Annotated in this window: 103 protein-coding genes and 2 tRNA genes (2 of these 105 only partly in view); 48 read left to right on the forward strand and 57 right to left on the reverse strand. The window is 33.3% G+C overall.

From position 1 onward, the window contains the following. From HYN86_RS05220 to HYN86_RS05290, 15 genes are all read left to right on the forward strand, one after another. Nucleotides 1-148 carry the 3' portion of an acyl carrier protein gene (locus tag HYN86_RS05220; RefSeq protein WP_007137004.1) on the forward strand. The gene continues 89 nt to the left of window position 1, outside the view, so the window shows 148 of its 237 coding nt (coding positions 90-237); its start codon lies beyond the left edge, outside the window; its stop codon occupies nt 146-148. Nucleotides 149-386: 238 nt separating this feature from the next. Continuing rightward, nucleotides 387-1,640, forward strand: coding sequence for a beta-ketoacyl-ACP synthase II (fabF, locus tag HYN86_RS05225; protein WP_113677088.1), 1,254 nt, complete (start codon nt 387-389; stop codon nt 1,638-1,640). A 9-nt stretch (nt 1,641-1,649) separates the two neighbouring features. After that, nucleotides 1,650-2,390, forward strand: a complete 741-nt coding sequence (gene rnc / locus HYN86_RS05230) for a ribonuclease III (protein ID WP_113677089.1) — start codon at nt 1,650-1,652, stop codon at nt 2,388-2,390. Nucleotides 2,391-2,515: 125 nt separating this feature from the next. Next, entirely contained in the window at nt 2,516-3,004 is a 489-nt protein-coding gene (locus tag HYN86_RS05235) for an IPExxxVDY family protein (RefSeq protein WP_095953773.1), read from the forward strand. 5 nt (nt 3,005-3,009) lie between these two features. Then, nucleotides 3,010-4,443 carry a pyruvate kinase gene (gene pyk / locus HYN86_RS05240; protein ID WP_113677090.1) on the forward strand — a complete coding sequence of 478 codons (1,434 nt, stop codon included), beginning with the start codon at nt 3,010-3,012 and terminating at the stop codon, nt 4,441-4,443. Between the two features lie 375 nt (nt 4,444-4,818). Then, the gene (locus tag HYN86_RS05245) at nt 4,819-6,489 is read left to right on the forward strand and encodes an arylsulfatase (protein WP_113677091.1); all 1,671 of its coding nucleotides are present in this window, start codon (nt 4,819-4,821) and stop codon (nt 6,487-6,489) included. A 72-nt stretch (nt 6,490-6,561) separates the two neighbouring features. Beyond that, complete coding sequence (locus HYN86_RS05250; protein WP_113677092.1) at nt 6,562-7,581, forward strand: HAD family hydrolase; 1,020 nt, start codon at nt 6,562-6,564, stop codon at nt 7,579-7,581. 101 nt (nt 7,582-7,682) lie between these two features. Then, nucleotides 7,683-8,510 carry a hypothetical protein gene (locus HYN86_RS05255; RefSeq protein ID WP_113677093.1) on the forward strand — a complete coding sequence of 276 codons (828 nt, stop codon included), beginning with the start codon at nt 7,683-7,685 and terminating at the stop codon, nt 8,508-8,510. Nucleotides 8,511-8,563: 53 nt separating this feature from the next. Next, nucleotides 8,564-10,054, forward strand: coding sequence for a DUF1254 domain-containing protein (locus HYN86_RS05260; RefSeq protein ID WP_205334630.1), 1,491 nt, complete (start codon nt 8,564-8,566; stop codon nt 10,052-10,054). A gap of 24 nt (nt 10,055-10,078) precedes the next feature. After that, nucleotides 10,079-11,488: a DUF1254 domain-containing protein gene (locus HYN86_RS05265; RefSeq protein WP_113677094.1), complete on the forward strand. Its 1,410-nt coding sequence runs from the start codon at nt 10,079-10,081 to the stop codon at nt 11,486-11,488. Next, nucleotides 11,439-12,938, forward strand: coding sequence for a DUF2252 domain-containing protein (locus tag HYN86_RS05270; RefSeq protein WP_230406432.1), 1,500 nt, complete (start codon nt 11,439-11,441; stop codon nt 12,936-12,938). The genes HYN86_RS05265 and HYN86_RS05270 overlap by 50 nt, the downstream gene beginning before the upstream one ends. A 260-nt stretch (nt 12,939-13,198) precedes the next feature. Continuing rightward, nucleotides 13,199-13,777, forward strand: coding sequence for a DUF4136 domain-containing protein (locus tag HYN86_RS05275; protein ID WP_113677095.1), 579 nt, complete (start codon nt 13,199-13,201; stop codon nt 13,775-13,777). 110 nt (nt 13,778-13,887) lie between these two features. Beyond that, complete coding sequence (locus HYN86_RS05280; protein ID WP_113677096.1) at nt 13,888-15,078, forward strand: helix-turn-helix domain-containing protein; 1,191 nt, start codon at nt 13,888-13,890, stop codon at nt 15,076-15,078. Nucleotides 15,079-15,131: 53 nt separating this feature from the next. Further along, complete coding sequence (locus HYN86_RS05285; RefSeq protein ID WP_113677097.1) at nt 15,132-16,097, forward strand: SphA family protein; 966 nt, start codon at nt 15,132-15,134, stop codon at nt 16,095-16,097. 64 nt (nt 16,098-16,161) lie between these two features. Further along, a complete protein-coding gene (locus HYN86_RS05290) occupies nt 16,162-17,322 on the forward strand; it encodes a BamA/TamA family outer membrane protein (protein ID WP_113677098.1) in 1,161 nt (386 codons plus the stop codon). 186 nt (nt 17,323-17,508) lie between these two features. Here the strand turns inward: HYN86_RS05290 and HYN86_RS05295 are convergent, their stop codons facing one another. After that, the gene (locus tag HYN86_RS05295) at nt 17,509-17,793 is read right to left on the reverse strand and encodes a hypothetical protein (RefSeq protein WP_205334631.1); all 285 of its coding nucleotides are present in this window, start codon (nt 17,791-17,793) and stop codon (nt 17,509-17,511) included. Nucleotides 17,794-18,103: 310 nt separating this feature from the next. Here HYN86_RS05295 and HYN86_RS05300 point away from each other — a divergent pair, with 310 nt between their 5' ends. Beyond that, nucleotides 18,104-19,300 carry a C1 family peptidase gene (locus HYN86_RS05300; protein ID WP_113677099.1) on the forward strand — a complete coding sequence of 399 codons (1,197 nt, stop codon included), beginning with the start codon at nt 18,104-18,106 and terminating at the stop codon, nt 19,298-19,300. A gap of 59 nt (nt 19,301-19,359) precedes the next feature. Here the strand turns inward: HYN86_RS05300 and HYN86_RS05305 are convergent, their stop codons facing one another. Together HYN86_RS05305 and HYN86_RS20950 are read right to left on the reverse strand one after the other, a co-directional pair. Beyond that, a complete protein-coding gene (locus HYN86_RS05305) occupies nt 19,360-19,962 on the reverse strand; it encodes a hypothetical protein (RefSeq protein WP_113677100.1) in 603 nt (200 codons plus the stop codon). Beyond that, complete coding sequence (locus HYN86_RS20950; protein ID WP_162789292.1) at nt 19,955-20,119, reverse strand: hypothetical protein; 165 nt, start codon at nt 20,117-20,119, stop codon at nt 19,955-19,957. Before HYN86_RS20950 ends, HYN86_RS05305 begins: the two co-directional genes overlap by 8 nt. A 356-nt stretch (nt 20,120-20,475) precedes the next feature. Between HYN86_RS20950 and HYN86_RS05315 the strand changes: the two genes are divergently transcribed. After that, nucleotides 20,476-21,108: a hypothetical protein gene (locus HYN86_RS05315; protein WP_162789293.1), complete on the forward strand. Its 633-nt coding sequence runs from the start codon at nt 20,476-20,478 to the stop codon at nt 21,106-21,108. A gap of 475 nt (nt 21,109-21,583) precedes the next feature. Here the strand turns inward: HYN86_RS05315 and HYN86_RS05320 are convergent. The 3 genes from HYN86_RS05320 to rseP all read right to left on the reverse strand — a co-directional run bounded on the left by HYN86_RS05320 (nt 21,584) and on the right by rseP (nt 23,196). Beyond that, nucleotides 21,584-21,657: transfer RNA gene (locus tag HYN86_RS05320), tRNA-Asn, on the reverse strand. A 38-nt stretch (nt 21,658-21,695) separates the two neighbouring features. Beyond that, nucleotides 21,696-21,769: transfer RNA gene (locus HYN86_RS05325), tRNA-Asn, on the reverse strand. 83 nt (nt 21,770-21,852) lie between these two features. Beyond that, complete coding sequence (rseP, locus tag HYN86_RS05330) at nt 21,853-23,196, reverse strand: RIP metalloprotease RseP (RefSeq protein ID WP_113677103.1); 1,344 nt, start codon at nt 23,194-23,196, stop codon at nt 21,853-21,855. Nucleotides 23,197-23,444: 248 nt separating this feature from the next. On the opposite strand from rseP, the gene HYN86_RS05335 reads away from it, so the two are divergent. The 15 genes from HYN86_RS05335 (at nt 23,445) to hflX (ending at nt 43,659) form a co-directional block, all read left to right on the forward strand. After that, nucleotides 23,445-24,347, forward strand: coding sequence for a hypothetical protein (locus HYN86_RS05335; RefSeq protein ID WP_162789295.1), 903 nt, complete (start codon nt 23,445-23,447; stop codon nt 24,345-24,347). After that, entirely contained in the window at nt 24,341-24,988 is a 648-nt protein-coding gene (locus HYN86_RS05340) for an ATP-binding cassette domain-containing protein (protein ID WP_113677105.1), read from the forward strand. The genes HYN86_RS05335 and HYN86_RS05340 overlap by 7 nt, the downstream gene beginning before the upstream one ends. 127 nt (nt 24,989-25,115) lie before the next feature. Then, entirely contained in the window at nt 25,116-26,186 is a 1,071-nt protein-coding gene (locus HYN86_RS05345) for an NADH:flavin oxidoreductase/NADH oxidase (RefSeq protein ID WP_113677106.1), read from the forward strand. Nucleotides 26,187-26,263: 77 nt separating this feature from the next. Next, complete coding sequence (locus HYN86_RS05350; RefSeq protein ID WP_113677107.1) at nt 26,264-27,304, forward strand: Gfo/Idh/MocA family oxidoreductase; 1,041 nt, start codon at nt 26,264-26,266, stop codon at nt 27,302-27,304. A 443-nt stretch (nt 27,305-27,747) separates the two neighbouring features. Further along, nucleotides 27,748-28,968 carry an MFS transporter gene (locus HYN86_RS05355; protein ID WP_113677108.1) on the forward strand — a complete coding sequence of 407 codons (1,221 nt, stop codon included), beginning with the start codon at nt 27,748-27,750 and terminating at the stop codon, nt 28,966-28,968. Between the two features lie 212 nt (nt 28,969-29,180). Beyond that, the gene (locus HYN86_RS05360; RefSeq protein WP_113677109.1) at nt 29,181-32,000 is read left to right on the forward strand and encodes a carboxypeptidase-like regulatory domain-containing protein; all 2,820 of its coding nucleotides are present in this window, start codon (nt 29,181-29,183) and stop codon (nt 31,998-32,000) included. Between the two features lie 11 nt (nt 32,001-32,011). Then, on the forward strand, nt 32,012-33,361 hold the full coding sequence (locus HYN86_RS05365) for a DUF5689 domain-containing protein (protein WP_113677110.1): 1,350 nt from the start codon (nt 32,012-32,014) through the stop codon (nt 33,359-33,361). Nucleotides 33,362-33,557: 196 nt separating this feature from the next. Then, nucleotides 33,558-34,808 carry a hypothetical protein gene (locus HYN86_RS05370; protein WP_113677111.1) on the forward strand — a complete coding sequence of 417 codons (1,251 nt, stop codon included), beginning with the start codon at nt 33,558-33,560 and terminating at the stop codon, nt 34,806-34,808. Next, the gene (locus tag HYN86_RS05375; protein ID WP_113677112.1) at nt 34,801-35,292 is read left to right on the forward strand and encodes a DUF4280 domain-containing protein; all 492 of its coding nucleotides are present in this window, start codon (nt 34,801-34,803) and stop codon (nt 35,290-35,292) included. Before HYN86_RS05370 ends, HYN86_RS05375 begins: the two co-directional genes overlap by 8 nt. 2 nt (nt 35,293-35,294) lie before the next feature. Beyond that, the gene (locus tag HYN86_RS21265) at nt 35,295-38,144 is read left to right on the forward strand and encodes an OmpA family protein (protein ID WP_113677113.1); all 2,850 of its coding nucleotides are present in this window, start codon (nt 35,295-35,297) and stop codon (nt 38,142-38,144) included. A gap of 10 nt (nt 38,145-38,154) precedes the next feature. Then, nucleotides 38,155-39,153: a hypothetical protein gene (locus tag HYN86_RS05385; protein WP_113677114.1), complete on the forward strand. Its 999-nt coding sequence runs from the start codon at nt 38,155-38,157 to the stop codon at nt 39,151-39,153. A 74-nt stretch (nt 39,154-39,227) separates the two neighbouring features. After that, a complete protein-coding gene (locus tag HYN86_RS05390; RefSeq protein ID WP_162789297.1) occupies nt 39,228-40,145 on the forward strand; it encodes a hypothetical protein in 918 nt (305 codons plus the stop codon). Between the two features lie 2 nt (nt 40,146-40,147). Next, entirely contained in the window at nt 40,148-41,131 is a 984-nt protein-coding gene (locus HYN86_RS05395; protein WP_113677116.1) for a hypothetical protein, read from the forward strand. Between the two features lie 251 nt (nt 41,132-41,382). Further along, nucleotides 41,383-42,246: a hypothetical protein gene (locus HYN86_RS05400; protein WP_113677117.1), complete on the forward strand. Its 864-nt coding sequence runs from the start codon at nt 41,383-41,385 to the stop codon at nt 42,244-42,246. A 171-nt stretch (nt 42,247-42,417) separates the two neighbouring features. Next, nucleotides 42,418-43,659: a GTPase HflX gene (gene hflX, locus HYN86_RS05405; RefSeq protein WP_113677118.1), complete on the forward strand. Its 1,242-nt coding sequence runs from the start codon at nt 42,418-42,420 to the stop codon at nt 43,657-43,659. A 168-nt stretch (nt 43,660-43,827) separates the two neighbouring features. Here hflX and HYN86_RS05410 read toward each other — a convergent pair whose 3' ends face one another. From HYN86_RS05410 to HYN86_RS05440, 7 genes are all read right to left on the reverse strand, one after another. Continuing rightward, the gene (locus HYN86_RS05410; protein WP_113677119.1) at nt 43,828-44,778 is read right to left on the reverse strand and encodes a DUF3078 domain-containing protein; all 951 of its coding nucleotides are present in this window, start codon (nt 44,776-44,778) and stop codon (nt 43,828-43,830) included. 77 nt (nt 44,779-44,855) lie between these two features. Continuing rightward, entirely contained in the window at nt 44,856-45,365 is a 510-nt protein-coding gene (locus HYN86_RS05415; protein ID WP_113677120.1) for a DUF2480 family protein, read from the reverse strand. Between the two features lie 81 nt (nt 45,366-45,446). Next, nucleotides 45,447-45,770, reverse strand: coding sequence for an SUF system Fe-S cluster assembly protein (locus HYN86_RS05420; RefSeq protein WP_025570977.1), 324 nt, complete (start codon nt 45,768-45,770; stop codon nt 45,447-45,449). Between the two features lie 85 nt (nt 45,771-45,855). Continuing rightward, nucleotides 45,856-46,263, reverse strand: a complete 408-nt coding sequence (locus tag HYN86_RS05425) for a GxxExxY protein (RefSeq protein ID WP_317048546.1) — start codon at nt 46,261-46,263, stop codon at nt 45,856-45,858. Nucleotides 46,264-46,446: 183 nt separating this feature from the next. Then, nucleotides 46,447-46,872 carry a SufE family protein gene (locus HYN86_RS05430; protein WP_113677122.1) on the reverse strand — a complete coding sequence of 142 codons (426 nt, stop codon included), beginning with the start codon at nt 46,870-46,872 and terminating at the stop codon, nt 46,447-46,449. Between the two features lie 2 nt (nt 46,873-46,874). Further along, nucleotides 46,875-47,300, reverse strand: coding sequence for a hypothetical protein (locus tag HYN86_RS05435; protein WP_205334632.1), 426 nt, complete (start codon nt 47,298-47,300; stop codon nt 46,875-46,877). Nucleotides 47,301-47,313: 13 nt separating this feature from the next. Next, nucleotides 47,314-48,528, reverse strand: coding sequence for an aminotransferase class V-fold PLP-dependent enzyme (locus tag HYN86_RS05440; RefSeq protein ID WP_113677124.1), 1,215 nt, complete (start codon nt 48,526-48,528; stop codon nt 47,314-47,316). A gap of 217 nt (nt 48,529-48,745) precedes the next feature. Between HYN86_RS05440 and HYN86_RS05445 the strand changes: the two genes are divergently transcribed. Then, nucleotides 48,746-50,095 (forward strand): serine hydrolase domain-containing protein, encoded by a 1,350-nt coding sequence (locus HYN86_RS05445; RefSeq protein WP_113677125.1) that lies wholly within the window; start codon nt 48,746-48,748, stop codon nt 50,093-50,095. A gap of 9 nt (nt 50,096-50,104) precedes the next feature. Beyond that, nucleotides 50,105-50,281, forward strand: a complete 177-nt coding sequence (locus HYN86_RS20955; protein WP_162789298.1) for a hypothetical protein — start codon at nt 50,105-50,107, stop codon at nt 50,279-50,281. A 105-nt stretch (nt 50,282-50,386) separates the two neighbouring features. Here the strand turns inward: HYN86_RS20955 and sufD are convergent, their stop codons facing one another. From sufD to HYN86_RS05480, 7 genes are all read right to left on the reverse strand, one after another. Next, complete coding sequence (gene sufD / locus HYN86_RS05450) at nt 50,387-51,703, reverse strand: Fe-S cluster assembly protein SufD (protein WP_113677126.1); 1,317 nt, start codon at nt 51,701-51,703, stop codon at nt 50,387-50,389. Nucleotides 51,704-51,769: 66 nt separating this feature from the next. Then, nucleotides 51,770-52,516, reverse strand: coding sequence for a Fe-S cluster assembly ATPase SufC (sufC, locus tag HYN86_RS05455; protein ID WP_113677127.1), 747 nt, complete (start codon nt 52,514-52,516; stop codon nt 51,770-51,772). Between the two features lie 11 nt (nt 52,517-52,527). Then, nucleotides 52,528-53,016, reverse strand: a complete 489-nt coding sequence (locus HYN86_RS05460; protein ID WP_113677128.1) for a flavodoxin family protein — start codon at nt 53,014-53,016, stop codon at nt 52,528-52,530. A gap of 6 nt (nt 53,017-53,022) precedes the next feature. Further along, complete coding sequence (locus HYN86_RS05465) at nt 53,023-53,295, reverse strand: Txe/YoeB family addiction module toxin (protein WP_113677129.1); 273 nt, start codon at nt 53,293-53,295, stop codon at nt 53,023-53,025. Beyond that, a complete protein-coding gene (locus HYN86_RS05470; protein WP_113677130.1) occupies nt 53,286-53,483 on the reverse strand; it encodes a DUF2683 family protein in 198 nt (65 codons plus the stop codon). Before HYN86_RS05470 ends, HYN86_RS05465 begins: the two co-directional genes overlap by 10 nt. A 15-nt stretch (nt 53,484-53,498) precedes the next feature. Continuing rightward, entirely contained in the window at nt 53,499-54,947 is a 1,449-nt protein-coding gene (sufB, locus tag HYN86_RS05475; protein ID WP_071635885.1) for a Fe-S cluster assembly protein SufB, read from the reverse strand. A gap of 97 nt (nt 54,948-55,044) precedes the next feature. Beyond that, entirely contained in the window at nt 55,045-55,374 is a 330-nt protein-coding gene (locus HYN86_RS05480; RefSeq protein ID WP_068841559.1) for a HesB/IscA family protein, read from the reverse strand. 333 nt (nt 55,375-55,707) lie between these two features. Here HYN86_RS05480 and HYN86_RS05485 point away from each other — a divergent pair, with 333 nt between their 5' ends. Both HYN86_RS05485 and HYN86_RS05490 read left to right on the forward strand, forming a co-directional pair. Next, the gene (locus HYN86_RS05485; protein ID WP_113677131.1) at nt 55,708-56,622 is read left to right on the forward strand and encodes a hypothetical protein; all 915 of its coding nucleotides are present in this window, start codon (nt 55,708-55,710) and stop codon (nt 56,620-56,622) included. A 72-nt stretch (nt 56,623-56,694) separates the two neighbouring features. Then, complete coding sequence (locus HYN86_RS05490; protein WP_113677132.1) at nt 56,695-57,552, forward strand: MBL fold metallo-hydrolase; 858 nt, start codon at nt 56,695-56,697, stop codon at nt 57,550-57,552. Between the two features lie 75 nt (nt 57,553-57,627). Here the strand turns inward: HYN86_RS05490 and HYN86_RS05495 are convergent, their stop codons facing one another. Continuing rightward, nucleotides 57,628-60,849, reverse strand: a complete 3,222-nt coding sequence (locus tag HYN86_RS05495) for a T9SS type A sorting domain-containing protein (protein WP_113677133.1) — start codon at nt 60,847-60,849, stop codon at nt 57,628-57,630. Nucleotides 60,850-61,148: 299 nt separating this feature from the next. On the opposite strand from HYN86_RS05495, the gene HYN86_RS05500 reads away from it, so the two are divergent. After that, on the forward strand, nt 61,149-62,786 hold the full coding sequence (locus HYN86_RS05500) for a S8 family peptidase (RefSeq protein WP_113677134.1): 1,638 nt from the start codon (nt 61,149-61,151) through the stop codon (nt 62,784-62,786). Nucleotides 62,787-62,850: 64 nt separating this feature from the next. Continuing rightward, nucleotides 62,851-64,731: a M1 family metallopeptidase gene (locus HYN86_RS05505; RefSeq protein WP_113677135.1), complete on the forward strand. Its 1,881-nt coding sequence runs from the start codon at nt 62,851-62,853 to the stop codon at nt 64,729-64,731. A gap of 85 nt (nt 64,732-64,816) precedes the next feature. Here the strand turns inward: HYN86_RS05505 and HYN86_RS05510 are convergent, their stop codons facing one another. Continuing rightward, complete coding sequence (locus HYN86_RS05510; RefSeq protein ID WP_113679861.1) at nt 64,817-66,016, reverse strand: DUF418 domain-containing protein; 1,200 nt, start codon at nt 66,014-66,016, stop codon at nt 64,817-64,819. A gap of 181 nt (nt 66,017-66,197) precedes the next feature. Next, complete coding sequence (locus HYN86_RS05515; protein ID WP_113677136.1) at nt 66,198-67,136, reverse strand: L-threonine 3-dehydrogenase; 939 nt, start codon at nt 67,134-67,136, stop codon at nt 66,198-66,200. Nucleotides 67,137-67,489: 353 nt separating this feature from the next. Between HYN86_RS05515 and HYN86_RS05520 the strand changes: the two genes are divergently transcribed. The 3 genes from HYN86_RS05520 to HYN86_RS05530 all read left to right on the forward strand — a co-directional run bounded on the left by HYN86_RS05520 (nt 67,490) and on the right by HYN86_RS05530 (nt 72,204). After that, nucleotides 67,490-68,098, forward strand: a complete 609-nt coding sequence (locus HYN86_RS05520; RefSeq protein ID WP_113677137.1) for a hypothetical protein — start codon at nt 67,490-67,492, stop codon at nt 68,096-68,098. Beyond that, a complete protein-coding gene (mfd, locus tag HYN86_RS05525) occupies nt 68,091-71,456 on the forward strand; it encodes a transcription-repair coupling factor (protein WP_113677138.1) in 3,366 nt (1,121 codons plus the stop codon). The genes HYN86_RS05520 and mfd overlap by 8 nt, the downstream gene beginning before the upstream one ends. Nucleotides 71,457-71,649: 193 nt before the next feature. Beyond that, nucleotides 71,650-72,204: a DUF5683 domain-containing protein gene (locus tag HYN86_RS05530; protein ID WP_113677139.1), complete on the forward strand. Its 555-nt coding sequence runs from the start codon at nt 71,650-71,652 to the stop codon at nt 72,202-72,204. Between the two features lie 67 nt (nt 72,205-72,271). On the opposite strand, the gene HYN86_RS05535 is transcribed toward HYN86_RS05530, so the two are convergent. From HYN86_RS05535 to HYN86_RS05550, 4 genes are all read right to left on the reverse strand, one after another. Beyond that, nucleotides 72,272-74,419: a glycoside hydrolase family 97 protein gene (locus tag HYN86_RS05535; protein WP_113679862.1), complete on the reverse strand. Its 2,148-nt coding sequence runs from the start codon at nt 74,417-74,419 to the stop codon at nt 72,272-72,274. 799 nt (nt 74,420-75,218) lie between these two features. After that, on the reverse strand, nt 75,219-75,875 hold the full coding sequence (locus tag HYN86_RS05540; protein ID WP_008466087.1) for a hypothetical protein: 657 nt from the start codon (nt 75,873-75,875) through the stop codon (nt 75,219-75,221). Between the two features lie 116 nt (nt 75,876-75,991). Continuing rightward, nucleotides 75,992-76,363 (reverse strand): YraN family protein, encoded by a 372-nt coding sequence (locus tag HYN86_RS05545; RefSeq protein ID WP_113677140.1) that lies wholly within the window; start codon nt 76,361-76,363, stop codon nt 75,992-75,994. A gap of 145 nt (nt 76,364-76,508) precedes the next feature. After that, a complete protein-coding gene (locus HYN86_RS05550; RefSeq protein WP_113679863.1) occupies nt 76,509-77,408 on the reverse strand; it encodes a S66 peptidase family protein in 900 nt (299 codons plus the stop codon). Between the two features lie 228 nt (nt 77,409-77,636). Here HYN86_RS05550 and HYN86_RS05555 point away from each other — a divergent pair, with 228 nt between their 5' ends. From HYN86_RS05555 to HYN86_RS05565, 3 genes are all read left to right on the forward strand, one after another. Continuing rightward, entirely contained in the window at nt 77,637-78,734 is a 1,098-nt protein-coding gene (locus tag HYN86_RS05555; RefSeq protein WP_113679864.1) for an endonuclease/exonuclease/phosphatase family protein, read from the forward strand. A 129-nt stretch (nt 78,735-78,863) separates the two neighbouring features. Further along, the gene (locus HYN86_RS05560; RefSeq protein ID WP_113677141.1) at nt 78,864-79,403 is read left to right on the forward strand and encodes a 3-hydroxyanthranilate 3,4-dioxygenase; all 540 of its coding nucleotides are present in this window, start codon (nt 78,864-78,866) and stop codon (nt 79,401-79,403) included. Between the two features lie 81 nt (nt 79,404-79,484). Next, complete coding sequence (locus HYN86_RS05565) at nt 79,485-79,796, forward strand: hypothetical protein (RefSeq protein ID WP_113677142.1); 312 nt, start codon at nt 79,485-79,487, stop codon at nt 79,794-79,796. A gap of 61 nt (nt 79,797-79,857) precedes the next feature. On the opposite strand, the gene HYN86_RS05570 is transcribed toward HYN86_RS05565, so the two are convergent. Together HYN86_RS05570 and HYN86_RS05575 are read right to left on the reverse strand one after the other, a co-directional pair. Next, on the reverse strand, nt 79,858-80,073 hold the full coding sequence (locus HYN86_RS05570) for a type II toxin-antitoxin system RelE/ParE family toxin (RefSeq protein ID WP_113677143.1): 216 nt from the start codon (nt 80,071-80,073) through the stop codon (nt 79,858-79,860). Nucleotides 80,074-80,127: 54 nt separating this feature from the next. Next, nucleotides 80,128-81,087: an MBL fold metallo-hydrolase gene (locus HYN86_RS05575; protein ID WP_113677144.1), complete on the reverse strand. Its 960-nt coding sequence runs from the start codon at nt 81,085-81,087 to the stop codon at nt 80,128-80,130. Nucleotides 81,088-81,269: 182 nt separating this feature from the next. Between HYN86_RS05575 and amaB the strand changes: the two genes are divergently transcribed. After that, a complete protein-coding gene (amaB, locus tag HYN86_RS05580; protein ID WP_113677145.1) occupies nt 81,270-82,823 on the forward strand; it encodes an L-piperidine-6-carboxylate dehydrogenase in 1,554 nt (517 codons plus the stop codon). 58 nt (nt 82,824-82,881) lie between these two features. Here amaB and HYN86_RS05585 read toward each other — a convergent pair whose 3' ends face one another. The 20 genes from HYN86_RS05585 to HYN86_RS21285 all read right to left on the reverse strand — a co-directional run bounded on the left by HYN86_RS05585 (nt 82,882) and on the right by HYN86_RS21285 (nt 103,195). After that, nucleotides 82,882-85,737, reverse strand: a complete 2,856-nt coding sequence (locus HYN86_RS05585; protein ID WP_113677146.1) for a pectate lyase family protein — start codon at nt 85,735-85,737, stop codon at nt 82,882-82,884. Nucleotides 85,738-86,221: 484 nt separating this feature from the next. Then, nucleotides 86,222-86,992 carry a Bax inhibitor-1/YccA family protein gene (locus HYN86_RS05590; protein WP_113677147.1) on the reverse strand — a complete coding sequence of 257 codons (771 nt, stop codon included), beginning with the start codon at nt 86,990-86,992 and terminating at the stop codon, nt 86,222-86,224. Between the two features lie 162 nt (nt 86,993-87,154). Continuing rightward, nucleotides 87,155-88,546 (reverse strand): NADH-quinone oxidoreductase subunit N, encoded by a 1,392-nt coding sequence (locus tag HYN86_RS05595; RefSeq protein WP_113677148.1) that lies wholly within the window; start codon nt 88,544-88,546, stop codon nt 87,155-87,157. A 66-nt stretch (nt 88,547-88,612) separates the two neighbouring features. Further along, nucleotides 88,613-90,052, reverse strand: coding sequence for a complex I subunit 4 family protein (locus tag HYN86_RS05600; protein ID WP_113677149.1), 1,440 nt, complete (start codon nt 90,050-90,052; stop codon nt 88,613-88,615). A gap of 10 nt (nt 90,053-90,062) precedes the next feature. Next, nucleotides 90,063-91,946: an NADH-quinone oxidoreductase subunit L gene (gene nuoL / locus HYN86_RS05605; protein WP_113677150.1), complete on the reverse strand. Its 1,884-nt coding sequence runs from the start codon at nt 91,944-91,946 to the stop codon at nt 90,063-90,065. A 6-nt stretch (nt 91,947-91,952) separates the two neighbouring features. Then, nucleotides 91,953-92,273 carry an NADH-quinone oxidoreductase subunit NuoK gene (gene nuoK / locus HYN86_RS05610; protein ID WP_008466103.1) on the reverse strand — a complete coding sequence of 107 codons (321 nt, stop codon included), beginning with the start codon at nt 92,271-92,273 and terminating at the stop codon, nt 91,953-91,955. After that, on the reverse strand, nt 92,273-92,815 hold the full coding sequence (locus HYN86_RS05615) for an NADH-quinone oxidoreductase subunit J family protein (protein WP_113677151.1): 543 nt from the start codon (nt 92,813-92,815) through the stop codon (nt 92,273-92,275). Before HYN86_RS05615 ends, nuoK begins: the two co-directional genes overlap by 1 nt. A 2-nt stretch (nt 92,816-92,817) precedes the next feature. Beyond that, nucleotides 92,818-93,363 carry a NuoI/complex I 23 kDa subunit family protein gene (locus HYN86_RS05620; protein ID WP_113677152.1) on the reverse strand — a complete coding sequence of 182 codons (546 nt, stop codon included), beginning with the start codon at nt 93,361-93,363 and terminating at the stop codon, nt 92,818-92,820. Nucleotides 93,364-93,516: 153 nt separating this feature from the next. Next, the gene (gene nuoH / locus HYN86_RS05625; protein ID WP_113677153.1) at nt 93,517-94,572 is read right to left on the reverse strand and encodes an NADH-quinone oxidoreductase subunit NuoH; all 1,056 of its coding nucleotides are present in this window, start codon (nt 94,570-94,572) and stop codon (nt 93,517-93,519) included. Between the two features lie 2 nt (nt 94,573-94,574). Next, the gene (locus tag HYN86_RS05630) at nt 94,575-95,606 is read right to left on the reverse strand and encodes a 2Fe-2S iron-sulfur cluster-binding protein (protein WP_113677154.1); all 1,032 of its coding nucleotides are present in this window, start codon (nt 95,604-95,606) and stop codon (nt 94,575-94,577) included. A 172-nt stretch (nt 95,607-95,778) separates the two neighbouring features. Beyond that, the gene (nuoF, locus tag HYN86_RS05635) at nt 95,779-97,149 is read right to left on the reverse strand and encodes an NADH-quinone oxidoreductase subunit NuoF (RefSeq protein WP_113677155.1); all 1,371 of its coding nucleotides are present in this window, start codon (nt 97,147-97,149) and stop codon (nt 95,779-95,781) included. A gap of 1 nt (nt 97,150) precedes the next feature. After that, the gene (locus HYN86_RS05640) at nt 97,151-97,681 is read right to left on the reverse strand and encodes a complex I 24 kDa subunit family protein (RefSeq protein ID WP_113677156.1); all 531 of its coding nucleotides are present in this window, start codon (nt 97,679-97,681) and stop codon (nt 97,151-97,153) included. Nucleotides 97,682-97,879: 198 nt separating this feature from the next. Beyond that, nucleotides 97,880-99,118: an NADH-quinone oxidoreductase subunit D gene (locus HYN86_RS05645; protein WP_113677157.1), complete on the reverse strand. Its 1,239-nt coding sequence runs from the start codon at nt 99,116-99,118 to the stop codon at nt 97,880-97,882. Between the two features lie 25 nt (nt 99,119-99,143). Then, nucleotides 99,144-99,665, reverse strand: coding sequence for an NADH-quinone oxidoreductase subunit C (locus HYN86_RS05650; RefSeq protein WP_113677158.1), 522 nt, complete (start codon nt 99,663-99,665; stop codon nt 99,144-99,146). A gap of 1 nt (nt 99,666) precedes the next feature. After that, nucleotides 99,667-100,215 carry an NADH-quinone oxidoreductase subunit B gene (locus HYN86_RS05655; RefSeq protein WP_035646217.1) on the reverse strand — a complete coding sequence of 183 codons (549 nt, stop codon included), beginning with the start codon at nt 100,213-100,215 and terminating at the stop codon, nt 99,667-99,669. A gap of 157 nt (nt 100,216-100,372) precedes the next feature. Beyond that, nucleotides 100,373-100,738, reverse strand: a complete 366-nt coding sequence (locus HYN86_RS05660; protein ID WP_057115716.1) for an NADH-quinone oxidoreductase subunit A — start codon at nt 100,736-100,738, stop codon at nt 100,373-100,375. Between the two features lie 243 nt (nt 100,739-100,981). Continuing rightward, nucleotides 100,982-101,176 carry a cold-shock protein gene (locus HYN86_RS05665; RefSeq protein WP_007137066.1) on the reverse strand — a complete coding sequence of 65 codons (195 nt, stop codon included), beginning with the start codon at nt 101,174-101,176 and terminating at the stop codon, nt 100,982-100,984. Nucleotides 101,177-101,408: 232 nt separating this feature from the next. Beyond that, nucleotides 101,409-102,005: an HlyD family secretion protein gene (locus HYN86_RS05670; protein ID WP_162789300.1), complete on the reverse strand. Its 597-nt coding sequence runs from the start codon at nt 102,003-102,005 to the stop codon at nt 101,409-101,411. A gap of 27 nt (nt 102,006-102,032) precedes the next feature. Continuing rightward, on the reverse strand, nt 102,033-102,320 hold the full coding sequence (locus HYN86_RS05675; protein ID WP_113677160.1) for a hypothetical protein: 288 nt from the start codon (nt 102,318-102,320) through the stop codon (nt 102,033-102,035). Between the two features lie 206 nt (nt 102,321-102,526). Beyond that, on the reverse strand, nt 102,527-103,195 hold the full coding sequence (locus HYN86_RS21285; protein WP_113677161.1) for a CPBP family glutamic-type intramembrane protease: 669 nt from the start codon (nt 103,193-103,195) through the stop codon (nt 102,527-102,529). Nucleotides 103,196-103,668: 473 nt separating this feature from the next. Between HYN86_RS21285 and HYN86_RS05685 the strand changes: the two genes are divergently transcribed. Next, a complete protein-coding gene (locus tag HYN86_RS05685) occupies nt 103,669-104,001 on the forward strand; it encodes a helix-turn-helix domain-containing protein (RefSeq protein WP_113677162.1) in 333 nt (110 codons plus the stop codon). 43 nt (nt 104,002-104,044) lie between these two features. On the opposite strand, the gene aspS is transcribed toward HYN86_RS05685, so the two are convergent. Next, nucleotides 104,045-105,796: an aspartate--tRNA ligase gene (aspS, locus tag HYN86_RS05690; protein ID WP_113677163.1), complete on the reverse strand. Its 1,752-nt coding sequence runs from the start codon at nt 105,794-105,796 to the stop codon at nt 104,045-104,047. A gap of 157 nt (nt 105,797-105,953) precedes the next feature. Here aspS and HYN86_RS05695 point away from each other — a divergent pair, with 157 nt between their 5' ends. Then, nucleotides 105,954-106,949, forward strand: coding sequence for a TlpA family protein disulfide reductase (locus tag HYN86_RS05695; protein ID WP_113677164.1), 996 nt, complete (start codon nt 105,954-105,956; stop codon nt 106,947-106,949). A gap of 221 nt (nt 106,950-107,170) precedes the next feature. Further along, nucleotides 107,171-107,518 carry a toxin-antitoxin system YwqK family antitoxin gene (locus HYN86_RS05700; RefSeq protein WP_113677165.1) on the forward strand — a complete coding sequence of 116 codons (348 nt, stop codon included), beginning with the start codon at nt 107,171-107,173 and terminating at the stop codon, nt 107,516-107,518. A 53-nt stretch (nt 107,519-107,571) separates the two neighbouring features. On the opposite strand, the gene HYN86_RS05705 is transcribed toward HYN86_RS05700, so the two are convergent. The 7 genes from HYN86_RS05705 to HYN86_RS05735 all read right to left on the reverse strand — a co-directional run. Then, complete coding sequence (locus tag HYN86_RS05705) at nt 107,572-108,684, reverse strand: PepSY-associated TM helix domain-containing protein (protein ID WP_113677166.1); 1,113 nt, start codon at nt 108,682-108,684, stop codon at nt 107,572-107,574. A 223-nt stretch (nt 108,685-108,907) separates the two neighbouring features. Then, nucleotides 108,908-110,458 (reverse strand): PepSY-associated TM helix domain-containing protein, encoded by a 1,551-nt coding sequence (locus HYN86_RS05710; protein WP_113677167.1) that lies wholly within the window; start codon nt 110,456-110,458, stop codon nt 108,908-108,910. Nucleotides 110,459-110,463: 5 nt separating this feature from the next. After that, the gene (locus tag HYN86_RS05715; RefSeq protein WP_113677168.1) at nt 110,464-110,763 is read right to left on the reverse strand and encodes a hypothetical protein; all 300 of its coding nucleotides are present in this window, start codon (nt 110,761-110,763) and stop codon (nt 110,464-110,466) included. A gap of 21 nt (nt 110,764-110,784) precedes the next feature. Beyond that, entirely contained in the window at nt 110,785-111,117 is a 333-nt protein-coding gene (locus tag HYN86_RS05720) for a hypothetical protein (protein WP_113677169.1), read from the reverse strand. A gap of 58 nt (nt 111,118-111,175) precedes the next feature. Then, a complete protein-coding gene (locus tag HYN86_RS05725) occupies nt 111,176-113,659 on the reverse strand; it encodes a TonB-dependent receptor (RefSeq protein ID WP_113677170.1) in 2,484 nt (827 codons plus the stop codon). 216 nt (nt 113,660-113,875) lie between these two features. Continuing rightward, nucleotides 113,876-115,126, reverse strand: a complete 1,251-nt coding sequence (gene odhB, locus HYN86_RS05730; RefSeq protein ID WP_113677171.1) for a 2-oxoglutarate dehydrogenase complex dihydrolipoyllysine-residue succinyltransferase — start codon at nt 115,124-115,126, stop codon at nt 113,876-113,878. A 72-nt stretch (nt 115,127-115,198) separates the two neighbouring features. Next, nucleotides 115,199-115,343, reverse strand: the final stretch of a protein-coding gene (locus HYN86_RS05735; RefSeq protein WP_113677172.1) for a 2-oxoglutarate dehydrogenase E1 component. 2,630 nt of this gene lie beyond the right edge of the window; only the last 145 of its 2,775 coding nucleotides appear in the window; its start codon lies off the right edge, out of view; the stop codon is at nt 115,199-115,201.

Below are 115,343 nucleotides of genomic sequence, written 5' to 3' on the forward strand. Positions count from 1 at the left end.
TAATGATTTAGGAGCTGACTCATTAGACACTGTTGAGCTTATTATGGAATTCGAAAAAGAATTTGATATTCAAATTCCAGACGATCAAGCAGAAAACATTGCTACTGTTGGTCAAGCTATTTCTTATATCGAAGAAGCTAAAAAATAATAATACCACACCCGATTTCTAAAAATACCCAATTTTTGAAATTCCAAATTCCGATTGGATTTTGATTTTTGATTTTTGAAATTTTTAAGAGTCGGGTGTTATTATTTTTTTTAAATTTTAAAGTTCGATTGATTTTCAATCAAAAAGATATATTTATATTGTAATTCCCATGGCTCTTAAGTAACAATACGTTAAGAAAGCGTGGGTTTTATTTGTTTAAAGTACAAAACACATATTTATGGCATTAAGGCGAGTTGTTGTAACAGGATTAGGTGCACTTACTCCTATCGGGAATAATATCCAGGAATACTGGGATGCACTTGTGAATGGGGTTAGCGGAGCGGCTCCTATAACATATTATGATACAGAAAAGCATAAAACGAAATTTGCCTGCGAAGTAAAAAACTTCAATATTGAAGACTACATGGATCGCAAGGAATCTCGTCGATTAGATAAATTTGCACAATACGCAATTGCTGCCAGCGATGAAGCTATTAAAGATGCTGGAATTACCAATGATAATGTAAACAAACAAAGAGTTGGTGTTATCTGGGGAGCAGGAATTGGAGGTTTAGAAACTTTCCAAGACGAAGTAATGTATTATGCTAAAGGTGATGGAACTCCAAAGTTCAATCCGTTTTTTATCCCTAAAATGATTGCCGATATCGCTCCAGCGCATATTTCTATGCGTAATGGCTATATGGGACCAAATTATACTACGGTTTCTGCTTGTGCATCTTCTGCAAATGCATTAATCGACGCTTTCAACTACATTCGTTTAGGAATGTGTGATGTTATTGTTTCTGGTGGTTCTGAAGCAGCAGTTACAATTGCAGGTATGGGAGGTTTTAGTTCTATGCACGCTTTATCTACAAGAAATGAAAGCCCGGAAACAGCTTCAAGACCTTTTGATGCAACCAGAGATGGTTTCGTTTTAGGTGAAGGAGCAGGAGCTTTGGTTCTTGAAGACTACGAACATGCTAAAGCTAGAGGTGCAAAAATCTATTGTGAAATTGGCGGAGGCGGAATGTCGTCTGATGCTTATCACTTAACTGCACCACATCCAGAAGGAATTGGAGTAATTGCCGTAATGGAAAATACTTTGAGAGACGCTGGAATGACTCCTGAACAAGTTGATCACATCAATACTCACGGAACTTCAACTCCATTAGGAGACGTTGCTGAGTTAAAAGCGATCAGCAAAGTTTTTGGAGAACATGCTAAAAACATCAACATTAATTCAACAAAATCAATGACAGGACATTTACTTGGTGCTGCCGGAGCTATTGAGGCAATTGCTTCTATTTTGGCTATGCAGCATGGAATTGTTCCTCCAACGATTAACCATACAGTTGTTGACGAAAATATTGATCCATCATTAAACCTTACTTTAAACAAACCTCAAAAAAGAGAGGTTAATGTTGCTATGAGTAATACATTTGGTTTTGGTGGACACAATGCTTGTGTATTGTTTAAAAAATTAGCTGACTAATTTCTGTATATGAATATTATCAAAAAAATATTTTCTAAATCCCGTTCTCTAGAAGACGGGATTTTTTTTGACACTATTCAGAAAATTCTTGGTTTTCAGCCTTCTAGCATCGATTTTTATAAGAGAGCTTTTACGCATCGTTCCTCTAATAAGCTAGATCCAAATGGGCATCCTATTAATTATGAACGCTTAGAATTTTTAGGAGATGCCATGTTAAGCGCTGTAATAGCCGCACATTTATTTAACAAAGCGCCAAATGGCGATGAAGGTTATTTGACCAAAATGCGCTCAAAAATTGTGAGCCGCGAGCATTTGAATGAATTAGGTAAAGATTTGAATTTAGTACAGTTCGTAGAAAGTAAAGTGCCTATTCAGCATTTTGGAGAAAACATTCACGGTAATATTTTTGAATCTCTTATTGGAGCAATTTATTTAGATAAAGGCTATTCTTTTTGTGAAAAATTCATAGAGAAAAGAGTAGTAACTCCTTATGTCGATATTGCTCGATTAGAAGGAAAAGTTATAAGTTATAAAAGTCTTGTTATTGAGTGGTGTCAAAAGGAAAAAAGAGTTTTTCATTATGATATTTTTGAAGATAACGGCATAGACGGGCAGCGTTTATTTGGTGTTAAACTTAGTATTGACGACAAAGTAGTTGCAAGAGCGAGAGCAACTTCAAAAAAGAAAGCCGAAGAGAAAGCATCTCAAAGAGCTTACTTTGCGTTTCAAGAAAAAATTGACAAGAAATAGCTGCAAAAATGTTGTAAGTATCACAATGCTATAACGTTTTCGTTTATAATTTAACAAAACAACCATGTCATAACTGTTGAAGCTCCGTTTAGAAATAGTATATTTACAACTTGATTTTTCAAGACATGGCTATTCATAGATTGGATTTAGACGAATTTGACGAAATTGATTATTATTTAATGGCAATTCATACTTCATTAGAAGATTATCGATTAGCCTATTTTATCAATAAAATCCTTCCGATAAACTTAAGTAAGAGCAAAAACGAGATCCATGCTCAGACTAAGGAAGGTGAAGCAAATTTTTCCAGATTCTATTATTATGATGAAGAAAAAGCTGTTTCCTGGAATTTAATTCAGAATAAAAATGAAATCATTTCTGTGAGTACAAATGATTTTCAGAATTTGTTTTCTAATGAAACAAGTGAGGTTTCTACAACAATTCATTTACTTCCTGAATTTAAAAAAGTCGATTTTTTCCTGAAAATAGACAATAGCGAAGAGGCGCTTAATTTTTCAGAAATTCAACAAAAATTAAATACCATAGAAAGTATTGCGGCTATTTATGCTGTTGATACAGATAAAATAAAATCAAAAAACAATCTAATTTTTTAAAAAAAATGTTAACAAACAAGAAAACCAAAATTGTTGCTACACTTGGCCCGGCTTGTAGTACAAGAGAGATCATCAAAGATATGATCGATGCAGGGGTTAATGTGTTTAGAATCAATTTTTCGCATGCAGATTACGAAGGAGTAAAAGAAAAGATTAATATTATTAGAGGCCTTAACGAAGAGTTTGGTTACACTACAGCAATCTTAGGAGATTTGCAAGGACCAAAACTTAGAGTAGGTGTAATGGAAGAAGGTACTGTGGTACATGATGGTGATGAAATCACTTTTACAACTGCAGAGGATATTATTGGAACATCGAAAAAAGCGTTCATGAAATATCAAAATTTTCCAAATGATGTTAACGTTGGAGAGCGTATCTTGCTTGACGATGGTAAACTTATTTTCGAAATTGTTTCTACAGATAAAAAAAGTGAGGTTGTTGCTAGAGTTATCCAAGGTGGAGAATTAAAATCTAAAAAAGGAGTTAATCTTCCAAATACAAAGATTTCTTTACCAGCTTTAACTGAAAAAGATATTGCTGATGCGATTTTTGCAATCGAGCAAAGAGTAGACTGGATCGCACTTTCATTCGTGAAAACACCTCGCGATTTACAAGACTTACAAGAGCTAATCGCTAAGCATTCAGAAGTAAAAATTCCAATTATTGCTAAAATCGAAATGCCGGAAGCTCTTGAGAACATGGATAAGATCGTAGCATATTGCGATGGTTTAATGGTTGCACGTGGAGATTTAGGAGTTGAACTTCCTGCTCACGAAGTTCCATTGGTTCAAAAAGATTTGATCCGCAGAGCAAAAACGGCTAGAATTCCTGTTATCGTTGCTACACAAATGATGGAGACAATGATTACAAGTTTAACACCAACAAGAGCAGAAGTAAATGACGTTGCTAACTCAGTAATGGACGGAGCAGATGCTGTAATGTTGTCTGGAGAAACTGCTACAGGAAATTATCCAGTACAGGTAATTCAGAGAATGGCTCAAATTTGTGAGGCTGTTGAGAATTCACCATTAATTCAAGTTCCACAAAATACACCGCAGATTAAAACAAAACGTTTTGTAACTAAAACAGTTTGCCACCAAGCAGCTTTATTAGCAAATGAAATTCAAGCTAAAGCAATTTGTACTTTAACAAACAGCGGTTATACAGCTTTCCAAATTTCAGCTTGGAGACCAGCTTCAGCTCATATTTTAGTATTTACTTCAAACAGAAGAATCCTAACACAATTGAATTTATTATGGGGAGTTAAATCTTTCTACTATGATAATGAAGAAAGTACAGATGATACTGTAACAGATGTAAATCAAATTGCAGTTGAAAAAGGTTATGCTCAAAAAGGAGATTATTTAATTAACCTTGCTGCAATGCCAATTAAAGACAAAGGAATGGTTAACACTATGAGAGTTTCTGAAATAGAATAATTATTCTGCACTATAATACTCAAAAAAGCCGCTTACTTCTGTAAGCGGCTTTTTTGTTTTAAATTTTTAATGTCTTTCTACAGTTTTATTTTGAAAAATGAAACCAGATGTTGCAAATTCTCCATTTATCTTGTTTCATTTTATAAAATGAAACAAGCTCTTGCCAAATAAATACAATTATTCGCTCATTTATTAGCTAATTTTGAGAAGCTTAAAAAAAAGTTAAAAAAATATTTCAAGTTTTTTAATAAATCTTCCAAGCCATATCAAAAATATACTCCCATTAATAAGTTTTTTGAAAGCAGCATTTTACCCATTTTCTTTTGGATTTACAACTCATATAAATAACAAGATCATTAACGAATTTTTTTTATCATGAAACAGAGTAAACTTAAAAATGCCATAATGCTTCTTGCATTAGTATGCTTCGCGATTGTTCAGGTGAAAGCTCAAGATAGTAAAAAACCAAATATTCTGGTGCTATGGGGTGATGATATAGGGACAACTAATATTAGTGCCTATAGTGATGGAGTTATGGGATATACCACCCCCAATATTGATCGTTTAGCGAATGAAGGAATGCGATTCTTGCATTATTATGGAGAACAGAGCTGTACTGCTGGCCGTGCAGCATTTTTAACAGGACAGCATGGTCTGAGAACTGGACTGACAAAAGTTGGTTTTCCTGGTGCACCAATGGGAATGAGTCAGTTAGATCCTTCTGTTGGAGGAATCATGAAAAGCCTTGGATATGTAACAGGTCAGTTTGGCAAAAATCATGTGGGAGATCGTAATGAGAGTTTACCAACAGTTAATGGTTTTGATGAATTTTTTGGAAATCTATACCACCTAAATGCAGAAGAGGAGCCAGAATTGCCAGATTATCCAAAAGATCCAGAATATCTGAAAAAATTTGGACCTAGAGGAGTACTAAAATGTACTGCAACAAATGTTGATGATGGAACTACAGATCCTCGTTTTGGAAGAGTTGGAAAACAAAGAATCGAAGATACTGGACCTCTAACTAAAAAAAGAATGGAAACCGTAGATGACGAAACATCAGCAGCAGCCATCGATTTCATTAAAAGACAAAATGCGGCAGGAAAACCATTTTTTTGCTGGTTCAATGCCACTCGTATGCACCTTCGTACGCATGTTAGAGCAGAACATAGAGGAAGATATACACACGGCGACAGCGAATATATCGATGGTATGATAGAGCATGATGAAACAATTGGAACTATTTTGAAAGCACTAGACGATTTAGGAATTGCTGACAATACCATTGTGGTGTATTCTACAGATAATGGTCCGCATATGAATTCATGGCCAGATGGTGCAATGACACCTTACCGTTCAGAAAAAAATACCAACTGGGAAGGAGCTTTCCGCGTACCATGTATAGTAAGATGGCCAGGACATATAAAAGCAGGAACTGTAACTAATGAAATAATGAGCCATAACGACTGGATTCCCACATTTGCATCGATTGCAGGTGAGCCAGATATAGTAAATAAACTTTTAAAAGGATACTCTGCAAATGGAAAAACATATAAAGTGCATTTAGATGGTTTTGATCAAAGTAAATTTTTAGAAGGCAAAACACCAAAGAGTGCCAGAGATAAATTCTTTTACACAGATGATGATGGACTTTTGGTTGGGTTGAGAGAAGGAGATTATAAATATGTTTTTGCCGAACAAAGGTTAGGAGGAACATTAGGAGTGTGGGCAGAACCTTTCACCAAACTGCGTTTGCAAAAGATATTTAATTTATATCAAGATCCTTTTGAAAGAGCAGATATAACTTCAAATACTTTTTGGGATTATCAGTTGAATCATGTGCAACTAATGTATGGTGCAATTCAAGATGTTGTTGTATTTGCAGAAACATTTAAAGAATATCCTCCAAGATCAATTCCACCAAGTTTCTCTGCTTACACAATTATGGAAGAAGCGATGAAAGATATTAAAGCACAAAAATATATTGAGAAAAACGTTCTTCCTAAATTAAAAGAGGATGAAGCAAAACCAGCAAAGAAAAAATAATAAAATTATTTAGCAAATAAAGCTTGAGTTACCCATAACTCAAGCTTTTCAATAACTTAAATCAATATCATGATGTATAAGAAAATATATATATTGCCCTTATTTCTATTGTTGTTGGTTTCTTGTAAAAAAGCTGATACAGTTTCAACAACGACTTCTACTGCTTCTGATACTACAAATGTTGCCAAAAGTTCTGATCCGCTGCCAAGCTGGAATGATACTCCGCTAAAGAAAGAAATTATCGATTATGTTACTAAAGTAACCAAGGAAGGAAGTCCAGATTTTATTCCTCTAGAAAACAGAATTGCCACTTTTGATAACGACGGAACGCTATGGGCTGAAAAACCTTATGTTCAAGAACTATTTGCTTTTTACCGTGTAAAAAAAATGGTGGAAGCCAATCCTTCTTTAGCACAAAAACAGCCATTTAAAGCAGTTGTAGAAAAAGACAAATCTTTTTTTGAAAAAGGAGGCGATAAAGCACTTATAGAATTAGTTGCTGCAACTCATACCGGCATGACCGAAGATGAGTTTGAAGCATCTGCTAAAGAGTTCTTTATGGGAGCCAAATATCCTGGTAAAAATGTATCTATAAAACAAATTAGATACCAGCCTCAGTTAGAACTGCTGAATTATCTCCGTGCAAACGGTTTCAAAACCTTTATTGTTACGGGCGGAACTGTTGAATTGATTCGTGCCATTTCGGAAGATTTTTACGGAATTCCGAAAGACCAGGTGGTAGGAACTTCCTTCAAATACAAATTTGATGATGCGAAGAATAGCATCGTTAGAGAACCTGCTTTGGATCAATTTAATGATAAAGAAGGAAAACCAGTTGGCATCCAATTGCATATTGGACAAAGACCTGTTTTTGCCTGTGGAAACGAAGGCGGCGCTGGCGATCTTGCCATGCTGCGATATTCTCAGGGAAGTAAATATCCTTCCTTTCAAATGATTGTAAACCACAATGATTCTATCAGAGAATATAATTACCAAGAGAAAGACAATTTATCGCTAAGTACTGCTGCTAAATATAAGTATCACGTAATAAGTATGAAAGACGACTGGAAAAAGATATTTCCAGATCAATAATTTGAATTAGTGAGAAGTAAAAATGAAACAGCTTTTAAGTTGAAAGTTGTTTCATTTTGATTTTCTGCGAACGATTACGAAATCTTTTAAAATCTCCGATTATGAAATATGTACCAGCAAACAGCATTAAATTATTTTTCACGGCAGTATTTACTCTTGTAAATTTCGTTGTATTCGCACAGGAAGAACCTGCAAAACCAGGTTCAAGCGCTCAGGAACTAGCAGATAAATTAGCCAATCCAGTTGCGAGTTTAATAAGCGTGCCGCTACAAAATAATCTTAGTTATGGCATTGGACCATTTAATGGATCAAAATATACTTTAAATATACAGCCTGTAATTCCTTTTAAATTGAATGATAATTTAAATTTAATTACGCGCTACATTCTTCCAGTGGTTGACCAACAGGATATTACAGGAGAAAATACGCACGAATTTGGTTTAAGCGATGCAACTGTAACGGCTTTTTTTGCGCCTAAAACAAAAGGACTTATTTTCGGATTTGGACCTGCATTTTTAGTACCTACTGCCACAGATAAATTTTTAGGAACAGAAAAATTTGGTGTTGGGCCAAGTGTTTTAGTAATGCACCAAGGCAAAGGACTTTCGGTTGGTTTTATAGCCAACCAAATTTGGTCTGTTGCAGGCAATGAAGACCGCGCCGATTTTAATAGTTTTTATACACAAATCTTTGTTTCGCACAGTTATAAAAGCGGTGCTAGTTTAGGTGTCAATGCCGAAATTACTCAAAACTGGGAAGCCAATACTACTTTAATTTCCTTAAATCCATCCATTGGAGCCGTTACTAAATTAGGTGATCAGGTGGTTCAATTTGCGGTTATGCCGTTAATTCCAATAGTCGGCCATCAAGAAATAAGACCCGATTGGGGATTAAGAGCTGTTGTAGCTTTTGTATTTCCAGGTTCTTAATTATATAGAATAATATTGATTGTATCATACTGTTAATTCAAATACCAAAAACTATGAAAAATAATTTTCTAATTATTTTGGCATCCTTATGCTTAATTGTAATAAATGGCTGTGAAAAAAAGACTATTATAAATGAAAAATCATCAACAGATACAACAACAGTTGTCGCTTCTGAATTTGGAACTCCAATAAAAATGGATGGCGAACTGCCTTCAAAAGAATCGATTCCAGTTTTGTTTGATGAAATGGATTTTCAGCAGGCAACGCAATGTTACTTGTGGGCACTCCCAATTGTGGCTTTCGCCGAATGGCAGCAAATTCATTATAAAACATTTAATGCAAGCAGTAATGATCTTGTTTTTTATAACACTTACAATGATCGTTTAGGAATTCTAACAGGAAATGCTACAACGCCTTATATTATGTCCTTTATCGATCTTGCTGCAAACGGACCAACAGTTATTGAAATGCCTCCAGGACATACTGCTGGAGGACTTGGAGATTTCTGGCAGCGTGAACAGGCAACTATTGGAGAAATGGGGCCTGATAAAGGAAAAGGCGGGAAATACATTTTAGTACCGCCGACAATGAAAGATTTCAAGCCAGCAGGATATTTTATAGTTCCTTGTACAACAGTAAATATGTTTTTCGGATTCAGAGCATTAGATCCAGATCCAAAAGCAACTGAAACATTGGTAAAACAAGTAAAAATTTATCCTTATGATAAACGAGCGAATCCAGCGCCGACAAAAGTAGTAAGTCCGCCGGCAGGGAAAAAATGGTACGGAATTCAGCCAACAGGAATCGCCTATTGGGAACGTCTTCATTCCATTTTGCAAAATGAACCTGTCGAAGAACGTGATCGGTTTTTTATGGCTTGGCTGAGAAATCTCGGAATCGAAAAAGGAAAGCCTTTTACGCCAGACGAACGTCAGAAGAAAATTTTAGTTGCCGCTGCTGCGAAAGGACAACAAATGGCCATGGCAAATTCTTTCAACAAAAGATTCAAAGATGTAAAACACTGGCCGGATAAAAAATGGGATTATGTAATGATTATCAAAGATCCGTCACAGCATGCTGATAATTACGACGAATTCTTCGAAAGGTCTTCTTATTTCTACGAAGCTGTTACGTATTCAAAAGCTATGATCACCAAAATTCCAAATGTAGGTCAGGCGTATTTAGGCTCGTATTACGACAGTGAAGGAAACTGGCTGGACGGAGGTAAAAATTACACGCTGAAAATTCCAGCAAATCCGCCCGCAGTCAACTTCTGGTCGATTACTATTTACGATACGGCAACGCGCTGTTTGATTGATAATCCGCAGAAGAATGCTGATTTATCTTCCCGTAAGGATCTCATAAAAAATGCCGATGGTTCTGTCGATTTGTATTTTGGACCAAAAGCTCCAGCCGGAAAAGAGAAAAACTGGGTGCAGACTTTACCAGGAAAACACTGGTTTACTTACATGCGTTTTTATGGGCCGACTGCAGCTTACTTTGATAAAAGCTGGAAAATGGATGATATTAAAGAAGTGAAATAAATAGTAACATGACAAATTATTAAAATGAAAAAGCAAATAACTCTATTTCTTTCGATCCTTATATTGATAGTAGTTTCGTGTAAAAAAGATAAAAAAGACGAAGCTGTTGTTAATTCAGACGCATCTATTTCAATTGATTCTGCCAGATCAATTGCAAAAGAAGCCTGGATTTATGGTTTTCCGATATTCTACAATTACAAAACGGTATATTCTTATGCTTTAGATAAAAACAACTCAAATGGTGCGAAGAACTTTAATACTTTTAAAAATTATTCTAAAAGTTTTACAGCATTAGATACCACAATTGTAACTCCCAACAATGATACTCCATATTCTTGGGCAATACTAAACCTTTCAGATGAACCTATTGTACTCGAAGTTCCTGAAATTACAAACAACCGTTATTATGTTATGCAGCTTATAGATGCGTACACTTACAATTTTGCGTATGTAGGTTCAAGAGCTACGGGAAATAAAGCCGGTAAATATCTTATTGCAGGTCCAAAATGGAAAGGAGAAACTCCTAAAGGCATCGATAAAGTCTTTACTTCTGAGACTAATTTAGTAACGATTTTAGGACGTACCGAAATGGATAATGTGAATGAAACAAACATTATCAAAAATATTCAAAGCGGTTATCGCATAATTCCGTTGCATGAGTATAGTAAAACGACCGCTCCAGAATCAGTCAAATATGCTATGCCGCTGCCAGAGTGGAAAGAAGCCGATTATAAATCACTTGAATTTATCAATGTTCTTAATTCTTTACTGCAATATACTGTTCCTGATAAAAGTGAAAAAGAACTGTTGGAACGTTTTGCGAAAATCGGAATTGTTCCAGGCGTTCCTTTCGATAAATCTAAATTCTCTCCCGAAATTCTTAAAGCCATTGAAGAAGGCATTGCAGAGGGAGGGAAAGTTTTAGAAGAGAGTATTAGCAAAACTACAAGTTCTCTTAATCTTTTTGGTACTCGCACTGATTTAAAAAACAACTATGTTTTACGTGCTACCGCGGCAGCAATGGGAATATATGGTAATACAAAGGAAGAAGCAGTTTATGTGGGCTCTATGAATGATAAAGACGGAAAACCATTAGACGCTGCCAATAAGTATGTCCTTCATTTCAAGAAAGATCAACTGCCTCCTGTAGATTATTTTTGGAGTATAACGATGTACAATTTGCCGCAACGTAATTTGGTGAAAAATCCAATTAACAGATATTCTATAGGAGACCGTACAAAAGGAATTAAGTATGAACCAAATGGAGATTTAATTATCTATCTGCAAACGGATTCACCAGGAAAAGACAAAGAAAACAATTGGCTTCCATCACCTCAAAAAGGAGGCTATAACATTATTGTAAGGCTTTATGGACCGGCTAAAAATGTTACAAGCGGCGATTGGAAAATACCATTACCAGAAAAAACAAATTAAGGGTTATAATTTAGAAACTAAAAGCAATCAAATAGTAGCAAAACTACTTATGGCTGAAGAATTTGAAAATACAACCGATACTTCATTTGATGCTGCAGCTTCAAAAGCAGAACGTTTTGACAAAGGCGAAGCGATCAGAAAAGTTACGCCTAGATCTGTTCATCAGCAATTGAATCTCACAGAGGATCGCGAAGATCCTGTGGAGATTCTTATTAAGACAAGTATTGGAAGGATCGAAAATTTGCTGCCTATTCGTTACAGCCGAATGATGGAATCGCCTTTTGCATTTTTTAGAGGAGCTGCCGCAATTATGGCTGCCGATTTGGCTCAAACACCTAGTACTGGAATTCATCTACAGCTTTGCGGTGACTGCCATTTGATGAATTTTGGAGGATTTGCAACTCCAGAACGAAAATTGGTCTTTGATATTAATGATTTTGATGAAACATATCCAGGTCCGTGGGAATGGGATTTGAAAAGACTTGCCACCAGTTTTGCCATTGCCGGAAGATGGAAAAAATTTTCGAAAAAAACCTGTAAGGAATTTGCTTGGAATGTGGCTGATAGTTACAAAAGGCATATGCTGGAATACAGTAAATTATCGGCACTGCAGATTTGGTATGCCCATATTGATCTGGCAGAATTGATAGAACTAGGAGAAGACGAAGAAATAAAATCTTTTCAGCAAAAGCGAATCAAAAAAGCGGGAGAATATACAGCCCACGAAAAAGAGTTTGCAAAAATGACTTATAAAGAAGGTTCACGCGCAAGAATAAAAGATGATCCGCCTTTAATTTACCATCCAACAGGAGAAGAAGGAAAACGGATTTTAAAAGAAGCAGCAATTGTGCACAAACGTTATATCGACTCTTTGCCAGATGACAAAAAAGTACTTCTAAACCGTTATACTTTGCACGATCTGGCTGTAAAGGTGGTAGGTGTAGGAAGTGTAGGAACAAGCTGCGGGATTAGTTTACTGATGTCGGCAACTGGTGAGCCTATTTTTTTACAATTTAAAGAAGCCAGAAAAAGCGTGCTGGAAGACAATGTAAAAATTAAAAATAAGTACCCGCATGAAGGAGAACGAATTGTAATGGGACAAAAGCTGATGCAGTCTGCTTCGGATATGTTTTTAGGATGGACAAACGACAGCCAGAACAAGTTTTTTTACATCCGTCAGCTTCGTGATGCCAAAGTAAAACCCGTTCTCGAAATCATGAAAGAACAAAACATGAGTGATTATGCTAAAGCCTGCGGATGGGCACTTGCAAGAGCGCACGCACGTACAGGAGATCCGTCTCTACTGTCTGGATATATGGGTAAAAATGACGAATTCGCCAATGCGATCGCCAAGTTTTCAATTTTATATGCAGATCAAAACGAAGCCGATTATAACAAAATGGTAGATGCTGTAAAAGCAGGAAGACTGCCAATAGCTGCAGAAACATAACTTTTAGCATCTGAACTGGTAAAAAAAAATGTAAAAATCTGGAAATTTATGGAAACAAAAAACTAGTAAGATTTTATTTATTTAATTGAAATTATTAAATAAAATAATTTATCTTTGAGAGTGTGTTAAGTAATTGTTTATAAGCAAGTTGCTGATATTTATCTATTATTTAACAATTTTAAGACCTTCAATTTAAGATTTTCAAGATTTTAATACATTCAAGTTAAACCGATTTAATTAACAATTTAAATACTACAACAATGAATATTAAAAGAACAAATCTTCGTATACTCCCAATATTATTTTTGGGATTAATTTACAGCTGCTCTCCAACTGTAAAAGTAACATCAGATTATGATCATTCTGCAAACTTTGGTGAATATAAAACCTTTGCGGTTTATGATCTAAAAGCACAGCAGGGTCAGGTAAATCAGCTGAATGTTGATCGAGTAACAAAAGCTATTCGAAATGAAATGCTTGCCAAAGGATTTACAGAATCCAGTAATCCAGATTTACGAGTTAATGCTGTCTCTATCCTTAAAAACAAAACCTCTGTAAGTGCAAATACTGACTTTTATGGTTATGGCGGTATGTATCGTCCATACGGATATTGGGGTGGAGGCGCCATGATGGGAGGCGCAAATACCACATTTAATACATATGATTATGTTGATGGTTCGGTGGTAATTGATATTGTATCTACTAAAACTCAAAAATTAGTTTGGCAGGGAATTGGAAATGCTGAAATTGACAGCAAACCAGACAATCCAGAAGAATTTATAAATAGTTCTATCAAAAAAATACTTGCTGGTTTCCCTCCTGGAGCAGTTCAAAAGTAAATAATCAATTGAAAGCTTTGTGCCTGTCGGTTTAGGCAGGAACAAAGCTTTCAATTGAAGTCCCTTTTCACATTTTTAAGAGAAATAATTATTAATTAACCCTTGAAAAAATGATCGATATATTACTTTCACTTTTCTTTTTTATTGCCGTAATCGCAGGTTTGGCAACCTCAATTATGGTTCTTTTTTCCAAAAAAAACTATTCAAAAAGTTTCTTTCTGGGGCTGTTTTTATTGAGTCTTGCAGTGGTAAGTATCTACAATTTTTATCTTTCTGCCAATACCATTAAAAATTTTCCAGAGCTGTTTACTATTACAAAATCCTTTATTTTTTTAGCAGCACCCTGTTCCTTTTTATATGTTAGAAACATTTTATCTTTCGAAAAAAAAGGAATCAGAAAATACGATTGGCTGCATTTTCTGCCTTTTCTTATTTATTTTGTATTGACACTTTTTGCATACGTTGGAAGTTTTACCACTTTAAAAGCGGCACAGTATATTGCACAGCTAATCAAAAATCCGTTTTCTATTTTAGCTTTGACGATTTGGCTTTCCTATGTCTTTTTTCAAACCATGTTGATTTTAAACTATGATCTGAAAAAATTTAAAGGAGACCAATTTCATCAAATTAAAGTAATCAGCTGGATCAAGGTTTATAACCTTATGATTTTGTTTTTATTTTCTGCCCTTTTTGTTCATCATTTTCTATTAAGAAAAATCGATGTTGTAGACATTTCCTGCTATTTCTTAATCTCATCAGTTCTGTTTTTTACTGTAGGCTGGCTTTATTTCAGACCTCAGATTTTTCATGATGAAGAAGAAGCATTTGATTTTGTAAATGACAATGCAGTTTCTGTAAAATCAAAAGACAATAAAAATAATCTGGTAATTACATACGAGTTAACAGCCGAGAAAAAGGAAGATTATTTAGTAAAGCTGGATTATATTTTAAATGCAAACAAGCTCTTTTTGAAGAAAGACTTTGTTATTAGAGATCTTTCTGATGAAACAGGAATATCTGTTCACCATCTCTCTAATTTGATTAATTCTGAATTTGGACTTCATTTTCAGGATTATGTTAACCTTAAACGTATTGAGTATTTCAAAGACAAAATAAACGATCCAGAATGGAAGGATTTGTCTCTTGAAGGCATGGCTTGGGGTTCTGGCTTTAAATCCCGTACAACCTGTTTTAGAGCATTTATAAAGCACACAGGGAAATCGCCTTCAGAGTATTTTAAAACCATTAGAAAAAATTCTGATCGTAGAGGTGATTATCGCTTGAATAATGCCTCTACATAAAATCGATTATCGGCGGTTGTAAAGTCTTAATTAATTTTAAAACATTTCTCACCATGAAAGCAAAAATTAATAATTCTAAAAAAACAATACAATCAGTTTTAGTGCTATTATTACTATTGACTTCCTTTTACAGCAATGCACAATTAAAAGGAGGACATATTCTTGGTGCTATGGGACTGCAATCGGGAACGCAGGCTCCTGAAAATACCTTGAGTGTCTATGTTCCTGCATATATTTATACGGCATCTTCTTTAAGAAATGGTGATGGCGATAAAATAGGAAATCCAGATTTGACTATGTTTATAACTGGTGCGGGGGCATCGTATATAACCGACTTTAAAATTTTAGGAGCCAACTACGGAGCATCAATTTTACTGGCAGGAGCTTCTAATACTATTCAAGGAAGTTATATCGATTCAAAAAGTGATTTTGCCTTTACAGATATGTATGTACAGCCCATTCAATTAGGCTGGCATAATAAAAGAGCCGATTTTATTTTTACCTATCAATTGTATCTTCCAACAGGAAAATATGAACTGGGCGGAAGTAATAATAGTGGTTTAGGAATGTTTATGAATGAGTTTTCAGCAGGAACAACATTATACTTTAATGATAAAAAAACCTTTCACTTTTCAGCATTAGCTTCTTATGAAATTAATGGAAAGAAAAAAGATACCGACATTAAAACAGGTGATATCCTAAGTGTTGAAGGAGGTTTAGGAAAAACTTTTTATTGTATGAATGCTGAAAAAACAGCCCCAAAAGGAATACTGAATGCAGGGCTAATCTATTATTTGCAGTATAAAGTTTCAGATGATAAAATTCCAGTTGGAAGCCTGTTGCTTGAGCCAGAAAAAGATCATGTGGGCGGACTGGGAGCTGAGATTAATTATCTTCATATTGGCTGTATGACTTCTGCAGGATTTCGATGGATTGGCGAAGTCGATGCTGTAAATAGATTTCAGGGAAATACTTTCTTTATCACTTTGGCACATGTTTTCGACTTCAAGAAAAAGTAATTTAAAGGAGTTAAGATTCTAAGAATAAGGTAATTTTTTTAATGTAAACGATTCAGATTCTTATATGAAAAATAAAAAAACAACCCCAAAAATTATCCTATTCTTGCTTTGGTTCCTGCTGTCGTTAAACCCTATAAACGCACAGAAACAGCATATAAGTGTAAAAGATTCTCTAGACGGAGCGTTTGATTTAAGTGACTACATCATTTATGCACACGGATTTATAGTTGTGCCAACCGTAATTACAGAGCCGGCTCTAGGCGGAATAGGCGGTGCAATTGTTCCTGTTTTCTTAAAAAAACACGCACCAGTTGTCGATGAAAACGGAAAAAAACGTTTTATAAATCCAGATATCACGGGCGGCATCGGAATGTATACTGGAAATAAAAGCTGGATGGTTGGAGGCTTTCGTTCGGGAACGCTTATTAAACCCAAAATATTATACCGTGTAATGGCTGGCTATGGCGATATGAATTTATCTTTTTATGCTAATAATCGTCCAAATCTGCCAGATCAGGAATTTAAGCTCAATTTTAAATCTACTATTTTTTATACACAATGGCTGAAACAGTTTAACAATCCAAAGTGGAGCGCCGGACCTCAGTATCTTTTTTTAAATTCTAAAATAAATCTGCCCGACGTTAATCTGCCGCCGCCTTTTGTTGAGCCAAAAGATATTAAAAGTACCATAAGTCAGTTGGGAGGTGCAATTCAATTTGACGGAAGAGACAATATATTTACTCCCGATAAAGGAATTAGACTTCAATCAGATTTCTTTTGGTCAGACAATATATTAGGGAGCGATTATGATGCGTGGCGCGTCAATTTATCTGCAATAGGGTTTTATCCCTTAACTAAAAAATTAATTGGCGGGCTGAGGATTGAAGGGGAACAGGCGTTTGGAAACCCGCCTTTTTATTTAAGACCAGGAATCAATTTAAGAGGAATTCCGGCGGCGAGATATCAGGGAAAAACAAGTATTGTAACTGAAGCCGAATTAAGATGGGATTTTTACCGACGATGGAGTATAATGGGATACGGCGGCCTTGCTAGTGCTTTTAACGAGTGGGACAAAGCCTTTGCAAAACCTGTTGTCTACAGTTACGGAACGGGTTTTAGATATTTACTTGCTAGAAAATTTAAACTCAGAATGGGAGTCGATGTTGCCAGAGGTCCAGAAGACTGGGCTTATTATATTGTTTTTGGAAGTAATTGGCTTAGATAGTTAATTGTTGATGGTTAATGGTTAATGGTTGATGGTTGATGGTTATTGGTAAGTTGTTAATGGTGAAAGATGAAATTCCCGATAATTATTACCGGGAATTCAAACTTAAATTTTTTCTTTTTTACATTGCGAATTGTCAGGCTGAGCGGAGTCGAAGCTCTTTTTCTTGATGTTCTCTTTTTTGGGTTATTTATTCCAATACGGTTTTACAATCTTATTTTCTTTTTGGCTTAAAAACAATAATATAAGGGTTCCTAAAAGACAGATTACACTTGCCTGAATACTGCCTTCGGGACCAAATTCTCCTCCGGTAATTAATTCTGAACCTTGTATTTTGGCTGTTAATAAACCAGGTGTTTTTTCATTTCCAGAAGTAATTGCTCCATAAATACCCGATTGTGTAAAATTCCAAGCAAAATGCAAAGCAATTGGAAACCATAAATTACGGCGGAATATCTTGATTCTTCGCATATATTCGCCCAACGTACAGCTAAAATATTTCGGAAAATGCTTTGAGATTGTAATCGGATTTACGTTTAAAACCTGCGCTAAGTCCTGCAGATTCGGATTTTAATTCCAGCAGTCATTGAGTATTTATTTACAATCTGATTCTAATGCTAAAGCCATTAGTAATTTTACATAATTTGTAATCTTTTACAGCTTAATAAAAAGATTGTGAAAAAATTAACCGCCGGAGAGCAATAGATTACAAAAAAATTAATTGTTTTGTAACAAATTAGAAACATTTGATACTAATTTTGTTAAACCTTAAACATAAATTATGAATACATTTTCATTCAAATCAGTGTTTGCAGCATCAGTATTTTTGGCTGGAACAGCAGGCTGTTTTGCGCAGGACGTTTTAGTAAATTCACTTAAACTAAACGCTAGCGACAAAAGTAAAGAGAACTTCAAATTTACAGAAGTAATTAACTTAGGAACAACATCAGTAAAAACTCAAGGTTCATCTGGAACTTGCTGGAGTTATTCGACAAATTCATTCTTAGAGTCAGAGATGATTCGTTTAGGAAAACAGCCGGTTGAGTTATCTCAAATTTACTCTGCAAGAAATGTATATGTTGAGAAAGGTATTAACTACGTTCGTATGCACGGAGCAATTACACTTGGAGATGGAGGAGCTTTGCACGATGTTATTAACATGTATAAAAAATACGGAACTGTACCAAGAGAGGTTTATACAGGATTAAACTATGGAACAGACAAAAATAAATTTGGTGAAATGGCTGCTCTAATCGAAGGAGTTTTGGCAGCGGTTGTTAAAAACCCGAACGGAGAATTGACACCAAACTGGCAAAAAGCTTATGCAGCAGTTATTGATTCTTATTTAGGAAAAGTACCAGAAAACTTTAACTACAAAGGGAAAAGCTATACACCGCAATCTTTTGCTAAAGAAGTGGTTGGAATTAACCCAGATGAGTATGTAGAATTATCATCTTTCAACAATACGCCATATTACCAAAAAACTACGATGATGGTGCCAGATAACTGGTCATTAGATCAGGTTTACAATGTAAAAGTGAACGATATGACAGACGTTATCGACAATGCTTTGAAAAAAGGTTACACAGTAGCTTGGGCAACAGATGTTAGCGAAAAAAGTTTCAGCTGGAAAAATGGTGTAGCTTACGTTCCAACTAAAAAATTCGACGACATGAATGCAGAAGAAAAAGCAGACATGTTTAACGGACCAAAAGCAGAACCAGAAATTACTCCAGAAATGCGTCAGGCTGCGTTTGATAATTACACTACAACAGATGACCATGGAATGCATATTATTGGTTTAGCGAAAGACCAAACTGGAAAAGAATACTATATCGTAAAAAATTCTTGGGGAGAAACAAACGACTACAAAGGTTTCTTGTTTGTAACTAAGAACTTCGTAAAATATAAAACTACTGCATTATTAGTAAACAAAGGAGGAATTCCAACGGAGATTGCTAAGAAGTTAGGGGTTTAATTACCGTAGAGTTTTTAAATAAAATAGGAAAGCGCTGCAATGAAAATTGCAGCGCTTTTTTATTGATTCTGTTGAACTATGGCAGGTAACAATCTTTTTAGATAATCAGGTATATAGTTTGTTGATTTAATTTTTCCAGATTCAATTGATAAAATATAAGAGGGCTGTTGTAGATATCCAGAAGAGTCATATAAGTCAACATAATCAAAATAATCGAAGAACTTATTAAGATTGTGATATCCATCTTGGTATCGTATTTCAATCTCGTTTTCAGGAACAAAATGGCCTCCATTTTCTACACGAATGGCAACTCTTTTCTTTGCTTCTTGAATTGAATTAAGGCAAAGAAAAATAAGCTGCAAATCATATCCATTATTTTTAAATATATTAGGCCAATGAAGAGGAGTTGAATTAAAATTAGTTTCATAGCAAAAGCTAGAATTGTTTTCAATAGCTATTTTAATTTGATTTTCTAACTCCTTAAAAGCTAATCTATGAGCCATATCCTCTCTTATGTCTGAATCAAATAAAGAGTTGTAAAATTTTAAAAATTGAAAATAGTAATCAAAAGGAGTAAATTTCCCAGGAGATAATACTTTGGAAAAAGTAGATTTTCCTGAGCCATTGCATCCGGCAATAACTGTCAAAATAGGCTTAGACATTCTTAAATTGCGGAGCTGCTTGAGGATTTTTTTGATCTTTTCCCAAAGATATGTTTCTTTCATAAACAGCAACTTGCTTTTTTACTAAAGGCATAACTTTGCTCATTTGCTTTAGTGCAAATTGCACTCTTTCCGATGTGTTAGAAATATCTTTCATAATGATACAAATTTACAAAAAAGAATTGAAAGAAGAATATTGTATATTTGATCATGTTTTAACTGCTTTCCTTTCAACAACTTTGTCAGTTATTCTTCTTGTCTTTTTTCAGCCAAAAATAAAAATCTCGAATGTTCTGCAATTTATCAAACGGCTAAAAAACAATCCAAGGAACCTTTTTCCCTAATCAGGAAAGCTTAAAAGAAAAGAAGCGCTTCAACGTTTTTTCCAGTTATTTGCGGATATTATTAATCGGAACAGCTTATATGATATACATTTAATAGAATTTTAAGGTAAACCGTTAATTTTATTGAATTATTATGAAAAGGCAGAAATCATATTTAATTGCTATCTTAATGCTATTAAAACTTAATTGTTTTGCCCAGCAGACAGAAAATCCTCAGTCTTCTTCAACATACGGAAAAACAATATTATTAACTGATAATCTCTCTTCCAACAATGACTATGTTATAAAATCATATTATGTAGAAGAAAGAATAAATAAGCTGTTTGGAGGCAGAATTACAACTTATGAGGTAACTAAATTAGATATGGTTTATACCAATGATTTGGGGCCTAATAATACCAGAACTATTATTCCGAGGTATGTTAAACGAAAACCAAAAGTAACATCAAGTTTAACACAGCCCGAAGTTTCTATGGAAAGCATGACAGTACCAGAACAGGTGAATGTTGCTTCTTCTGAGTCCGAAAAGTACGTCAAAGTAGATATTACAGGAACTTATGAAAAAGTACTTCAAAAAGGCTATAAATCTCCAGAAATGCTTCAAAAAGTTGCTGATCGTCTTTATTTTGAAGGGAATCTAAATACTGCAGCAGGTTATTACGAGCAGTTGTTTATTCTGGTGAAAGATCCAGATATTATTTATTACTACAGATATGCTCAGTCTTTAAAAGCAGTCAATCAAATAGAAAAAGCTGATTTACTGATGAAACGCTTTAAAAGCGAGACGTTGGTGGTGAAATAGTATTTAACTGCAAATACATTAATAAAAAGCACAAATTTTGAAAGCTTAATTGTTCAAAGACAATGTCAAACATAGCCAGCGGTTTCAACCGCTGGAATGCAATACATTTCACGAGCTGGTCTCCCGCGGTTGAAACCGCGCGCTATATTTGAATTTGAGATTTAAAATAGATCGATTTGCAGAACTTATGTAAAATGAAGGTAAGTTTATTGGCACATCTTGTTTGTCATCTCGAGCTACGAGAGATTGCATTCATTTGTAGGCAAAGATTGGCGGTTTACAATGTGGGGTTTCTTATGTGATTTCTCCTTTTGGTCGAAATAATAAAATTGGCGCTCTTTGCGTAAAACCTTGCATTCTTTGAGGTTAAAATATCATTCCTAAGTATTGGAATTTGGAATTTGGAATTTTTAAACTTTGAACTTTGAACTTTGTCAAAAAAAAAGACGATCAATTTGATCGTCTTTTTTTTAAGCTCCCCCTCTTGGGCTCGAACCAAGGACCCTCTGATTAACAGTCAGATGCTCTAACCAACTGAGCTAAGGAGGAATCACCTTAAAGGTAAATATGTTTGCTAAAAAAAGTTGCTCCCCCTCTTGGGCTCGAACCAAGGACCCTCTGATTAACAGTCAGATGCTCTAACCAACTGAGCTAAGGAGGAAGTTGTTGCTCTTTTTAGCGAGTGCAAATATAAAACTATTTTTAGTTTCTCAAAAACATTTTCACTCTTTTTATTAAATATTTTTACTTGCCTACAATTGCTTTGTAAATGTCATTTCCGTTAGCAAATAGTAATAGTGAAATAAGTAAAACAAAACCAACCATTTGCGCATTCTCTAGGAATTTATCGCTTGGTTTTTTGCCACTAATTATTTCATACAATAAAAACATCACGTGGCCGCCATCAAGTGCAGGAATTGGCAATAAATTCATAACTCCAAGCATAATCGACAATAAAGCCGTGATTGACCAGAAAACTTCCCAGCTCCAAGAACTAGGGAAAATGTTGTAAATCGCAGCAAAACCACCCACTTGTTTGTAAGCTTTAGTTTCTGGATTAAAAATCATTTTCAATTGTTTTCCGTAACCTACTAATTGGTCTTTACCTTTTTCAAGACCAACCGGAATAGATTCGAAGAAACCATATTCTTTAGTACTAATTTTATAGTAACCCAATTTCTCTAAAGATTTTAAGTCTAAACCACCAGAAACAACGCCTAAAGTTCCTGTCGAAGAAACTTTCAAACTAATAGGTGTTTCTTTTAAATCGCGTAAAACAACAGCAGGAATCTGTTTTCCTTTGTTTGCTGTTAAAATTGTTTTTGCTTCATCAAAATATTTGATTTTTTGTCCGTTAAGAGAAAGAATTAAATCTTTTGGTTTTAAATTTTGATTCGGAGATGCCTCATCAACTTTTGCAATCGCAAATGGTCTACGGATACCAATAAGAAGTCCTTTTTCTGTTTTAGAAAGCTGATCTACAAAATCTGTCGGCATTGTAATCGTTTGCTGTTGTCCGCTTCTTTCAATCAAAACGTGTTTGGCCATGATTACATTCATGTTCATATCACTGTCAAAGTTTTCTACCGCTTTACCATCAATAGAAATGATTTTATCGCCAGTTTTAAAACCAGCTTTCAGCATAGCAGGATTTTCAATCGCAACACCATCTTTTAAGTCAGAGTTTGCAATATAAGTATCTCCGTAAGCAAATGCCATTCCGATATAAATAATAAAAGCCAGGATAAAGTTTACCGTAACACCGCCAAGCATAATAATTAAACGTTGCCAAGCTGGTTTTGAACGAAATTCCCATGGCTGAGGAGGCAGAGCCATTTGCTCTTTGTCCATACTTTCATCAATCATTCCAGAAATTTTCACATAACCACCAAGCGGAAGCCATCCGATACCATATTCTGTTTCTCCGATTTTCTTTTTGAAAAGTGAATATTTAACATCAAAAAATAAGTAAAATTTTTCGACTCTTGTTTTAAACAATTTTGCAGGGATAAAATGCCCTAATTCATGAAGAATAATAAGTAAAGATAAACTCAATAGAAATTGAGAGAGTTTGATAACTATATCCATTTTTTATTTTTAGTTCGTATTTAACGCACAAAAGTAGCGTTTTCTTATTTAATTTAAGACCGCAAGATAATGTTTAAGGTTTTAAATGTTTGTTAATAATTGACCTTACTTTTCAATAAAGTAAATATTGTTCATTTGTTAGTAACATTTTTGATTATTTGTTACAAACATCTTCGGCAAGTATTTGTAAAATAAGCTTGTTATTCTTTGGTTGTAAATAAAAAATAGTAAATTTCGGAAAAAAAATATTGAGAACAATCTTACATTATTTGTTTTTGGTTCGTTTTAGAAAATTAGTTTCTAAAGACGATAATCTGGCAGTATTTATTAGTGTACTGCTCTATTTTGGCAGTGCATTTTTAATTTATAAAAACTTCGAAAAGTTCAGGAGTTATGTTCCCCTCCTTTTCTTGGAGATAGTGGTTTATCATTTGCAGAGGTTAGATGTAGAGCTTCTAAAAATGAAGAAAAATTATAAATTAATTCTATTTATAGAATACCTTATTTATTCATCTCCATTTTATCTAGTACTCTTATTAAAGAATGAATTTATTTTTATTGCAGCGATTATTTTATTTAAGATTCTATTAATCAATGCTCCTAAATTCAATTTAAAAATTATTAAATATCCTTTTGATACATTTAATATCTACTGGCATATCTCTTTTAGAAAATACAAGCTGATTTATATTCTTCCAATTTTGATCGCCATTATTTTTATGGCAGTAAACAGTAAAAATCAAAATCTATTGTATGCAGTTTTTTTAGGTTTGTCTTTAATAACCTGCATTCCATCTTTTGAAAGAGAAACAACAGAAGAAATAAAACAGAATCCTTTTAGTGCCGAAAAATACTTGAGTTGTCAGTTTAAAAATTCAATTATCAATACTGCATATTTAGTGCTTCCCTTTGCTTTAACGTTGTGCTTCTTATTGCAGTGGGAGAAATTAATATTTCTCATTTTTATATTTATTGTTCCTCTATTGAATCTCCTGTTAAAATATATTTATTTCAACAACAATTATTTACAGCAGATTTTCTTTACTCTTTTTATAGCTTCAAGTATTTTTTTATTTGGAGTTCCATTGTTGGCAACACCTTTTATTTATAAAAAAGCGATTCAAAACTTAAACGAATTAAAAACATGCTGAAGATTATTATTGATCACAAAAAATATAAAGACAAATCAATATTAGAAAACATTAATATCAGTATTGATCAGCCTGGAATTTATGGTGTTATTGGTAAAAACGGTCAAGGTAAAACAACACTTTTTAAATGTATTTTAGGTTTAGAAAAGTTTAATGGAAGCTGTTCCGTTAATGAAGAAAAAGTAGTACTGCAAAATGCAGGCTGGGTTCCAACAGATCCTCCAATTTATGGAGAACTTACCGCGGTCGAATTTTACGACTTTTATGCCCATTTAGTAGATGTAGATAGAAAAAGCACAACTCACATATTTGAAGTTCCAAGTAATCAATTAATTCGGGAGTTTTCTACTGGAATGAAAAAGAAAACATATCTGAATGCCGTTTTTCAAAAAGAATTTGCAATTTATATTTTGGATGAGCCTTTTAACGGACTCGATTTAGAATCAAATTATTTGTTGATGAACCATATTAGAGCAATTTCAAAAGAGAGTATTATTTTTATTTCTTCGCATATATTAGAGATACTTTACAGGGATTGTGACAAAATTTTTCTACTTCAAAATAAGAACATTACTGAGTTTGAAAAAAGCCAATATTCAGAAATTGAGAAAGAATTGTTTGTGATAAATAATATTGAATAGAATTTGGTTTAAATGTTTGTTAATTAATAAACATTTCAATTTCTCGTTTTAGCAAGATGCCGTAACTTTACTTTTTAAACTGTTGTCATTTTCAATTGGCAGCATAAAATCTTCAAAAGTTACAATTATGGCTTCACAATTATTTTCTCCATTAACTATAAAAAAAATTACTTTAAAAAATAGAATTGCAATTTCTCCAATGTGCCAGTATTCTTCAGAAGACGGTTTTGCAAACGATTGGCATTTGGTCCATCTAGGAAGTCGAGCGACTGGAGGTGCAGGTTTAATTATTCAGGAAGCTACGGCAGTTTCTCCAGAAGCAAGGATTTCTCCTTCAGATCTTGGAATTTGGAAAGATGAACACATCGAAAAATTAAAACAAATCAACCAATTCATTATTTCTCAAAATTCAATTCCAGGAATTCAATTGGCGCATGCGGGACGAAAAGCAAGTGTTTCGGCTCCATGGTTGGGCAATAAAAAATTAGATTTCGCTCAAGGCGGATGGCAGACGGTTTCTGCAAGTGCGATTCCGTATCATGATGACGAACCTTTTCTTCCAGAAGCTTTGGATAAAAACGGAATCCAAAAAGTGATTTCAGATTTTAAAGCAGCAACAAAACGAGTGGTAGAAGCTGGATATCAGGTTTTAGAAATTCACGGCGCGCACGGATATTTGCTGCATCAGTTTTTATCTCCATTGACAAATGTGAGAACAGATGAATACGGCGGAAGTTTTGAAAACAGAATTCGTTTTACACTCGAAATTGTAGAAGCAGTTCAAACCGAATGGCCGTCTGATTTACCATTATTTGTTAGAATATCGGCAACTGACTGGGTAGAAAACGGATGGAATCCTGAAGAATCTGTACAGCTTTCAAAAATATTAAAAGAAAAAGGAGTAGATTTAATTGACGTTTCATCGGGCGGATTGGTTTCGCATCAAAAAATTACACTTGGTCCAGGTTATCAAGTTCCTTTTGCAGAAAAAGTAAAAAAAGAAGCTGATATTTCAACTGGAGCAGTTGGTTTAATTACCGAAGCCAGACAAGCGGAAGAAATACTAAATAACAGTCAAGCTGATTTAATTTTATTCGCCAGAGAATCTTTGAGAAATCCGAATTTGCCTTTAGATTTCGCTAAAGAATTAGACAGCGAAATTCAATGGCCAAAACAATACGAGAGAGCTAAAATTTAATATTTTTTCCGCCACGAATTCACGAATTATTTTTTTCCAATTCGTGAATTCGTGGCGAATAAACTAAAACAAATCAAATGCAAAAAATAAAAACAGCACTTTTATCATACGGAATGTCGGGAAAAGTTTTTCACGCTCCGTTTTTAGATATTCATGAAGGATTTGAATTATTGGGTTCTTGGGAAAGAAGTAAAAAGCTGATTCAGGAAGATTATCCATACGTTAAAAGTTACGCTTCGATAGACGAGTTATTAAACGACGATGTAGATTTAGTAATTGTAAACACACCCGTAGGAACACATTATGAATATGCTAAAAAAGTCCTTTTGGCAGGCAAACATGCTGTTGTAGAAAAAGCTTTTACAACCACAGTTGCGGAGGCAAAAGAACTAGCATCAATCGCAAAAGAAAAGGGATTGAAATTGGCTGTATTTCAAAACAGAAGATGGGACAGTGACTTTAAAACAATCAAGAAAATTATCGACGAAAGGGTTCTAGGCGATTTGATAGAAGCAGAATTTCATTTTGACCGTTATAATCCTTTATTGAGTCCGAAGACACATAAAGAAACGGCAAATGACGGCGCTGGAGTTTTAAAAGATTTAGGTCCGCATTTAATAGATCAAGCGGTGAGTTTATTTGGCTGTCCGAAATCGGTATTTGGAGATATTCGAGTAACCAGAGAAAATTCTGTTGTAGACGACTGGATCGATTTGACATTGTTTTATTCTAATTTCAGAGTAAGATTAAAAGCAGGTTTTTTTGTGAGAGAAGCCAATCCAGCTTATACGATTCACGGTAAAAAAGGCTCTTTCTTAAAACCTCGAGGAGATGTTCAAGAAGATGATTTAAAAATCGGAAAAAAGCCAAATTTAGAATCTTGGGGAACAGAAGACGCAAATCTCCAAGGACTTTTACACACAGAAATTGATGGTAAAATAGTAAGAGAAAAAATCCCGACACTTCAAGGTAATTATTTTAGTTTTTTTGATGCAGTTTATGATTCGATCGTAAACGATAAAAAAGAACCAGTAACTGCAGAAGATGGTGTAAAAGTAATGCAGGTTATAGAAGCTGCCATTGCAAGTAATGCCCAGCAAAAGGTAATAAGTATATAATAAATTATGTAATTAAGTAGGATTATCATTCCTTAGGAATGTTTCGTCGGTAAAAAATATAATGTTCAGTCGCATTTACGTTCCATAGGAACGTTTGATTTCGTTGTCATTTTTATAATCTAAATGTATCAAACGTTCCTATGGAACGTAAAATATCGCAACGATATCATTTTTTCTACCGACGAAATGTTCCTACGGAACACAATATAAATAAAAGGGGTTTTCTCGAAAGTTGAGATTGCTCCTTTTTTTGTTTTAATAAAAAATGACGCAGATTATAATTCTATTAAACGCGAAAAGTTGTAATTTTAATAAGAAGATTTCAATTGAAAACCTTCGAATTTATAAACAATAACGTTGTATATTGTGCATAACGTTAGGTTTTATGCGCTTTAACAAGTGTTTTTAGTATTTTTGAAAATATCATTTATTAAAAATTAAATATGCTGATAAATTTTAATCCATTAGCGCTTTTTCAGACCAAAGGTAAAATCAAGAAAGTATTTAGAGAAGCAAAGGCTTCCTATTTAAATCGGATTCGTTTTGCCGTTGGAATGTTTTATTTCGGAATGGGTTTAAGTTTTGCAACTTGGGCAAGCAGGATTCCAGATATTAAAACGGCTTTGCATTTAACAGAAGGAGATTTGGGTTCTATACTTTTTGCACTTCCAGTTGGACAATTAGTGATTATGCCCTTTTCGGGAAAAATGGTTACCAAGTGGGGAAGTCACCGCATTTTGATTTTCTCTTTAATAATGTACGTTTTCTGCTTAATTAATTTAGGATTGGCAACAACAGCACTACAATTATCACTTGGGTTATTTTTATTTGGCCTGTTTGGAAATTTAGCCAATATTGCTGTAAATACGCAAGGAGTTTACACGGAAGTTTTGTTCAAAAAAACAATCATGTCAGCATTTCACGGAATGTGGAGTTTTGCAGGATTTACAGGAGCATTAGTTGGTTTAGGTATGCTTGCTTTAAAATTAAGTCCATTACACCATTTTCTAATTGTAGCTGGAATAGTTTTGCTTATGGTTGCTTTTAATTTTAAATTTTTGGTTAGAGCCAAAGAGAAAGTAAAAGTAAAACAAGAAGGTAAAAAACTATTTGTAAAACCAGACACAGCCTTACTTTGGCTGGGAGTAATTGGTTTTTGCAGTATGGCGAGCGAAGGCGTTATGTTCGATTGGAGCGGTGTTTACTTTAAAGATATTGTACAAGCGCCTGGCGCGTTAGTAGTTTTAGGCTACACTTCTTTTATGATTATGATGGCTGGCGGAAGATTTTTGGGTGACGGATTAATCAATAAATTTGGTCGTGAACGCGTTATGCAGATTAGCGGCGTTATGATTTCTGCGGGACTTTTTACAGCTGTTTTTCTTCCTTATATTATTCCGTGTACAATCGCTTTTATGTTCGTTGGTTTGGGCGTTGCCACTATCGTTCCAACCGTATATAGTATCGCTGGGAAAAATCCAACCGTGCCTGCTGGTGAAGCTTTAACGATTGTGTCGAGTGTAAGTTTCTTAGGTTTCTTGATGGGACCACCAGTAATTGGGCATATTGCACAAAGTTTTGGTCTTCAGTTTTCTTTTGCCTTTATCGGAATTTTTGGTGTTCTGATTGCTTTTATGGTTTCTAAAATTCGAACTACAGCTTAATATAGCGTATTTTTTGAAGTGCTTCTTTTCAATTAGCTTTTCCTAAATCAAAATAAATTTGAAAGAATTTGCTTATATTTAAATATTTTGCCTATTTTTGAATGTAGAGCCTAACCACTTAAAACTTAGAATTTCTTTTCCAAAAACCAATTTTATCTTTTGAATAAGGATTGCGATCCTAAACTATTTTCAAAAATAAATTGGAATTTTTAATGGTAAAAAAATACTTAGCAGCTTTAATTTTAATGGCCTTTACTTTTGCGTCGGCACAGCAGCAAGAAATAACTGTTACTGGAATCGTTATTGATGCGCGAACTCAAAATCCGCTTGAAAATGTAATAGTGACGATTCAAAATACAGCTGTAATGCAGCTCACGTCAAAAGAAGGAAAATTTGAGCTTCATATATTTCCGCAAAAAGAGCAGTTACTTTTGCTGAGAAGCCAAGGATACAAAGATTATCTTTTAAAAATCCAATCTTCAAAACAAAACATTAATCTAGGAATTTTACAGCTCGAAGATACTTATTCAGATGAAGTTCCGGCCGCATTGATCACTTTGTCAGACAATGATTTTTCTGAAGATAACAGTTCATCAGAGATGACATCTGGACTTTTACAATCTTCAAAAGATGCGTTTATGCAGGCGTCGGCATTCAATTGGGGGCAAGCTCGCTTTCGTGTTCGCGGTTTAGACAGTGAAAATGGAACCATGATGCTGAATGGGATGACAATGAACAAAATCTACGACGGAAGACCGCAGTGGAACAATTGGGGAGGCTTAAATAATATCTTACGCAATCAAGAATTTTCGGTTGGAACGGCTGCATCGAATTATACTTTCGGTGGAATTTTAGGAACACAGCAAATCACAACTCGAGCTTCCTTATACAGAAAAGGAACATCACTCACATTTTCTGGAAGCAATACAACTTATACTTGGCGTGCAATTGGCACATATGCATCTGGAATGAATTCTTCTGGTTGGGCTTATGCGGTTGCAGCTGGAAAAAGGTGGGCGGATGAAGGTTACTTTCAAGGAACAAATTTCAATGCAGATTCTTTTTTCATTAGTGTCGAAAAGAAATTAAACAACAGAAATTCTCTGAACATTACAGGGTTTTATACTCCGAATTCGCGCGGAAAAAATTCAGCAAATACAAGTGAAGTGACCAGTTTAATGGGCGAAAAATACAATTCGTACTGGGGATTTCAGAATGGTGAAAAACGAAACGCAAGAATTAAAAATGTTGAAGAACCATTAGTAATGCTGAATCATTATTTTAAAATTGATGCTAAAACAAACCTGAATTCGAGCGTTATGTATCAATTTGGGAAAGTCGGAAACAGCAGTATAGATTATCAAAATGCAGATAGTCCAGATCCCGTTAATTATAAAAAAATGCCAAGTTATTTTAGTTCGCTTTATGCGAAAGATCAAGGACAATTTTCAGGTGAGTTTACTCCGGATTATGAAAATGCAGCAAAAAATGCAATTTCACTTCTGGAAAATTCTCAGATTGACTGGGCTACAATGTATCTTGCCAATCAAAAACCAACACAAAATGGTTATGAACCTGCCAAAAGTAAATATGTTCTTTATGAAGACCGAACAGACGATAAGACTTTTGCAGTAAATTCAAACTTAAATATGCAGATTACTCCAAATATTTCATTTGATGGAGGATTCACTTTCCGAAAACTAAAATCGCATAATTTTCAGTATTTGCTGGATCTTTTAGGTGGAGAATATTTCGAAGATATTGATCCATTTTACAAAGGAAATCTTTCACAATCAGATTTACAGCATCCAGACAGAAAAGTTAGGAAAGGAGATATTTATGGGTACAATTATAATTTGTTTGCTAATACTTTAGACCTTTTCACGCAGTTTAAATTTGTTTACAATAAAACAGAATTTTATCTGGCGCAATCATACGCAATGACGAATTATCAAAGAGAAGGATTGTATCAAAACGGACTTTATCCAACTTATTCTCTAGGAAAAAGTGACAAGGTTAACTTTGAAAATTTTGGTTTCAAAGGTGGATTTACCTATAAAATTTCTGGAAAGCAGCTGTTGTTTTTTAATGCAGCGCATTTGACAAGAGCTCCTTCTCTTAGAAATACATTCTCAAATTCACGATTAAATAATTCGATAGTTAATGGAATTGAAAGTGAAAATATTAGCAGCGCCGAAGCAAATTACGTTTATCGATCGCCAAAATTTAAAATGCGTTTTACGGCTTATTATTCTTTAATAAAAAACACTTCAAAAATTTCTTTTTTCTATGCCGAAGGAATTTTTGATAACGGAGCAGGTTATGATGCTACGGATGCTTTTGTAAGTCAGACTTTAACGCATTTAGACAAGAAAAATACTGGAGCAGAATTAAGTTTAGAATATCAATTTTCGTCAACACTAAAAGCGACTTTGTGTGCAGCCTACGGAAATTATGTTTACAGTAGTAATCCAAACGTATCAATTACAAATGATGCAAACGCAGCAAAAGATGGTGCGCAGACTACCTTTGATTTTGGTCAGGCCTATCTTAAAAATTACAAACAGCCAGGAACTCCGCAGCAGGCTTATTCGTTTGGAATGGAATATCGCGATCCAAAATTTTGGTGGCTGGCTGCTAACATTAATTATTTGGCAGAAAGTTATATCGATGTTTCGCCAATTTCAAGAACTGCCCAATTTTACATTAATCCAGCCAATAATTTTCCTTTCCCAGAAGCAACTTCAGAAAGAGGAAATCAATTATTGAAACAAGAAAAATTTGATCCTGTATCACTATTAAATATTAGCGGTGGAAAGTCATGGAGGATTCGTAAAAAATATATAGGTGTTTTTGCCAGCGTTAATAACGTTTTCAATTCAATATATAAAACTGGGGGTTTTGAACAGGCACGAAATGCAAATTTCAGAGCGCTAAATCAAGATGTTTCCAGCGGAACGCCATCGTTTGGTCCTAAATATTATTACGGTTACGGAAGAACTTATTTTTTAAATCTCACCATTGGTTTGTAAATCAAAATCTCATGAAAAACATATTTTTAAATTCATTTTTTGGAATATCATTTTTAATTATCACTAGCTGTAGTACCGAAGTCGAAACGCCGAAATTAGTCTGTACACAGCCAGATTTAACAGTAAATAAGTCTGTAGAAAAAGTATATGAACTTTCAAACAGTACAGCCAAACAATATTTGTACGATGATATAATCGAAGCGTATGTAGTTTCTAGTGACGAAGACGGTAATTTTTTTAAAACAATTTCATTGCAGACATTGGCTACTGCTACTGCTCCCTCGATTGGTTTTAGCGTTCCAATAGATGCTTCAAATACCTATATTGACTATCGCATTGGAAATAAAGTTTATGTAAAACTTAAAAACCAATTTACAGACTTATACTATGGCGGATTAAGAATTGGAAGCTTATATGTGAGCAATGCCGGCGATCCAACAATTGGCAGGATTTCTCAAAATGATTATAAAAATGTACTGAATGCTTCCTGTACAATAATTGATGAAAATACTTTGGTGGAATCGCTTTCTATAGAAGAGGCTCTTAAGGACAATAAATTAAACACATTAATAGAACTAAATGATGTCGAATTTACAGAGGCAGCTTTAGGGCGCCATTATTTTGAAGAATCAAATAATGTGGGCGGATCAACTAATTGGAATCTGCGAGATAAAACCGGAAACCAAATTATTTTTAGAACCAGCAGTTATGCAAAATTTGCAGATCATTTTGTGCCGGAAGGAAGTGGAAAAGTAAGAGGGGTTTTAACCAAATTTGGCACAGATTATCAATTGATGGTAAGATCTGAAAGTGATATTGATATGAATGGAAAGAGAAATGTCCCATTTTTTGCAGAAGATTTTCAATCGGTTAAACATAACGTAAATTTTGCTTTGCCGGGTTGGAGCAATATTGTAGAAAAAGCGACTAAACTGTGGAAGAGTATGGTGTATGCTGGAAATGGCTACGCAGAGTTTAATACCACAAGTACGACAGCAGCCGAAAATATTGCATGGCTTGTTTCTCCTAAAATTAATTTAGCAGGATATAAAAATGCCGTGCTTTCTTTTAGAAGTGCACAGCACGATCTAAAAATGGATTCACCTTTAAATACTTTAGAAGTTTATGTTTCTACCAATTTTGATGGAGCAAGTGTGACCAAAGCAAAATGGACAAAATTGGAAGCCAAAGTTCCGACATTAACAACACCCACACGCGAATTTATAAGCTCTAGGGGGATTGATCTTTCGGCATATTCTGGAAATATTCACATTGCTTTTAAATACATCGGATCAGGAAAAGATAAAACTTTAAACGGCGCTTTTATGGTCGATGACATTAAGATATTTGGAGAGAAATAATATGTATTTAAGGGAAAAGTAAATGAATATGCATAATTAGCTTTTAAGCGGTTTAACGGCTACATGCAAACACTCTGTAAAATTCATTAAAATTTGTAATTATCACAATAAGATATTCTTGCCAATTGCAAAATTTGTATTATTTTTCTTTCTTATTTGATTTAATTCTTATATTTGATTTTCTTAAATATAAGATATGCCTTACATAAAACCTTTTTCTTACGATGATTTTTTGACGTATAAAATCCAAGAGGGAGATACACCGGAAAGTGTAGCAGAAAAGCTAGACATTGACTTATATGCCTTAAGAAGTTATCATAATCGTTACTGTGAATCTGTTGAAGATTGTATTGGACCGACTTTTCCAAGATATCTGAAATTTCTTATTATTCAATCACAAGAAGAAAAGGAGAAAATAGATGCACATCGTGAACCTATCCAATTTTCTACTCAGAATTTCAAACTGCCTTTCCTTCCATCGCACTTAAATAAAAGATATTTGGCGATGTATGATATTGAAAAAGGCTCCGAAAAAAATTCAATAAAGGAAGAAATTAATGTAAAGTGGCTAGCTACAGATAAAAATGGCTATTCACTTATAGAGATTGATAGAAAAGCCTTGTTTGTAAATGAAAATTACGAAAAATCGATGGCTGATGAGCTGGCTGAAAAAACTGCAAAAGTATTTTATCCCATTAAAGTTATCGTTGATTCAAATGGAAAATGTATTGATATAAACAATTTTGATGAGATTCGAGAACGTTGGAATGATGTTAAAAAAGAAGTTCTCAAAGAATTTGAAGGTGAAGTAGTAGAAGAGCGTTTGAAAGCATTCGAATTAAAATTATGCGATAATGATATTATAAGAGAATCATTTCTAAATGATTGGTTTTTAAGAGCTTTTTTTAATGGTTTAAATGTTGAATACAAAGAAAGTTTAACAATAAATAATGTTATTGGATTTCCTATTTCTAAGAAAATTGGAGAAGTGAAATTTGAAGTTGAACAAACTATTATGCCAAAAGTAGATCAATACAATTTGGTTAATATTACTCAAAAAGGAGTTCTTGTTGATGAGAGAAGCAAAGATGATTTTGAAAATAATTTACTTTTTCCATATGATAGTTTAGAAGAAAATAAATCTGAACAATTGGAAGCAATTTATGAAGCTTACTATTTTTTAAATCCTAATACGAATACTGTTGAAAGCCTCTTTCTAGAGTGTGAAATAAAGCTTGACATACCACAAAAAATTGCAATTACAATTTCTGGTTTGGAAGAAACAGGAAAGTTAATCCTTGATGGTAAAATTAAGCTGCATGTACCTATGCAAAAAAAAGAACCCAGCTTATTTCGAGAATTTTTTTGGATCATAGTTCTTATCGTAACCTTGCTGTCAGTTCTAATTTGGATATTTCTAAAACTTCAAAAACATAACTATGAGTGATAAACATATGGTAGTTCAAGGTGCTATTTGTAAGTGTACATTGAGCGTTGAGCCGAAAACAGACATTTTGAAAGTAAAAACACAATCAAAGCATTATGCCAATGATAAAGACTGTGAAAAACTCCTTGCCACAACAAAAGATATTGGCAAAACATTAGAGAAAAATACATTTGGTAAATGCAAAAAGCAGCCTTCAGGTAATGATTATTTACCCTGTCAAGTTCAAATAACAGAATGGAGAAAATTCTATGAAAAAGTTACTTTAAGTAATGAAGGAAAAATATTGCTTGAAGACAGCAGGGCAACTTGTGCAATGGGGTTACCTGATTGTATAGAAATAATTAATCATGGACAAATTGCACAGCCATCAAAACAAAACTTTGTAAAAGCCAATCCTGATGTGCAGAATAAAATTAATCCTTTGCTGGATTTAAATGCAGTTGGCAAACCAAAGTCGGATTTTACAGGAATAGAACAAAAATAAGTATGGCAAGAGGAATAAAAAAAATTGAATGGACAGGGAAAGGAAAAGTAATTACAAAAGGTTCTGTTCCAAATGAAAAAGCGATAATACATGCAGATCAATTTGTAGATTTTAAAATTGCAGAATGGCATGATGGAACCAATGCAGAAGATAAAAAAAGAAATATTCTTTGGCATTTTCAAACCCATACACCTAGAGAAAGTATTCTTAAAATAAATAAGAAAGCTGAAGATACTTATAGTATAACATTACCTAAAAAGCTTTGTGGTCCCTTTGTCTATTATTTACAGGCAAGTTTGCCCACCTTAGATTATTCAAGATCTGCCGGCTTAGTTATTAGCGGATGGTGTCAACCACGAATAGTTTCTAGTTCATGGGCAACTGAAACAAAAGGAAAAGATGTTAGATTGTCTCACCAATTTTCTTATGGACATCCTATTTATCTTCATTTAGATACCGAAGGATTGAATGGTTATAATAATCTAATTATTGAAGTTTATAGAAGAGTAAAAGGAGGAAACAAAGCAACAGATGACCAACAGATAAAAGTTTATACTCAAGTTCCAGTTATAAATGGTGAAATTGATATTATTTTAACAGATACAATAAGTTGGAAAAAAACAAATGAAGTAGGAGAATTCTATATTAAAGTTAAAAACCCATCGACAAAAGAATATATCAAAGACTACAATAATGATGTTTATCATGCTCGTTATCTGCGTATACAAAATAAAACTGAACTCGTTCCTACTAAAATTGAGACAGGGGTCAGTAAAGCAAAAGTACAAGGCGAGCAAAAAAAATATGAAAAAAATCCTGGAAGTTGTAGGTTTACAAAAATAGGAATTACCTATAACGAAGATTATGAGGTAATTTTTGATGAAGGGAAATTTATTCGAAGAGCAAATCCAAATGACAATTTTGATACGCTTGAAAAAATATATTACGATTATGACAAATGGGAGATTCGTTCTGATGCAAAACCTATTTTAGATAAAGTTGCTATTTATTTAAAAGAACCGCCTTTGCTGCCAGTTGAATTGGGCGCCCATACCGATAATAGAGGAACAGATGAATACAATATGGAATTGTCTGCCAAAAGAGCAGATTCTGTTGTAAAGTATTTAATATCAAAGGGAGTTCCCGCTTCTATAATCTCTGCAAAAGGTTACGGAAAAACCAAACTGATTCATAAAGGAGATCATGTTTCTGAAGCACTGCATCAGGAAAACCGTAGAACGACCCTAAGATTTAAACTTTTTGAAAATGATGCAAAAGCGCTTGTTCATGATGTTATTGTGCCAAGTTATAAAAAGCCAGCTGAGGTAAGTATTACTATTAATGGACTTAGCAGAAAAGCATGTCATAAAACAAAGAATCATTTAAATAAAATGATTTCATATCAAAGTTATGTCAAGTTAGAACCGCAAAATTTAACAGAAAATAAGACCAATGAAGTAAAAGTTAAACTTAATTCGCTGCTTCCTGATATTCCAAAAATAACTGATGTACTTTCATTTGGAGTTAAATATAGAAATAAATATCATTACTATTTAAATTCTTGTGCATATTATTCTCTTGTTGAAAATCCAACTTTTACCATAAATGCCTATCCTGATATTGTTTGGATTGCGCATTTTCAGTACAATTATACACATCATGAAGAAGAGCATGAACCTGCCAAAGCACCTTATTATTTCCATAACAAAAAGTTAGAATTAAAACAAGGTATCAAAGAAGAAATTACAGAGTTATCAAATTCTATAATTGGCAAAATAATGAGTTTTTTTCCTGGAGGCTGGATTGTTAAAGACGTGCTTTTAAAGTATATACAAGAAAATGCCATGATTTATGACGTAGGACTGCACTCCATTTATGACCGTGAAATTGAAAAAAGAGAAGAAGCTTTAAGCCTAAAAGGCACGGTAATAGATTTTATAAAAACAGACTCAACAACAAGATATATTGTAGCTTTTGTAATTTATGAAATGGTCGTTGTAGGAATTGTGATTGACTTATTAATGCTTTATCTCACAAGAGGAAAAAGCGCAGAAGGTAAATTAGCAAAAATTGGAAGTAAGATTAAAAAATTATCGAAAGATTTAAAAGATGCGGGTGCCGAATTAGTGCCATCGTCAATTGCTGTAAATGCAGGAATGTATTATAAGTTAATGGCAGATAGAAGAATGGCATTAATTCTTGAAGCCAACATAAAAGCAGATCCGTTAGTTGCCATAAACTTTGAGAGAAAATTCAATTTAAAAAGTTTGCTTTTTGATGAAGCCACAAAAAATGAAAAAAACAAAGACAAAAAAGAAACTAATAAAGCAATAAGCGAAGGTCTAGCCAAATTAGGTAAAAATGATGTAACGTTTACATTAACTATTGTTGGCGAAATAAATTTGGAGCAAAACCTCCAATTCAATTTACTTACCGAGCAGTACAGTCTGCAAGACAAGTTTTGTACCCTTGTAGAGAAGAACAAGATTGCATATACTAAAAAAATAGCAGGAAGTGTGTTGTTTGAGCATTCAGCAGATAAAAAGTTTTTTGAGTTCACGCCTTTAGAAACGCAAGTTACAGCTTCTCTCTCTCTAAAATTGGCATGCGAATCCATTGTCATTATAGAATATGGCTATGACAAAAAAGACAACAAAGGTTTGTTTATGACCATAAAGCTTAAATTTTCAGGATTGAAAGGGACTTTTAATGCTAATGTAAAAGCTAGGATTGATGATGATGAGGGAGAGTATTCTACTAATAATGGTAGGCCTATAGATTTTATAGTCCTAGAAGGGCATACTTTTACTTTGAGCACAATTTATCTATTCAACAACAACCAAATTGCCTAAATAAAATTATATGAAAAAATTGATCCTGATTTTGGCAGCTCTTTTAATATTTCTGTCATGCAAAGAAAATAACACTATAAACACAAAAAAAATGAGCAACCTGACAAGTAAGAACTATATTGAAGCGATGTTTAAGAGGATAAAGCGTTATGATTATGAACCCATGTACTATTTGAGTTATGAGCAAAATTCGTGCTTTTCCGAGGTATTGGTTAATGACATTCCCGTTTACAAAAATTTTCAAAAGGAATCCCGGGGACAAACATTCGAGATTAACAATTTTATTTTTAAGAATGGTATTCAAAAAGTGACTATTCGATTGTATCCTGCAGGCAAAATTGGGTCAGCAGATTTTTCTACCTTGGTCTTTGACACAGCTATGAAAGTAAATATAACAGAAGCTGATAATAAAAACAGAGATGCCAAAGATAAAAAAATAGCAACGTATATTACCCCTCTTGATATAAAAGTAGATGCAGAAGGATATGAAACAACCAAATTTAAATTTACTGGTCAAAACTATTTTGAAGGCAGTTTCACCTTTAACGCCACCGTGCCATATGAATTCAATACTTTAGACCATGCACAGGATTTGAGCAAATGGAATAAGGATATACTCGAAAAAAGAGTTGTAAGTTTCTATAAAAACCAATGGAATATCCTTAATGAAAAAAGAGAGGATGATTATTTTTCATATTTGGAATTAAAGGAAAAAGAATCTTGCCAGAGTTTATTTTATGGTAAGGCTGAATTAAAGGAAACATTGGAAACCTATCTGGAACCATTTACAAATACAACTTTTAAGTTAGAACCATTAGAAAATTATATTGTAAAGCTTTATGGCGACGGAAGAATCGTATGCTTAGAACTTAAAAGCTTAAAGCCTAAGAAGCGAGGAAAATCAGCTTTATGGGGTAGGTATAAAGATGGAGAAACTTCTCTGATGAAATTTAGAAAATATTATTTATATATACCTGAGGGAGAAGATGAACTTAAAATTTTGAGATAGATTTGATGCGAAATAATTTATTTTTTAGTTTCCTGATGTTTTGTATGTATGCATGTTTGCAGAATACAAAAGTTATGCAGAACCCAGAAATCACAGAAAAAAATTTTATCAATAAGTTATCATCAGAAGTAAAGCGTTATGATTATGAACCCTTGTACTATTTGAGTTATGAGCAAAATTCCTGTTTTTCAGAAATAATAAATGATATTCCTGTTAATGTAAATTTTCAGAAGGAATCCCGAGGAGAAACATTTGAGATTAACAATTTTATTTTTAAGAGCGGTACTCAAAAAGTAACTATTAGGCTATATCCTGCAGGCAAAATGGGTTCAGCAGATTTTTCTACCTTGATGAGTGATACAGATATGAAAATAGAAATAACAGAAGCTGACAATAAAAACAGGAATGCCAAAGATAAAGAAATAGCAACTTATATTACACCTCTTGATTTAAAAGTAGATGTCGAAGGATATCAAACAAGCAAATTCAAATTTACAGGAAAGCACTATTTTGAAGCCAATTTTACATTTGAAGCGAAAGTGCCTTATAAAGTAAAGGGTTTTGACAATGCCCAAGATTTGCGTGAATGGAATAAAGAAACATTACTAAAAAAACTTGTGTCAGAATATAATGAGGTAAAAAATATTTATCAGAATAAGGAATATGACAATATAGCTAAAACATCTTATGATGGTTTAAGAAATCAATTTGTGGCCGAATATCAAAACCGTGAACATATTAATGATGTTTGGAATATGCTTATGGAAGTTTATAAGCAACCAACATTTGAGATGCAGCAAATAGAGGATTATAAATTGATGTTTTTTGCAGAGGGTAGGCTAGTTGCTTTGATGCAGAATTCTAAGGCCCCAAGAGTAAGAGGAAATACGGTATTATGGGCAAAATTCAACAGAGGAGAAGGAATTGAAACCTTGTTCTGTAATAGCTATTTTTATATTTCAAAAGGAGAAACAGAATTTAAAATATACTAGAAATGAGATTTTTTAAATTTATTTTTTTTGGCTTTGTGTTATGTTTTTCAGCTTGTTCTCAGAATCAGAATAAACAAATGAGCAATCTAACGAGCAAAAATTATATCGAAACCATGATGAATAGTACTAAGCGTTATGACTATGAACCAATCTATTTTTTAACATTTGTGCAAAATTCGTGTTTTTCAGAGATTTTGGTAAACGATATTCCGATAAATAAAAATTTTAAAAAGGCATCACAAGGCTTAACGCTCGATATTAATGATTATATTTTTAAAAGTGGACCACAAAAAGTAACTATAAGATTATATCCAGTAGGTAAAATTGGTATTTTGAATCTTCCGACTTTGGTTAATAATACTGAAATGAAAATTGATATTACAGAAGCAGATAATAAAAAGAGGGATTTGAAAGGGAAGGAAATTAGCACTTACATAACACCATTAGCTACGTATGAAGCTGATGGTTATGAAAAAACGAGATTTGGAGCGACTGGAAAAGACTATTATGAAGCAACTTTTACATTTAATGCTACTGTACCGTATGAATTTAACAGTTTGGATAAAGCCCGTGATTTAAGCCAATGGAAAAAAGAAATATTAGAAGAGAAAGTGGTTGACTTCTATAAAAACCAATGGAACATAATAAATGAAAAAAGAGAAGATGATTATTTTTCTTATTTAGAATTAAAAGAGAAACAAACTTGTCAGAGTTTATTTTATAACAAAACAGAATTGCAAGAGACCTTAGAATCTTATCTAGAAGCTTTTACCATTGAAGATTATAAACTTCAGGCATTAGAAAATTATACACTCAAATTCTATGGTAACGGTAAATTAGTATGCCTAGAGCTCGCAAGTTTGGAATCTAAAATGAGAGGAAAATCTGCTCTTTGGTCAAAATTTGATGAAAATAGAACAGCAGATTTTCTAAAGTATTATTTATATATACCTGAGGGAGAAGATGAACTTAAAATTTTGAGATAGATTTTTTTAAGATTTTTTAATTCATTGTTGCATTTAATACATGGGATCTCGAAAAGACAAAACTTTAAACGGCGCTTTTATGATCGATGATATTAAGATATTTGGAGAAAAGTAGGACGTAATTTTTAAATGCAAAATTAAAGAGTTGATTTTTAAAGCATTATTTAAAAGTTTGTAGTTTTTGTATTTCAAATTCCTGAAATTTAATTGAATTTTGTATTTTGGTCATCCCAAATCAATACAAAAACAATATGAAAACCTACTTTATTGCCATCTTAATGATGGTTTTTCCATGTTTATTACATAGTCAGGACGCCGCCCCTGTTAAAATCAAACAGATTAATATTGTAAAGACAAATTACCAAAACTCTAAAGACGGTGAAATTGTAAATAAAACATTAGTTTTTAAAGATGGTAAACTTCAAACTGTTACAACTTCAGACGTTGTGCAGCATTTCTTTTACAACAAAAATGGTTTACTGGATATGACCGTGAAGGACAAAGTTGGAAGTGACTGGAAAGAAGTCGTAAATTATACTTATGACGCTGATAACAACATTACCAAGTTTGTCAAAAAATATCAAGAAGGACCAAATTATATTACCAAAGTCGTTTCATTTGTTTATGAAGGCGCAAGGGTAAAAGTAACTACAAAAAAGAGCACAAATCACCAAAATTTGGTAGACGATATCGAATATCTTGTTGAAAACGGAATTATTGTGAGACGTACTTCACGCGATAGAAATAAACAAATTATTGGAAAACTTGAATACATTTATGTAAACGACAACGTATCTAAACACAAAGGATTGGTTGGAGATAAAATTTCTAAAACCTATACTTACGATGATAAAAAATCGGTTGATCAATTAATTGTTCAAAGCTTGTTTGGTGATAATTATAAAGTAATTGTACCGATGATTTCTTATCATGAAGACGAATTTGCGTTTGAATCAATTTCATACAATAATGAAATGAATTTTAGTCCTTCGTCTACAGCTTTAGTTGCAGTAAGCAGAAAATACAAATACAACAAATTAAACTTCCCGATTTCTTGTTCTCAAATTGAAGAAAACGGAATTGTAAAAACAGAAAAAACGTTTATTTACGAATAGATATTTTAAATTTAGAAACTATTTCAAATGGAATTTTGTTGAGGTAAATCTTAACAGAGTTCCATTTTTTTATAATTTGGTTTGTAAAGCGTTTTAGATATAAATTTAAAAACGAAATTGTATAATTGATTGTAGCTTACAAATGATTAAATTTGCACCTTATTCAAGACTATGTTAGAAAAAGAAGTTATAAATTTTGAGAGAACAGTAATTGTTGGAATTGTTACTCAAAATCAAAGTGAAGAAAAACTAAATGAATATTTAGACGAATTGGAGTTTTTGACATTTACCGCGGGTGGTGAAGTGATTAAGCGCTTTTCGCAAAAAATGGAACGCCCGAATCCCAAGACTTTTGTGGGTACGGGTAAAATTGATGACATCAATCTTTTTGTAAAAGAAAACAAAATATCGACTGTAATTTTTGATGATGAATTAACGCCTTCACAGCAAAAAAATATTTCGAGAATTATTGATTGTAAAATTCTGGATAGAACCAATTTAATTCTAGATATTTTTGCACAGCGAGCTGAAACTTCTTACGCAAGAACTCAGGTAGAATTGGCTCAATGTCAATACTTACTTCCAAGACTTTCTGGTTTATGGACGCACCTTGAGCGTCAAAAAGGTGGTATTGGTATGCGTGGACCTGGAGAAACAGAGATCGAAACCGATAGACGTATTGTGCGTGACAGAATTTCGTTGTTGAAAGATAAAATCAAAACAATTGACAAGCAGATGAGCATTCAGCGCAGTAATCGCGGTGCTATGGTTCGTGTTGCTTTGGTCGGTTACACAAACGTTGGAAAATCAACTTTGATGAATGCAATTGGTAAAAGCGATGTTTTTGTAGAAAACAAATTATTTGCAACGTTGGATACTACGGTTCGAAAAGTGGTGATTAAAAACTTACCATTTTTGCTTTCAGATACCGTTGGTTTTATTCGAAAACTGCCAACACAATTAGTTGATTCTTTTAAAAGTACACTGGATGAGGTTCGTGAAGCAGATTTGCTTTTGCATGTTGTAGATATTTCGCATCCAGACTTTGAAGATCACATTGAATCTGTAAATAAAACTTTGCAGGAAATTAAAAGTAATGACAAGCCAACAATCATGGTTTTTAATAAAATCGATGCTTATCGTCATCTTACTATTGAAGAAGATGATTTAATTACCGAAAGAACCCGCAGACATTACACTCTTGAGGAATGGAAACAAACTTGGATGAATGATGTAGGAGAAGGCAAAGCTCTATTTATTTCAGCAAGAGAAAAAGAGAATTTTGAAGAGTTTAGAGAAACGGTTTATGAAGCTGTTAGACAAATTCATATAACCAGATTCCCATACAATAAGTTTTTGTATCCTGATTATAAAGATGCAGTTGAGAAAGAAGAAGAAAAGGATGAAGAATAATAAAAATCTTTACCGCAAAGAGCGCTAAGATTTTTATAGTATAACATCAGAAAAAATAAAGTTCGCAAAGCTAAATTAAAATCCAGCTTTGCGAACTTTTATTTTTATAAAATTAAGCTTTGAAAAAACTTTGCGCTCTTTGCGGTAAAATGTAATAAGAGTTATAGATTAAAATCCGAAATTAACTCCTAAACCAAAAACTTGTCTAGTTTGAAGTCCTTTGAAAGCGTTATCATCATATATAGCTTGGAAAGCAAAATTTGCCGACAAGAATTTATTAATTTTCATGATGATATTCAGCGAGTAGTTGATATCAACATTTTGAGGATCTTCTAAATAATTAGAATATAAATTTAAGGTGTTTTCTGCAGTTACATTGGTCATAATCGCCAGTTTATAATAAACAGAAGTATAAAAACCCAGTTCGTAGCGCATGGTTTTGCCTTCGTCAACACCAAAATAATCTCCATCTACGTAAGGCAGACCTGTAAATCTATCGATTCCGCTTGTATAAGCATTATCTACAAAAGTAAATTTTGAAGTAAGCGGTGCAAAATTTATTTTCAGATTTTCATCCTTAGACCAGTAAATACCAGGTCCAGTGGTAAGATATCCAGGAGACATGAATTTAGTTTGTTCTGTTCTAATTTCTTTTCCATTGGCATCCTGACCATAAATGTAACCCGTTGTAAATTGAGTTCTAAAGTTTAAAAAGAAAGAGTAATACCATTCGCCAAAAGCTCTTTTTCCTACTATTGAATTAAACTCTAAACGGTCATCGGTCTTTTTTCCGAAGTCGGTGTTTTTAGTTTGTAAAAGTCCGTAAGAAGCAAGGATTTTATTATCCCAGGTTACGTCGTCTTTTTTATAATTGAAGTCGTAGTTTACTCCTAAAGTTCCAGAGAAACTATCTTCACCACCAGCAATCCAGTTGTTGAAACTTGATTGGTTTAACAAAAGAGAAACTGTTCCTTTGGCTTTCCAGCCTTCTCCTTCAATAGTATCATTGATTTTTTTTACTGCTTTTTCGGTATTCTGAATTAATTCTTTCTCTGAATTTTGTGCCTGAACAATAGCAAAGTTCGCTAAAATGCATAGTAATAACGCCAGCTTTCTCATGGTTGTTTAGTTTAAGTGTATTATCAAATATACTAAAAACCAATTGAAACTAGATAATTATCGCTTGTAATTGCAGGTTATTTCTTAGATTCTTTATATAGAGGTACTGCAGAACACGCCTCACCATACATTATACTGCGAGCAAATGGCTGTAAATAATTTGTGGCTAAAATATAAGCGCGCATTGGAACGGGTTTTCTAGAACAGCCTTTTACAATTACAGGCTTACTTTTATAAACAGAATAATCGATTCTGCTTAAAATTTCTTCGTAAAGACTTGCATCAAGATCTTCGATTGTTCCGTTGACTACTTTTTTGGCAAAAGGAGCCAAATGAACACTAACTAAAATTAATGCCCAAGCAGGAATAATAGCATCTGTACTGCAATGTACAGCAACATATTGATCTTGATATTGCGACCAATCATGATTTTTTAGGTGCTCTCTAAAGTCTTTTTCTTTCAATAAAAATCCTTCCAAAAGCCATTGCGAAATGTCAATCTGCACACGCATTCCTTTTGGATAATAATCCTCTAAATCAAAAACTTCTAAAGCACTATTGGCGACTTTATTGATAATTTCTTCCATTTTTTTAGTCTGAAAGTCGAAGGTCGAAAGTCATAAAGTCCTTCACTTTGAGACTTTATGACTTTTGACTTTATGACTAAATTAAAGCATTCCTAATTCTAATTTTGCTTCTTCGCTCATTAAATCTTTACTCCAAGGCGGATCGAAAGTAATTTCTACTTCAACATCTTTAATGTGTTCGATTGTTTTTACTTTCTCTTCCACTTCGCGTGGTAAGCTTTCTGCAACTGGGCAGTTTGGAGAAGTTAAAGTCATTAGAATTTTTACTTCGTAATCTGTATTTACCATTACGTCGTAAATTAATCCTAATTCGTAAATATCTACAGGGATTTCAGGATCGTAAATTCCTTTTAAAATTCTTACGATTGATTCTCCTAATTCGTTTGTGTCTATTTCTTGTTCCATTGTTTGTGTTTTTTCACCATATAAGTGATATAAGTTCATTTAAAATATAAGCTTATGAGTATATGTTTTAATTTTTAGTTAGTTTTTAATCTTGTAGCCAGCGATATAATTCGTTGACATATGTTTTCTGACCTTCGTGATAAATATTTGTTACATTAAAATTTATCATTAATCCTATTGGTGATTTTAAAAGTTTCATATAAGACATTAGTTTTGCAATATGAACAGGTATAATTTGATCAACAGCTTTTAATTCAAGAACTAAACAATTCTCAATGAATAAATCACATCTTAAATCTGACTCTAATTGTAATCCTTTATATTCAATAGGAATTACTAACTCAGATTTAAAATTAATACCTCTTAGTGATAATTTTTTAATCATGCACTGATGATATATACTTTCTAAAAGTCCTGCTCCAATATTTTTATGAACTTCAATCGCTGCTCCGTTAACTTGATAAATTAAATCAGTCAAATATTTCTTTGTCATCATTTACTTTTTTAAGCAATAATAACAAATAAAAAAGAAAGATAAAACTTACTTTATTTGTTTTTAGCCATTCAAGTTATATGAGTTCTTTTAAACAGAATACTTATATTTCTTATGCTTTTAGACAAAGTTAATTCAAGCGTAAATCTTAAATTTTCTTATATCACTTATATGGTTTAAATCTTAATTTTTGTTTTTTGAATCAAATGCCAAAGCATACATTTTGATGTTCTTTATCATCGAAACCAAACCGTTAGCACGTGTTGCTGATAAATGCTCTTTTAGACCGATTTCGTCAATAAAATCTACATCAGCTTCTAGAATATCTTTTGCTTTTTGATTCGAGAAAGCACGAATTAAAATTGCGATTATCCCTTTAGTCAAAATAGCATCGCTGTCTGCTGTGAAAATAATTTTATCGTCTTGCTGTTCGCCTTGTAACCAAACTTTCGACTGGCATCCTTTAATTAAATTCTCATCGGTTTTATATTCTTCTTTAATCAGCGGAAGCGTTTTTCCGAGCTCAATGATGTATTCGTAACGCTGCATCCAGTCGTCGAACATTGAGAATTCGTCTATTATTTCGTTTTGTATTTCCTTTATTGTCATAACTATTCTTTAGCAAAATCAACTAATAAATTTACTAGTTTTTCAATTTCCTTTGGAGGAAAACCATTGTCGAAACCTGGAGTTTCGTATGTTTTTTGATTTTGTATTATTTTTAAATTTCCTATTGCAGCACCATCATAAGTACGTTTATCCGTTGGCGCCTTTAATGTAGAAAGGCTTTCTAAATTCACTTTTGAAAACGCATCAACAATTTTATTCCATTTTGCATCGTCAATATTACTTTTAACAGGTGCAGCATCGCGTCCGTTTGTAACCGAAACCGATTTATTCTCTACTACAATACTTTTATGATAGCCTCTAGAATGTGCAGAATATTCAATTTTTGTTGATGTCATATCTACTTTTTTTTGGCTGCAGCATCCTGTTGCGATAAAAAGCGTTAAGAACAATAATGATAGTATTTTCATAGGTTTACTTTTTTTAGCTTAGCATTGTTTGCGCTTTCTTAACAGCGTCAACCATTAAATCAATTTCCTCTTTAGTGTTATAAAAAGAGAAAGAAGCGCGGATAGTTCCAGGAATACAGAAGAAACTCATAATTGGTTGTGCACAATGATGTCCTGTTCTAACGGCAATTCCTAGTTTATCGATAATTGAACCAATATCATATGGATGAATTCCATCAATATTAAACGAAACTACAGATGCTTTGTTTTTTCCCGTTCCGTAGATTCGTAAACCTTCAATTTCAGATAAACGCTTTGTAGCATATTCTAAAAGTTCGTGTTCGTATTCCTGAATATTTTCAAAACCAATGTTATTTAAATAATCAATTGCAGTTCCAAGAACAATTCCGCCGGCAATATTTGGTGTACCAGCTTCAAATTTATGAGGAAGATCTGCGTAAGTAGTTTTCTCGAAAGTAACTTCTTTGATCATTTCGCCGCCGCCTTGATAAGGAGGAAGTTTGTTTAACCAATCTTCTTTTCCGTATAAAATTCCAGTTCCAGTTGGACCGCACATTTTATGACCTGAAAAAGCATAGAAATCACAATCTAATTCTTGAACATCTGGTTTTAAATGTGGAACAGCCTGAGCGCCGTCTATCAAAACTGCAGCACCAAAACTGTGTGCTTTATCAATAATATATTTGATCGGATTAATGATTCCAAGTGCATTTGAAATATGATTAAGTGTAACCACTTTTGTTTTCTCAGAAAGCAAAGCATCAAACTCTTCTAGAATTAATTCTCCGTTTTCATTAATTGGAATTACTTTTAAAACTGCTCCTGTTTTTTCACACAACATCTGCCAAGGCACAATATTACTGTGATGTTCCAATGACGAAACAATTACTTCATCACCTGGTTTTAAAATTGAAGCAAAACCATTGGTTACTAAATTAATACCATGAGTTGTTCCCGAAGTAAAAAGTACTTCATGAGCATGTTTTGCGTTTATATGTTCTTTTACTTTGCCACGAGAAACCTCGTAAGCGTCAGTAGCTAACTGGCTTAAAGTGTGAACGCCACGATGAATATTGGCGTTGATTTCCTGATAATATTTTACTTCCGCATCGATCACAACTTGTGGTTTTTGCGAAGTAGCTCCGTTGTCGAAATATACTAAAGGTTTTCCGTTAACTTTTTGGTTAAGAATTGGAAAATCAGCTCTTATTTTTTGAATATCTAGCATGTCTTATTTAGAAAAAATCTATTTACAAAAGTACTAAAACTAAATTTGTTTATACAGCAATTCTATAATTTCCTTTTATCGCATCATTGTTACAAGGCGTAAATGCTGATTCTGTAAAAATCAGTTGATTTTTCTGAATTATCTGAATCAGATTTATAATTTGACTCCTAAAAACGTGACCATAAATTATTTATATTGCAATAAAAATAACGTATCAATGAAAAAATTTCTCAAAGTACTTCTGCTTGTAGTGGTTCTGGCTTTTTTATATTTCGGATTTACAACTTATCCAAAACTAGATTTGATTTCGGGTTTTTCTGCCAAGAGTATTGCGTCAGGACATTTTATAGATAATCGTTCGAAAGAATTAATTGAAAAAACCGACAATGATATCGACATGATTGATTTGGCAACAAATGCAATTGATGATGCGGGAAAATTTGCAACTTCAAATGTTTATGGGTTAAAAGAGAGAAAAGCGATTTACAGAGAAGGTTTAGGTGCTGTTTTGATTAATGATGATTTTGATATTTCGAAACCTTATCTGCTTCCAAAAAGAACAAAGCTAGAAAATAATCTTCCTTTTCCATACGGAAATCAGGAGCCAAAAGATACCGCATTTTCGAATGTTGATTATTCCAAATTAAAAAAAGCGGTTGATAATGCTTTTGATAAACCTAGTGGCGGAACAAAAAGAACCCGCGCCGTTGTAGTTTTATATAAAGACAAATTAATTGCCGAGAAATATGATACAGGATTTAATAAAGACAGTAAAATTTTAGGCTGGTCAATGACGAAAAGCATTACAAGTTCGGCTTTTGGAGTTTTGGCAAAACAAGGTAAAATCGATATTTACAAACCGGCGCCAGTTAAAGAATGGCAAAATGATGAACGCAAAAATATTACGCTTAACGATTTGCTTCACATGAATTCTGGTTTAGAATGGGAGGAAAATTACAGCACAATCTGTGATGCTACAAAAATGCTTTTTCAGGCGGAAGATATGGGGAAAGTGCAGTTGGATAAACCAGCTCAATTTAAACCCAATACTCATTGGAATTATTCTTCTGGAACAACCAATCTATTATCCCTGATTTTAAGAAGACAATTTAAAACACAGCAAGAATATCTTGATTTTTGGTACAGAGCTGTAATCGACAAAATCGGAATGAACTCGATGATTGTAGAGCAGGATATGAGCGGAACTTTCGTAGGCTCGTCTTACGGATGGGCAACACCGCGTGACTGGTCAAAATTTGGATTATTATATCTAAGAAAAGGAAACTGGAACGGCGAACAAATCCTTGACGAAAGCTGGGTAAAATATACTGCAACTCCAACGAATACTTCTGAGGGTAAATACGGAGCGCAGTTTTGGTTAAATGCGGGGGGGAAATTCCCAGACGTTCCTCGTGACATGTTTTATTGCAGCGGATATCAGGGGCAGATGGTGGCAATTATTCCGTCTCTGGATATGGTGATTGTGAGAATGGGAGTGAGAGAAGGTGATAAAAATTTTGATTTTAATGGGTTTTTGAAGGGGATAATTGATAGTGTGAAGAAGTAAACAATAGTTATGATAAAAAACAAAGTTTTACAATCGGTTTTAATGATAATTGGAGGTTGGTTCTCAATCGGCTTAGGTTATTCTACTAATCTAGGTTATTCGATAATAAATACAATTTGTTTTTTAGGAGGTATTGTATTGTTTTTGATTGGAATTATAATGTTTATTTTAACAGTAAGAGATTAAAAATTAACCGCAAAGACGCTAAGTAAAAAGCGCAAAGTTCGCAAAGTTTTGTAATAAACCTTTGCGAACTTTGCGTAACCTTTGTGTCTTTGCGGTAAAACCTGACTACAAATCAAATCCTAAATTCACTCCTAATTTCATAGCAATGATTTTAGTAATTCTTTGTTTTAATTCTGGTATTTTGATGCTTTCGATAACGGCATTTGAAAATGCGTACATCAATAAAGCTTTAGCTTCTTTTTTAGGGATTCCACGAGACTGCATGTAGAACATTGCTGTTTCATCTAATTGTCCCACTGTACATCCGTGAGAACATTTTACGTCATCTGCAAAAATCTCTAATTGTGGTTTTGCATTGATAGTTGCTTTGTCGCTCAATAAAATGTTGTTGCTTTTTTGGAAAGCATTTGTTTTTTGAGCTTCTTTTTCTACCAAAACTTTTCCGTTGAAAACTCCTGTTGAGCGATCAGAGAAAATTCCTTTATAATCTTGGAAACTTTCGCAGTTTGGCGTTGCGTGGTTTACCAAAGTATAATGGTCAACGTGTTGTTTGTCGTTTAAGATAGAAATTCCGTTAAGCGTACTTGTCAATCTTTCTCCAAAATGGTAAAAGTTTAAGTTGTTACGAGTTAAATTTCCACCAAACGAAAATGTATGAACAGAAGCGTGACTTTCTTGTTGCTGCGAAACATAAGTGTTGTCAACTAAGTTAGCTTCACTGTTGTCGTTTTGAATTTTGTAATAATCAACAATCGCACGTTTTTGAGCAAAAATCTCAGTAACAGAGTTTGTTAAAACTGGATTTTCATTCAAACTTTGGTGACGTTCGATAATTTGAACATGTGAATTTTCACCCACAATAACTAAATTTCTTGGCTGAACCATTAACGCAGCTTCATTTCCTGTTGAGAAATACATAATCTCAATTGGTTTGTCGGCTACTTTTTTCTTCGGAATATTGATAAAAGCTCCTTCAATTGCAAAAGCAGTGTTCAATGAAGTCAAGCTGTCATCTTTACTTGCAATTTGATTAAAGTAGGTATCAATAACCATTTTGTATTTTGGTTTGGTTAATGCCGATGACATCAAACAAACATCGATTCCGTCATGAGTTGTAGAAGATAAATGCGAACTAAAAACACCATCAATAAACACTAATTTATAAGTGTCGATTTCGTGTAAAAAGTATTTTTTGACCTGATTAAATTCGATTGCATTTTCCTGCTTAGGAAAAACCGTAAAGTCATTTTTTAAGATGGCATTTAGCGATGTATATTTCCAAGCTTCTTCTTTTTTGGTTGGGAAACCTTTATTTTCGAAGTTTTTTAAAGCATTTGTGCGTATATCGTGTAAGTCTGAATGTACATCGACACGCTCTTCAAAAGCCATAAAAGACGATACTAATTTTTCTTTTAAATCCATTTTCTTAGTTGTAAGTTATGAGTTATGAGTTATGAGTTTTTGCAAACTGTAAACTGTAACTGTAAACTAGTTTTCTGCCTTAATCCAGTCGTATCCTTTTTCTTCCAGTTCGTAAGCCAATTCTTTTCCGCCAGATTTTACGATTCTTCCGTTGTACAAAACGTGAACGAAATCTGGAACGATATAATCTAATAAACGTTGGTAGTGGGTGATAACGATAATTGCGTTTTTCTCGCTTTTTAATTTGTTAACTCCGTTAGCCACAATTCTTAAAGCATCGATATCAAGACCAGAATCGGTTTCGTCAAGAATAGCCAATTTTGGCTCTAACATTGCCATTTGGAAAATCTCGTTTCTTTTTTTCTCTCCTCCAGAAAAACCTTCGTTTAAAGAACGAGATAAAAATTTACGGTCGATTTCTAGTAATTCAGATTTCTCACGAATTACTTTCAACATTTCGTTTGCCGGCATTTCTTCCTGACCGTTTGCTTTACGAGTTTCGTTGATTGCAGTTTTCATGAAGTTTGTTACACTTACTCCAGGAATTTCTACAGGATATTGAAAAGAAAGGAAAACTCCTTTGTGAGCTCTTTCTTCAGGAGCTAAATCAGCAAGATCTTCTCCATCAAGAATAACTTCTCCGTCTGTAACTTCGTAGTTTTCGTTTCCTGCAATAACAGCAGAAAGTGTACTTTTTCCAGAACCGTTTGGTCCCATAATAGCGTGAACTTCTCCAGCTTTAACTTCTATATTAATTCCTTTAAGGATTTCTTTATCACCAATTGAGGCGTGAAGGTTTTTTATTGATAACATTGTTTTTTATTTTATATAAATGTCAATTCTATTTTTGTTTGTTGGTTTAGGATGTTGGCATTAAAATGCGCGTGTCCTAAATATTCCATACCTAAATAATCGGCTGATTTTTGAAACGGAATATAAAAACTTTCGTCAGTTTCATTATCGTGCGAATTGGATATCACTCCGATTTTCTTTCCTCTCAGTTTTCTTCCAGTTTCTTTTTCAATTCGGATTAAATCTGAAATCCTATCGAAAAAGACCTTCATAATTCCGCTCATATTGTACCAATAAATGGGCGTTGCAAAAATTAAGGTATCGTATTTTTCGATAATTCCTCTTGTAAGAGGTAAAAAATCATCGTCTATATTTTTGCTTTCGTAATCATAATATGAAATATTATAATCACTTAAATTAACGACATCAATGTTATGTTCTTTTGAAATTCCATCCACAATTTTGGTTGTGTTTCCATTTTTTCTTGAAGAACCTAAAATGATGACTTTTTTATTTTCCATTAATATTTATTCGTAATGCCCTTTCAAAGAAAGAATATCTAATATCTCGATTGTCTCTTCTTCTGTAACCTTATAGATTATCCGGTGTTCTTGATTTATTCTTCTAGACCATTTTCCTGACAATTCATATTTTAAAGGTTCAGGTTTTCCGATACCTTCAAAAGGATGAAGTTGTATGTCTTCAATCAAGGCAGTAATCTTATTCATAATTGCTTTATTGCCAGATTTTTTCCAATACTCTCTGTCTTTTTGAGCTTTTTCAGAATAAATTACTTCCACAAATCTTCTAATTTTATTTTAACTCCTTTCCCGTCTTTTATACTCTGTTCAGCATCTAAGATTTCTTTTACAAATTCAGGATTATATGGTTTTTCATTTTCTTCAACAATTTCAAAACCAAGAGATTTTGCCAGTGATTGAAAGACTGGGAAATCTTTTTTCTTTACATTTTTTAAGATGATGTCCATATCGATTTGTTTTTTTTATCCCACAGATCCTTCTAAAGAAATCTCTAATAATTTTTGAGCTTCAACAGCAAATTCCATCGGAAGTTTATTCAATACATCTTTACTGAAACCGTTTACAATTAAGGCAATCGCTTTTTCAGTTGGAATACCTCTTTGGTTGCAGTAAAAAACCTGATCTTCTCCAATTTTACTTGTAGTAGCTTCGTGCTCGATTTTTGCCGATGGATTTTTACTTTCGATATATGGGAAAGTATGTGCACCACAATTGTTACCCATTAGCAATGAGTCACATTGAGAAAAGTTTCTTGCATTCTCTGCTCTTGGAGAGATTTGCACTAAACCACGGTAACTGTTTTGTGATTTTCCAGCCGAAATACCTTTAGAAATAATAGTCGATTTAGTGTTTTTACCTAAATGGATCATTTTAGTTCCCGTATCTGCTTGTTGGTAATTATTGGTAACGGCGATAGAATAAAATTCTCCTACTGAATTATCTCCTTTTAATACGCAAGAAGGATATTTCCAAGTTACAGCAGAACCTGTCTCAACTTGCGTCCAAGAAATTTTAGCGTTTGTTTCGCATAAACCTCTTTTGGTTACGAAGTTGTAAACCCCGCCTTTTCCTTCTTTGTTTCCAGGGAACCAGTTTTGAACAGTAGAATATTTAATTTCAGCATCATCCAAAGCGATTAATTCAACAACAGCAGCGTGTAATTGGTTTTCATCACGGCTTGGAGCTGTACATCCTTCAAGATAAGAAACGTAACTTCCTTCATCTGCAATGACAAGCGTTCTTTCGAATTGTCCTGTTCCTGCTTGGTTGATTCTGAAATAAGTAGAAAGTTCCATTGGGCAGCGAACGCCTTTTGGAATATAACAGAAACTTCCGTCAGAGAAAACTGCTGAGTTTAATGCTGCATAGAAGTTGTCTTTTTGAGGTACAACAGTTCCTAAATATTTTTTTACTAATTCAGGATGTTCTTTAATAGCTTCAGAAATAGGACAGAAAATAATTCCTTTTTCAGCCAAAGTTTTCTTGAAAGTTGTTGCTACAGAAACAGAATCGACCACAATATCCATAGCGACATTGTTCATCATTTTTTGTTCATCAACAGAAATTCCTAACTTTTTGTACATCTCTAAAAGTTCTGGATCAACATCATCCAACGTTTTATTAGGATCTACTTGTTTTGGAGCTGAGTAATAAGAAATTGCCTGAAAATCTGGTTTTTCGTAATTTACGTTTGCCCATTCTGGCTCGATCATTTCTTTCCAAGCACGGAAAGCCTCGATGCGCCATTCGGTCATCCATTCAGGTTCTTCTTTTTTAAGCGAAATAGCTCTAACAATCTCTTCGTTTAAGCCAATAGGAAAAGTCTCAGATTCTATATTGGTATAAAATCCGTACTCATATTCTTTTGTTTCCAGTTCGATTTTTAAATCGTCTTCGGTGTATTTGCTCATTGTGTTTTTATTGAAAGATTTAAAATTGAAGGATTTAAATATTAAAATCACTTCCGTAATCTTGAAATCTTTAAATTTTGCAATTATTTAATTGTTTTTATAGAGAAAATGATTCCCCGCATCCGCAAGTTCTGCTTGCATTTGGATTATTGAAAACAAATCCTTTTCCGTTTAATCCGCCAGAAAATTCTAAAATTGTTCCAGCTAAATATAGGAATGATTTTTTTTCAACAGCAATTTGGATATCATTGTCTACGAATATTTTGTCGTCATCTCCTTTGGTTTTGTCAAATTTTAAATCATAAGACAAGCCAGAGCATCCACCGCTTTTCACGCCTACTCTCACGTAGTCGCTTGCGGCGTCAAAACCATCGTCAGTCATCAAGTCGATGATTTTCTTTTTGGCAGTATCAGAAACTTTTATCATTGTTCTTAGATGTTTGTTTTTAATAAGCATTTCTGGTCTGTAATTAATTTATTACAGATTTAAAGCGCTAATTTTCAATGTTAAATAGAAATTATCTGCAAAGATACGACTTAAAAACCTTTTTCCATAACGGTTCACATTATTATAACAAATGTGAAAATAGATATTAGTTATTTTGATAAAATCAACCTCAAAAAAGAGGACTAAAATTCGAATAAAGCATTTTTAAGATCTTAAATTGAATTTATAAGCTGTAAATGTTAAAAAACAAGTATTTATACTCAATTTCAAAACATGCTTTATTGGTACTTTTGCAATAAATTGTGAGTAATTATGAAAAAACAACATAAGAATAATTGGGTAAAAATCTTTTTTGCAATATTTTTTGTTTTTGGATTAGGTGCTGCGGTGCTGGTTTTTAGCAGTGAGTCTTCTGAAAATGAAAATCAGGTTGAAAAAGAAAATACTTCCAAAATTTCATTTGTGAATAAAGAAAACAGCGAACAAAAAAATATTTTAGATTCCTTAAATACACTAAAAGCGGCATACGATATTGCTATTTTAGAAAAAACAGCGCTATCGCAAGAGTTGGAACTCGAGCGTAAGAATGTTGAGAATTTGATGGAAATTATTAAGGCTTCTCAAAATCCATCTGCTGCTCAAATTAAAATTTTTAGAAATCAACTTTCAGATATGAATTCTTCCTTAGAAGGAAAAGTAGTGGAAATTAAGAAACTGAAATCTCAGAATAAAAATTTATTGACAGAAATTGAAAGTCAGAATGTTGTGATGTACAATCAAAAAGCCGAAAATGACACACTTATTTCTAAACAAAAGAAATTAGAGTCTACTTTAAAAGATGCATCAAAACTTTCTCTAAGCAATTTTAAAGTAATTGCACTTCGTGAAAAAAGTTCTGGAGCAGAACTCGAAACGACGAAAGCAAAGAATACAAAAAAACTTAAAGCTATTTTTACGGTTAACGGAAATGCTGTTGCAAAAACTGGAAGAAGAATTTTTTATGTTCAGGTGCTAGACCAAAAGAATAATGTTTTGGGTGATAATAAATTGATTGAATTTGGAAATGATAAGGCTCTCGTATATAGTTTTATTGTGAGTACAGATTTTCAAGGTAAGTCGGTAAATGTCTACGGAATTTTAAATGACCAGTTTAAAAAAGGAACCTATTTTGTCAATTTTTTCGACAAGCAGGAAATAATGGGAAGCGCTTCGATTACTTTAGAATAAGCTTTTTTAAAAATAAATTGTAGCAAAAGGAGTTTGTATTTGCTAGCTTTGTTCTTTTACAAAATCAAACTCATGAAACTTTACCCAATCGAATCTGGAAATTTTAAATTAGACGGAGGTGCTATGTTTGGTGTTGTGCCAAAGACAATTTGGAACAAAACAAATCCTGCCGATTCTAATAATCTTATTGATATTGCCGCGCGCTGTTTATTGATTGAAGACGGAAATCGTCTTATTTTGATTGATACGGGAATGGGCGATAAGCAGTCTGAAAAGTTTTTCGGGTATTATTCGCTTTGGGGATCTCATTCTATAGATAAATCTTTAGCCAAATATGGTTTTAATCGAGATGATATTACTGATGTTTTTATGACACATCTTCATTTTGATCATTGCGGCGGAAGCGTTCAATGGAATTCGGATAAAACGGGATATATACCAGCTTTTAAAAATGCAAAGTATTGGACCAACGAAAATCATTGGGAATGGGCTACAAAACCCAATCCAAGAGAAAAAGCTTCTTTTCTTTCTGAAAATATTCTACCAATGCAGGAGAGCGGACAATTGAATTTTATTGAAAGACCAGAAAACGATTTTGGCTTTTCAAAAGAAATGAATTTCGAAATTTTCTACGTAGACGGCCACACCGAAAAACAAATGATTCCGTACATCAAATACCAAGATAAAACGATCGTTTTTTGCGCGGATTTATTAGCAACGGCCGGACATATTCCGCTGCCATACGTTATGGGGTATGATACTAGACCTTTATTAACAATGCCAGAAAAATCAAAATTCTTGAATTGGGCTGCAGATCAAAATCATTATTTGTTTTTGGAACACGATGCTCATAACCAAATAATAACGGTGGAGCATACTGAAAAAGGTGTTCGCTTAAAAGAGGTTTTTACCTGCGAAGAGATTCTTTAAAGTATAATTCAAAAGATAAAAAAATCCCGTTTTCAACATTCTGAAAACGGGATTTTTAAATTTTACTTATAGTTATTATTCTACAATAACTTTTTTCGCAGAAGCTGCGTCTCCATTAATTAAGTACACATAATAAATTCCTCTTGGAAGACCAGATAAATTAATTGTGTTATCTGTATTTGATGCATCCAAAATAAACGATTTTACCTGTTGTCCTAACGAATTGTAAACTGTTGCTTTATCTAATGAAACATTACTAATGTAAACTTCACCTTTTGTTGGATTTGGATACAATGCAACTTTATTGAAGATAGAATCTTCAAGGCCTAAAGAACATGTTGAAGAATAAGATGCTGTTGCATCTTTAAAAAACACGCTGCTTGAAGTGGCTAATGAAGGATTGTCAACCAAAATACAAGTTAAGGCAGTGTTCTTATTTAATAATGCACTTGTAAAGTTGATGTTGTTACCATTTTTAAGGTTTAAAGTTTTTAGAGAATTCTCCATCACATTTACATAAGTTAACTTGCTGTTTTTAGTCAAGTCCAAATCAGTCAGTTTGTTTTTGTTGGCCTGCAAAGTTGTTAGAGCTGTATTTGCTGATAAATTCAAAGTTGTAAGGTCATTTCCATGGGTGTACAATTCGATTAACTTTAAATTTTTCGATACATTTAATGTAGTTAAAAGATTGAATTGACAGTTTAAAAACTCAAGAGCTGTAAAGTCTTGAATTCCAGTTAAGTCTTTAATATCGCTAAGCTGTACATTTAAATCTTTTACAGCTGCAATTGTTGAAGTTAAAACTTTTCCATTTTTACCATCAATATCAATTTTTAATGCAATTAATTCATCTTCAAAATTGCTGTCAGGAATTAGTGTGAAAGTGTTACAATCTTCTGTAAAATAGGAAGTTTTATCTAATTTTCCGTTCCAAGTATCGTTAGAGTATTTTGCATTATCAACCTGAATACAAGTTAAAGCCGCGTTTCGAGTAAAATTAACACTAAACCAATCCATATTTGTGTTGAATCCATTTTTGACATTAAGAGTGTTTAAAGTATTTGTTGAAACATTTAGTGCTGTCAACAAAGGATTTTTGCTAAGATCCAGAACTGTTAGTAAATTATAAGAACAGTTCAATTCCGTTAATAAAGGATTGTTTGCTGGAGTTAAAGATGTCAATTGGTTTGCGCTGCAGTTTAATATTTTTAAAGAAGTAAAATCCTGTATTCCAGTAAGATCCTTAATAGAACTTGATGATACATCTAATGATGTAATTGATGCAATACTTTCTGTGGCTACTTTTCCATTTTTACCATCTTTATCAATTTGTAGAGCAATTAATTTATCTTCAAAATTGGCATCAGGTATTAAAGTGTATACTACACAGTCTAGGCTAAAGTTAGTTTTTGCATCTTTATAAGTGCTCCAATTTGCATCAGAGTAAGCAACATCGTCAACCATTATACAAGTTAATTTCGTATTACTCTTAAAAGATGTGGTTGAAGGAGAACCATTAGTGCCAGACATAAAGGTATAATTAGCAAGTAAGTTGCTGTTTTTTCCATTTCTTAAATCTAATTTTTTTAATTGCGAATTACCTTGAAGGTACAAACCAATTAAAAGTTTATTGCTTCTAAGATCCAGTTCGCTTATTTGACTGCTGTTAATTGTCAATGCTTTTAAATTGACATTTGTGCTTAAGTCTAATTTAGTAACTAGTGTATAAGATGAAATTAAATACTCTAATTTTGTATTTGCACTTAAATCTATAGATGGAAGCTGTAGGTTAAAACTAAATCCTAAGTAAATTAATTCTTTATTTTGAGAAAGATTTAGTGTAGTGAATCTATTTGATGAGGCTTGAAAGGAAATTAAATCTTTATTGCTAGTTAAGTCTATTGACGGTAGCTCACAGTTTGAAATGTCCAGGTAACGTAATAGTTTTAAGTTGCTTACATCCAAAGAGGTAAAAAGATTGTTATTAACTGTAAGCTCTGTTATCAAGGGAGTAAAATTTAAATTTAAAGAGGTAAGTTTATTACTGTAGCAGCTTAACTTGGCTAATTTAATGTTTTTAGAAATATCTAGTGTTGTAAGGAGATTGTTGTCAACACTTAAATATGTAAGATTAACATTATTTGAAACATCTATTGTTGTTAGTTTATTAGAAGCACAATTAAGTTGTTGTAGAGCTTTGAAATCTTGTATTCCAGTAAGATCAGAAATGTTTTTTGAGTATATAAATAATGAAGTTATGGTGTTGATTTTCGATGTTAATACTTTTCCATCGACAGTACCTGAGTCATAGCCCAATGCGATAAGTGCCTTTTCAAAATTCTCATCCGGAATAAGGGTAGTTTGATTACAGTCAATACTGTAATTTGCTGTAGCATCTTTCGATACAGCATACCAATTTGCTGTAGAATAAGAAGGATTATCAACTTTTATACAAGATAAACTAGGATTGTTTGTTAAATCAAGTTGCGATTTATTTATTTTATTATTGTTGCCATTATTTAAATTTAATTCATTCAAACTATTGCTTTTGCAGGAAAAGTCCACAAGATTGATGTTTTTAGAAAGATCCAAAGATGTGATTTTGTTAAAATCACAATACAAAGAAACTAAAGCTGTATTTTTTGAAACATCTAACACTGTAAGTTTATTTCCCCAGCAGCTTAAACTTGTTAATAAAGGATTTTGTTTAAGCTCAATTGAAGAAAGTTGATTATCGGTGATCGAAAGAGATTTTAAAGCAGGATTTGAAGTAACATTTAAAAAAGTTAACTTGTTATTGTCACAAATTATTTCTTCTAATGAAGTTGCGTTGCTTACAATTAAAGAGAATATAAGGTTGTCATTAATTTGTAGTTGTCTTAACTTATCATTAAGTGTCAAAGAAAAAACAGTTAGTTTGTTGTAAGAAGCTATAAGAGTTCTCAAATCATTATTTGAGGCAGTATTTAAAGCCGTAATTGCATTTCTAGAACAATTAATTGTTGTTAAATATTTATTTTGAGATAAATCTAGAGACGTTAGTTGGTTACTGTAGCAATTTAAAGTTTCCAAATCTTTAAAAGCCTGAATTCCTGTAAGATCTGAGATTGAACTATCGGAGACATCTAATGATGTTAATCCTGAAATTTTTGAAGTAAGAACTTGTCCATCTGGAATTCCAGAGTCGATTCCCATTAATATTAATCTTTTTTCAAAGTTAATGTCTGGAATTGCAGTGTTTTGCGCATAAATAGAAAAATTTGCCAGTAACAGCAACAAAAGTAGTTTTGTTTTCATAGATTGAGTTTATGATTAGGTCGCGCAAGTGTATGAATATTAAGTGAGTATTCCTTACGTGAAACCGTAAAGGCTGTATTATTTTATTGTTTTTTTAATTTTGAAACAAATAAGATTATTTAAAGTATATTTTTTTATTATTTGTTAACCGTAATAATTTGATTTGTAAATGTTTGTGAGTAACATCATTTTAAATAATTTTATTCAAAATTTCATAACACATTGTTAACGGTTAGTTTTTTGTAACAAAAAAGCATAATTTAGACCCATCTTTTAACTTTACTTATAATTATAGATACATGAGTCATATAAAACCTCTTAAATTATCTGCGTTTGCGTTACTTGTTTTAGCAGGTTGCAGCGCAAGTTTGCAAGCGCAAAATTCAGTGCCAAAACAGCCAATTGTGGCTCCTTTAGCAGTTGTAAAAAAATCACCCGTTAGCGAAAATGAATTAAAAAGATGGAGTCATCTGGATTTAGTAAAAGATTCTATCCCGGGAATGAGTGTTGACAGGGCTTTGACTGAATTACTGCAAGGTAAAACAGGTAAAAAAGTGATTGTTGGTATTGTAGACTCTGGTGTAGATATCGAACACGAAGATCTAAAAGGAATGATCTGGACCAATACCAAAGAAATTCCAGGAAACGGAATCGATGATGATAAAAATGGATTTATCGATGACATTAACGGATGGAATTTCCTAGGAAATGCGGTTCACGAAAACCTTGAAATGACACGTGTTGTTAAAAAAGGAGACGACGGTTCTGCAGAATATAAGGCAGCTTTGGCTCAATATACTGAAAAATACGAAGAAGCTCAAAAAGATAAACAACAAGTAGATTTTTTACTTGATGTTCACAATACAATTAAAAAAGAGCTAAACAAGACAACATACAAAATTGAAGATTTAAATGCTATAACTTCAACAGATCCAAAAGTTGCAAGAAGCAAAGCTATAATGACTCAAATTTTCACAAATGCTGGATCAACTTTCGACCCAGAAGCTGATTTTGGTGAATATAAAGAGCAGGTATACGATCAGTTAAATTATAACTTAAATAAAGAATTTGACGGAAGAAAAATCGTAGGTGATAATCCAGAAGATATTAAAGACAATCGTTACGGAAATAATATTGTTTTTGGTCCAGATAAAGAAAAAGCACTTCACGGAACTCACGTTGCAGGAATCATTGCTCAAATTCGCGGGAATAATTTAGGCGGAGACGGAGTTGCTTCTCCAAACGTTGAAATTTTAACGGTTAGAGCTGTGCCAGACGGAGATGAGTACGATAAAGATATCGCCCTTGCCATTCGCTACGCAGTAGATAATGGTGCAAAAGTAATTAACGGAAGTTTTGGAAAAAGCTTTTCTCCGCACAAACAATGGGTTTACGATGCTATTAAATATGCCGCTAAAAAAGACGTTTTAATTGTTCACGCAGCAGGAAACGACGGTTATAATATTGATGAGACAAAAAACATCAATTATCCAAATGATTCAGAAGACAACGTAAAAGAATTTGCTGATAATTTAATTACAATTGGAGCAATTAATAAAGAATATGGAGAAAGTGTTATTGCAGGATTTTCAAACTTCGGAAAAATTAACGTAGATGTTTTTGCTCCGGGAGAAGAAATTTATGCAACAGTTCCAAACAATAAATACAAGTATCTGCAAGGAACGTCAATGGCATCTCCAAATGCAGCGGGTGTAGCAGCGTTAATTCGTTCATACTATCCAAAATTAAAGGCCGCTCAGGTGAAAAAGATTTTAATGGAATCTGGAGTTGCACTTCCTGCAAAAGTTGTTTTGGGGAAAAGCGAAAATCCAAATGAAAAACCAGTTGCTGTTCCTGCTGCAGAATCATCAAAAACTGCAAAAATGGTAAATGCTTATAATGCTTTATTAATGGCTGAAAAAATGTCTAAAAAATAAAGTTTAAGATACTATTAATCTAATGGAAGAGTTTACGCTCTTCCATTTTCTATTACATATAAACATGCGAAAAATTATTTTACTTTCTTTCTTGAGCTTTGGTTTACAGACAGCTTTTGCCCAAAACGCTCCATATTGGCAGCAACACGCCGATTATAAAATGGAGGTTTCGATGGATGTAAAAAACTATCAGTACAAAGGAAAACAAGAATTGGTCTATACCAACAATTCATCTGATACTTTAAGAAAAGTATTCTATCATTTGTTTCCAAATGCTTTTCAGCCGGGAAGCGAAATGGATGCGCGACTTCATTTTATTAAAGATCCAGACGGAAGAATGGTAAATAAAACAAAAGGAGCAGATGGAAAAGATGTTAAACAAAGCCGAATTGAAACTTTAAAGCCGAATGAAATAGGATTTTTAAAGATCACAAACTTCAAACAAGATGGTGCGACGGCTCAGACAAGAGTTTCAGGAACTATTTTAGAAGTGACTTTGGCTAAGCCGATTCTGCCAAATTCTAAAACCACTTTCACATTAGATTTTGACGGACAAGTTCCAGTTCAAATTCGTCGTTCTGGAAGAAACAATTCTGAAGGAATCGAACTTTCAATGTCGCAATGGTATCCAAAATTAGCCGAATTTGATTTTGAAGGCTGGCACGCAGATCCATACATCGCGAGAGAGTTTCACGGAGTCTGGGGGAATTTTGACGTAAAAATTACAATTGATAAAGAATATACAATTGGAGGTTCTGGATATCTTCAAGACAAAAATTCAATTGGACATGGTTACGAAGATGCTGGTGTAACAGTTACTTATCCTAAAAAAACAAAAACGTTAACATGGCATTTTATTGCTCCAAATGTTCACGATTTTACATGGGCAGCAGACAAAGAATATGCACATGATATTGTAAAAGGGCCAAATGATGTTGATTTGCATTTCTTCTATAAAAACACTCCAAAAGTGGCAGAAAACTGGAAACAGTTAGAGCCGTTAATGGTAAAAGTTATGGATTATTACAACCAAAGAGTTGGGGCTTATCCTTACAAACAATACTCATTTATTCAAGGAGGCGACGGCGGAATGGAGTATGCAATGTGTACTTTAATGTTAGGAAACGGAAAACTGGAAGGAATTCTTGGAACTGCAACTCACGAATTAGGGCACTCTTGGTTTCAGCATATTTTGGCTTCAAACGAATCCAAACATCCTTGGATGGATGAAGGTTTTACAACTTACATCGAAGACAGTGCTTTGAATGAATTGAAAGGTGATAAAAAAGAAGTAAATCCGTTTAAAGGAAATTACGCTGCTTATTACAGTTTGGTAAATTCTGGTAAAGAACAGCCACAAAGTACGCATGGAGATCGTTATGACGAAAATCGTCCGTACAGTATTTCATCTTATATTAAAGGAAGTCTTTTCCTTTCTCAATTAGAATATGTAATTGGAAAAGAAAATGTAGATGCGACATTAAAAAGATATTTCAACGATTTTAAATTCAAACATCCAACTCCAAATGATATCAAAAGATCAGCAGAAAGAGTTTCTGGAGCTGAGCTGGACTGGTATTTAATAGATTGGACACAAACATTAAACACGATCGATTACGGTATTAAAGATGTCGCAGACAATGCAGGAAAAACAACTGTAACTTTGGAAAGAATTGGAAGAATACCAATGCCAATCGATTTAAAAGTAGATTACGCAGACGGAACTTCTGAAAACTTTTATATTCCGCTAAGAATGATGAATTTCATTAAACCGAATCCAAATCCAACTCAAAAAAGAACTGTATTAGAAGACTGGGCTTGGGCACAGCAAAACTATAGTTTTACAATTGATAAAAACAAAACGGCAATCAAAAAAATCACTATAGATCCAAGCGGATTAATGGCTGATGTAAAAGCTGCCAATAATGTTTTTGAAGTGAAATAATTTCTAGAAAATATTTATAAAAAAAGCCCTTAAATTTAGTTTTAAGGGCTTTTCTTATGTTTCAGGTTTATTCAAAATGCAGAAATTATACTGTTTTTATATCAACAGGAATTTGTGAGTGCGTTTTCTTAAAAGGAACAAATTCCCTGTAACTGGCAGATCTCCACAGCCATTCAATTGGTCCGTAATTGTATTTAGAAAGCCACCATTTACTTATAAATAATTGAATGATAAATACAAAAACAGCTAGTGAAAAATAAAACCAATAAGGCATAGAGTTTCCGATTCCGAATCCAATTCCGGAGAAAATAAAAGCAGCCAGAATATTTTGAGCGATATAATTTGTAAGTGTCATTTTACCACCAGCACTAAAATAGCTGAAAACCGTTTTTAATTTGCCGTTAATATAAAGCAGGATAATTCCTGTTGCGATAAAAATCATAGTACTTAAAACCAGCCAGTAAAGCGGATGAAAGATTTTGAGTGGAGCAACCTTGTATAAGATCATTAAATTAAAGCCAACACCGATAATAATAGCGGTAACTAAACTAATCCAAAGTGTCTTTTTTAATAAAGGTTTCAATTCATGTAAGCGGTTAAAGAAATCTAATTTTTGAAGCAGAAACCCAAATAACATGCATGCAAACATTACGATATGTGCCGTAATAGCATACCCTGGAATAATGATTTGTTCGTAGAAAGAGGCCAGTAGGTTAAATCTAAAAAAGTCAAGCCAGTTTCCTGAATAATAAAGTTTTAAGTATTCTGGATTTGTCGTAATTTCAACATTTTCGATTTTGAAACCATTCACATAAGCCATTATAAAAGGAATGGCAAAAACCAGAACTGCGCAGATAATGCTTAATGTTTTTGCAGAACTTTTATAAAATAAAAGCATTACTAACCCTAAAAAGGCATAATCTTTTAGAATATCTCCGAGCCAAAATGATGAATTGATAAAGGCCAAAATAAAAAGCAAGATCATTCGCCAGGCAAAAAACGTAATAGGATTTTTTCCTTTGGAGGCGACATTATTAATTAAAATCGCAAAACCATATCCAAATAATAAGGTTAATAAAGTCCAGGATTTTGCCGCGAAAAAATAGCGGTTAAAATAAAACAAGATGTCTGATATAAGACTGCTGCTATTGTTTTTTTGCTCTACACCAATGTGTAAAAAATCAGAATAATTGCCAATAGCTACTCCCAGTATAGCCCAGCCTCGAAGAATGTCGACAATTGCAGTTCTTTTGCTTTGTTCGACAGGATGATAAGAATTTGTCATTTGATTGATGTTTTTGTTGTGATTTGATTGATGATTTTTGAATAAACTTGAAAATAAGTAAACGCAATCAAATGTAAAGAAATTATGCAACCAACAATTCTTATCTGAATATATAAAAGCGTGTTATTCTAAAATACTTTTAGAGTAACACGCTTTAATACTTTATTATATGGGTTTACGATTAGCTCAAATGCTCAATCATATCTTTTGTCATAGATTCTAAATCAAATTTATGATTCCAATTCCAGTCTTCTCTGGCAGATGAATCGTCAATACTTGCCGGCCAGCTGTCCGCAATTTTCTGACGGAAATCTGGATTGTACGTAATTTCGAATTCAGGAATATGTTTTTTAATTTCTGCAGCAATTTCTGTCGGAGTAAAACTCATTGCAGCCAAATTATAAGACGAATGTATTTTTATTTGATCTTCTGGTGCCTGCATAATTTTAATCGTTGCATCGATCGCATCATCCATATACATCATTGGCATTTTGGTTTCTGATGATAAAAAGCATTCGTATTTTTTATCGGCAATAGCCTTATAAAAAATATCAACAGCGTAATCTGTAGTTCCGCCGCCTGGAGGAGTAGACCAGCTGATTAACCCTGGATAACGAATACTGCGAACATCAACACCATAAATATTATGGTAATACTCGCACCATCTTTCGCCCGCTTGTTTGCTGATTCCGTAAACTGTTGAAGGTTCCATTACAGTATATTGAGGCGTATTTTCTTTTGGAGTTGTCGGACCGAAAACTGCAATACTTGAAGGCCAGAAAATCTTCTGAATTTTTTTTGCCTTCGCTAAATTCAAAACATGGAAAAGTGAATTCATATTCAAATCCCACGCAAAAGCTGGATTTTTTTCAGCTGTTGCAGACAAAAGTGCCGCCATCAAATACACATCTGTAATTTTGTGAACTTCTACTAAATGTTCAATTTGATTAAAATCTAAAGCATTGACCACTTCAAAAGGTCCCGAATTAACAACATCAGTATTTAATTTTCGAATATCAGAAGCGATTACATTTTCGGTTCCGTATAATTTGCGCAGTTTTTGCGTCAGCTCAGTTCCAATCTGACCGCAGGCGCCAATGATCAATATTTTAGGATTCATTTTTTAATGATTTAGAGACACAAATATAACGTTTTCGCAATTACATGCGTTTTTTAGAAGTAAAATTTATAAATTCAATAATGAAAAAGTTTGTTTGTTGGATAATTCACGAAATAAAAATTTAATCGCGGCGTTTTTTTAATTAGGCATTTTTTAAAAACATAAAGTTTGCAAATGCTATATGTTGAATTAGTTCTGAGATCTTTATCTATTCTAAACTTACTATAAAATATGAAACTCTGCGGTTAAATTTACGAGCAAAAAACAACAATGATTTACAGATTCTTTAGCAGTAAATCAGAATTCGTAATTGTAAATTTACTTTGTAACTTTGCAGCTTAATGTTTTACCAAATGAAATATAAAATATCTCTTCTTCTACTTTTATTTACCGCAATGTATTCCTGCCAGAACGCAGATGAAAAACGTCGTGCAGAAAATGCAAAAGAAGCAAAAAAGAAAGAAGTTATTTTTAATAATATAAATAAAGGCTGGACATTTATTGATGAGCCGATTAATGAAATTTCAGAACAAAAATTAAACTCGTGGACAGAATGGCTTGAGTTTATTAAAGAGATTGGCGATAAGCCAAGAAAGACAATTGGAGCATTTCAGAAAAAGTCAAGAGCTATTTCTAAGAAGGCAATGGCTTTAAATAATAATATTCCGCCAGAATTTAATCTGCCTCAAATAAGAAGCCGTATTTCTATTTTAATTACTAAAATAAAAATGCTGGATCTTTTTATTCATTTGAACAAGATTCCAGATGATAAGGTGGTTTTTTTAGTTCAGGAAATCAACAAAGAATTGATTTCTCTGGAGAGACAAATGGATAAAATTGTTGAAAAAGCTAAAATTCCAAAAGAAGAAGGAGAGGCCGATTTCCTTAAAATGTTAGACACAACGCGCGCAATCCCGAGTTCTGCGCCGCCATTAGATCAAAACACACCAAAAATTGAGTAAAAACGCCCTATATACGATATATGACAATCTGCCTAAAGCACAACAGATTGCATCAAATTTACTGGAAGGGAATCAGATAAAAATGCATCTTAGCGGCTTGCTGGGATCTGCAGTTTCATTTGTTGTCCGCTCTGTTTTTAAAAAAACCGAACTGCCTTTTTTAATTGTTTTAGAAAATAAAGAAGAAGCCGCGTATTACCTAAATGATTTGGAGCAGATGATTGGCGAGCAGGATGTATTGTTTTATCCCGCTTCATTCCGTCGTCCCTATCAAGTTGATGAAACTGATAATGCAAATGTTCTGCTTCGCGCTGAGGTTTTAAACAGAATAAATTCCAGAAAAAAACCAGCCATAATTGTTACGTATCCAGAAGCGCTTTTTGAGAAAGTAGTGACGCGCCAGCAATTGGATAAAAACACTTTAAAAGTTTCTCTAAACGATAAAATTTCAATTGATTTTATTAATGAAGTTTTGTTCGAATATGAATTCAAGAGAGTAGATTTTATCACAGAACCCGGCGAATTTTCGGTTCGCGGAGGAATTGTCGATGTCTTCTCTTTTTCAAATGATCATCCGTACAGAATTGAATTTTTCGGAAATGAAGTAGACAGCATCAGAAGTTTTGATGTAGAAACACAGCTTTCTGTTGAAACACATAAAAAAATCACGATTATCCCGAATGTCGAAAACAAGGTATTTCAGGAAAATCGAGAAAGTTTTTTAGATTATATTGCGGAGAAAACAGTCATTTTTATTCAAAATACTGACGGACTTTTCAGTCAGTTAGACAAACAATTTGCAAGGGCAGAAGAAGCTTTTTCGAAACTTTCGGGAGAAATAAAGCACGCCCAGCCAGAACAATTATTTTTAAATCAGGCTTCGTTTATCAAACGCGCTTTAGATTTTTCGATTGTCGAATTGGCTTCAAAACCAATCTTCAAAACCACTAAAAAATTCGAATTTCATATTCAGCCTCAGCCTTCTTTCAACAAACAATTTGATTTATTGCTGAATAATTTGAGCGATAATCATTTTAACGGATATAAAAATTATTTGTTCTGTTCGAATGAAACGCAGGCCAAACGTTTTCATGATATTTTTGAATCGCTGGATGAAGCGAATTCTGAGAATATCAGAAAACAGTATAATACAATTGTACTGCCTTTATATCAAGGTTTTATAGATGAAGAAAATCAGATAACCGCTTACACCGATCACCAGATTTTTGAGCGTTATCATAAATTCAACATTAAAAACGGCTATTCAAAAAAACAGAATATTACGCTTAAAGAATTAACAGCGCTTTCGGTTGGTGATTATGTAACACACATTGATCACGGAATTGGGAAATTTGGCGGCTTGCAGAAAATTCAGGTTGAAGGAAAAACGCAGGAAGCCATAAAACTGGTTTATGCTGATAATGATATTGTGTATGTGAGCATTCACTCGCTTCATAAAATTTCAAAATACAACGGAAAAGACGGCACACCGCCGAAAATCTACAAATTAGGATCGAACGCCTGGAAAATTTTAAAACAAAAAACCAAAGCGCGTGTCAAACATATTGCATTCAATTTAATTCAGTTGTATGCGAAACGTCGTTTAGAAAAAGGTTTCCAATTTGCGCCGGACAGTTATCTGCAGAATGAATTAGAAAGTTCGTTTATTTATGAAGATACGCCAGATCAAACCAAATCAACGGCAGAAGTAAAAGCTGATATGGAAAGCGATCGCCCAATGGATCGTTTGGTTTGCGGTGACGTTGGTTTCGGAAAAACAGAAGTTGCCATTCGCGCTGCTTTTAAAGCGGTTGATAATAGCAAACAAGTGGCTGTTTTGGTTCCGACGACTATTTTGGCTTATCAGCATTTCAGAACTTTCTCGGAGCGTTTAAAAGATATGCCGGTTTCAATAGGTTACTTAAACCGATTTAGAACGGCAAAACAAAAAGCGCAGACTTTAAAAGATTTAGCCGAAGGAAAACTAGATATCGTAATTGGAACTCATCAATTAGTCAATAAAAATGTGGTTTTTAAAGACTTAGGTTTGTTGATTGTTGATGAGGAACAAAAGTTTGGAGTTAACGTAAAAGATAAATTAAAAACTATTGCGGCTAATGTTGATATTTTGACATTAACAGCAACGCCAATTCCGAGAACTTTACAATTCTCTTTAATGGCGGCGAGAGATTTGTCTGTAATTACAACGCCTCCGCCAAATCGTTATCCTATTGAAACCAATGTTGTTGGTTTTAATGAAGAAGTAATTCGTGATGCAATTTCGTATGAAATTCAGAGAAACGGACAGGTTTTCTTCATCAATAACCGAATCGAAAATATTAAAGAAGTGGCAGGAATGATTCAGCGTTTGGTTCCAAATGCAAGAGTAGGAATTGGTCACGGGCAAATGGACGGAGCAAAACTAGAGGAGTTGATGTTAGGTTTCATGAATGGAGATTTTGATGTTTTGGTGGCAACAACAATTATAGAAAGTGGTTTGGACGTTCCAAATGCGAACACAATTTTCATTAATAATGCCAATAACTTCGGATTGTCAGATCTGCATCAAATGCGCGGTCGAGTAGGGCGAAGCAACAAAAAAGCATTCTGTTATTTCATTTGTCCGCCGTATTCATCAATGACGGAAGATGCCAGAAAACGTATTCAGGCGTTGGAACAATTCAGCGAATTGGGAAGCGGTTTTAACATTGCGATGAAAGATCTTGAAATTCGTGGTGCCGGAGATTTATTAGGGGGAGAACAAAGTGGTTTCATAAACGAAATTGGTTTTGATACCTACCAAAAAATCATGAATGAAGCCATTGAAGAATTGAAGGAAAACGAATTCAAAGATTTATATCCAGAAGAAAATAATATCGATACAAAAGAATACGTAAAAGACATTCAAATCGATGCCGATTTTGAGCTTTTATTCCCAGATGAATACATCAATAACGTTTCTGAACGTTTGGTTTTATACAACGAATTAGGCGCTATAAAAGATGAAGCTGGCTTACAGGAATTCGAAAGAAAACTAATTGACCGTTTCGGACCGCTGCCAAAACAAGCGGTTTCATTACTAAACAGCATCCGCATAAAATGGATTGCAACCCGTGTTGGAATCGAAAAATTGGTTTTGAAACAAGGCAAAATGATTGGCTATTTCGTTTCAGATCAGCAATCTGATTATTATCAATCGGTGAAATTTAGAAATGTTTTGAATTTTGTTCAGAAGCATAGTAATCTTTGCAAAATGAAAGAAAAACAAACCGTAAACGGATTACGTTTGCTACTTACTTTTGATAATGTAAAGTCAATCAAAAGAGCTTTGGAATTAATGGAGTTGTTTGAGGAATAAATTTTGCCACAGATTAAATAGATTCTCAAATATTAGAAAATCATTTTAATCCTTTAATCTGTGGTAAAATTAATTTGGAGGCTCTGTGAAATTGCCGGAAAAAAGAAATCTTAAGTTTTATTTATAATTTATTTAAGAAAAATCTTAGAACAAAAAGTTTTCTTTGACCCAAATTTTCAAAGCCACTTTTTATATGCAGAATCGACTTATCGTTCTATTTCTATTTTTTGGATTAACTTCAATTTTCGCTCAAGAAAAAGACATTATTATTTCAAATGATTCAATTAAATCAGTAGAAATTGATCCGCTTCGTCCTTCAAAAGCCGCGTTTTTTTCAGCTGTTTTACCAGGTCTAGGGCAGATTTATAATAAAAAATATTGGAAAGTTCCTTTGGTTTATGGAGCAATAGGAACGAGTACTTATTTGTATTTTGATAATCAAAAAAAATACAATTTGTATCGAGATGAATATAAAAATAGATTAGGAGGGACTGAAAGCGGTTCGGAATTTTTGGCTGGTTTAAGTGAAAGTCAATTGATTTCTGCTCAAAAACAATTTCAAAGAAATAGAGATTTATCAGCCTTATTTATTGTTGGGTTTTATATTTTAAATATTATTGATGCCAACATCGATGCGTCACTATCGCAGTTTAATGTTGACGAAAAATTGGCATTTAAACCGGCAGTCATAAAAAATGATATTACATCACAAAATGATTTTGGGTTTGCCCTGAATTATTCTTTCTAAAAAATAGAAAAAGGAACTCTTTTCTAAAATAGAGTTCCTTTTTTTTATTATAATTTGTTGTGAAATTTTACAACTTTTTCAATCCTTTTAATTCTGCAGCATTTCCTTCTTTAATGCTGATTGCAGTACCTCCACCCGGAGCTAAATACTGTTTCAATTTGCTTTTTGAGTTTACGATAACTTTAGTCACGGTATATTTCTGCGGATTTTTGTTCCAATTTGCTTCTTTTGCATCGGCATAAATGGTAGCGATGAAATTTTTTCCGGCAGGTAAATAATCAAATGAAATGTTGGCTGTTCTTGCATTTTCATCTGTAATACCTCCAATAAACCATTCGTTTTTACCTTTTGCTTTTCGGGCAATTGTAATGTAATCTCCAGGTTCAGCTTCCAAAATATAACTGTTGTCCCAATCTACAGCAACGTCTTTGATGAATTGAAATGCATCTGGAAAACGCTCGTAATTCCCAGGAATATCCGCAGCCATTTGCAACGGACTGTACATCGTAACATAATAAGCCAATTGTTTTACCAAAGTAGTATTCACTCGTTGTGAACTTCCTGTTCCATAATATGAAAGATCAGTTTGGAAAATTCCAGGTGTATAATCCATTGGACCTCCCATTAAACGAGTAAATGGCAAAATTGTAGTATGATCTGGTGCTAAACCTCCCATAGATTCAAACTCTGTTCCACGCGCAGATTCCTGAGCAATCCAATTAGGAAAAGTTCGGTTTAAACCTGTTGGACGAACTGCTTCGTGACTGTTAACCATGATTTTATAGTCGGCAGCACGTTTGGCAACATTAATATAATGATTGACCATCCATTGTCCGTCATGATGTTCGCCACGCGGAATAATCTGCCCCACATAACCTGTTTTTACAGCATCATAACCGTTGTCATTCATAAACTGAAATGCACGATCTAAACGACGTTCATAATTGGTTGCAGATCCCGAAGTTTCGTGGTGCATGATAATTTTTACACCTTTTGAAGCCGCATATTGGTGAACTGCTTTTACGTCGAAATCAGGATAAGCCGTTACATAGTCAAAAACATCTTCTTTCCAATTACCAATCCAGTCTTCCCAGCCAATGTTCCAGCCTTCGATTAGAATGGCATCAAAACCGTTTTTAGAAGCAAAATCAATGTATTCTTTGGCACGTTCTGTTGTGGCACCGTGTTTTCCGTTTGGCGTAAGTTTCGTAAAGTCATCCGTCATTTTTACGTTGTTTTCTTTTCCGAAAGCCCATGTACTTTTTCCTGCTACGAAATATTCCCACCAAATCCCGATGTATTTTACAGGTTTAATCCAGGAAACATCTTTATAACTTGTTGGATCATTCAAATTCAGAATTAATTTTGAAGCCAAAATATCTGTTGCTTTGTCGCTTACAACAATAGTTCTCCAAGGCGATTGTGCATCTGTCTGCATATAACCTTTTGCACCAACAGCATCTGGCGCCAAATGACTTACCATTTTGTTGTTTACAGCATCAACTTCAAGGTACATTGCCGGATAATTGATCAATCCCGCTTCGTGAATGTTGATGTATAAACCATCATCAGATTTCATCATTGAAGGAGTTTGAACAGATAGTTCCTTTATTGGCTGCTGTGCATTGATTTCGATCGTAGCTTTTTTCATCAACGACGGAATCTCTGAAATTTTTGACGTTGTATACGCGTACTCGTTGGTATCATAATCTCCTGGAATCCAGAAAATTTTATGATTTCCAGCCAAATTAAACTGAGAACGTTCTTCTTTAATTACAAAATAATTTAGGTCATTTTGTTTCGGAAATTCATATCTAAATCCCAATCCGTCGTTGAACAAACGGAAACGAATGCGAATAAATCTATTGTTGTTTTTTGCCTGAGCTAAAGTGACAACTAATTCGTTGTAATGATTGCGAATTGTTTTTTCTTCGCCTAAAATCGGATTCCAATTTTCATCAACAGAAGATTGCGCTGTATTTGTTACAGTAAAGCCATCCAAAAACGAAGGCATATTTTGAAGTTCTAAACCTAAAGAACTCGGTTTTATAACTGCTTTTTGTTTATATGACAATTGGTAAGACGGAATGCCGCCTTCTTTTAATTCAAATTTTAAAGAAAGATTTTTGTCTGGCGAAGTTATTTCTTGTGCCCTAAGCCAAAATGTATTGAAAAGGATAAAAAATAAAAATGCTGTTTTTTTGCTAAAATTCATTTGAAGTAATGATTTTTGGAATTGAAAATTCATGTTTTTTTGTTTTGTGCAAATTTAGCTTTTAAAGTTGCATTGGAATATTAATTTTTCCAATATTATATATTGAAAAGGCTGGATTTTTACATTTAAAGTAATTGTTAGAAGAATGATGAGAAAAACTTTTCTGTTTTTGTAGTACTTTTTTTGAAAGTAATTTCTAAAATTCAGTTTTCATTTTTAAATAACAAAAAAAATCACTCCTAAGAGTGATTTTAATGGCATTATTGTGGTTTTGGTTAGATAATTTTCTTTATGAAGTTAAAACAACTTTTATAGATTCAAACTGCTTTGCTTATTGGTTTCTGCTTATATAGAAATTCTGATTTCTTACTGATTCACTTGTCAACTCATTTTTATTTCTTCTTCAATAAAAAATAATTCGCTTTTATTGATTAGAATGATATGTTAGATATCAAATATTAGGTTTATTAAAATAATTTTCACAAATATATAAAAATATTATTCTCAAATAATTATATCTAAAAAAACTTAATTCATATTTTTAAACACTTTTTTAAGTAAAACACTCAATTTTAACCTGCGGGTGCCCTTGAAGAAAGTAAGTGTCAGATTGACGCTTTTGCAAAATAAAATTTTATTTAGAGATTGACTTTTGAGAATATTCTTATTTGATATAAATGAAAATAGGCTGAAAAAGGTGATGCTATTTCAAAAAAAATCCTTTTGTCTTAAGTAAAGAGACAAAAGGATTATGATTAAGAGAATCAAAAAAATGATTCTTATATACTATGGAATCGAATTAGTTTTTTAAATCTTTAATTACTTTAAAAGCAACATCAACCTGATCTTCTCCAACTAAAATTGTAAATTCATTTGAAGTCGAAATGACCTCATTTATAATAATTCCTTCCCAAGCTAAACGCTGGAAAATGAAGTAATAAATACCAGGAACAACAATGTTTTCTTTTGGTAATTTTACAGTAATCGATGCTAAGTTATCTAATTTTTGAATTAATTTTTCTCTCATAAAGTGTTTTTCAACTAAGTGATTTACACTGCTGCTGACAACGATATTAGTCTCGTTTACACCACGAGATGAGGTATAGAAAATATCAGATAAAGCATTAATGTCAGAAATTAAATCGGCTTGTTTGTTCAGAACAGTTTCAGAAGCTGCAAAAGTGTAATCTGTCAGTTCAGAACGAACCGTAATTTCACCGATATTTTTAATTACTTTATTGATTTTGTGGTTTAGTTTAAAATCTAGTTCTTCCGTAAGTCGTTTTAAAGACATTACAACAGCGCCTTGTTTTACTTCTTTTCCAAACTCACTTTCCAATTCGGTCATAATATTTCGCGAAAGTGAAGTTAGGTTAATAATTCCGAGCGATAGTGCATTTAATAAAAATGGTTTTGTTTTAATGTAGTTTTCTACAATAGAAGAAACAGTTTTCATAATTCTTTTTTTTTTTTGTATTCGGTTGGTTGTTAATTTAACATTGCGATGTTATAAATCTTTGCAAATATAAATAAAAAAACAAATTGTTACAATTATAACAATAAAAAATTATGTTAAAAATGATAAAATGCGTCGGTAAGGTGTTCAATTGCAAATGATTCGCTGTTTTTATGGATGGCAACGATGTCAAAACGGATTTCAATATCTTCACAATAATCCTTTTCCCTATCGTTTATGTAGGCATTTACTGCTTTAATAAGTAATTGGATCTTTTTTGGCTTGACAAAATCCTGCGGAGAACCAAAGTCTAAACTCGAACGCGTTTTAACTTCAATAATTGCTAAAATGGAACCTTTTTGAGCGATTATATCTATTTCGGCTTTTTGAAAGACATAATTTCGTTCTATAATTTTATAATCGTTTTCTTCTAGATGTGCCACTGCGAGATCTTCTCCTAATTTTCCTAAATCATTATGTTCTGCCATGTTCTTTTTTGTTTCAAGTTTTAGGTTTCAGGTTATTTGCACGCAAAGACGCGAAGCCGCTAAGAGTATTTAACTTGGCGGCTTCGCGTCTTTGCGAGATTTTTTATGTGGTATTCTTGAGTTTCCTTACTAGGTTTCGGTGGTATTATTTTTTAAAAGTAACAGTACTTCCAGAAGCAGTAACTTCCATAGAAATGGTATTTCCCATAATTAAAGCTCGATTATCTCGAATGTGGCCGGCTGGGAAATTAAAAATTACTGGAATATTATATTTTTTTGTCACATCATCAATAATTTCCAATGCATTTTTTCCCCACGGAACTTCATTGTCCTTCATACTTGTCATACCTCCAATGATAATTCCTTTTAGATTCTCGATACATCCATTTCGTTTCAAATTCATCATCATACGATCGATATGATAAAGATATTCATCTAAATCTTCGATAAATAGAATTTTATCCCTGCAGTCAATCGCCGAGGGAGAGCCCAATAAACTGTATAAAATAGAAAGATTACCGCCGACTAATTCCCCAGTAGCGCTTCCTAAACGATTCATTGTAGTTGGACTGATAGAATATGAAATTGGTTCGCCAAACAAACTTGCTTTTAACGAACTCACTGCGTCTGGAGTTGCTCTAGTAACAGTTACGGGCATAATACCGTGAATAGATTTATAACCCATTGTATTCAAATGGTTGTGCAAAACAGTAACATCACTAAAACCAATAACCCATTTTGGATGTTGTTTGAATTTGGTAAAATCTAATAAATCTAACATTCTAACGGTTCCGTACCCGCCGCGAACGCACCAAATAGCTTTAATGTTCGGATTGTCTAATTGTTTTTGAAAATCGGCTGCTCTCTGCTCATCTGTTCCTGCCAATTGATGATAGTCTAATCCGATTGTGCTTCCAACTACGGCTTCTAAGCCCCAGCTGTGCAGTAAATCTATAGTTGGTTTTAAATTGTCGTCGATATTTTTTCTGGCTGTTGCCAAAAGAGCTACAGTATCTCCTTTTTGTAAATAAGGTGGTGTTATCATGTTTTGTTGAGATTGACAAGTGAATGATTGAAAAGCAAAAGTAAGAAATGCGATTTTATAAAGAACAAAGTGTTTTTTATTGAAGAAAGGGTTTTTCATTTTCATAATTAATTGCTTTTTCATTTTTTGTATGAAACACAAATATAAAAAATTTAGAGGTTAAAATTATTTGAATTTTCTTACAATTAAATAAAATGCTTAATATTGAACTTTTTAAAAATAAAATTTATGCAGTTCATTAAGATTAGTTTTTTGATAATTATCTTTAATTCCTTTCAAGTTTATTCTCAATCCAAAAAATATAAAATACACACGGTAGCATTTTACAATTTTGAGAATTTATATGACACAGTAAATGATGCATTTACAAATGATGATGAATGGACACCAAATGGAGCACAGCATTGGACAACGGAAAAGTATCAGCAAAAATTAAAAAATCTAGCAAGAGTTTTATCTGAAATTGGTACGCCAGAAAATTCAAATGCGCCAATTATAATTGGAGGTTGTGAAATTGAAAATCGCGGTGTTTTAGAAGATTTAATTAAAGAACCAAAACTGCAGCAGTTCGATCTGGGAATTGTTCATTTCGATTCGCCAGATAAGCGAGGAATTGACGTTGCCTTACTTTATCAGAAAAAATATTTTCGGCCAGTTTCTTTTTCAAATATTCCTTTAATTATTTATAAAAAGAATATCGAAAAGAAAGAAGAAATTTTGGAAGTTTTGGATGATGATGTCGAAGTAAAAAAGGAAAACAATAATCGTGTTTTTACCAGAGACCAGCTTTTGGTTTCAGGTTTTTTAGAAGATGAAGAAATACATATTATTGTGAATCACTGGCCTTCACGATCTGGCGGTGAAAAAGCTACTAGTTTATTTCGGGAAGCAGCAGGAAAATTAAACCGCAAAATTATCGATTCTTTACAGCAGATTAATCCGAGAGCAAAAGTTTTGACAATGGGCGATTTGAATGACGGACCTTTGAATAATAGTGTCAAAACTGGTTTAGGAGCAAAAGGAAAAAAAGCTGAAGTTCCAGAATTTGGCGTTTTTAATCCGTTTGAAGAAATGGCAAATAAAGGAATGGGAACAATTGCATTTAGAGATTCCTGGAATATATTCGACCAGATTATCATGACGGAATCTTTTCTGAAAAATGATTTTTCAACATTTAATTTTTGGAAAGCAAGAATTTTTAAAGCACAGTATCTTATTCAGACTTCAGGACAATACAAAGGTTATCCGCTTCGAAATACAGTATCCGAGGCTGGTTTTAGTGATCATTTTCCAGTATATATTTATTTGATAAAAGAGTTTCAGTAATTTCAGTCTCAGTCTCAGTCTCAGTTTTCAGTCACACTTCCAATTGAAAACTGTGACTGAGACTGAATACTAACTAACGACTGAAAACTTTTCACTAACTTAGCTTTTCACAATTTAGTATTTAAAAAAATGGCTATAGCAAAACCTTTTAACCTGACACAATGGATTGACGAAAACCGTCATTTATTAAAACCGCCCGTTGGAAATAAAAATTTATATGTTGATTCTGGAGATTATATCGTAATGATTGTCGCAGGGCCAAATGCTCGAAAAGATTATCATTATAATGAAACAGAAGAACTTTTTTATCAGTTAGAAGGTAGTATAAAAGTCGTTATTCAAGAAGATGGTGAACGAAAGGAAATGGAATTAAATGCCGGTGATATGTATTTGCATCCTGCTAAAGTACCGCATTCTCCAGTTCGCTCAGAACGTTCTATTGGATTAGTTATTGAACGTAAACGTGCTGGAAAAGGGTATACAGATGGGTTGCTATGGCATTGCGATAACTGCAATCACAAGCTTTACGAAGTATATTTTGAATTGCACAATATCGAGAAAGATTTCCTTCCTCATTTTGAGCATTTCTACAATTCAGAAGAACTAAGAACATGCGATAAATGTGGAACAGTAATGGAAACTGATCCAAGATTTACGGCGAAGAAGTAAAAATGAAAAACCACATAAATCACATCTATATGTGATTTTTTTGTATGTTTGTATTAAAAATGAGACAATAATGCATCAATTATGATACAAGAAGTAATCGCATATAAGAATATAGTGGACAATATTGAAGATTTAATGGATAAATCTCCCTACAAGAAAAATTATATTATTGAAAAAGTTGGTATTCCAAGTCCCACATTTTACAGGAAATTAAAGAGTCGGACTTTTACTGCTGATGAAGTTTTATCTATTGCTAAAATACTTTCTCCAGAAGAAAATTTTATGTTAGAATTAAAAAGTGAAATTGAGCAAGGAAAGCGAGATATAAAAAACGGAGATTTTATAACTCATGAACAAATGTTAGCTAAGCTTAAGAGTAAAAATCTTATATAAAATTTATGGGCTTTTGTCGATTATTATAAAAAGAAATCAATTCGATATGATCTTCATTAATTTAATAGTACAGCATAACGTTTTTTGAAATAATCATGCTTCGACATTTTAATTTTGAATTATATTTTCCAAGCATAGGATTGTTTTCTAATAAGGTTATGATTTTTAAAACATCTTTAATGAATTTTTGAGCTATCACTGGCGACCAAAATTGTTCAAGGTAATTGTAAATATTATCAAAGTTATACTCTGATTTTTTAGACCAAATAATCTTCATTATGAATTTGAATATTCGGCTAAAATATAAAAAATAACTTACAAATATATTGCTTTACAACTCAAATCTTTTCCCTTGCTCAGGATAGATAATCTTCAATCCTAAATCATTTTGATGCTTTAACTGCTGTCTGATCTTTGTAATATTTTTAGCAGGCGGTTTTAAATGTGTAATAATGATTTTGAAATTTTTTAAGGAATCTTTTCCAGATAATTCTTCCAAAATGTGAAGTTCTTTCATTAAATAATTCGGAGTCAAATGACCAAATAAAAATTTATCAGGCTGTTCATTCGGAAAAGAAACTTCAATAAAAATTCCTTTTAATTGTTTGGCTTTTAGCAAAGGCGCAACTGCTGTCCATAAATCACGGAGATTATTGCTTTTTTCAACTTCATCTGGTCCGGTATCTCCTAAATAAAGAACATAATTATTTTCATTTTTAACTAAAAAAGCAGTGCTTTCAAACGGACTAACATGGCTTAACGGAAATGCTTTAACTGTCATTTTTGTATTGGTTAGAGCAGATTCTTCATTCAACTTTAAAGTTTGAAAATGGTATTTTTTTAAAGGAAAACCTGGACCCGCATCTCCAAAATTGGCCCAAGTCTGATCATTGAAATAATGGTTTTCCATCATTTCCATACATTTATTAGTTGCGTAAACTGTTTTAGAAGAGTCAGCAGGAGAGTTAATAATTAATCCCGAAACATGATCTAAATGCGCGTGCGAAATTAGATAACCTTTAATGTATTTTCGGAGAACTTCGCTGGTAGAAACTTTAAATACTTTATTTTCAATCGCTTTTTCAATTCCTGCGTTTATAGTTCCCGCATCCAAACAAATAAAATCTTTTGTGTTGGATGGAGCTGTTAAATAAGCCGAAAGATTTTTTTCGTCTATGCCACCTTTCACACCTAAAGGCACAATTTGAAAAGAAAATTTTTGTTCTTTCTGAGAAAATATATTGGTGGAAATTAAAAGGAAGCAAACTAAAAGCCGACTGAAAATGCTCATATTTTTTATTTTAAGTAATGCAAATTTCATTAAATAAATTCAATTTAAGTCGTTTCATTTCTGTTAATACTATTAAATAACCTTAAATTTACTTCTCTTTACAAGATTACTACAAGTAGAAATTAATTCTAAAATAATATCTTTACATAAAAAATATAACAATTTTAACTAAAAAAGTTACAATGACAACAATAGCATCACAATTTGGCATGAATGAAGCTTTGGAAAAGCTGGGAATAAAACTGGTGAACGACGGAACTTCAACAGGAACAGAAAATTTTGCATCGGGCGAAGTTTTGGATAGTTTTTCTCCCGTAGATGGAAAATTAATTGCTTCGGTTAAAACTTCGACTCTTGAAGATTATGAAAAAGTAATGCGTTCCGCTACAGAAGCTTTTAAAACATTTCGATTAATTCCTGCGCCGCAACGTGGTGAAATTGTGCGTCAGTTTGGTGAAAAATTGAGACAAAACAAAGAAGCTCTTGGGAAATTGGTTTCTTACGAAATGGGTAAATCATTGCAGGAAGGTTTTGGGGAAGTTCAGGAAATGATTGATATATGCGATTTTGCAGTTGGTTTGTCACGTCAATTACACGGATTAACCATGCATTCTGAAAGACCAGGACATCGTATGTACGAGCAATATCATCCTTTAGGAATTGTTGGAATTATTTCTGCATTTAACTTTCCAGTTGCAGTTTGGTCATGGAATACTGCTTTAGCTTGGATTTCTGGTGATGTATGTGTTTGGAAACCTTCTGAAAAAACACCACTTTGCGGAATTGCCTGCCAAAATATTATTGCTCAAGTTATTAAGGAAAATAATCTTCCTGAAGGAATTTCATGTTTACTAACTGGAGACTACACAATAGGAGAGCTGCTAACAAAAGACACTCGTATTCCATTAATTTCTGCGACTGGTTCTACAAGAATGGGGAAAATTGTAGCCCAAGCTGTTGCAGGAAGATTAGGTAAATCTTTATTAGAATTAGGCGGAAATAATGCTATTATAGTCACTCCAGATGCAGACATAAAAATGACTGTAATTGGAGCAGTTTTTGGAGCTGTGGGAACTGCTGGACAGCGTTGTACTTCAACTCGAAGATTGATTATTCACGAAAGTATTTATGATAAAGTAAAAGATGCTTTAGTAGCTGCTTATAAACAATTACGAATCGGAAATCCGCTTGACGAAAACAATCATGTTGGACCTTTAATTGATATGCACGCTGTGGAATTGTACGCAACGGCTTTAAACAGAGTAGTGGCTGAAGGCGGAAAAATTATAGTTGAAGGGGGAGTGCTTTCTGGAGAAGGTTATGAAAGTGGCTGCTATGTAAAACCTGCAATTGCAGAAGCAGAAAATTCATTTGAAATTGTACAGCATGAAACTTTTGCTCCTGTTTTATATTTGATTAAGTATTCTGGAGATGTCGAGAATGCTATTGAAATTCAAAATGGTGTTGCTCAAGGATTATCATCAGCGATTATGACGAATAATTTGCGTGAAGCCGAAAGATTTTTGTCTGTTACAGGTTCTGACTGTGGAATTGCAAATGTAAATATCGGAACTTCAGGAGCTGAGATTGGCGGTGCTTTTGGAGGTGAAAAGGAAACTGGAGGCGGACGCGAATCTGGTTCTGATGCTTGGAAAATTTATATGAGACGCCAGACGAATACTATTAATTATACCACAAATCTTCCTTTGGCGCAGGGAATTAAGTTTGATTTGTAAAACTTCTTAAGAAATAAAGGCTTCCAAATTTGGAAGCCTTTTCTGTTTGTTTTAGTTTTTATTTTTTTAGAATTGTCTGATTGAATGAACCATCAGTCGTATAAATTTTTGCCAGATAAGTTCCCGGAATTAAACCATTTGTATCAATACTTTCGGTTTGTTTTCCAGTAGCACTTACAAGGTTCCCTGAAATATTGTAAATTAAAACTTTCTCCACTTTCTGATTTGGATCGGATAAATACAAAGTACTCGAAACTGGATTTGGATACAATATAATTTTAGCCTCTGTATTTTCAGCTGCTAAAGAATAGGAAGCAGGTGCTGCTTTTAATGTACTTCCACCGTAAACTGTACTGATATAGAATAAATTAGCAACAGAACCTTTTGTTATAGTGTGTGAACCAGCAGCAAGTGATGCAGTTACGATTCCTGCAGATGCAGTATAAGAAACATTATCTACCTTAATTGTTCCCGTAAAATTGGAATCAAAAACTAAAGTTAGTGTTGATGCACTTGTAGTAGTATAATTGATAGTGGTACTTGATTCTATTTTTAAACGCTGTGTTAAAGTTAGCCCATTGTAGGACACAGACCCTGGCGTAGAATTCATGTTTCCTGTAATTGCGTAAAACGTGCTCGTTTTTCCAGATGTTGTAAAATTATGAATTTCACTTCCTGATGAGCTAGTAGAAACAGTTATTGTTCCCGATGCTGTTGCTGGTGATCCTGCTGTTCCAGAAGTTGCTATAGAATACGATACATTTGCGGTTGGTGTTCCTGTTATCGTTATTGTTTTTGCAGTTGTGTTTTTTACAAAGCTTAATCCAGAGGCTGGTAATCCAGTTACAGTAGCATCTGTTGCATTTCCGCCCCAAGTAAATACGATAGAACTAATTGCAGTTCCAGAGGAAACAGTTTGACTATTATTTCCAGAGGAAGTTAAAGTTTGATTTCCTGCAGCCGTAACCGTTATAGTACCAGATCCACTTGCTGGTGAACCGCTCGTACCAGAAGTAGCGATTGAATAAGAAACAGTTGCTGTTGGTGTTCCAGTAATTGTTATTGTTTTCGCAGTTGTATTTTTCACAAAAGTTAATCCAGAAGCTGGTATTCCTGTTACAGTTGCATTTGTTGCATCTCCACCCCAAGTAAAAACAATTGAACTTATCGCCGAACCACTTACGACAGTTTGATTATTATTTGCAGATGAGGTTAAGGTTAAAGACTGACTTCCAGCAGGCGGGTTTCCTTCTCCTTGTACAGCAACTAAAGTTCCAGTATAATTTGTTAATGCCGTTTTTAATGCATTGATAACTAGTGATGAAGTGTCGTCAACAGCATTGTTAAATGTCCATTGAAGATCTCCTCCTGAGATGCGCCCAGCATATTGCATTGTTTTCGTTTTTGCCGCTGCCGGCTGATCGATTACTAGATTTTTTACGTATAAACCAGCATCAGTATCAAAATTATTATAGGTATTTGCTCCCGATTTTGATTTTACAGAACTGCTTACAACTTCACCTCTTGTTGTAGCTACATAAGCATCAAAATCTGTTGTAGAACTTATTTTTCCTGCGATATTGTATAAAGGATTTGGATCATTGTAAGCTACGAAACGCATATTATTTGTTCCATTTGAAGCATCAAATGTGTTGTTAAAAGCTTTAATGCTTCCTCCAGCTTCGCCAGAAAATGTTCCCATTGTTCCAGCGTTATTCACTTGATTGGCTTCATCCCAAATATCAGTTCCTTGAAGAGAAGTCAACATTGGATGCTTACTATTTCTAAAATAATTTCCTTCTACAAATAGAGAAGATCCCAATGTAGATCCTGAGCCATATTTTGCAATACCATCAAAATAATTGTTATAGATATGCGCAGAATAATAACGAACTCTTGGATGACGAGAATCAGAATGATCAAACCAGTTGTGGTGATACGTTATATACAATCCAGATGTTGTTCCTTCGCTTAATCCTAAAAGACTGGCTTTTCCATTATCCCAAAAGTGATTGTAAGACAAAGTGATATAAGTTGAAGTTTTATTGTCTAATGCGCCATCTCCTTTTATTTGATCTGCATCGCTTCCTGCATTTCCATAAAATAAATCGCAGTTATGAACCCAAATATGATCATTGTCTTGTTGCATTCCAATATTATCGCCAGCGGTACTGTTGCAATTCATGAAACCAAGATTATTCACTTCAATGTTGGATGCCGATTTTAAACGAACTCCCCATCCATTAGCAACAGCATCGTTTCCAATACCTTCAAAAGTTACATAACTTGAAGCATTGTTAGCATTTTCAATTACAACATCGCCACCTTCCATAACTGTCATATCAGTAACATTTCCGATCAAACGAATGATAAACGGGCGAGTGTCTTTTCCTTTCTTAATCGCATAAAGAATATTTTGTAAACCAATACAAGGATTTGTACTTGCTCCGGTAATATTCATTGAAACGGTGTTTTTGGTATTTTGTGTGATGTAAAGAATCACGGCATTATCCTTCGGAGTACCGTCAGCTTTATATCCGCCGGGAACACGTCCGCCTTCAAAAGCAAATCCATTTCTGTCATGAGCAGCTACGTTTAAATTACCTTTAGAAGCTCCTGTTCCCTCTGTGCCATTCACGACAGGTTTTACCTTTACAGTGTAAGTTCCAGCTTTCAAACCAGGAATATCAGCACGAAAATAAGAACCATAACTTCTTATAAGCTGGTCGTCTATTTTTTTATCGGTAAACCCGTTTCCTGTGTAGTAGACGTTATACGATTGTGCACCGCTGACCGGCTGCCATTTAATAAAAGCTGATTCTAACCAGCCTGAAGCTTCGTTAATTGTTACTGACTGTGCCCATAACTGAACTGTCATGAGAAATACAGCCACTAAGAGTAGGTTTTTTTTCATAATTGTGTGGTTTAAGAATGTTAATAATAGTAAGTGGTTTTACTATCAAGTACAAGTGGTTAATTGTAATCGATTACACAAAAATATATATTAATTCTTAAATCAATAATTATTTTATATAAAAAAAGAATATAATAATAAATATTAGCTTTTTATATAGTGAAAATGTAATAAATTGCATTGATTGTAATTTATTACACATTTTAATGTATGGTAAAATGCTTTGTTTTATTAGGGTATTGAGAATTTCATTTTCTGATAGCTATTTGATTGCTAAAAATGCATTTTTTTTAATTACAAAAATTACATTTTAAATTTTTGTAAGAATAAACTTTGTTATATGTTTTAAACATCAGAAATATTTTAAAAATGAAAGCACGCAAATTATATCTTTAAAAGATAAAATGAGATTTTTGAATTATTTATAATAAAAAAGCCTTTTTGATTTTACTCAAAAAGGCTTCAATTATTTTATGTAGAATTATTAGTCTTTGCTCGATAGTTTAGCGAGCAGTCTTAAAAATTCAATATACAACCAAACTAATGTGATCATAAGTCCCATAGCACCGTACCATTCCATAAACTTTGGCATTTTTTCTTTTGCTCCTTTTTCAATTAAATCAAAATCTAAGAATAAGTTAAGAGCTGCGATTATAATTACAAAAACGCTGATACCAATACTCATCATTGAGTTTCCATGATGCACAGGAGTAAAGCTTGTAAACATTGATACAACCCATGAAATTAAATAATAAGTCGCAATTGCCAAAGTCGCAGCAATAACAACAGATTTAAATTGCTCTGTAACTTTAACAATTTTGAATTTGTATAAACCTAGACAAACTAAAAAAGTCACTAAAGTTGCTCCAACGGCATTAATTACAATTCCTGGAAATTTCAATTCGAATATTGCAGAAATTCCTCCAATAAATAAACCTTCAAATAAAGCATATCCTGGCGCTAAATAAGGTGAAGCTTGTGGTTTAAAAGCAGAAACTATAACAAGAATAAAAGCAATAATTGCTCCTCCAATAGTTGGAAGCATAGGATTCATTCCATTAAAGGCCATCCACCAAGTTACCATTGCGGCACCGCATAAAATTAAAAATAAAATTGCCGTTTTGTTAATTGTTCCTGACACCGTCATTTCTTGATTGTAATCAATAATTTGAGCTTGGTGTACTTCTTCAGCTTTTGAAGTTGCACTAGAAAAACGCTTACTGTTTAAAAACGGATTTTTTGAATTAAAGTTCATAATTTAATACATTTAATTGAACCCAAATATATGGAGATTTTTTGAAGTGCAATTGAATGAGAGAATTTTTAACATGAATTTCTCTTCCTTATTTACCGTATATAAAAAATCCACCAAAACTAATTTGATGGATTCTTTTATAATTTAATTTAAGAAAATGTCTTAATTCAAAAGATCTAAAACTAATGAAGGGAATAAACCTAATGTAATATTCAATACAATTGATACTACAGCAACTGCATAAATAAGAAATGGTTTTCCAGTTCTTTCTTGATTTGGCTCTTTAGAATACATTGCAAGTATTAGTTTGAAATAATATGCAACACTTATAATAGAATTGATTACAGCAACAATTACTAAACCAATATATCCTGCCTGAATAGTTTGATTGAATAAAAATAACTTCGCAAAAAATCCTGAGAAAATCGGGATTCCAGCCATTGATAATAATGAAGCTGTAAGAATAGTAGCCAATAACGGATTTGTTTTTCCTAAACCATGAAAATTTGTAATGTCTTCATTGTCATGATCTCTGCATACATATAAAATAACACTAAAAGCAGCGATTCCAGCCAAAGCATAAGCAGCAGTGTAATATAATAAAACACCAGCAGAAGCAGAAACAGTTAATAATGTCATTAACATGAAACCAGCATGAGAAATTCCAGAAAAAGCAAGCATACGTTTAACGTTTACTTGTCTTAATGCCATAATGTTACCAACAGACATTGAAGCGATTGAAATGATAACCACTATGACTTCAAACGTATGTAAAAGATCTTGGTTTTCTAATGAAGAAATGAAGTTCATACCAGCAATTAATTTGAATAAGGTTGCAATTGCGACCACTTTTGCCAATGTACTCATTAAAGCTGTTGTTAAAGCTGGCGAACCTTCGTAAACATCTGGAGCCCAGAAATGGAAAGGAACTGCGGCAACTTTAAACAACATACCAACTACCATTAAAATCATTCCGATAGGAAACCAGATTGGTAATTCTGCAGACAATGCACTTTCGTGTATTTCGCTGATGTCAAAACTTCCCATTGCTCCATAAATCAAACAAATTCCAAATAAGATAATTCCAGAAGCGAAAGATCCCATTAAGAAATATTTCATTCCCGCTTCGTTACTTTTTAAATTTAAACGTTCGCTGGCAGCTAAAACATATAAAGCGATTGATAAGATTTCGATACCTAGAAAAAACATCGCTAAGTTTCCAAAAGAAACCATTGCAACAGCTCCAGCAAGTAAGAATACTTTAATTGCAACGAAATCTGAAATTTTTGATGGATGCTTGTGATAAAAATTATGACTTAACGCTACAAGGAAAATCGTCAAAACGATGAACAACGATGAAAAAGCTGTAGAAAACTTTGACACTGCTATCATATTGTTGTAATAACTTTGTTCAGTTCCAAATTCGTAGAAATTAAGAGCCAATACACCTAATAAACCAACAATGGTAATAGGGACGATGGCTTTTCTTAAATTAAGAATTTCAAACAATAGGCAGAAAATACCCAATCCTGTTATAGCTATTAATGTATTCATTTTTGTCTTTTTGAGTTAGGATTTCAAATTATGATTGTAATCCTAATTTATTTTTTGTTTAAAATATTAGTTCTTATTGATAACTTGTAAAATCGTTTCCAAGCTTGGTGTAATCAAATCTGTAATTGGTTTTGGATAAAATCCGAAGAACAATAAAACAGCAATTATTACTGCAAATGAAATTCCTTCATTCAAAGAAACATCTGCAAAAGTTTTAGAATTGGTTTCGCCTAACATTACATGCTGGAACATTCTCAACATATAGTAAGCTCCCAAAATAATTGTAGTTCCACCCAGAATTGCAAACCAAATATTTATCTGAGATAAACTGTATAAAACTGTAAATTCTCCAACAAAGTTAAAAGTACTTGGCAGCGCAACAGAAGCTAATACTAAAATTAAAAACATTGAAGTAAATTTTGGAGATTGTGTACGAATACCGCCCATTTCTCCAATTTCTCTAGTTTCAAATCTTCTATAGATTACTTCGGCAGCAAAGAATAATCCAACTACCGCAAAACCGTGAGCGATCATTTGCAAAACAGCACCTCTTAAACCATCAAGGGTTAAAGTGTAAGATCCTGCAGCAATTAATCCAACGTGGGCAAGAGAAGAGTAAGCTAATAATTTTTTTAAATCTTTTTGTCTCAGTGCAACGATCGAACCGTAGATTACACCTGCAATTCCTAAACCAATAAAGATATACATGTATTCTTTAGCAGCAGTAGGCGCAAGAGGTAATTGCCAGCGAATTACACTGTACAATCCCATTTTTAACATGATACCAGATAAAAGCATTGTTCCAACAGTTGGTGCTTTTTGGTACACATTTGCCTGCCAAGTATGGAAAGGAATAATTGGAATTTTGATAGCGTAAGCTAAAAAGAAAGCCAAGAAAATCCAGAATTGCTCGCACGCAGATAAATCTACTTTATATAAATCTTCGATTAAGAAAGAACCAGCTTTTTGGTATAAATAAATGAAAGCAGTTAACATGAATAATGAACCAGCAAGTGTATAAATAAAGAATTTAACCACAGCTTTTCTGCGTTCTTCAGCGTCGCCATTACCCCAAATTAAGGCAATAAAGTAAATTGGAATAAGTGCTAACTCCCAGAAAATATAATATAAAAGACCATCAGCAGCTAAGAAAGTTCCAGTCATAGCAAAAGCCATAAACAAGATCAATGCATAGAAACCTTTAGCATTTTTATATTCATTTCCGAAAGAAGAAAATATGATAATCGGAGTTAAAGCTGCAGTTAGTAAAACCATTGCAAGTCCAAGTCCGTCAGCATTTAAAGCAAAAGAAATTTTTGGCTGTGTAATCCAGCTGTTGATTACGCTGATATTTTCACCAGCAGAAAAATTATTCAATAATACAATTGAACATCCTAAAGCGGCTAAACTAAAAAGTAGAGCAACTTTCGAAGCTAGTTTGTCACCAGAAAAATAAGTGGCAAATGCACCAATTAAAAGTATAATTAATATAGTAGAAACGTTCATAGTAATAATATTATTGAGCTAAAAATATATAGGAAACAATTGCACAAAGTCCTAAAACAAAAACAAATAGATATAATCCTATACTTCCGGTTTGTAATTTTTTTCCTTGGAAAGCAATTTCGTTTGCTATTTTACCTAATCCAAAAACAAGAGCAGATAATCCTGTTTCGATGTAGTCTCTAAAGAATTTAGATAAACTATTAACAGGTGCTACAAATATTGCATCGTAAATTTCGTCTACATAATATTTGTTGTATAACACTTTGCTTAGACCAGTAATGTTTTCATCAGATTCTGGAACATTATCTTGTTTAAAGTATTTCACATAAGCAATTAAAATTCCAATTAATCCGCCTAAAACAGCGACACCCATTAGAGTATATTCTGTTGTGCCTAAATGATGTTCTTCACCTGCTACTTTTGTGAAAAGAGGAGCAAGGTAACCGTTTAACCAGCTGTTTCCAGGTAAACTGATTAATCCGCCAAAAGTCGCTAGAATAGCTAAAATGATAAGCGGAATTGTAATTAATGAACCACTTTCGTGTAGATGATGTTTTTGCTCTTCAGTTCCTCTAAATTCTTTGAAGAAAGTCAAGAACATTAAACGGAACATATAGAAAGCTGTCATGATTGAAGCAATAGATCCAACAACATATAATGGAATACTGTGGTGGAAGGCTGTCAATAAAATTTCGTCTTTAGAAAAGAATCCAGAGAAGAATGGGACTCCTGAAATTGCCAATGAGGAAATTAACATAGTCCAGAAAGTAATTGGCATTGCTTTACGCAGTCCACCCATTTTACGCATATCTTGCTCTCCGTGTAATCCGTGAATTACAGATCCAGAACCTAAGAATAAACAAGCTTTAAAGAAAGCGTGCGTGATTACGTGAAATACTGCTACTTCGTAAGCTCCAAATCCTAATGCTAAAAACATTAAACCTAATTGAGAAACTGTAGAATAAGCCAGTACTTTTTTAATATCAGTTTGAACTAAACCAATTGTAGCAGCAACTAATGAAGTGATTGCTCCAATAATTGCAATTACATTTTGAACATCTGTTGCTAGGTCAAAAACAAAGTTTAATCTTGTTACCATGAAAATACCAGCAGTTACCATCGTAGCAGCGTGAATTAACGCAGAAACTGGAGTTGGTCCAGCCATCGCATCAGGTAACCAAGTGTATAATGGAATTTGAGCAGATTTACCACAAGCGCCAATAAATAAACATAAAGCAGCTAAAGAAAGTAAAGAGTAATCTAAGTTAGAAGCTCCAGCAATTGCCGTTTTTAAAGTTGCATAATCTAATGTTGAGAACATCGAACCGATAATGAACATACCGATTAATAAACCTAAATCTCCAATTCTGTTCATGATGAAAGCTTTTTTCGCAGCATCATTGTAATCTTGGTTTTTATGCCAGAATCCAATTAATAGGTAAGAACAAAGTCCAACACCTTCCCATCCGATGAAAAGAACTAATAAGTTGCTTCCAATTACAAGTGTAATCATGAAGAAAACGAACAAGTTTAAGTAAGCAAAAAACTTGTGCATGTTTTCGTCATCATGCATGTAACTAATAGAGTATAAATGAATCAAAGATCCGATTCCAGTTACGAAAAGTAACCAAAGAACAGATAATTGATCTAATAAAAATCCAAGATTGATTTTTAAGTTGCTAATTTGAATCCAATCAAATAAAGTAACCTCAATTCCTTTTCCAGTCGAAGTTATTTGATTAAAAAGTAAAAGAGAAACTACAAAAGAAATTGCTACGGCAACAGTCCCGATGGCACCAGAAACCGTTTTTCCTAAGCTTTTTCCAAAAAAGACATTTACTAGAAAACCTAGTAAAGGAGTTAAAACTAAAATTAAAGCTAAATTGGTATCCATTTCTGATTATCCTTTTAAATTTTTTAAATTATCGATACTAATTGAGCCTATATTTCTAAAGATAGAAACTAAAATGGCCAATCCTACCGCAACTTCGGCTGCAGCAACCGCCATCGAGAAAAACACAAAAACTTGTCCTTGTGCGTCTTGATGATAAGTTGAAAAAGCAACAAATAAAAGGTTTACCGCATTCAACATAATTTCGATAGACATGAAAACGATAATAGCATTTCGTCTGTACAATACACCAAAAATACCAATACAGAAAAGTACAACACTTAAAAAGATGTAGTTTTCAATACCTATTTGATTTAATATATTACCCATTATTTATTATTTAATTTTTCTTTTTTAGACAATAGAACTGTTCCAATCATTGCAACCAAAAGTAAGATTGAAGCAAATTCGAACGGAACCATATATTCGTTCAATAATATTTTACCTAAAACTTTAATCGATTGGAAATCTTCTCCTGTAGAATCGTATTCGCCAACAATTGGTTTAGAATTGATGAAAAGCGCAATTAAAACGATTAATATTAAACAGAAAGATACAATTGCACCTAAACGTGTAATTCTAGGACGGTGTACTTCTCGCTGTTCGTTCAGGTTCATCAACATGATGGTAAACAGGAACAGAATCATAATAGCTCCAGAGTAGACTATTATATGTACAACTGCTAAGAACTGTGAATTTAATAATAAATAATGACCAGCAATTGAAAAGAAACAGATCACTAAGTAAATAGCCGAGTGAATTGGATTTCTACTGAAAATTGTCAAGAAAGCAGTAATAACGGTAATAAACGCTAAAAAGCAAAAGATAACTTGAATAGTAGTTGCGTGCGCAAAATCAGGAATATGTATCATTTTTAGTTAGCGTTTTTAAGTTGAGCATTTTTCATAGCCATTTCTAAAGGCATCACTAATTTGTCTTTTCCGAAAATGAAATCTTCTCTTTCGTAACTTGCAGGAACTAAAACTTTAGAAGTCGTTAAGTAAATAGCGTCTTTTGGACAAGCTTCTTCACATAAACCGCAGAAAATACAACGAAGCATATTTATTTCGTAGATTTCAGCGTATTTCTCTTCTCTATACAAATGCTTTTCATCAGCTTTACGTTCAGCAGCTTTCATTGTAATAGCTTCTGCTGGGCATGACAAAGCACACAATCCGCAGGCAGTACAGTTTTCACGACCTTGCTCATCGCGTTTCAACATATGCTGGCCACGATAAACTGGACTCATTGTACGTACTTGCTCAGGATAGTGAATAGTCACTTTTTTTCTGAATAAATGTTTCAACGTGATAAACAATCCTTTTACAATCGCCACAAGATACATTCGCTCTAAAAAAGTCATCTCTTTATTAGAGACCATCTTTTTTCTACCCGATAATGATATAGTTTCTATTGACATTTTTACTATTATATTTTATGATTTATAATTTGAGGTAATCAAATTCAAAATCTATTTTGTTTTTATTTGAAGCTTAATCCTGCTATTCACTGAATCTTTTATTGTTCACAATAAAAGGATATTGCTTATAGAAGGGCTAATGCAATACGGTTCTTAGAATCCTAAAGCTGCTGCAATATCGTGTCTTAAGATAACAGCGCCCGTAATCATAATATTAATAATCGAAAGCGGAATTAAAATTCTCCAGCCTAAGTTCATTAATTGGTCATATCTAAATCTTGGAATAGTCCAACGAACCCACATGTAGAAAAATATGAAGAAACATATTTTGGCAAACAATACTGCGATCCCTAATAAGTTACCAGCATTAACGCCAACATTTTCTACCATCCACTCCATTCCTGGATAATTATATCCTCCAAAGAATAACACCGAAATAATAGTTGCAGAAGTAAACATACTCGCATATTCAGCAAATAAATAGAATCCCATTTTCATTGACGAATATTCTGTGTGGTAACCTCCAATTAATTCTGATTCACATTCTGCTAAGTCAAAAGGTGTTCTGTTAGTTTCTGCAAACGAACAAATTAAGAAAATTAAAAACGACAAAGGCTGATAGAAAACATTCCAGTTCATTCCTTGCTGTTGTAATGACATTTCTTTTAAGCTCATTGTTCCTGTCATCATCAATAATGCAATCATCGATAATCCCATTGCAATCTCGTAAGAAACCATTTGAGATGCTGCACGAACAGCTCCCATTAATGAGAATTTATTGTTAGAAGCCCATCCTCCGATCATGATACCATAAACTCCAACAGAAAGCACTCCAAATATGTATAGTAAAGCAATATTAATATCAGTTGCCTGAAGAATTACTTCTCTTCCAAAAACATGAAGTCTGTCTCCCCAAGGAATAACAGCACTTGTCATTAAGGCTGTACTCATTGCAATTGCCGGACCTACAACAAATAAAAATCTATTTGGAGTATTTGGAAAAAATTCTTCTTTAGAAAATAATTTCATACCATCGGCAAGCGGCTGTAATAAACCTCCCCAACCTGCACGGTTTGGTCCAACACGGTCTTGCAAGAAAGCGGCAACCTTACGTTCAGCCCAAGTAGAATACATCGCCATAATCATTGTTATGGCAAAAACCACAACAATTACAACACTCTTTTCTATAATAAACGCACCATCTACCATCGTTAAGAATTTTTGTTGTTAGTGTTTAATGGAATTTCAGCCATACTAATTTTTTTACGGTCAACATCTCTACCCATAAGAATATTCTTTTCAGTATCGATTTGTACTTTTTCTAATTTTTGAGTGTAGTTATTTTGGTTGATAACAGAATCTTTTTCAAACTCTCGTGGTCCTTCAATAACCCAGTCATTTACATCTTTGTGATCAAAACGACAGCTGTTGCAAATGAATTCCTCAACTTCATGGTACTCATCTTTACGACCAGTTACACGTTGAATTTCTCCACCAAACATCCAAACAGTAGTTTTACCACAGCATCCTGGAGTTGTACATTCTCTATGTGCGTTATAAGGTTTGTTAAACCAAACTCTTGATTTAAAACGGAAGGTTTTATCTGTCAATGCTCCAACTGGACAAACGTCAATCATGTTTCCAGAAAACTCATTGTCGATTGCTTTAGAAATTCCTGTTGAAATATTAGCATGGTCTCCACGATCTAATACTCCGTGAACTCTGTTGTCTGTCAGTTGATCTGCAACTTGTACACATCTTTGGCATAGAATGCAACGGTTCATATGCAGTTGAATATTTGGACCAATATCTTCTGGTTCAAATGTTCTTTTTTCTTCAATATAACGTGATTTTGGATTTCCATGTTCAAAACTTAAGTTTTGAAGATCGCATTCTCCAGCCTGATCACATATAGGACAGTCTAACGGGTGGTTAATCAATAAAAATTCTGTCACTGATTTACGCGCTTCGGTAACTCTCGCAGAAGATTTACTGTTTACTTCCATTCCGTCCATACATCCTGTTACACAAGATGCCATTAATTTTGGCATTGGTCTTGGGTCAGCTTCACTACCTTTAGAAACTTCAACTAAACAGCAACGACATTTTCCACCGCTGCCTTTTAATTTTGAGTAATAGCACATGGCTGGCGGTACCAAATCTCCACCAATCATACGTGCAGCCTGCAGGATCGTTGTTCCTGACTCTACGTCTATACTTTGACCGTCTATGGTTACTTTCATCTCTTATTTTGTTTTTTTAGTTTCATGTTTAAAGTTTCATGTTGCTGGACTTGAAACTATAATGACGTGAAACTTGAAACTATTTTAAACTTATTTGTTGAAAGTCGGAATATTGAAAAGAATTGCTGTCCTTTTTAACATTATGAACTTTATAACTTTCTGCTTTTTATTTTTATACGATTACTTTACCTCCTACTAAATGCTTCACTTGCGAAAAAGGTTCAGCAACAAAGTGATCTCTATTTTTGATTTTTTCAGGGAAACGAACATGATATTCAAATTCATCTCTAAAGTGACGAATCGCTGCTGCTACTGGCCAAGAAGCGGCGTCACCAAGCGGACAAATTGTGTTTCCTTCTATTTTACTTTGAATGCTCCACAATAATTCGATGTCCTCTTCGCGGCCTTGACCGTTTTCGATTCTCCATAAAATTTTTTCCAACCATCCTGTTCCTTCACGGCAAGGCGTACATTGTCCGCAAGATTCGTGGTGATAGAAACGCGCAAAGTTCCAAGTGTTTCTTACCACACATGCAGTATCGTTATATACAATGAATCCTCCAGAACCTAACATAGATCCAGTTGCAAAGCCACCATCACTTAAAGATTCGTAAGTCATTAAACGATCTTCACCATTTGCTGTTTTGAAAATCAAATCTGCTGGTAAAATTGGCACAGAAGATCCTCCTGGCACAAATGCTTTTAATGGACGGCTAGAAGACATTCCTCCTAAATATTCATCAGAATTCATGAATTCGTCAACACTTAAACCTAATTCAATTTCGTAAACTCCAGGGTTTTTGATGTGTCCAGATGCAGAAATTAATTTAGTTCCTGTAGAACGTCCAATTCCAATTTTAGCATAATCGTCCCCAGAATTGTTTACAATCCAAGGCACCGTTGCAATAGTTTCAACATTGTTTACCACTGTAGGGTTTGCCCAAAGTCCTGAAACTGCTGGGAAAGGTGGTTTAATACGAGGATTTCCTCTTTTACCTTCTAAAGACTCAATAAGTGCAGTTTCTTCTCCACAGATATAAGCTCCAGCTCCACAGTGAACGTGAAGTTCAAGATCGTAACCTGAACCTAATATATTTTTTCCTAACCATCCTGCAGCTTTAGCTTCAGCGATTGCTCTTTCTAAAATTTTGAAAACCCACATATATTCTCCACGAATGTAGATATAGGAAAGGTTAGCTCCCAATGCGTAGCTTGAAGTAATCATTCCTTCGATCAATAAGTGAGGAATATATTCCATCAAAAAGCGATCTTTAAAAGTTCCTGGTTCAGATTCGTCAGCGTTACAAACTAAGTGTCTTGGTCTTCCTGATTTTTTGTCAATAAAGCTCCATTTCATTCCAGCAGGGAAACCTGCACCACCACGGCCGCGAAGCCCCGATTTTTTTACTTCTTCAGTAACTTCATCTGGTGTAAGAGTTTTTAAAGCTTTTTCTACAGATGCATAACCACCATTTTGGCGATATACTTCGTAGGTTTTAATTCCAGGAATATTGATTTTATCTAATAATATTTTTTGTGACATCTTATTTATCGTGTAATATTATTTTATCATCTCTACAATCAGCAATAATCTGATCGATTTTTTCTTCTGTCAATTTCTCTTTGTAGAAATCTCCCAGCTGCATCATTGGAGCATATCCGCAGGCACCTAAACATTCTACGCCAGCAATGGTAAACATTCCGTCTGGAGTTGTTTCGCCCATTTTAATGCCTAATTTTTCAGAAGTATAGTCCATTAAATCTTCGGCACCACGCAGGCAGCAGCAAGAAGTCTGGCAGAACTCAAACATATACTTACCAATTGGCTTTTGGTTGAACATGGTGTAAAAAGTAACCACTTCATAAACTTCAATCGGTTTTATCTGAAGAATTTCAGCAACTTTATCTTGAAGTTCAGTACTAAGCCAGTTGTTGTGTGCATCCTGAACTTCATGCAAAACAGGCAGTAAAGCCGATTTTTGTTTGCCCTCAGGATAATGACTGATCAATTCATTGATGCGGTTCATCAATGCTTCAGTCATGTTTATTTCTTGTTTGTAATGTTTACGTTCCATTTTTAATTTTAGATTTCAGATTTTAGATTTCAGATTTTTTCAATCTTTCTCTACAATCCATGATTCTTCAATCATTGTTTAAGTTTTAGATTCTTCAATCTGAATTTTTCAATTCCTAATTATAATTTTAAATCTAAATTCTAAAATCTGCATTCTCAATAAGCAATCTAAAATCTAAAATCTAAAATCTACACTGTTTTAGGCGTCTAATTCTCCGGCAATTACATTTAAGCTTGATAAAATAACAATTGCATCAGAAAGTAAAGCACCTTTAATCATTTCTGGATATGCTTGGTAATAAATAAAGCATGGTCTTCTGAAATGTAATCTATATGGGGTTCTGCTTCCGTCTGTAACTAAATAAAAACCGATTTCTCCGTTTCCTCCTTCAACTGGGTGGTAAATTTCTGCAACTGGTACAGGAACTTCTCCCATTACAATCTTAAAGTGATAAATTAAAGATTCCATAGAAGTGTAAACATCTTCTTTTGGAGGAAGGTAGTAATCTGGAACTTCAGCATGATATTCGTTTCCTGAAGGCATTTTATCTAATGCTTGACGAATAATGCTTAAACTTTCCCAAACTTCAGCATTACGAACACAGAAACGATCATAAGTATCTCCTGATTTTCCAACAGGAACAATAAAATCGAAATCTTCGTAAGATGAATATGGCTGTGCAACACGAACATCATAATCAACACCCGCAGCACGTAAGTTTGGACCTGTAAATCCGTAAGCCATTGCTTGTTCAGCAGAAATTGCACCTACATTTACAGTTCTATCAAGGAAAATTCTATTTCTTTCAAATAAGTTTTCGAATTCTTTCCAAGCAACTGGAAATTCTTCAAGGAAAGTGTCTAGTTTTTTGAAAGCTTCTGGAGACCAGTCTCTTTCAAAACCACCAATTCTTCCCATATTTGTAGTTAAACGAGCTCCACAAATTTCTTCGTAGATTTCGTAGATTTTTTCTCTAAATTGAAAAACGTATAAGAAACCAGTATACGCACCAGTATCTACACCCAAAATCGAGTTACAGATTAAGTGGTCTGTAATACGAGCCAATTCCATTACGATAACTCTTAAATACTGCGCTCTTTTTGGAACTTCAATACCTAATAATTTTTCTAAAGTCATCCACCATCCCATATTGTTAATAGGAGAGGAACAATAGTTCATACGGTCTGTAAGAGGTGTAATTTGATAAAAAGGACGATTTTCGGCGATTTTTTCGAAAGCTCTGTGGATGTAACCAATAGTTGGTTCAGCCTCAAGAATTCTCTCCCCGTCCATCAATAGTATATTTTGAAAAATACCGTGTGTTGCAGGGTGTGTCGGACCTAAATTCAGAACTGAAAGCTCGCTTCCGTCTTCGTTTAGTTTCTCCTTAATTATTTTAGCATAACGATGCTCTGGTGGTAATAATAGTTCTGACATTTTATAATGTTGAATTATTTATTTTTTAGCAATTTGTTGTTGTTCTTCCAAAGAATCTGTCATCTTTATCAGTTCTTCCGCTGTCTTCCATTGGGAATTCTTTTCTCATAGGGAAAGACACCATTTCGTCCATATTCAAAATACGTTTCAATTGTGGGTGGCCAATAAAATTGACACCAAAGAAATCGTATGTTTCTCTTTCCATCCAGTTTGAACTTAAAAAGATATTTGAAATTGATTTGATTTCTGGTTTTTCACCATTTAGAAAAACTTTGATCTTTAATCTTTTGTTTTCGTACCAATTGTGCAGGTGGTATACAACTGCAAATTGACGCTCTGCTTCATTGTCTGGATAATGAATACCACACAAATCCGTTAAGAAATGAAAACGTAATTCTGGATCGTTTTTAAGGAATAAAATCAACGCTGTAATTTTATCAGCCGAAGCTTCTAAAGAAAAAATATCTCTTTCTTGTTGAAAGTTAAAAACATCGTTATTAAATGTTTCTGTAAGTTTATCTTGAATCTGGGTATTTTCTAAAGCCATCTTATGAGATATTATATGAAGCTAATAATTCTTGGTATTCTGGTGAGCTTCTGCGTCTCACAGATTCGCTTTTTACCAATTCTTGAAGTCTCATTACTCCATCTACGATTTGTTCTGGTCTTGGAGGGCATCCTGGTACATAAACATCAACAGGAATAACTTTGTCAATTCCTTGAAGAACAGAATAAGTATCAAATATTCCTCCTGAAGAAGCACATGCTCCAACTGCAATTACCCAGCGAGGTTCTGACATCTGCTCGTATACTTGTCTTAAGATAGGTGCCATTTTTTTTGAAATAGTTCCCATTACTAATAACATATCTGCCTGACGAGGAGAAAAACTCACACGTTCAGATCCAAATCGTGCCAAATCGTAATGTGAAGCCATTGTTGCCATAAACTCAATTCCGCAGCAAGATGTTGCAAAAGGTAAAGGCCAAAGAGAATTCGCGCGTGCTAAACCAACAACATCATTAAGTTTTGTAGCGAAGAAACCTTCTCCTACAACTCCTTCCGGTGGCGCAACCATATTTACTTTTGAATCGCTCATTTTATTTTAGATTTCTGATTTTAGATTTTAGATTCATTGAAATCGTAAAAAGTAAAATCAATTTTTTAAATCAGTTTTGTTGAGGATCAAATCTTAAATTTTAATTCTAAATCTTTTTAAATCTAAAATCAGAAATCTAAAATCTAAAATCTCTAAATTATTCCCACTCTAGTGCTTTCTTTTTGATAATGTAAAAGAAACCAACTAAAAGTAATGACATGAAAACTAACATTTTCAGCATTCCTTCAATTCCTAAATCTTTGAAGTTTACTGCCCAAGGGTAAAGGAAAATTACCTCCACGTCGAACAATACAAATAAAATGGCAACTAGGAAGTATTTTACAGAAAACGGAATACGGGCATTACCAACAGATTCGACACCGCATTCAAAGTTCTTATCTTTAACTTCTGAGGTTCTTCTTGGTCCTAATTTTCCAGAAATAATGATTGTTCCTACCACAAAACCAACAGCTAGAATAAACTGCATTAAAATAGGAATGTAACTGTATTGATCTGATTGCATAAACTTCGATTTTTTACTTAAAAAATGAGCCACAAAGATAACTTTCAACTCTGTAAAACACAAGCTAAAAAAGGTTTTAAGTAGGGTGCGAAACGGCGTTTATGCCTAATTTTTATTGATTATAAATAACAGGGCGTTATTTTAATATTATTTTAAGAAAAGAGCAAAAAAAAACGTCTCGATATTAATCGAAACGTTTTCTAGACCATTCAGAGGCAAAAAAAATAAATTGCTATATTTTTCTTAGATTACTGCTACTTTAGCAGCAACTTTCCCTTTTCTTCCTTCTTCTTCTTCATAGCTTACACGGTCTCCTTCGCGTAATTCTTCCGCGTTAATTCCTGAAGCGTGAACGAAGATATCCTTTCCTGTTTCTTCGTCTGTAATGAATCCATAACCTTTAGATTCATTGAAAAATTTTACTGTACCTGTACGCATTGTAATTGTAATAATAATTTATAATAAAGCAAATGTAACATATAAATTCATACAAAAGACACTAAGGTGTTAATTTTTTGTAAAAATTATTGATTTCCAGTGTTTTTACGTGGTTTATTGCATCAAATTTTATATGAAATACCATAATTTGAGAATCATTTATTGTAGGAATATAAAAACAAGCTATTTGTAGGAATTCAATAATAATTTAAATTGGCAATTTGTGTGATTTTTAACTTCTTTTAAATAAATCTTTAAACTGATACAAGAGACGTTCAATAAGTCTTAAATCTTCAGTTATATTATCTGCATTTCCTTGCATTTCTTGTTTAAATAAAATTTTTTTGTTGGATGTTGTTTTTAATCCATTTGATAATGAAATATCAATCAATTGATTTCCTTCTTTATCAGGAATGAGTGAAATATTTTTTATTTGCCCCTTTAACATTCCAAATTCTCGGTGTGGGAAATCATTTAATTTAATATTTACTAACTGACCTATTTTTATTTTACCTGAATTTAAGGCTTTGGCTTTTAACTTACCTATATATATGGTGTTTGAAGTAGGGATAATGGAAAAAACATTATCACCAATATTTACAGTTTGGTTTTTGAACCAAATATCTAGAAAATTTACTTTTCCATGAATGGAAGATTTTAGGACATAATTTAATTCCCAATCATCAATTGATTCCTTTAGTAAATGAAATGCCTGAATTCTATTATTTTCAAGATTTGTATATTCCTTACTTTCATTAGTTAAAGTTGTTTTGCTATTTCGTTTTAATTCATTTAAAGATGATTTAAGTTGAGAAATATTACCTAGCAAAGTTTTATAACTCTTTTGGGATTGCAATTATAATAGTTGTTGTTTCTCAAACTCTTGAGTTGAATATATTCCTTTGTGATATAATGTTTCGTATCTTTTTAGATCATTTTTTTGAAGAAGCAATTCGTTTTGATTTATTTCTTTTTGCGATTCTATTTTCGTCTCCTCTTTATAATAGCCCAGATTAGGTAAATAAGCAATTCCATTCTTATTGTACGATTGTTCAATTTTAAGAGGTTCTTGATTATCAACGTATCCTTGGATTATTTCTTTCAGATTAAAATCGATATTTTTTTTTTGCGTTAAAGTATGCAAACAAAATAGGGTGTAAGAATATTTCCTCTTTCTCAAAGTCTAAATTTTCCAGCAACAGTTTGTCCTCCTGATAAATTAATAGTTTAATAGTGTTTATAAATTTACCGTTATCGGTTTGCTTTTCCATATAGTAATTTTAAATTTTCTGTCGTGCTGACATATGATAGGTATGGGTCCGTGGATGGGATTGTATTAATGTAAAGCCTTCAACAGTTAAAAATCATTATACAGGCAATAGAATTAATGATTACATGTAGAAGAATGGATGCTGACAGACCAAATTTTAATCTTAAAAGAATAAAGGCAAATCCTGCAAAAACTTTAGAAAACAAATATCCAAGTGTTATAATATTTGTTACATCAACTTCATTAAAATTGGGTAAATGAAATAATCCAAACAGGAGACATGATATATAAATCAAGAATTTAGAGTGTTTATTTTTTAAAGAGTTCTCATTTATTTTATGATTAAAAGCATTAATAAAAAGAAGAGAAAAAAAAGACGCAACTAACACATAGTAAAGAAATGTCGATAGAATGTAATTTTGATATAAAATGTAAAAAGTTAGGTAAGCAAAAAATAATACAACATTTAGTCGATTTACCTTGATGATTAATCTAAATATAATTTCTTCAATAACAGGTGCAATTATCGCAACTTTTAAAAATGTAACATTGACAGGTAAAATTATTTGATGGTGTCCCGCAAAGTAATGTTTCAAAATTCCTACTAATACTGATAAGAATATTAAAACTAGGATAAAGATAAAATTGTAGTAAAAAAACAATCTTAAATTACTTGATATTCCGATATATTCAATTGAGATTGGAGAATGGAAGAGCTGTCTTATATCCCTTTTTAAAATATGAAACATAGTACGATTTTTCTAATTTATTAAAGCTAACCTATGGAGAGTGCTAGTATAGATTGTAGATCTCCATAGGTTATTAATTATTAACGAACAAAACCTGTATCAAAAAGGAATTTGCCAACTGCTATTACCGCGTCTTTTAATGAATTGCAATCTCCATCATGACATGCATTTTCTGTCCCACCAGAAATTGATTCTAACAATTCTTCTGATGCTGTAGCTTCTGCTCTTTCTTTCAGAGCATCTAAACTTAATTTACTTATTTTGTTTATGTTTGTTAGACAATAACTTAAATTTACTTTATGAATCTCGCTACTGCAGTTAACTTATAAATAAGTAAGAATAATTTTATTTTCAAAATTGAAGATAAAGTTTAAAAATCCAGTTATCGTGTTTAGAATAAAAAATTATGTATTGGAATATCAATTTATGCATAAGAATTTTCCTATATTTGTGTATAATTTAAATTTTAGTTTATGAATATTGGTGAAAATATCAGAAAATGCAGAAGAGAAAAAGATATAAAAGCTGAAGTGGTTTTTGAAAAAATAGGAGTTAGCCAATCAACATATTCTAAAATTGAAAATAATAGATGTAAAATTGATATTGAAGTTTTAGTAAATATTGCTAACGCACTACAAGTAGATGTAAGTGTGCTATTAGGTATTGAAAAAAATGATATAAATACTGCTAACCAAGATGTGGTATTAAAATCTTTAGAAGAAAAAATTGAGTTATTAAAAGAGCAGAATTTGCTTTTGAAAAAAGAAATAAAATTGATAAAAAAGAGTGCTAAAAAAAGCGCCTGAAATTTTTTTTCAGGCGCTTTTGGGTATTTAATTTCTATAAATTTTAGATCGAATCAACTTTAATATGTAATTCTTTCAATTGTGCATTATCTATTGCTGCAGGGGCATCAATCATAACATCACGTCCAGAATTATTTTTAGGGAAAGCAATAAAATCTCTAATAGTTTCCTGACCTCCCAAAATAGCAACTAATCTATCTAATCCAAAAGCTAAACCACCGTGAGGCGGTGCTCCAAATTGAAAAGCGTCCATTAAGAAGCCAAATTGTGCTTTTGCCTCTTCTTCGGTAAATCCTAAATATTTAAACATTAACTGCTGCGTAGCTTTGTCGTGAATACGAATAGATCCTCCTCCAATTTCGTTTCCATTTAAAACCATATCATAAGCATTTGCACGAACTTTTCCTGGTTCTGTTTCCAATAATGCCATATCTTCTGGTTTAGGAGAAGTAAATGGATGGTGCATAGCATGATAACGGCCGCTTTCTTCGTCTAATTCTAATAATGGGAAATCTACAACCCATAATGGTGCAAATTCTTCTGGTTTACGCAATCCTAAACGAGTTGCTAATTCCATACGAAGTGCAGAAAGCTGTGCACGTGTTTTGTTTGCAGGACCCGAAAGTACAAAAATCATATCTCCAGGGTTTGCTTCTGTAGCTTTTGCCCAGTTTGTTAAATCCTCTTGGTCGTAGAATTTATCTACAGATGATTTAAAGGTACCGTCTTCGTTGCATTTTACGTAAACCATTCCTGATGCTCCAACTTGTGGACGCTTTACCCAGTCAATTAACCCGTCAATTTCTTTACGAGTATAATTTCCTGCTCCAGGAACTGCAATTCCGACAACTAATTCGGCACTATTAAAAACTGGAAATTCTTTATGTTGTGCAAATTCGTTTAATTCACCAAACTTCATTCCGAAACGGATGTCTGGTTTGTCGTTACCGTATGTTTTCATGGCATAGTCGTAGGTAATCCTTGGGAATTTATCTACTTCAATACCTTTAATTTCTTTTAATAAATGTCTTGTCAAACCTTCAAAAACATTCAAAATGTCTTCTTGTTCTACAAATGCCATTTCGCAGTCGATTTGTGTAAACTCCGGCTGACGGTCTGCGCGTAAATCTTCATCACGGAAACATTTCACGATTTGGAAATATTTATCCATTCCTCCAACCATCAACAATTGTTTGAAAGTTTGCGGTGATTGAGGCAAAGCATAAAACTGTCCTTCGTTCATACGGCTTGGTACAACGAAATCTCTTGCTCCTTCTGGAGTAGATTTAATTAAGTAAGGAGTTTCTACTTCGCAGAAGTCTAAATCTGATAAGTATTTACGAACTTCCATTGCCACTTTGTGACGGAATAATAAACTGTTTTTTACAGGATTTCTTCTGATATCTAAATAACGATATTTCATTCTGATATCTTCTCCACCGTCAGTTTCATCTTCAATTGTAAATGGAGGAGTTAAAGCAGTATTTAAAATCGTTAGTTCAGAAACTAAAATTTCGATTTCACCAGTTGGAATGTTTTTGTTTTTAGCTTCACGCTCAATTACAGTTCCTTTTACTTGAATAACAAATTCTCTTCCTAGAGTTTTAGCCAATTCAAAAACTGTTTTATCGGTACGGCTTTCATCAAAAATAAGTTGTGTAATTCCGTAACGGTCACGTAAGTCAACCCAATTCATAAATCCTTTATCGCGTGACTTTTGTACCCAGCCCGCTAGAGTAACTTCCGTATTAATATTTGAGGCATTTAGTTCGCCGCAATTATGACTTCTATACATGATGCAAATTTTAGACTGCAAAAGTAAACACAAAATTCAAATTAATATAGTAAAGTGATAAGTTGATGCAGAATAATTTTAAATATTTTGTTAATTCTTAAATTACGAAGCTTTAAATTCTTTAGTTTTGAATCACTAAAAACTAATTTTAATACCTATGAAAAAACTTTTTGTTGCAGGGTTGGTAATTTTTAATGCTTTGAATGTTATTGGTCAAAGTAAGAACTCAATTAAGTTTACTGCTAAAATCGCCAATAGAAACAGCGATACATTAGTAATTAAAGGAAAAGATAATTTTAAGCAAGTAATTCCAATCAATAAAAAAGAGGTTTTTGCTGCATCTTTTGACGCTCCAAAAGGATTTTATATGTTTTCTGATGGAACAGAATCTTCAAACTTATATTTAAAACCAAATTCTGAAGTCAATTTGACTATGAATGCTAAAGAATTTGATGAGACTATTGTATATAAAGGTAAAGGTGTAGATGAAAGTAACTTTTTGGCACAGCAAGCCTTAAAAGATGAAAATTTTCAGAAAGATGCTTTCTCTAAAGAAAATGGAGAATTTACAACCTTACTTGATGCTAAATTAAAAGCAGATACAGAAAGTCTTGAAAAAGGAAATTTTGACCCAGAATTTAAAACAGCTTTAAAACGTAGTTTTGATGGTTTCCACCAATATGCTGCTGCAGAATATGAAAGAGCTGCCAAAGCCAATAAAATGGTTGGAAAAGCTTCTCCAGATTTTGATTACGACAACTTTAAAGGCGGAAAAACAAAACTCTCTGACTTGAAAGGGAAATATGTTTACATCGACCTTTGGGCAACTTGGTGCGCACCTTGTAGAGCTGAAATTCCGTATCTTCAAAAAATTGAGGAAAAATATCACGGGAAAAACATTGAATTCGTAAGTATCTCTATTGATAAATTGAAAGACAACGAAAAATGGAAAAAATTTGTAACAGATAAGCATCTTGGAGGAACACAGCTTTTTGCAGATAAAGACTGGGAATCTGAGTTTGTGGTTAATTATGGTGTAACTGGAATTCCGAGATTTATCTTAATTGATCCACAAGGAAATGTTGTTAAGTCTGAAGCACCTAGACCATCTGATCCTGAGCTTGATAAACAGCTGAGTGCATTATTGAACTAATTTATTTACGAAATTTACAACGTTATCGTAAATTAGAGTTTTTTATAAAATACCAGTAAAACCAGTGCCTGAGCGCTGGTTTTTTTATTGTCAATACTTTTCCAATGTTAAGTTTTTATTCAATGTTACCAAATTGTTAAGCAAAAGTTTGTTTAATGTAAAGTATTAACTATATTTGATAACAATTTGATAACATTCAATAACATTTAATACCTAAAGATATGAAAAAGTGTGTGATTTTAGCGGCTGTGTTATTCTCTGGAATTTTAACAGCACAAGAAACTAAACCTGAATTGGAAACTGTTGGAAATAAAGTAAAAGCTACTTACTATTATGACAATGGAAGAATACAGCAGGAAGGCTTTTTTAAAGATGGAAAATTGGACGGTGTTTGGGTATCTTATGATGAAAACGGAAATAAAACTGTAGAAGGAGAGTATACTGAAGGATTAAAAACTGGAAAATGGATGTTTTTCAATGAAAAAAATCTTTCTGAAGTAGCTTATGTAAACAGCAAAGTTAGTTCTGTTAAGAATTTACAGAAAAACCCTGTGGCCAATAGAAATTAATAAAAAGATTTATTGAGATAAATACTAAAACCGTTCTTTTCAGAGCGGTTTTTTTATGCTTTAGATTTTTTGCTTTTATATTTTCTTCCGTACCAAATAATAAATCCAGTTACAGGAAGCGCAGCTGCAAATAAACTTGCTATAAAAGCAATAATTTTTCCAGGTAAATCTAATATTTGGCCTGTGTGAATTCCGTAATTCATTTCGACAACCTGCAAACCTAGAGTTTTGTTTTCAAAAGGCTGTTTCTCAATTAATTTTCCATCATTTGGATGAAAGTAATAATTGCTCTGGTGATCGTATCTTAATGTGTGCGGATAAGCGCCTGTACTAATTATATCTCCTTTTTGCTGCGGAATTAATACAAAAAGCATTTCTGCATCTGGCTGTAGTTTTGTGGTTTGAATATAAGCGCGATCTATTGCTGTAATTGAATTGGTTTTGAATTGAGTTGTATCAATTACAGGAAGTTTTGTTTCGACTGTCTTGTCACCGCCAAAATTAAAGGCTTTGTAAATTCCGTCGCCAACCCATTCGTAAGTAAAGGTAAGTCCGGTAATCGCTAAAATTAATGCTATAATCGAAATGTAAAACCCAGAAGTATTATGCCAGTCGTAGTTTACCCGACGCCATTTTGCAGACCATTTTACTGTGAGACTTCTTTTAAGGTCAGATCTCTTTTTAGGCCACCATTGGATAAGTCCGGAAATTAATAACAGAATAAAAATAATGGTCGCACCGCCAATAATATGTTTTCCAATATAGTCGGGAAGTAGTAAATACAAGTGAATGTATTCTACAATAATAAAAAAATCTGTTTCTGGATTTTCGGTTTTTAAATATTTACCCGTGTAAGGATTGAAATAGAGGTATAGATTTTCAGTTTCAGAATAAGTATAAACAATTGCCGAACGGTTTTTGCCGTAATAAGAAACCATGCTTGTTTTATTCTGTGGTACAATCTCTTTTGCCTTTTGCTCTAAAACCGAAGGAAGGATAAAGGGTTTGCTTTGAGGTTCAACCAATCTCCATTCTTTTCGGGTAATATCTTTTATTTCATCATGAAAACAAAAAATACAGCCCGTAATGCTGATTATAAAAACAATAAGCCCAGAAATTAATCCGAGCCATTTATGTAGAAAACGTATTTTGGTTTTGAATCCCATTTTTGATTAAAAGCGTAAAAGTAGCCTCAAAATTAATATAGGACAAATTATTGTAGATTATTTTATTTGTTTTGTATGTTTATGCAAAAGATTAAATCGCGCAAGGACGCTAAGACACAAAGTTTTTTTTGCGCGGATTCTACAATCTAAGCAGATTTTTATTTTGTTCACCTTAATTTAAAAAAAAACTATAATTCTTATAATCTGTGGCAAAAAAAAATAATTAAGCAACCGCTTTTTTAGATTTTAAATGATAGGCAACATATAATGAAATCGAAGCCAGGAAAATCCAGAAAACATCAATAAAGAAAATTTGAATTTTGTTGTTTAAGAAAGATGTCCAAAACCAATCTCCAGAAACAATTCCGTTGGTAATTGGAATTAAAAATCCTAAAATACTTCCAGAGATTAAACAGAATTTGTTGGTAAAAGCATCGTTCTTTTTAATGATAAAGAAGATTGCAAGTAATAACCATCCGCCAAAATAAAGTGTAAATAGATTCGATTGGCTTAACGGATAGAAAATTTTACTTCCGATAAAAGCCAGAGCAGTAATTGGATACATGCTCAAACAAATTGCCAGATAAATACGGACAACAGCTGCGTTGAATCGTCTTTTCTTTTCAGGTATATTATTTTTCTGTCTTGCAACCAGCCAAATCATAACTCCTGAAATAATTACAAAACAGGTTATAATTCCTAAAATAAAACTCACGATTTTTAAGGCATATCCGCCATAATCACCAAAGTGAATTCGGTATAAAACATTTTTTACAACATCCAAATAACTCGTTTGCGCGATAGGATCCTTTTTAGCAATTTCTTTTCCATCAGCAATTCGGTAAACTACTTTTCCGATTCCAGTGAATTTTTTGTGATTTAAAAGTTCTCCTTCAACCAAAACATGCATATTAGCATCGCCATAGTTTTGAATAAAAACGCGGGTAATCTCAAAATCAGACCAATTCTTTTTTGTCTTTGCAACCAGATCACCAACAGAAAAAGGTTCTGCTAGTTTTTTGTTTTCAAATTTATAATCAGGATCTGTATATTCTAGTTCTTTATACAATTTATCCTGATCGCCATTATACAAAGCCATTACTGCTGGAGCAACAATTAGGAGTTTAATCATAAAAAAAGCTCCGGTAACAGCATATACAAATTGAAATGGTAAACCAATCATTCCTAAGGCTGTGTGAGCATCTGTCCACAGTGTTTTTAATTTTTCTTTCGGACGGAAAATATAGAAGTTAGAGACAATTTTTTTCCAATGAAGCAGTACTCCCGTTACAATTGCAAATAAGAAAAATAGTGCCGTAAAACCTGAAAGATAGTATCCGACTGGATACGGAATCTGCGCTAAGAAATGTAGTCGATATAATAGTTCACCTAAAGAATATGATTCTTCGTAAGTAAAAGATTTAAAATTTTTGGTGTTTAAATAGAAAAACTGTCCTTCTTTTTGTTTGGCTGGAGCAAGAGTATCTTTGGTTCCTTCCATGTAAACAGCTACTCTTTCTTCTGTAGAGGGTTTAGATATGGTAATCTTTCTGCCGTGCAAAATATATTTTTTATCGAGATGCTGCAAAGCTTTATCGTAGTCTAACTGAATTTCTTTTGTGATTGCTGTAGATTCACTTCTTTCCCAATTGATGATGTCATCTCTAAAAAAAGAAAAAGATCCAGCAAAGAAAATTACAAACAGAACTACACTGATAACGATTCCGCTGACAGTATGTGTATGAAAATAGATATTATAATGACGGTTGTTCATAAAAATTATTTCGCCGTGTTATAGGTTTGACCCAGATAGATAAAAAGACAAAAAAGCAAAGTAAGCAGAATGTAAATTCCCCAGATCTTCCAGCCGCTTTTGGCTAAAAATGCAATTACCATTAAAGCAACCCAAAGAATAAAACCAGTAAAAGCCATTGTTATTAAAACATCTGCACGACTAAACCAAGAAGCTAAAGCCAAATGAAATGTAACAGAAACAAAGTATCCTCCTAAAATAGCAGCGGTGATTTTGGTAAAACGAGGCCAAAAAGACGGATTTAAATATTTCGAATTTGCCGGCATATTCTAATGTAATTGTGGTTTTTAATTATAATAAAGTTCTAGTAACGCAACTAGAATCAGGATTGCTAAAAGGGCTTTACTGTTTACTTTTTTTAATGGTCTAAGTATGATGATTAAACTTCCAACGGTCATTAGCTGAACAAAAAACATCAAAGTACCACAGCCTAAAGACTGAGTAAAAAGCCACATCAAATAAGCAGATAATAAAAGAGCTAATCCGATGATTTTTGTGTGCTTAGGATTTTTCTGCATCCATTTTTCAAAACCTAAATCATAAGACAAAACCGCTCTTTTTGAAGTATAATAAAGCGTATAAAAAGCTAGAAAAACGATAAGGCTGGCAATTGTTATCATAATCTTAGAAATTTAAAAACCACCTTTCTCTTGCAAGAAAGGTGGTTGAATGTTTTTATTAAAATCTGTATGAGAAGTTTGCTGCAACAGTTCTCATATTTCTTGGATGAATTGTAGACCAACCATCGTAAGTATCAACATTAGTAATATTGTCTAATTTTAATGTCAAGGTATATTTTTCAGTTCCGTAGAATACTGATGAATTTAAAACAGTATAAGAAGGTAATGCAAACTGACCTATAACATTTCTGTTCATGATTAAGTTTTTATCAGCATAGTTTCCTCCAAAACCTAAACCAAAACCTTGTAAATCTCCTTGAGGGAATTTATAACTTGCCCAAAGATTTGCTAAATTTCTTGGTCCAGAACTTTCTGGTCTTTGTCCTACAAATGATGGATCTCCAGCGTTTAAGATAGCATCAACATAACTGTAACCAGCAACGATGTTTAAACCAGCAACTGGATTTGCAACGAATTCTGCTTCAAAACCTTTGTTTCTTTGTGCTCCATCTTGGAAAGCTGTTTGAGTTGTTGCACCGTAAATTACGTAAACTTGATCTTTTACTTGAATGTCATAGTAGCTGAATGTTGCGTAAAGTTTATCTTGAAACACGTTTAATTTTGTTCCAATTTCGAATTGGTTAGCATGTTCTGGTTTAAAAGTTCTTGGACGTGTAGATCCGTCAGCTAAAATTTCTGTTACTGGAGCAGAATTAGCAAAACCATCCATATAGTTTGCAAAAATCGAAACTTTATCAAGAATTGGCTGGTACACTAAACCAAATTTAGGAGAAAAAGAAGTTTGATTAAAATCATCATCTTTTGTAGCCACATTTCCAGCAGTAATAAAACGGTCCACACGTAAACTTGCCATTGCAGACAAAGCAGGAGTAAAGTTAAATACATCAGAAACATAAGCACTGTACACTTCTTGCTTTGTTCTGTTCATACTAATTCCTGCCTGTGCGATAAGAGCATCAGTCCCAGCTTTTGTTAAATTTCCATTATCTCCGTTTGTAATATAGTTAGCTGGGTCTGTAATTTGGTATAAATACTGATTTACAGTTGCAACATCTAGATTACCAATGTAAATATTACCATTTGTTACATAATTTGAACTGTTGTCAATTAATCCTCTATTAAAGTAATCCAAACCAGCAACGATTCTGTTTCTCATGTTTCCAATTTTGAAATCGCCAATAAAGTTCTGCTGAATGTCAGTTGTAAGAGTTGTTGAATTTTGGTAATTCATATAACGTGATAAAACAATTCCTTCACTGATCTCATCTGGAGCAAATTGTGTGCCTTCGTAGATATATGAATAGTATCCATCAGATGAAGATGAGCCTCTTGAAACTACAGTCTGCGAAGTCCATTGGTCATTAAATTTGTACATCATTTGACCTTGTAAGTTGTATGATGGTGTTTCAATTGCAAGTTCATTACTAGTGTAAGAACGTTTATTGTCATAACCTAATTCATCCATATTATGAACTCTTAATACAGCACCTCTGTCCAAAAATAACATAGTAGGGTTAGTTTGTTTGTTGTTCATAAATTCTGTATTGATGAAAAACGAAAGTTTGTCACTAACTTGGTATGATAATGATGGTGCAAAAAAGAATGATTTTTTGAATCCAGCATCTTGAAAACTATTTTCTGTGTGGTAAGCTGTATTTACACGGAAATTAATTTTGTGCTCTTCGTCTACCGGAGTATTAACATCTGCAGTAACTCTGTTTAAACCATTACTTCCAGCAGTATAGCTAACCTCTCCACCAAAATGATCGTAAGGTTTTTTTGTAGTTAAGTTAATTAAACCTCCGTAAGAGATTAAACTGCTTCCAAATAAAGTTCCAGATGGTCCTTTGATTACTTCAATTTTCTCAATGTTTGCAGGGTCTAAACCTCCGTTTGATAATCCTGGTAATCCATTAATCATAGTTGGCTGTACAGCGAATCCTCTTAACGAAAAATATCCTGCACCGTCACCTCCACGTCCTGTAGAAGCCCAAAGCGGTGTTAAGCCTGGAGCATTTTTTAAAGCGTCATCAATATTTGTAACAACTTGCTCTTTTAAAAGTTCGCTTGTAATTGTAGTATAAACTTGTGGGTTTTCAAGATTTTTAAGAGGTAATCTTGAAACTTGTTGTGTTTCTTTACGAGCAAATGTGTTTTTTTTAGCATTTCCATTTAAAACAATTTCATCTAATTGTTCTGAATTTGAGCTAATTATAAAATCCTCAACTAAATCATCACCGTTATTTAAGGTAATACTTTTTTCTTTTGATGAGTATCCGACAGCAGAAACTCTAATTACGTAGTTTCCTGGTTTAAGATTTTTAATTTCATAAAAACCATTGCTATCTGTATTGGTTCCTATTTTGGTTCCTTTTAATGATACCGATACATTATCAGCAGCTTCATCATTGGATAAACTAATTTGACCTTTAATAGTTGCTTTTTCCTGTGCAGAAGCTATTGTGCCCCCTAATAAGAAAAAACAAAAACTCAAAAAAGAAATTGTAAATTTAGATTTCATTTTTATTTAGAATTGATTTTAATAGCGCAAATTTACATGTTGAATACAAATCATGCAAGTTTGTTTTTATTTATTCTAAATAAAATATTTTTAAAGGGTAAAATCTACGTTTGTTTAAAAAATTAACAAATTAAGGAGATTTTAAGCTAATATTAAGCAAAAAAAACCTGTTCGTATTAATGAACAGGTTTTTTGTATAGCAGAAAATTATTATAATTACAATTCTAAAGCACGTTTAGCATCGCCATTCATTAATAATTCTACTGGATTTTCTAAAGCCTCTTTTACAGCAACCAAGAAACCAACAGACTCACGTCCGTCGATAATTCTGTGATCGTAAGAAAGGGCAACGTACATCATTGGGTGAATTTCAACTTTACCGTTTACAGCGATTGGACGCTCGATAATGTTGTGCATTCCTAAGATTCCTGACTGAGGAGGGTTTATGATTGGAGTACTTAACATACTTCCAAAAACACCACCATTAGTGATTGTGAAAGTTCCTCCAGTCATATCGTCAACTGTAATTTGACCATCACGAGCTCTTAAAGCTAATCTTTTGATTTCAGCTTCGATACCACGGAAAGTTAAAAGTTCAGCGTTACGAACAACAGGAACCATTAATCCTTTTGGTCCAGAAACTGCGATTGAGATATCAGCAAAATCATAAGCGATTTTGTAATCACCGTCCATCATTGAGTTCACATCCGGATATAATTGTAAGGCTCTTGTAACTGCTTTTGTAAAGAATGACATGAAACCTAAACCTAAACCACCATGTTTTGCTTTGAAAGCATCTTTGTATTCATTACGAATCTGGTTGATAGGCGTCATGTTTACTTCGTTGAAAGTAGTAAGCATTGCAGTTTCATTTTTAGCTGAAACTAATCTTTCTGCTACTTTACGACGTAACATTGATAATTTTGTACGCTCAGTTCCACGGCTTCCACCAGTTGGAGTTCCCATAGAAGGCACTGCATTTACAGCATCATCTTTAGTGATTCTTCCGCCTTTACCAGTTCCAGAAACTGTTGCTGGAGCAATATTTTTTTCGTCTAATATTTTTCTTGCTGCAGGAGATGGAGTTCCGGCTGCGTAACTTGTTGCTGCTGGAGCTGCTTTCGGTGCCTCAGCTTTTGGCGCTTCAGCCTTTGGAGCTTCTGCTTTTGGTGCCTCAGCTTTAGGAGCTTCAGCCGCTGGAGCTGCTGTTGCGTCACCTGCTGGTTTTGCAGCATCTGTATCAATTAAACAAACTACAGCACCTACTGCAACTGTATCACCTTCTTCTGCTTTTAGTGTAATTACACCGCTCATTTCAGCAGGCAATTCAAGAGTAGCTTTATCTGAATCTACTTCAGCAATAGCCTGATCTTTCTCTACATAATCTCCGTCTTTTACTAACCAAGTTGCAATTTCAACTTCTTTTATTGACTCCCCTGGTGATGGGACTTTCATTTCTAAAATCATCTTTGTTTTTGTTTAAGGTTTTTATGGTTTCAATCCCGACAGCTATCGGGATTAAAACTGGAAACATTTTTTTTATCTAAATAAATCTTTATCGAATACCATTCTAATTGCATCTGCATGACGACGTTTTGCACGTGTGTAGCTTCCAGATGCTGGGGCTGCATATGCTTTTAATGAAGCCAATCTCCATTTTACAAGATCAAAGTTCATTAACATA

Source organism: Flavobacterium fluviale (assembly GCF_003312915.1).
Taxonomy (GTDB): domain Bacteria; phylum Bacteroidota; class Bacteroidia; order Flavobacteriales; family Flavobacteriaceae; genus Flavobacterium; species Flavobacterium fluviale.

Excerpts from the sequence above, each read along its gene's own strand:
- HYN86_RS05520 (WP_113677137.1), top strand. The coding sequence starts at position 67,490 with ATGAAATATAAAATATCTCTTCTTCTACTTTTATTTACCGCAATGTAT.
- HYN86_RS05355 (WP_113677108.1), top strand. The coding sequence starts at position 27,748 with ATGCTGATAAATTTTAATCCATTAGCGCTTTTTCAGACCAAAGGTAAA.
- HYN86_RS05710 (WP_113677167.1), bottom strand. The coding sequence starts at position 110,458 with ATGAACAACCGTCATTATAATATCTATTTTCATACACATACTGTCAGC.
- nuoF (WP_113677155.1), bottom strand. The coding sequence starts at position 97,149 with ATGTCACAAAAAATATTATTAGATAAAATCAATATTCCTGGAATTAAA.
- HYN86_RS05660 (WP_057115716.1), bottom strand. The coding sequence starts at position 100,738 with ATGCAATCAGATCAATACAGTTACATTCCTATTTTAATGCAGTTTATT.
- HYN86_RS05600 (WP_113677149.1), bottom strand. The coding sequence starts at position 90,052 with ATGAACGTTTCTACTATATTAATTATACTTTTAATTGGTGCATTTGCC.
- HYN86_RS05545 (WP_113677140.1), bottom strand. The coding sequence starts at position 76,363 with ATGGCAGAACATAATGATTTAGGAAAATTAGGAGAAGATCTCGCAGTG.
- HYN86_RS05645 (WP_113677157.1), bottom strand. The coding sequence starts at position 99,118 with ATGTCAGAACTATTATTACCACCAGAGCATCGTTATGCTAAAATAATT.
- HYN86_RS20955 (WP_162789298.1), top strand. The coding sequence starts at position 50,105 with ATGATAAAAAACAAAGTTTTACAATCGGTTTTAATGATAATTGGAGGT.
- HYN86_RS05270 (WP_230406432.1), top strand. The coding sequence starts at position 11,439 with ATGTTACAAGCGGCGATTGGAAAATACCATTACCAGAAAAAACAAATT.
- HYN86_RS20950 (WP_162789292.1), bottom strand. The coding sequence starts at position 20,119 with ATGAAAGATATTTCTAACACATCGGAAAGAGTGCAATTTGCACTAAAG.
- HYN86_RS05640 (WP_113677156.1), bottom strand. The coding sequence starts at position 97,681 with ATGGAACGTAAACATTACAAACAAGAAATAAACATGACTGAAGCATTG.
- HYN86_RS05315 (WP_162789293.1), top strand. The coding sequence starts at position 20,476 with ATGCTATTAAAACTTAATTGTTTTGCCCAGCAGACAGAAAATCCTCAG.
- HYN86_RS05700 (WP_113677165.1), top strand. The coding sequence starts at position 107,171 with ATGAAAAAGTGTGTGATTTTAGCGGCTGTGTTATTCTCTGGAATTTTA.
- odhB (WP_113677171.1), bottom strand. The coding sequence starts at position 115,126 with ATGATTTTAGAAATGAAAGTCCCATCACCAGGGGAGTCAATAAAAGAA.
- HYN86_RS05440 (WP_113677124.1), bottom strand. The coding sequence starts at position 48,528 with ATGCTAGATATTCAAAAAATAAGAGCTGATTTTCCAATTCTTAACCAA.
- sufC (WP_113677127.1), bottom strand. The coding sequence starts at position 52,516 with ATGTTATCAATAAAAAACCTTCACGCCTCAATTGGTGATAAAGAAATC.
- HYN86_RS05425 (WP_317048546.1), bottom strand. The coding sequence starts at position 46,263 with ATGACAAAGAAATATTTGACTGATTTAATTTATCAAGTTAACGGAGCA.
- HYN86_RS05555 (WP_113679864.1), top strand. The coding sequence starts at position 77,637 with ATGCAGTTCATTAAGATTAGTTTTTTGATAATTATCTTTAATTCCTTT.
- sufB (WP_071635885.1), bottom strand. The coding sequence starts at position 54,947 with ATGAGCAAATACACCGAAGACGATTTAAAAATCGAACTGGAAACAAAA.
- HYN86_RS05535 (WP_113679862.1), bottom strand. The coding sequence starts at position 74,419 with ATGAATTTTAGCAAAAAAACAGCATTTTTATTTTTTATCCTTTTCAAT.
- HYN86_RS05435 (WP_205334632.1), bottom strand. The coding sequence starts at position 47,300 with ATGAAAATACTATCATTATTGTTCTTAACGCTTTTTATCGCAACAGGA.
- rnc (WP_113677089.1), top strand. The coding sequence starts at position 1,650 with ATGAATATTATCAAAAAAATATTTTCTAAATCCCGTTCTCTAGAAGAC.
- HYN86_RS05360 (WP_113677109.1), top strand. The coding sequence starts at position 29,181 with ATGGTAAAAAAATACTTAGCAGCTTTAATTTTAATGGCCTTTACTTTT.
- HYN86_RS05370 (WP_113677111.1), top strand. The coding sequence starts at position 33,558 with ATGCCTTACATAAAACCTTTTTCTTACGATGATTTTTTGACGTATAAA.
- HYN86_RS05390 (WP_162789297.1), top strand. The coding sequence starts at position 39,228 with ATGCAGAACCCAGAAATCACAGAAAAAAATTTTATCAATAAGTTATCA.
- HYN86_RS05275 (WP_113677095.1), top strand. The coding sequence starts at position 13,199 with ATGAATATTAAAAGAACAAATCTTCGTATACTCCCAATATTATTTTTG.
- HYN86_RS05650 (WP_113677158.1), bottom strand. The coding sequence starts at position 99,665 with ATGGCTTTAGAAAATACCCAGATTCAAGATAAACTTACAGAAACATTT.
- HYN86_RS05480 (WP_068841559.1), bottom strand. The coding sequence starts at position 55,374 with ATGATAAAAGTTTCTGATACTGCCAAAAAGAAAATCATCGACTTGATG.
- HYN86_RS05345 (WP_113677106.1), top strand. The coding sequence starts at position 25,116 with ATGGCTTCACAATTATTTTCTCCATTAACTATAAAAAAAATTACTTTA.
- HYN86_RS05540 (WP_008466087.1), bottom strand. The coding sequence starts at position 75,875 with ATGAAAACTGTTTCTTCTATTGTAGAAAACTACATTAAAACAAAACCA.
- HYN86_RS05305 (WP_113677100.1), bottom strand. The coding sequence starts at position 19,962 with ATGTCTAAGCCTATTTTGACAGTTATTGCCGGATGCAATGGCTCAGGA.
- HYN86_RS05285 (WP_113677097.1), top strand. The coding sequence starts at position 15,132 with ATGAAAGCAAAAATTAATAATTCTAAAAAAACAATACAATCAGTTTTA.
- amaB (WP_113677145.1), top strand. The coding sequence starts at position 81,270 with ATGACAACAATAGCATCACAATTTGGCATGAATGAAGCTTTGGAAAAG.
- HYN86_RS05575 (WP_113677144.1), bottom strand. The coding sequence starts at position 81,087 with ATGAGCATTTTCAGTCGGCTTTTAGTTTGCTTCCTTTTAATTTCCACC.
- HYN86_RS05400 (WP_113677117.1), top strand. The coding sequence starts at position 41,383 with ATGAAAACCTACTTTATTGCCATCTTAATGATGGTTTTTCCATGTTTA.
- nuoK (WP_008466103.1), bottom strand. The coding sequence starts at position 92,273 with ATGGGTAATATATTAAATCAAATAGGTATTGAAAACTACATCTTTTTA.
- HYN86_RS05590 (WP_113677147.1), bottom strand. The coding sequence starts at position 86,992 with ATGAACTTTAATTCAAAAAATCCGTTTTTAAACAGTAAGCGTTTTTCT.
- HYN86_RS05410 (WP_113677119.1), bottom strand. The coding sequence starts at position 44,778 with ATGAGAAAGCTGGCGTTATTACTATGCATTTTAGCGAACTTTGCTATT.
- HYN86_RS05615 (WP_113677151.1), bottom strand. The coding sequence starts at position 92,815 with ATGATACATATTCCTGATTTTGCGCACGCAACTACTATTCAAGTTATC.
- HYN86_RS05705 (WP_113677166.1), bottom strand. The coding sequence starts at position 108,684 with ATGGGATTCAAAACCAAAATACGTTTTCTACATAAATGGCTCGGATTA.
- HYN86_RS05570 (WP_113677143.1), bottom strand. The coding sequence starts at position 80,073 with ATGAAGATTATTTGGTCTAAAAAATCAGAGTATAACTTTGATAATATT.
- HYN86_RS05395 (WP_113677116.1), top strand. The coding sequence starts at position 40,148 with ATGAGATTTTTTAAATTTATTTTTTTTGGCTTTGTGTTATGTTTTTCA.
- HYN86_RS05560 (WP_113677141.1), top strand. The coding sequence starts at position 78,864 with ATGGCTATAGCAAAACCTTTTAACCTGACACAATGGATTGACGAAAAC.
- HYN86_RS05280 (WP_113677096.1), top strand. The coding sequence starts at position 13,888 with ATGATCGATATATTACTTTCACTTTTCTTTTTTATTGCCGTAATCGCA.
- hflX (WP_113677118.1), top strand. The coding sequence starts at position 42,418 with ATGTTAGAAAAAGAAGTTATAAATTTTGAGAGAACAGTAATTGTTGGA.
- HYN86_RS05265 (WP_113677094.1), top strand. The coding sequence starts at position 10,079 with ATGAAAAAGCAAATAACTCTATTTCTTTCGATCCTTATATTGATAGTA.
- HYN86_RS05585 (WP_113677146.1), bottom strand. The coding sequence starts at position 85,737 with ATGAAAAAAAACCTACTCTTAGTGGCTGTATTTCTCATGACAGTTCAG.
- HYN86_RS05490 (WP_113677132.1), top strand. The coding sequence starts at position 56,695 with ATGAAACTTTACCCAATCGAATCTGGAAATTTTAAATTAGACGGAGGT.
- HYN86_RS05290 (WP_113677098.1), top strand. The coding sequence starts at position 16,162 with ATGAAAAATAAAAAAACAACCCCAAAAATTATCCTATTCTTGCTTTGG.
- HYN86_RS05350 (WP_113677107.1), top strand. The coding sequence starts at position 26,264 with ATGCAAAAAATAAAAACAGCACTTTTATCATACGGAATGTCGGGAAAA.
- HYN86_RS05365 (WP_113677110.1), top strand. The coding sequence starts at position 32,012 with ATGAAAAACATATTTTTAAATTCATTTTTTGGAATATCATTTTTAATT.
- rseP (WP_113677103.1), bottom strand. The coding sequence starts at position 23,196 with ATGGATATAGTTATCAAACTCTCTCAATTTCTATTGAGTTTATCTTTA.
- HYN86_RS05495 (WP_113677133.1), bottom strand. The coding sequence starts at position 60,849 with ATGAAAACAAAACTACTTTTGTTGCTGTTACTGGCAAATTTTTCTATT.
- aspS (WP_113677163.1), bottom strand. The coding sequence starts at position 105,796 with ATGTATAGAAGTCATAATTGCGGCGAACTAAATGCCTCAAATATTAAT.
- HYN86_RS05235 (WP_095953773.1), top strand. The coding sequence starts at position 2,516 with ATGGCTATTCATAGATTGGATTTAGACGAATTTGACGAAATTGATTAT.
- HYN86_RS05665 (WP_007137066.1), bottom strand. The coding sequence starts at position 101,176 with ATGCGTACAGGTACAGTAAAATTTTTCAATGAATCTAAAGGTTATGGA.
- sufD (WP_113677126.1), bottom strand. The coding sequence starts at position 51,703 with ATGGATTTAAAAGAAAAATTAGTATCGTCTTTTATGGCTTTTGAAGAG.
- HYN86_RS05500 (WP_113677134.1), top strand. The coding sequence starts at position 61,149 with ATGAGTCATATAAAACCTCTTAAATTATCTGCGTTTGCGTTACTTGTT.
- HYN86_RS05725 (WP_113677170.1), bottom strand. The coding sequence starts at position 113,659 with ATGAAATCTAAATTTACAATTTCTTTTTTGAGTTTTTGTTTTTTCTTA.
- fabF (WP_113677088.1), top strand. The coding sequence starts at position 387 with ATGGCATTAAGGCGAGTTGTTGTAACAGGATTAGGTGCACTTACTCCT.
- HYN86_RS05530 (WP_113677139.1), top strand. The coding sequence starts at position 71,650 with ATGCAGAATCGACTTATCGTTCTATTTCTATTTTTTGGATTAACTTCA.
- HYN86_RS05620 (WP_113677152.1), bottom strand. The coding sequence starts at position 93,363 with ATGTCAATAGAAACTATATCATTATCGGGTAGAAAAAAGATGGTCTCT.
- HYN86_RS21285 (WP_113677161.1), bottom strand. The coding sequence starts at position 103,195 with ATGTTTCATATTTTAAAAAGGGATATAAGACAGCTCTTCCATTCTCCA.
- HYN86_RS05375 (WP_113677112.1), top strand. The coding sequence starts at position 34,801 with ATGAGTGATAAACATATGGTAGTTCAAGGTGCTATTTGTAAGTGTACA.
- HYN86_RS05340 (WP_113677105.1), top strand. The coding sequence starts at position 24,341 with ATGCTGAAGATTATTATTGATCACAAAAAATATAAAGACAAATCAATA.
- HYN86_RS05515 (WP_113677136.1), bottom strand. The coding sequence starts at position 67,136 with ATGAATCCTAAAATATTGATCATTGGCGCCTGCGGTCAGATTGGAACT.
- HYN86_RS05485 (WP_113677131.1), top strand. The coding sequence starts at position 55,708 with ATGAAAAAACAACATAAGAATAATTGGGTAAAAATCTTTTTTGCAATA.
- HYN86_RS05630 (WP_113677154.1), bottom strand. The coding sequence starts at position 95,606 with ATGAAAGTAACCATAGACGGTCAAAGTATAGACGTAGAGTCAGGAACA.
- HYN86_RS05715 (WP_113677168.1), bottom strand. The coding sequence starts at position 110,763 with ATGCCGGCAAATTCGAAATATTTAAATCCGTCTTTTTGGCCTCGTTTT.
- HYN86_RS05655 (WP_035646217.1), bottom strand. The coding sequence starts at position 100,215 with ATGAGCGATTCAAAAGTAAATATGGTTGCGCCACCGGAAGGAGTTGTA.
- pyk (WP_113677090.1), top strand. The coding sequence starts at position 3,010 with ATGTTAACAAACAAGAAAACCAAAATTGTTGCTACACTTGGCCCGGCT.
- HYN86_RS05260 (WP_205334630.1), top strand. The coding sequence starts at position 8,564 with ATGAAAAATAATTTTCTAATTATTTTGGCATCCTTATGCTTAATTGTA.
- HYN86_RS05685 (WP_113677162.1), top strand. The coding sequence starts at position 103,669 with ATGAATATTGGTGAAAATATCAGAAAATGCAGAAGAGAAAAAGATATA.
- nuoL (WP_113677150.1), bottom strand. The coding sequence starts at position 91,946 with ATGGATACCAATTTAGCTTTAATTTTAGTTTTAACTCCTTTACTAGGT.
- HYN86_RS05595 (WP_113677148.1), bottom strand. The coding sequence starts at position 88,546 with ATGAATACATTAATAGCTATAACAGGATTGGGTATTTTCTGCCTATTG.
- HYN86_RS05550 (WP_113679863.1), bottom strand. The coding sequence starts at position 77,408 with ATGATAACACCACCTTATTTACAAAAAGGAGATACTGTAGCTCTTTTG.
- HYN86_RS05255 (WP_113677093.1), top strand. The coding sequence starts at position 7,683 with ATGAAATATGTACCAGCAAACAGCATTAAATTATTTTTCACGGCAGTA.
- HYN86_RS05510 (WP_113679861.1), bottom strand. The coding sequence starts at position 66,016 with ATGACAAATTCTTATCATCCTGTCGAACAAAGCAAAAGAACTGCAATT.
- HYN86_RS05430 (WP_113677122.1), bottom strand. The coding sequence starts at position 46,872 with ATGACAATAAAGGAAATACAAAACGAAATAATAGACGAATTCTCAATG.
- HYN86_RS05295 (WP_205334631.1), bottom strand. The coding sequence starts at position 17,793 with ATGCGAAGAATCAAGATATTCCGCCGTAATTTATGGTTTCCAATTGCT.
- HYN86_RS05505 (WP_113677135.1), top strand. The coding sequence starts at position 62,851 with ATGCGAAAAATTATTTTACTTTCTTTCTTGAGCTTTGGTTTACAGACA.
- nuoH (WP_113677153.1), bottom strand. The coding sequence starts at position 94,572 with ATGGTAGATGGTGCGTTTATTATAGAAAAGAGTGTTGTAATTGTTGTG.
- HYN86_RS05245 (WP_113677091.1), top strand. The coding sequence starts at position 4,819 with ATGAAACAGAGTAAACTTAAAAATGCCATAATGCTTCTTGCATTAGTA.
- HYN86_RS05300 (WP_113677099.1), top strand. The coding sequence starts at position 18,104 with ATGAATACATTTTCATTCAAATCAGTGTTTGCAGCATCAGTATTTTTG.
- HYN86_RS05460 (WP_113677128.1), bottom strand. The coding sequence starts at position 53,016 with ATGGAAAATAAAAAAGTCATCATTTTAGGTTCTTCAAGAAAAAATGGA.
- HYN86_RS05420 (WP_025570977.1), bottom strand. The coding sequence starts at position 45,770 with ATGGAACAAGAAATAGACACAAACGAATTAGGAGAATCAATCGTAAGA.
- HYN86_RS05250 (WP_113677092.1), top strand. The coding sequence starts at position 6,562 with ATGTATAAGAAAATATATATATTGCCCTTATTTCTATTGTTGTTGGTT.
- HYN86_RS05385 (WP_113677114.1), top strand. The coding sequence starts at position 38,155 with ATGAAAAAATTGATCCTGATTTTGGCAGCTCTTTTAATATTTCTGTCA.
- HYN86_RS05445 (WP_113677125.1), top strand. The coding sequence starts at position 48,746 with ATGAAAAAATTTCTCAAAGTACTTCTGCTTGTAGTGGTTCTGGCTTTT.
- HYN86_RS05415 (WP_113677120.1), bottom strand. The coding sequence starts at position 45,365 with ATGGAAGAAATTATCAATAAAGTCGCCAATAGTGCTTTAGAAGTTTTT.
- HYN86_RS05470 (WP_113677130.1), bottom strand. The coding sequence starts at position 53,483 with ATGGACATCATCTTAAAAAATGTAAAGAAAAAAGATTTCCCAGTCTTT.
- HYN86_RS05565 (WP_113677142.1), top strand. The coding sequence starts at position 79,485 with ATGATACAAGAAGTAATCGCATATAAGAATATAGTGGACAATATTGAA.
- HYN86_RS21265 (WP_113677113.1), top strand. The coding sequence starts at position 35,295 with ATGGCAAGAGGAATAAAAAAAATTGAATGGACAGGGAAAGGAAAAGTA.
- HYN86_RS05695 (WP_113677164.1), top strand. The coding sequence starts at position 105,954 with ATGAAAAAACTTTTTGTTGCAGGGTTGGTAATTTTTAATGCTTTGAAT.
- HYN86_RS05720 (WP_113677169.1), bottom strand. The coding sequence starts at position 111,117 with ATGATAACAATTGCCAGCCTTATCGTTTTTCTAGCTTTTTATACGCTT.